96 protein-coding genes (1 of these 96 only partly in view) are annotated in these 98,591 nt (G+C 32.2%); 24 read left to right on the top strand and 72 right to left on the bottom strand.

All coding sequences use genetic code 11. The features are described 5' to 3' along the window. Nucleotides 1–106: 106 nt before the first annotated feature. On the top strand, nucleotides 107–514 hold the full coding sequence (locus BM289_RS22385) for a helix-turn-helix domain-containing protein (RefSeq protein ID WP_091497908.1): 408 nt from the start codon (nucleotides 107–109) through the stop codon (nucleotides 512–514). A 70-nt stretch (nucleotides 515–584) separates the two neighbouring features. Here BM289_RS22385 and BM289_RS22380 read toward each other — a convergent pair whose 3' ends face one another. Then, nucleotides 585–929 (bottom strand): VOC family protein, encoded by a 345-nt coding sequence (locus tag BM289_RS22380; RefSeq protein WP_091497906.1) that lies wholly within the window; start codon nucleotides 927–929, stop codon nucleotides 585–587. An 89-nt stretch (nucleotides 930–1,018) separates the two neighbouring features. Between BM289_RS22380 and BM289_RS22375 the strand changes: the two genes are divergently transcribed. Together BM289_RS22375 and BM289_RS22370 are read left to right on the top strand one after the other, a co-directional pair. After that, entirely contained in the window at nucleotides 1,019–1,612 is a 594-nt protein-coding gene (locus BM289_RS22375; protein WP_091497903.1) for a leucine-rich repeat domain-containing protein, read from the top strand. 77 nt (nucleotides 1,613–1,689) lie between these two features. Beyond that, nucleotides 1,690–2,265 (top strand): HD domain-containing protein, encoded by a 576-nt coding sequence (locus tag BM289_RS22370; protein WP_091497901.1) that lies wholly within the window; start codon nucleotides 1,690–1,692, stop codon nucleotides 2,263–2,265. 46 nt (nucleotides 2,266–2,311) lie between these two features. On the opposite strand, the gene BM289_RS22365 is transcribed toward BM289_RS22370, so the two are convergent. The 4 genes from BM289_RS22365 to BM289_RS22350 are packed head-to-tail and all read right to left on the bottom strand — an operon-like array spanning nucleotide 2,312 to nucleotide 5,366. Continuing rightward, a complete protein-coding gene (locus BM289_RS22365) occupies nucleotides 2,312–2,815 on the bottom strand; it encodes an endonuclease V (protein ID WP_091497898.1) in 504 nt (167 codons plus the stop codon). 40 nt (nucleotides 2,816–2,855) lie between these two features. Further along, nucleotides 2,856–3,428, bottom strand: a complete 573-nt coding sequence (locus BM289_RS22360; RefSeq protein ID WP_091497896.1) for a hypothetical protein — start codon at nucleotides 3,426–3,428, stop codon at nucleotides 2,856–2,858. 6 nt (nucleotides 3,429–3,434) lie between these two features. Further along, entirely contained in the window at nucleotides 3,435–4,805 is a 1,371-nt protein-coding gene (locus BM289_RS22355) for a hypothetical protein (RefSeq protein WP_091497893.1), read from the bottom strand. A gap of 24 nt (nucleotides 4,806–4,829) precedes the next feature. After that, nucleotides 4,830–5,366: a hypothetical protein gene (locus tag BM289_RS22350; protein WP_091497890.1), complete on the bottom strand. Its 537-nt coding sequence runs from the start codon at nucleotides 5,364–5,366 to the stop codon at nucleotides 4,830–4,832. Between the two features lie 100 nt (nucleotides 5,367–5,466). On the opposite strand from BM289_RS22350, the gene BM289_RS22345 reads away from it, so the two are divergent. The 4 genes from BM289_RS22345 to map all read left to right on the top strand — a co-directional run bounded on the left by BM289_RS22345 (nucleotide 5,467) and on the right by map (nucleotide 8,465). Continuing rightward, nucleotides 5,467–5,862: a VOC family protein gene (locus BM289_RS22345; protein ID WP_091497888.1), complete on the top strand. Its 396-nt coding sequence runs from the start codon at nucleotides 5,467–5,469 to the stop codon at nucleotides 5,860–5,862. A gap of 52 nt (nucleotides 5,863–5,914) precedes the next feature. Then, a complete protein-coding gene (locus BM289_RS22340) occupies nucleotides 5,915–6,484 on the top strand; it encodes a Crp/Fnr family transcriptional regulator (protein ID WP_091497885.1) in 570 nt (189 codons plus the stop codon). A gap of 79 nt (nucleotides 6,485–6,563) precedes the next feature. Then, entirely contained in the window at nucleotides 6,564–7,301 is a 738-nt protein-coding gene (locus BM289_RS22335; RefSeq protein WP_091497882.1) for an SDR family oxidoreductase, read from the top strand. A gap of 399 nt (nucleotides 7,302–7,700) precedes the next feature. Further along, entirely contained in the window at nucleotides 7,701–8,465 is a 765-nt protein-coding gene (gene map / locus BM289_RS22330; protein ID WP_091497880.1) for a type I methionyl aminopeptidase, read from the top strand. Nucleotides 8,466–8,517: 52 nt separating this feature from the next. On the opposite strand, the gene BM289_RS22325 is transcribed toward map, so the two are convergent. Then, entirely contained in the window at nucleotides 8,518–8,931 is a 414-nt protein-coding gene (locus BM289_RS22325; protein ID WP_244165437.1) for a serine O-acetyltransferase, read from the bottom strand. A gap of 166 nt (nucleotides 8,932–9,097) precedes the next feature. Continuing rightward, entirely contained in the window at nucleotides 9,098–9,502 is a 405-nt protein-coding gene (locus tag BM289_RS22320; RefSeq protein ID WP_091497874.1) for a VOC family protein, read from the bottom strand. A 112-nt stretch (nucleotides 9,503–9,614) separates the two neighbouring features. Here BM289_RS22320 and BM289_RS22315 point away from each other — a divergent pair, with 112 nt between their 5' ends. Next, on the top strand, nucleotides 9,615–10,367 hold the full coding sequence (locus tag BM289_RS22315) for an XAC2610-related protein (RefSeq protein ID WP_091497872.1): 753 nt from the start codon (nucleotides 9,615–9,617) through the stop codon (nucleotides 10,365–10,367). Between the two features lie 22 nt (nucleotides 10,368–10,389). Continuing rightward, nucleotides 10,390–10,740, top strand: a complete 351-nt coding sequence (locus BM289_RS22310) for a DUF2200 domain-containing protein (RefSeq protein ID WP_091497869.1) — start codon at nucleotides 10,390–10,392, stop codon at nucleotides 10,738–10,740. A 455-nt stretch (nucleotides 10,741–11,195) separates the two neighbouring features. Here the strand turns inward: BM289_RS22310 and BM289_RS22305 are convergent, their stop codons facing one another. The 14 genes from BM289_RS22305 to BM289_RS22240 all read right to left on the bottom strand — a co-directional run bounded on the left by BM289_RS22305 (nucleotide 11,196) and on the right by BM289_RS22240 (nucleotide 21,727). After that, on the bottom strand, nucleotides 11,196–11,753 hold the full coding sequence (locus BM289_RS22305) for a DUF4256 domain-containing protein (protein ID WP_091497867.1): 558 nt from the start codon (nucleotides 11,751–11,753) through the stop codon (nucleotides 11,196–11,198). Between the two features lie 13 nt (nucleotides 11,754–11,766). After that, nucleotides 11,767–12,144, bottom strand: coding sequence for a DoxX family protein (locus BM289_RS22300; RefSeq protein WP_091497863.1), 378 nt, complete (start codon nucleotides 12,142–12,144; stop codon nucleotides 11,767–11,769). Between the two features lie 7 nt (nucleotides 12,145–12,151). After that, complete coding sequence (locus tag BM289_RS22295; protein WP_091497860.1) at nucleotides 12,152–12,619, bottom strand: SRPBCC domain-containing protein; 468 nt, start codon at nucleotides 12,617–12,619, stop codon at nucleotides 12,152–12,154. A 3-nt stretch (nucleotides 12,620–12,622) separates the two neighbouring features. Beyond that, nucleotides 12,623–12,940: an ArsR/SmtB family transcription factor gene (locus tag BM289_RS22290; RefSeq protein WP_091497858.1), complete on the bottom strand. Its 318-nt coding sequence runs from the start codon at nucleotides 12,938–12,940 to the stop codon at nucleotides 12,623–12,625. Nucleotides 12,941–13,069: 129 nt separating this feature from the next. Beyond that, nucleotides 13,070–14,119 (bottom strand): linear amide C-N hydrolase, encoded by a 1,050-nt coding sequence (locus tag BM289_RS22285; RefSeq protein ID WP_091497856.1) that lies wholly within the window; start codon nucleotides 14,117–14,119, stop codon nucleotides 13,070–13,072. 221 nt (nucleotides 14,120–14,340) lie between these two features. Continuing rightward, on the bottom strand, nucleotides 14,341–15,927 hold the full coding sequence (gene abc-f / locus BM289_RS22280; protein WP_091497853.1) for a ribosomal protection-like ABC-F family protein: 1,587 nt from the start codon (nucleotides 15,925–15,927) through the stop codon (nucleotides 14,341–14,343). Nucleotides 15,928–16,131: 204 nt separating this feature from the next. After that, nucleotides 16,132–16,500, bottom strand: coding sequence for a hypothetical protein (locus tag BM289_RS22275; RefSeq protein ID WP_091497850.1), 369 nt, complete (start codon nucleotides 16,498–16,500; stop codon nucleotides 16,132–16,134). Between the two features lie 119 nt (nucleotides 16,501–16,619). After that, complete coding sequence (locus tag BM289_RS22270) at nucleotides 16,620–17,552, bottom strand: transglutaminase-like domain-containing protein (RefSeq protein WP_091497848.1); 933 nt, start codon at nucleotides 17,550–17,552, stop codon at nucleotides 16,620–16,622. A 19-nt stretch (nucleotides 17,553–17,571) separates the two neighbouring features. Then, nucleotides 17,572–18,423 carry a substrate-binding domain-containing protein gene (locus BM289_RS22265; protein ID WP_091497845.1) on the bottom strand — a complete coding sequence of 284 codons (852 nt, stop codon included), beginning with the start codon at nucleotides 18,421–18,423 and terminating at the stop codon, nucleotides 17,572–17,574. A 54-nt stretch (nucleotides 18,424–18,477) separates the two neighbouring features. Next, entirely contained in the window at nucleotides 18,478–18,951 is a 474-nt protein-coding gene (locus BM289_RS22260) for a DUF4265 domain-containing protein (protein WP_091497843.1), read from the bottom strand. After that, complete coding sequence (locus tag BM289_RS22255) at nucleotides 18,951–19,343, bottom strand: VOC family protein (protein WP_091497841.1); 393 nt, start codon at nucleotides 19,341–19,343, stop codon at nucleotides 18,951–18,953. Before BM289_RS22255 ends, BM289_RS22260 begins: the two co-directional genes overlap by 1 nt. Nucleotides 19,344–19,370: 27 nt before the next feature. Beyond that, the gene (locus tag BM289_RS22250) at nucleotides 19,371–20,240 is read right to left on the bottom strand and encodes a nucleoside phosphorylase (RefSeq protein WP_091497838.1); all 870 of its coding nucleotides are present in this window, start codon (nucleotides 20,238–20,240) and stop codon (nucleotides 19,371–19,373) included. Nucleotides 20,241–20,328: 88 nt separating this feature from the next. Continuing rightward, complete coding sequence (locus BM289_RS22245; protein WP_091497835.1) at nucleotides 20,329–20,661, bottom strand: translation initiation factor; 333 nt, start codon at nucleotides 20,659–20,661, stop codon at nucleotides 20,329–20,331. A 115-nt stretch (nucleotides 20,662–20,776) separates the two neighbouring features. Further along, nucleotides 20,777–21,727: an isopenicillin N synthase family dioxygenase gene (locus BM289_RS22240; protein WP_091497833.1), complete on the bottom strand. Its 951-nt coding sequence runs from the start codon at nucleotides 21,725–21,727 to the stop codon at nucleotides 20,777–20,779. 188 nt (nucleotides 21,728–21,915) lie between these two features. Between BM289_RS22240 and BM289_RS22235 the strand changes: the two genes are divergently transcribed. Continuing rightward, on the top strand, nucleotides 21,916–23,892 hold the full coding sequence (locus BM289_RS22235; protein WP_091497831.1) for an alpha-ketoacid dehydrogenase subunit alpha/beta: 1,977 nt from the start codon (nucleotides 21,916–21,918) through the stop codon (nucleotides 23,890–23,892). Between the two features lie 256 nt (nucleotides 23,893–24,148). On the opposite strand, the gene BM289_RS22230 is transcribed toward BM289_RS22235, so the two are convergent. The 4 genes from BM289_RS22230 to BM289_RS22215 form a co-directional block, all read right to left on the bottom strand. Then, nucleotides 24,149–25,120 carry a quinone oxidoreductase family protein gene (locus BM289_RS22230; RefSeq protein ID WP_091497829.1) on the bottom strand — a complete coding sequence of 324 codons (972 nt, stop codon included), beginning with the start codon at nucleotides 25,118–25,120 and terminating at the stop codon, nucleotides 24,149–24,151. Between the two features lie 78 nt (nucleotides 25,121–25,198). Beyond that, a complete protein-coding gene (locus BM289_RS22225; protein ID WP_091497827.1) occupies nucleotides 25,199–25,774 on the bottom strand; it encodes a Crp/Fnr family transcriptional regulator in 576 nt (191 codons plus the stop codon). Between the two features lie 3 nt (nucleotides 25,775–25,777). Next, a complete protein-coding gene (locus BM289_RS22220) occupies nucleotides 25,778–26,359 on the bottom strand; it encodes a hypothetical protein (RefSeq protein WP_091497825.1) in 582 nt (193 codons plus the stop codon). 9 nt (nucleotides 26,360–26,368) lie between these two features. Next, entirely contained in the window at nucleotides 26,369–26,770 is a 402-nt protein-coding gene (locus BM289_RS22215) for a glyoxalase (protein ID WP_091497824.1), read from the bottom strand. A gap of 83 nt (nucleotides 26,771–26,853) precedes the next feature. Between BM289_RS22215 and BM289_RS22210 the strand changes: the two genes are divergently transcribed. Beyond that, complete coding sequence (locus BM289_RS22210) at nucleotides 26,854–27,270, top strand: hypothetical protein (RefSeq protein WP_091497822.1); 417 nt, start codon at nucleotides 26,854–26,856, stop codon at nucleotides 27,268–27,270. A gap of 149 nt (nucleotides 27,271–27,419) precedes the next feature. Here the strand turns inward: BM289_RS22210 and BM289_RS22205 are convergent, their stop codons facing one another. Then, nucleotides 27,420–28,676: a mechanosensitive ion channel family protein gene (locus BM289_RS22205; protein ID WP_091497820.1), complete on the bottom strand. Its 1,257-nt coding sequence runs from the start codon at nucleotides 28,674–28,676 to the stop codon at nucleotides 27,420–27,422. After that, entirely contained in the window at nucleotides 28,669–28,962 is a 294-nt protein-coding gene (locus BM289_RS22200; protein WP_091497818.1) for a DUF3817 domain-containing protein, read from the bottom strand. Before BM289_RS22200 ends, BM289_RS22205 begins: the two co-directional genes overlap by 8 nt. Before the next feature lie 140 nt (nucleotides 28,963–29,102). On the opposite strand from BM289_RS22200, the gene BM289_RS22195 reads away from it, so the two are divergent. The 4 genes from BM289_RS22195 to BM289_RS22180 all read left to right on the top strand — a co-directional run bounded on the left by BM289_RS22195 (nucleotide 29,103) and on the right by BM289_RS22180 (nucleotide 34,138). Next, nucleotides 29,103–29,636 carry a DUF6155 family protein gene (locus BM289_RS22195; protein WP_091497817.1) on the top strand — a complete coding sequence of 178 codons (534 nt, stop codon included), beginning with the start codon at nucleotides 29,103–29,105 and terminating at the stop codon, nucleotides 29,634–29,636. A gap of 109 nt (nucleotides 29,637–29,745) precedes the next feature. Further along, complete coding sequence (locus BM289_RS22190; RefSeq protein ID WP_091497815.1) at nucleotides 29,746–31,284, top strand: DEAD/DEAH box helicase; 1,539 nt, start codon at nucleotides 29,746–29,748, stop codon at nucleotides 31,282–31,284. 174 nt (nucleotides 31,285–31,458) lie between these two features. After that, a complete protein-coding gene (locus tag BM289_RS22185; protein WP_091497812.1) occupies nucleotides 31,459–32,793 on the top strand; it encodes a DEAD/DEAH box helicase in 1,335 nt (444 codons plus the stop codon). Between the two features lie 79 nt (nucleotides 32,794–32,872). Then, a complete protein-coding gene (locus BM289_RS22180; protein WP_091497810.1) occupies nucleotides 32,873–34,138 on the top strand; it encodes an NAD(P)/FAD-dependent oxidoreductase in 1,266 nt (421 codons plus the stop codon). A gap of 153 nt (nucleotides 34,139–34,291) precedes the next feature. Here BM289_RS22180 and BM289_RS22175 read toward each other — a convergent pair whose 3' ends face one another. After that, complete coding sequence (locus tag BM289_RS22175) at nucleotides 34,292–35,521, bottom strand: multidrug effflux MFS transporter (protein ID WP_091497807.1); 1,230 nt, start codon at nucleotides 35,519–35,521, stop codon at nucleotides 34,292–34,294. 144 nt (nucleotides 35,522–35,665) lie between these two features. On the opposite strand from BM289_RS22175, the gene BM289_RS22170 reads away from it, so the two are divergent. The 5 genes from BM289_RS22170 (at nucleotide 35,666) to BM289_RS22150 (ending at nucleotide 40,416) form a co-directional block, all read left to right on the top strand. Then, the gene (locus BM289_RS22170) at nucleotides 35,666–36,082 is read left to right on the top strand and encodes a hypothetical protein (RefSeq protein WP_091497804.1); all 417 of its coding nucleotides are present in this window, start codon (nucleotides 35,666–35,668) and stop codon (nucleotides 36,080–36,082) included. 88 nt (nucleotides 36,083–36,170) lie between these two features. Next, the gene (locus tag BM289_RS22165) at nucleotides 36,171–36,554 is read left to right on the top strand and encodes a hypothetical protein (RefSeq protein WP_091497802.1); all 384 of its coding nucleotides are present in this window, start codon (nucleotides 36,171–36,173) and stop codon (nucleotides 36,552–36,554) included. A gap of 790 nt (nucleotides 36,555–37,344) precedes the next feature. Further along, a complete protein-coding gene (locus tag BM289_RS22160) occupies nucleotides 37,345–39,258 on the top strand; it encodes a DUF294 nucleotidyltransferase-like domain-containing protein (RefSeq protein ID WP_091497799.1) in 1,914 nt (637 codons plus the stop codon). Between the two features lie 3 nt (nucleotides 39,259–39,261). Then, nucleotides 39,262–39,858, top strand: a complete 597-nt coding sequence (locus tag BM289_RS22155) for a 3'-5' exonuclease (RefSeq protein ID WP_091497795.1) — start codon at nucleotides 39,262–39,264, stop codon at nucleotides 39,856–39,858. Between the two features lie 165 nt (nucleotides 39,859–40,023). Then, nucleotides 40,024–40,416, top strand: coding sequence for a hypothetical protein (locus BM289_RS22150; RefSeq protein WP_091497792.1), 393 nt, complete (start codon nucleotides 40,024–40,026; stop codon nucleotides 40,414–40,416). Nucleotides 40,417–40,497: 81 nt separating this feature from the next. On the opposite strand, the gene acs is transcribed toward BM289_RS22150, so the two are convergent. The 7 genes from acs to BM289_RS22115 form a co-directional block, all read right to left on the bottom strand. Then, complete coding sequence (acs, locus tag BM289_RS22145) at nucleotides 40,498–42,408, bottom strand: acetate--CoA ligase (RefSeq protein WP_091497791.1); 1,911 nt, start codon at nucleotides 42,406–42,408, stop codon at nucleotides 40,498–40,500. A gap of 495 nt (nucleotides 42,409–42,903) precedes the next feature. Continuing rightward, nucleotides 42,904–44,373, bottom strand: coding sequence for a ketol-acid reductoisomerase (gene ilvC, locus BM289_RS22140; RefSeq protein ID WP_091497788.1), 1,470 nt, complete (start codon nucleotides 44,371–44,373; stop codon nucleotides 42,904–42,906). A gap of 63 nt (nucleotides 44,374–44,436) precedes the next feature. Further along, nucleotides 44,437–44,958, bottom strand: coding sequence for an acetolactate synthase small subunit (ilvN, locus tag BM289_RS22135; RefSeq protein ID WP_091497929.1), 522 nt, complete (start codon nucleotides 44,956–44,958; stop codon nucleotides 44,437–44,439). Nucleotides 44,959–45,045: 87 nt separating this feature from the next. After that, complete coding sequence (gene ilvB, locus BM289_RS22130) at nucleotides 45,046–46,734, bottom strand: biosynthetic-type acetolactate synthase large subunit (protein WP_091497786.1); 1,689 nt, start codon at nucleotides 46,732–46,734, stop codon at nucleotides 45,046–45,048. A gap of 160 nt (nucleotides 46,735–46,894) precedes the next feature. Further along, a complete protein-coding gene (gene ilvD / locus BM289_RS22125; RefSeq protein WP_091497783.1) occupies nucleotides 46,895–48,568 on the bottom strand; it encodes a dihydroxy-acid dehydratase in 1,674 nt (557 codons plus the stop codon). 269 nt (nucleotides 48,569–48,837) lie between these two features. Beyond that, complete coding sequence (leuB, locus tag BM289_RS22120; RefSeq protein ID WP_091497781.1) at nucleotides 48,838–49,956, bottom strand: 3-isopropylmalate dehydrogenase; 1,119 nt, start codon at nucleotides 49,954–49,956, stop codon at nucleotides 48,838–48,840. Between the two features lie 63 nt (nucleotides 49,957–50,019). After that, complete coding sequence (locus BM289_RS22115; protein ID WP_091497926.1) at nucleotides 50,020–51,195, bottom strand: 2-isopropylmalate synthase; 1,176 nt, start codon at nucleotides 51,193–51,195, stop codon at nucleotides 50,020–50,022. Nucleotides 51,196–51,350: 155 nt separating this feature from the next. On the opposite strand from BM289_RS22115, the gene BM289_RS22110 reads away from it, so the two are divergent. Then, nucleotides 51,351–52,895, top strand: a complete 1,545-nt coding sequence (locus tag BM289_RS22110; protein ID WP_091497778.1) for a hypothetical protein — start codon at nucleotides 51,351–51,353, stop codon at nucleotides 52,893–52,895. Nucleotides 52,896–53,200: 305 nt separating this feature from the next. On the opposite strand, the gene BM289_RS22105 is transcribed toward BM289_RS22110, so the two are convergent. The 3 genes from BM289_RS22105 to BM289_RS22090 all read right to left on the bottom strand — a co-directional run bounded on the left by BM289_RS22105 (nucleotide 53,201) and on the right by BM289_RS22090 (nucleotide 57,634). Beyond that, nucleotides 53,201–54,856 carry a M1 family metallopeptidase gene (locus BM289_RS22105; protein ID WP_091497775.1) on the bottom strand — a complete coding sequence of 552 codons (1,656 nt, stop codon included), beginning with the start codon at nucleotides 54,854–54,856 and terminating at the stop codon, nucleotides 53,201–53,203. A 479-nt stretch (nucleotides 54,857–55,335) separates the two neighbouring features. After that, nucleotides 55,336–56,340, bottom strand: a complete 1,005-nt coding sequence (locus tag BM289_RS22095; RefSeq protein ID WP_091497924.1) for an SPFH domain-containing protein — start codon at nucleotides 56,338–56,340, stop codon at nucleotides 55,336–55,338. Between the two features lie 46 nt (nucleotides 56,341–56,386). Further along, on the bottom strand, nucleotides 56,387–57,634 hold the full coding sequence (locus BM289_RS22090) for a hypothetical protein (protein WP_091497771.1): 1,248 nt from the start codon (nucleotides 57,632–57,634) through the stop codon (nucleotides 56,387–56,389). A gap of 214 nt (nucleotides 57,635–57,848) precedes the next feature. Between BM289_RS22090 and BM289_RS22085 the strand changes: the two genes are divergently transcribed. Next, the gene (locus BM289_RS22085) at nucleotides 57,849–58,547 is read left to right on the top strand and encodes a carbohydrate-binding family 9-like protein (protein ID WP_091497768.1); all 699 of its coding nucleotides are present in this window, start codon (nucleotides 57,849–57,851) and stop codon (nucleotides 58,545–58,547) included. An 8-nt stretch (nucleotides 58,548–58,555) separates the two neighbouring features. Here the strand turns inward: BM289_RS22085 and BM289_RS22080 are convergent, their stop codons facing one another. The 11 genes from BM289_RS22080 to BM289_RS22030 form a co-directional block, all read right to left on the bottom strand. Next, nucleotides 58,556–58,993: a hypothetical protein gene (locus BM289_RS22080; protein ID WP_143102114.1), complete on the bottom strand. Its 438-nt coding sequence runs from the start codon at nucleotides 58,991–58,993 to the stop codon at nucleotides 58,556–58,558. Between the two features lie 292 nt (nucleotides 58,994–59,285). Then, on the bottom strand, nucleotides 59,286–59,882 hold the full coding sequence (gene hisIE / locus BM289_RS22075) for a bifunctional phosphoribosyl-AMP cyclohydrolase/phosphoribosyl-ATP diphosphatase HisIE (protein WP_091497762.1): 597 nt from the start codon (nucleotides 59,880–59,882) through the stop codon (nucleotides 59,286–59,288). Between the two features lie 188 nt (nucleotides 59,883–60,070). Beyond that, nucleotides 60,071–60,826: an imidazole glycerol phosphate synthase subunit HisF gene (hisF, locus tag BM289_RS22070; RefSeq protein WP_091497760.1), complete on the bottom strand. Its 756-nt coding sequence runs from the start codon at nucleotides 60,824–60,826 to the stop codon at nucleotides 60,071–60,073. 97 nt (nucleotides 60,827–60,923) lie between these two features. Next, on the bottom strand, nucleotides 60,924–61,649 hold the full coding sequence (hisA, locus tag BM289_RS22065) for a 1-(5-phosphoribosyl)-5-[(5-phosphoribosylamino)methylideneamino]imidazole-4-carboxamide isomerase (protein WP_091497757.1): 726 nt from the start codon (nucleotides 61,647–61,649) through the stop codon (nucleotides 60,924–60,926). A gap of 140 nt (nucleotides 61,650–61,789) precedes the next feature. After that, nucleotides 61,790–62,371 (bottom strand): imidazole glycerol phosphate synthase subunit HisH, encoded by a 582-nt coding sequence (hisH, locus tag BM289_RS22060; protein WP_091497755.1) that lies wholly within the window; start codon nucleotides 62,369–62,371, stop codon nucleotides 61,790–61,792. A 163-nt stretch (nucleotides 62,372–62,534) separates the two neighbouring features. Next, nucleotides 62,535–63,671 (bottom strand): bifunctional histidinol-phosphatase/imidazoleglycerol-phosphate dehydratase HisB, encoded by a 1,137-nt coding sequence (hisB, locus tag BM289_RS22055; RefSeq protein ID WP_091497752.1) that lies wholly within the window; start codon nucleotides 63,669–63,671, stop codon nucleotides 62,535–62,537. 83 nt (nucleotides 63,672–63,754) lie between these two features. Then, complete coding sequence (gene hisC / locus BM289_RS22050) at nucleotides 63,755–64,804, bottom strand: histidinol-phosphate transaminase (RefSeq protein WP_091497749.1); 1,050 nt, start codon at nucleotides 64,802–64,804, stop codon at nucleotides 63,755–63,757. 82 nt (nucleotides 64,805–64,886) lie between these two features. Beyond that, nucleotides 64,887–66,185 (bottom strand): histidinol dehydrogenase, encoded by a 1,299-nt coding sequence (hisD, locus tag BM289_RS22045; RefSeq protein WP_091497747.1) that lies wholly within the window; start codon nucleotides 66,183–66,185, stop codon nucleotides 64,887–64,889. Between the two features lie 175 nt (nucleotides 66,186–66,360). After that, nucleotides 66,361–67,218, bottom strand: coding sequence for an ATP phosphoribosyltransferase (hisG, locus tag BM289_RS22040; protein WP_091497744.1), 858 nt, complete (start codon nucleotides 67,216–67,218; stop codon nucleotides 66,361–66,363). A 309-nt stretch (nucleotides 67,219–67,527) separates the two neighbouring features. Continuing rightward, nucleotides 67,528–68,928 carry a sensor histidine kinase gene (locus tag BM289_RS22035; RefSeq protein WP_091497742.1) on the bottom strand — a complete coding sequence of 467 codons (1,401 nt, stop codon included), beginning with the start codon at nucleotides 68,926–68,928 and terminating at the stop codon, nucleotides 67,528–67,530. 2 nt (nucleotides 68,929–68,930) lie between these two features. Then, complete coding sequence (locus BM289_RS22030) at nucleotides 68,931–69,593, bottom strand: response regulator transcription factor (RefSeq protein WP_091497739.1); 663 nt, start codon at nucleotides 69,591–69,593, stop codon at nucleotides 68,931–68,933. A gap of 200 nt (nucleotides 69,594–69,793) precedes the next feature. On the opposite strand from BM289_RS22030, the gene BM289_RS22025 reads away from it, so the two are divergent. Continuing rightward, nucleotides 69,794–71,935 (top strand): LTA synthase family protein, encoded by a 2,142-nt coding sequence (locus tag BM289_RS22025; RefSeq protein ID WP_091497736.1) that lies wholly within the window; start codon nucleotides 69,794–69,796, stop codon nucleotides 71,933–71,935. A gap of 76 nt (nucleotides 71,936–72,011) precedes the next feature. On the opposite strand, the gene BM289_RS22020 is transcribed toward BM289_RS22025, so the two are convergent. Next, nucleotides 72,012–73,010, bottom strand: coding sequence for a zinc dependent phospholipase C family protein (locus BM289_RS22020; protein WP_091497733.1), 999 nt, complete (start codon nucleotides 73,008–73,010; stop codon nucleotides 72,012–72,014). Between the two features lie 176 nt (nucleotides 73,011–73,186). Here BM289_RS22020 and BM289_RS22015 point away from each other — a divergent pair, with 176 nt between their 5' ends. Continuing rightward, nucleotides 73,187–74,137, top strand: a complete 951-nt coding sequence (locus BM289_RS22015; RefSeq protein WP_091497731.1) for a hypothetical protein — start codon at nucleotides 73,187–73,189, stop codon at nucleotides 74,135–74,137. Between the two features lies 1 nt (nucleotide 74,138). On the opposite strand, the gene BM289_RS22010 is transcribed toward BM289_RS22015, so the two are convergent. From BM289_RS22010 to BM289_RS21905, 22 genes are all read right to left on the bottom strand, one after another. Further along, nucleotides 74,139–75,104: a YeiH family protein gene (locus BM289_RS22010; protein ID WP_091497728.1), complete on the bottom strand. Its 966-nt coding sequence runs from the start codon at nucleotides 75,102–75,104 to the stop codon at nucleotides 74,139–74,141. Nucleotides 75,105–75,178: 74 nt separating this feature from the next. Beyond that, on the bottom strand, nucleotides 75,179–76,075 hold the full coding sequence (locus tag BM289_RS22005; protein ID WP_091497725.1) for a LysR family transcriptional regulator: 897 nt from the start codon (nucleotides 76,073–76,075) through the stop codon (nucleotides 75,179–75,181). 71 nt (nucleotides 76,076–76,146) lie between these two features. Continuing rightward, the gene (locus BM289_RS22000; protein ID WP_091497722.1) at nucleotides 76,147–76,893 is read right to left on the bottom strand and encodes a M15 family metallopeptidase; all 747 of its coding nucleotides are present in this window, start codon (nucleotides 76,891–76,893) and stop codon (nucleotides 76,147–76,149) included. Next, nucleotides 76,894–77,727, bottom strand: a complete 834-nt coding sequence (locus BM289_RS21995; protein WP_091497720.1) for a DUF4846 domain-containing protein — start codon at nucleotides 77,725–77,727, stop codon at nucleotides 76,894–76,896. A 66-nt stretch (nucleotides 77,728–77,793) separates the two neighbouring features. Continuing rightward, a complete protein-coding gene (locus tag BM289_RS21990; RefSeq protein ID WP_091497717.1) occupies nucleotides 77,794–79,821 on the bottom strand; it encodes a hypothetical protein in 2,028 nt (675 codons plus the stop codon). A gap of 86 nt (nucleotides 79,822–79,907) precedes the next feature. After that, entirely contained in the window at nucleotides 79,908–80,654 is a 747-nt protein-coding gene (gene fabG, locus BM289_RS21985; protein WP_091497713.1) for a 3-oxoacyl-[acyl-carrier-protein] reductase, read from the bottom strand. Nucleotides 80,655–80,822: 168 nt separating this feature from the next. Next, entirely contained in the window at nucleotides 80,823–81,095 is a 273-nt protein-coding gene (locus BM289_RS21980; protein ID WP_091497711.1) for a hypothetical protein, read from the bottom strand. Nucleotides 81,096–81,214: 119 nt separating this feature from the next. Further along, entirely contained in the window at nucleotides 81,215–82,573 is a 1,359-nt protein-coding gene (locus BM289_RS21975; RefSeq protein WP_091497709.1) for a DUF4302 domain-containing protein, read from the bottom strand. Between the two features lie 28 nt (nucleotides 82,574–82,601). Then, a complete protein-coding gene (locus tag BM289_RS21970) occupies nucleotides 82,602–83,459 on the bottom strand; it encodes a zinc-binding metallopeptidase (protein ID WP_091497706.1) in 858 nt (285 codons plus the stop codon). Between the two features lie 19 nt (nucleotides 83,460–83,478). Beyond that, nucleotides 83,479–84,966 (bottom strand): RagB/SusD family nutrient uptake outer membrane protein, encoded by a 1,488-nt coding sequence (locus tag BM289_RS21965; protein ID WP_208610274.1) that lies wholly within the window; start codon nucleotides 84,964–84,966, stop codon nucleotides 83,479–83,481. 14 nt (nucleotides 84,967–84,980) lie between these two features. After that, on the bottom strand, nucleotides 84,981–88,694 hold the full coding sequence (locus BM289_RS21960) for a SusC/RagA family TonB-linked outer membrane protein (protein WP_091497701.1): 3,714 nt from the start codon (nucleotides 88,692–88,694) through the stop codon (nucleotides 84,981–84,983). A 217-nt stretch (nucleotides 88,695–88,911) separates the two neighbouring features. Next, entirely contained in the window at nucleotides 88,912–90,027 is a 1,116-nt protein-coding gene (locus BM289_RS21955) for a FecR family protein (RefSeq protein WP_091497698.1), read from the bottom strand. A gap of 90 nt (nucleotides 90,028–90,117) precedes the next feature. Next, nucleotides 90,118–90,723: an RNA polymerase sigma factor gene (locus BM289_RS21950; protein ID WP_091497695.1), complete on the bottom strand. Its 606-nt coding sequence runs from the start codon at nucleotides 90,721–90,723 to the stop codon at nucleotides 90,118–90,120. Nucleotides 90,724–91,281: 558 nt separating this feature from the next. Next, nucleotides 91,282–91,710, bottom strand: coding sequence for a hypothetical protein (locus tag BM289_RS21945; RefSeq protein WP_091497693.1), 429 nt, complete (start codon nucleotides 91,708–91,710; stop codon nucleotides 91,282–91,284). Between the two features lie 141 nt (nucleotides 91,711–91,851). After that, nucleotides 91,852–92,724, bottom strand: coding sequence for a succinate--CoA ligase subunit alpha (gene sucD, locus BM289_RS21940; RefSeq protein WP_091497690.1), 873 nt, complete (start codon nucleotides 92,722–92,724; stop codon nucleotides 91,852–91,854). An 86-nt stretch (nucleotides 92,725–92,810) separates the two neighbouring features. After that, a complete protein-coding gene (locus BM289_RS21935) occupies nucleotides 92,811–93,173 on the bottom strand; it encodes a nuclear transport factor 2 family protein (RefSeq protein WP_091497687.1) in 363 nt (120 codons plus the stop codon). A gap of 1 nt (nucleotide 93,174) precedes the next feature. Further along, the gene (locus BM289_RS21930; protein ID WP_091497685.1) at nucleotides 93,175–94,104 is read right to left on the bottom strand and encodes a UDP-3-O-(3-hydroxymyristoyl)glucosamine N-acyltransferase; all 930 of its coding nucleotides are present in this window, start codon (nucleotides 94,102–94,104) and stop codon (nucleotides 93,175–93,177) included. A 121-nt stretch (nucleotides 94,105–94,225) separates the two neighbouring features. Further along, nucleotides 94,226–94,792: an elongation factor P gene (efp, locus tag BM289_RS21925; RefSeq protein WP_008464042.1), complete on the bottom strand. Its 567-nt coding sequence runs from the start codon at nucleotides 94,790–94,792 to the stop codon at nucleotides 94,226–94,228. Nucleotides 94,793–94,930: 138 nt separating this feature from the next. Then, nucleotides 94,931–95,716: an acyl-ACP--UDP-N-acetylglucosamine O-acyltransferase gene (gene lpxA / locus BM289_RS21920; RefSeq protein ID WP_091497682.1), complete on the bottom strand. Its 786-nt coding sequence runs from the start codon at nucleotides 95,714–95,716 to the stop codon at nucleotides 94,931–94,933. A 74-nt stretch (nucleotides 95,717–95,790) separates the two neighbouring features. Then, nucleotides 95,791–97,179 carry a bifunctional UDP-3-O-[3-hydroxymyristoyl] N-acetylglucosamine deacetylase/3-hydroxyacyl-ACP dehydratase gene (locus tag BM289_RS21915; RefSeq protein WP_091497919.1) on the bottom strand — a complete coding sequence of 463 codons (1,389 nt, stop codon included), beginning with the start codon at nucleotides 97,177–97,179 and terminating at the stop codon, nucleotides 95,791–95,793. Continuing rightward, nucleotides 97,172–98,215 (bottom strand): UDP-3-O-(3-hydroxymyristoyl)glucosamine N-acyltransferase, encoded by a 1,044-nt coding sequence (gene lpxD, locus BM289_RS21910; RefSeq protein WP_091497680.1) that lies wholly within the window; start codon nucleotides 98,213–98,215, stop codon nucleotides 97,172–97,174. Before lpxD ends, BM289_RS21915 begins: the two co-directional genes overlap by 8 nt. A gap of 39 nt (nucleotides 98,216–98,254) precedes the next feature. Beyond that, nucleotides 98,255–98,591: the 3' end of an HD domain-containing protein gene (locus tag BM289_RS21905; protein WP_091497677.1), read on the bottom strand. Its footprint extends 893 nt past the window's final position; 337 of the gene's 1,230 nt are visible here — the last part of the coding sequence; its start codon lies beyond the right edge, outside the window; it ends in the stop codon at nucleotides 98,255–98,257.

Below are 98,591 nucleotides of genomic sequence, written 5' to 3'. Positions count from 1 at the left end.
AATTTTAAAAGTTCTAAAGCAGTCATGTGTAATTCTTAGACTGCAAATTTCTGATTTTATTTTGATATTCTTCCCCAAGTTTTGTTCTTGATCCTCAATATTCATCATGGAACAGAAAATACATCAGGGAAGAAACGTAAAGCGTTTTAGAGAAATGTTAGGCATAAAACAGGAAGCTTTGGCTTATGATTTGGGAGAAGACTGGAGCCAGAAGAAAATTTCTTTGCTCGAGCAGAAAGATGTTATTGAAGAAAATCTGCTGAAACAAATTTCTAATTTTTTAAGAATTCCTGTAGAGGCTTTTCAGAACTTTGATGAAGAGCAAGCCGTAAGTATTATTTCCAACACTTTTAACGACCAATCTAACGGTTATAATTATTATCCAACTTTCAATGTAAATCCTGTAGACAAATGGGTAGAAGCTTTGGAAGAAATTAAGCGATTAAATTCGGAACTTTTAAAAGCGAAAGACGAACATATTAAAGCTTTGGAAAAAATATTAAAAGACAAATAAGCATTCTTAAATACATCAATTCTAATATTAAAAGAGACTTTTAGGTCTCTTTTTTTTTTGATAGGATTAACTACTTTTTATAAAGCTCAATTTTTCGTCCATCAGGATCAGAAACAACAGTCAAAAAGCCGAAATTAGCTTGTATTGGTTCTGAATATGATATATCATTATCACTAAGAAACTTCAATGTTTCTTCAAAATTATCAATTGTAAAACCTAATCTCACACTAATGTCTGGTTCGGTTTGATTTTTTGCCAATGGATAAATTTCCAAAACTAAACTTCCAATTTCTGCCGAATAATGCATAGGGGAGTTGCCATGTTTGTGGTAATCAAATTTCAAACCTAATAAACTATAAAAAGCAACCAAACGTTTTTGGTCATTTGTTCGTAGTACTAAAAGTCTAATTTCCATTTAATCTTATATATAATTACAAATGGTTATTTTTACAGATGAATAAATATAATCAATAATTAGTTGAGTCTAAACAAATATAAAAAGCAATGTATTTCTTTAAAAAAACTAAATTTTCTTCTTTAACAGAAGCCTTAGAAAATCCTAAGAACTGTAAAAAGTTAAGCCTTAAATTTTACAATCATAGCTTAAAAGATAAAGGAGAAATATTTTCGCAGTTTGTAAATCTGGAAGTATTAGAAATACAGACTGATACATCAACGTACTATCTAAATGATTTTGAACTCCCAACGGAAATTGGAAATCTTAAAAAGCTTAAAAAACTTTCAGTTCTGAATTTTCCTTTAAAAACTTTTCCAGATTGGATTTTTAATCTGGAATCATTACAGTATTTAATGCTTAGAGGAAATGATATGGATACAATTCCTGAACCTATATCGCAATTGAAAAATTTAAAAACACTCAGGATTGAATGTTGCCCGTTAAATAGTATTCCTGAAACATTAAGTCAATTAAAAAACTTAAAATTTTTAGGACTTTGTGATACAAGACTTACTGATTTAAATTCGAATTTATTTCCTGACAATTTGAAGGAGATTTATTTTAATGGTACAGGAGTATATAACGATGAAGATTTGGAATGTTTGAAAAAGAAATTGCCGAGAACAAAAATATACCCATAAAACCAGTTATTAAATATTATTACTTGTAAATCTCCTCCAAAAATCATAAATTACAATCTATCAAAAAACATTTCTACATGCAACAAGAAAAAGACTGGTCAATAGACGAAATTCAGAATACCTGGCAATTGGTTTCAAAACTTCATGACGGACAAAAATATGGCGGAAGCAATGAGGGAGAAAGGGTAGAATATATCAATCATATCGGAAGTGTTGTTTTTGAAGTTTTAAATGCCAGCCGTTTAACTGAAAATATGAATGCTGATTTTGCTGTGAAATGTGCTATGCTTCACGATACTATAGAAGACACAGTATTTAATTATGAAAGAGTAAATGATTTATTTGGAAGTGAAGTAGCATCCGGAGTTTTAGCCTTAACCAAAAATGACGAAATCGAAGATTCTCTCGAAAAAATACTGGATAGTTTAAGCAGAATCAAACAACAACCTATAGAAGTCTGGGCAGTTAAAATGGCCGATCGAATCTGTAATTTGTACGAACCGCCATATTACTGGGATGATGAAAAGAAACTGAAATATATTAAGGAAGCTGAAATTATATTGAGCGAATTAAAAGATGGAAATCAGTATTTAGCCAATAGATTGCAAAATAAGATTAAGGAGTATTATCGTTTTCTGAGTACTTCAAATTAATAACAAAAAAGCTCCAAAATCTACATGAATTTGGAGCTTTTTTTAATCAAACTTCTTTTGTCAGTCTGTCCAATTCTTTCAACAAAGTAGGAAATCTAAATTCACCATGCATACTTTCAACTTTATTAAAAGCTTCTTCCAAGTCGATTCCGATAGAAGTAATATATAACGGCTTCTTGCTGTCTCCTCTGAACAAAGCTTTTTTATTTTTTTCTATAGAAGCAAAATTTGTTTTGGCAACACCAATAATCGGAATTTGTTTATTTAGTTTTTCATATAAATAACCGCCTAAACCGTATTTTCCTTCATCATTTAAATACACAAAACCATCAACAACAATTACATCAATTATAGCTAAATCAATTTGATTTAGTAAACTCAGAATACAAGGCAGTTCTCTTTTATAAAATTCACCTGGAATATATTCTTCAACATTATCAATAATTTCAGTGTAAACTTTAAAGTTTTTATCTTCATTCCATTCAGAAAATTCAAGGCAAACGGTTTTGGCTTTTTCGTCAAAATAATAGGTATCAAAAGCTAAGATCATAATTTTTTAAAAGGCTTATTTATATAAAAACGAAGATATGTTACTTGGAGTTAACTTTTCTTAGTTCTGTCAACATTTCATTTAGAAAATCCTGTTGTTTGGCATCATCTTTAAAGTAACGCTGATACAATACACTACAACTTTCTACATCGGCTATATTTTCTTTATTGAACGACCAATCGTCTTCATTTTTAATTGTAATCCCTATATCATTACTACAGCTTTGCCAGAGCTCAGAAAACTTCGTCTTTTTATCGGCACTCAATTTACTGAAATCCGCATAAACAGAATAACCACGCATTTCTGAATTGAAAAACTTGTAAATTTCATATACAGGAACTCCGCCCCAATTTATGTATTGTCCTTCCGGCAATTTTATATCCGTTAATCTTTTTTCACTCATTTTATGACTTTGTTCTCCTGATACAAAAAAGTGTTCGTCATAAGTCAGTTTTGTACCTTTTGGAACCATAATCTTCTTTACCATCATGGGTTCTGTAGTAATAAAATAAGGATAGTCAGGAGATGAATTTCCACCAGTTGGATTCATGTTTCCAACACAACCTGTAAGTATTAAAGCAAATAATGAGGATATTGGTTTTAAAATTTTCATATTCAATTATTTTATTAGTTTAAAAAGAGCCTCAAGTGTAGATTCTTTTTGATTGATAATGATCAATTGGCTTTTATCATTTAGAAAAAATTTATTGGCAAATTCTTTGTTTGCATTGGGTTTCCATTCTTTTAATTCGGGGAATTTATTTTTCAGCAGTTTAACTTTTTCAGCAGTATTTTTAGAAATGATTACCACTTTCGTTAAAGGAGTATCTTTCATTTTATTGATGCTGTTTTCTGTAATCTCAGAGTCAAATTCTGTCCTGGAGCGATAACGAAACAATTTATTAATTCCCCTTAAATCAGTCTCATTTTCAGAAAGAACATATCTATAAGTCATTATGTTATCGAGTTCATCAATCCATTCTGGAAAATTTTCTTCATAAAGTTTGATATAAGTGTCAATAAAGTTTTTATCCATTGCTTTTTTCTGATCGATATATTCTTTCATTAGCAGATAAATCTTCTTTGCCATCAAATTGATATATTTTCTATTATACCAATCTCCAGGATCTAATTTTCCATCGAGTTTCTCATAGACATATCCGTTTCCTAGTCCCGTAGCCAAAACTTCGTTCATAAGCTGATAGGCGTAATTACTGCATATTGATTTGTTTTCTTTAAAATAAGTATCAATTTCTGTTTTGACTTCAAATGATTGCTCATCATACACAATATGATACGTTTCGTGCATCATAACACTAAATAAATCCTTATTCGAATTCAAATCAACTTGTACAGCACTAATAAAATTGTTGCAAAAAGCCTGAGCTGTAAATCCTTTTGAATTGGGCAAAGGATAAAATGCCGAAACAAACGGAATCGCATTATCCCAGCTTGAATTATAAAACAAAAGTCCGGTTTCAAAATAACCAACGATGTTATTATCGTTCGAATATTTTATCATATCTCCCAATTGTTTTTCAAACTTTTCTTTATTCGGATTGTAAATCAAATCATTGTAAACACTTGTAAATTCAGCAATGCACGAAGCTAAATCACTCAAAGTTTGGATTGGAATAAAGCCTGCAGAACGAAGTTTAAAATCATTAAGAGTATTGGTTTCAATTAAATTCTTTTTCAAAAGATCATTCGTTTGCATATTCTTTTTTGATCCGTAAGGATATTCTTCAAATCGAAAACTATAATCCAATATTAATTTGTCAAACTTCGAAATTATCTTATTGTAACGTTCTGTATTGTATTTGGATTTTTGGAATTCTGTTTTAAAAACATTTTCAGGATAATGTTCAGAAAGACTTTCTATAAAAAGATAGACTGCTAACTGTTCTGAATATTTAATGGTAAAAGTGGTCTTTTGTCCGTATATTAATGATGTTAGAAATAAGAAGGTTAGTTGAAATATTTTCTTCATATTGGTTTTTAAGGTTTTAGTTTTTTATGGAGCTTTCATTCTTTCTGTTTTAATATATCGATCCGAAACAGTATCGGTATCAATACCTTTCATTTCGCTTTTTACTTCGCGTAAATATCCTTTTTTGTCAGGAACATAATAATCGATTAATCTGCCACCGTGATACGGATCATAATAATTTACCGTGACTACTAAAGTGTCGTTTTTTACTTTGTAGAATCCTTCTCTGGCAATTTTACCTTTTATTGTGGCATACTTTTGCGACTCTTTGTAATAGGCACTTCCCATTGTATTCTTAAATGTAAAATCGTACCAAATTAAGGTATCTTGCGGTGTTTGTTGAGACATCAGTTTTTTCTCGAATACCTCATAAACATCATAAAAGTTACCTTTGATTTTAATAGCTTCAATTCGCTTTTTCTGTGCTGAGGCTGTATTCGAAACAGCAGGTTTTATGATTGTTTTCTTAGTTTTATTTTGCTGAGAATGAATAACTGTGACGCTTAAAAATAGGACCAGTAAAATGAATATGTTTTTCATATCAAATACTATTGATTTCATTAAATCTGTTTAAGCTAATATAAGAAATATCTTTAAAACTCAACTAAAAGCTAAATTGCTTAACTTTAGCAGACTATCTATTGATTTAAAACCGAAACAGATGAAAACGAAAATGATATGGGCAAATCTTGCCGTACAGAACATACAAAAAACAATTAATTTTTATTCCGGTTTAGGATTCAGACAAAACGGAAAAGAAACAGATGAATTAGTCAGTTTTTCTTTTGCTGATAATAATTTTATAATCAATTTCTTTATTGCCAAAAGACTCGAAAATGCCTTAAAAGGTAAATTGACTAATGCCTTAAATGAGAATGAAGTGATATTTTCTTTATCTGCTCAAAGCAGGGAAGAAGTAGAACAATGGGTTGAAATAGTTCAAAAAGCTGGCGGAACGATAGTTTCTGAGCCTGAAAATTACGAACAAGGCTATACTTTTACATTTGCCGATCCTGACGGGCATAAATTTAATTTTCTATATTGGCCAGGAATGTGATTTTTTGCCATATGGCAAATTTTCATTAAAAACTTATCCCTAACTTTCGTGCATGAAAGAATTAGTAGCATACATATTGAAATTTGGGAGTTTAAATCAGCAACAAATTGATCTGATTTTAAGCAAAGCCCAAGAAAGAGAAATTAAAAAAGAAAACTATTTTTCTGAAGCTGGAAAAGTGTCTGTAGAAGTTGGTTTTATTATCGACGGTGTCATGAGAGTCTGTTATTACAACAACAAAGGCGAGGAAATTACAAAATATTTTATAGACGAAAACAATCTGGTTGTTGATTTAGAAAGCTTTGAAAACAGTATCTGTTCTTCGGCTTATGTTGAAGCTGTTACCGATTGTAAAATGATTGTTTTTTCTAAAAAGGATTGGGAAGAACTTTTAAATACAATTATTGGCTGGGATAAAATCGTTCACAAAATCATTAACAAAGCATTGATTGATAAAGTTTCCCGAAGAAGTCCACTGGTTTCAGAAGATGCCACGACACGTTATTTGTCTTTTATGGAAATGTTTCCAAATGTCATCAATCGTGTTCCGCTTTCTTATTTGGCTTCTTACTTGGGAATTACACAATCTTCTTTAAGCCGAATCCGAAAAAATATCCGTTAAAGTTGTTTTTTGCCATATGGCAAATGTTTTTCTTTTTTATCGATGCAACTTTGTAATCAATAATTTAAAAAGATAAAAAATGGATTCAGTATTAATTACAGGTGCAAATAGAAGTATAGGTTTAGAAACGGCAAAACAGCTTTCAGAAAAAGGATTATTTGTTTATTTAGGAAGCCGTGATCTTCAAAAAGGAGAAGAAGTGGTAAAAGAACTTACCCAAAACGGATTTCAAAACATAAAAGCAATTCAAATCGACGTTACAAATGCTCAAAGCGTTTTAGAAGCTAAAAATCTTATAGAAAACGAGCATGGAAAACTGGATATTTTAATTAACAACGCCGGAATTCTGGGAGATGTACCACAAGATTCTTCGACAACTCCAGTTGAAAATATTCAAAACGTATTTGACACAAACTTTTTTGGGGTCATCAGAGTTACACAGACATTTTTGGAATTGCTTAAAAAATCTAAAAATCCAAGAATAAGCAATATTACGTCTGGTCTTGGTTCGTTAACGTTGCACAGCGATCCTGCATGGAAATATTATGCAATTAAAGCGGTTTCATATGTTTCTTCTAAAACAGCTTTAAATGCCTTCACAGTGACTTTGGCTTATGAATTAAAAGATTTAGGTTTCAAAGTAAATGCAATTGATCCGGGTTATACCGCAACAGATTTTAATCATCACAGCGGACCTGGAAGTGTAGAAAGTGCTTCAAGTTTTATTATTAAACATACTCTGACAGATGAAAACGGACCAACCGGAAAATTCTTCAGCAATGATATTGAAGACGAAAGTGAAGAAAGTCCGTGGTAAAAGATTTTTAAAACATTACAAAAACTCCAAAGTCAAGTAGATTTTGGAGTTTTTATTTTAAAACCAATCGTTTTCAGAATTAAGTTATGATTAGTAAAAATATAGTTTTTCAAACAAATAGAATAGCTTCATTCAAGAATTAAAATCTAATTTGATCTGCTAAAATCTTTTAAAATCTGCGTGAAATACTTTTGTCTATAAATTTTTCACACAGATTTACACAGATTGAAGCTGATTTAGACAGATTTATATCTAAGTTGATCTAATGAATTGAAAAAAATAACTTCTGCAAATGGTTAAATAACTATGTTTCTATGTGTTTAAAAATAACTAAGCGCAACAGGTTAATAAAATTTAAAGCAGTAAATTAGTAGCCTGAAAATTTCTAAAACAAAAAGCATGTCTATTACAACAGAAGCAGAATTAGCCGGAATGAAAAAAGCCAGTGAGGCTGTTGCGTTTACTTTAAAAGAAATGAGAAAGTTTGCCAAAGCTGGTATATCAACCAAAGAATTAGACGAATACGGCGGACAGTTATTAAAAAGTTTTGGAGCTAAATCTGCGCCTTATGAAACTTATGGTTTTCCGGGCTGGACTTGTATCAGTGTCGATAATGAATTTTGCCACGGAATTCCTTCTGATAAAAGAATTCTGCAGGAAGGAGATTTAATCAATATTGATGTTTCTGCAGAATTAGACGGTTTTTGGTCAGATAACGGAGGCTCTTTCGTGATTGGAGAAGATGTAAACGAACATCAAAAACTGATTGAAGCTTCCAAACAAATTCTTCATAAAGCGATTCATAACATAAAAGGCGGTATTCGTATTTCTGATATAGGTTTTTTAATTGAAACTGAAGCGAAGAAAAAAGGTTATAAAGTGATCAAAAATCTAACCGGGCATGGAGTAGGGAGAAGTCTTCATGAAGCACCACACGAAATTGCCAATTACAGAGACCGTTTTAATGTAACAAGATTTAAAAAGAATTCGGTTGTAGCAATTGAAACGTTTATTTCTACAACTTCTACTTATGCAGAAACAATGAAAGATGGCTGGACAATGGTTGGAAATAAAGGCGGTTTTATGGCACAACACGAACATACAATTGTGGTAACAGAAGGCAAACCGATTATTTTGACAGAAATGAATGAAATCTGGAATTAACTAATTTTCCATACGCAAAAAACTCCATTAGAAGTAATGGAGTTTTTTTGTTTTAATTATTTCGTGCATTAAATTCCGAGACTAACTTTTTATTTACTTCAATAATTTTCTGCGGATCAATCATATTTGCATTAAAGATGAAATCATAATTTTTATCTTTTGGTTTGAATTTATTTACGCCATAAGCGATACTATTTGCAGGAATATTTTTGGTTATAATTGATCCGGCACCAATAACTGAATTTTCTCCAATTACAATTGGACCTAAAATCTTAGCACCATCAGCAATAATAACATTCCTTGCAATAATCGGATTCCCGACATTTTCCCACTCGTCAGTAATTTTGTTGTATTTCAAATTGGCTCCAATAGAAACATTTTGAAAGATAACCACATTTTCACAAATTTTTGAAGCTACAATTGTACAACCGCGACCGTGATGCGCAAACAAGACACTTTTATCCATCTCGGCACAATTAATCTCACAGCAGTAAAATTTCTCTAATAAATTACCCGCAATTTGCTTTAAAAATTTGCTTCTAGAATGGCAATTTATTTTAACTAAAGTGTTAAACATATTCTTTCTTAAATATCAAGCATTTCTTTTATAATTAATAATTTACAATTTATAATTAAATCGGTTCCCAAAGTTCAATTTTATTGCCTTCGGTATCCATGATATGAACAAATTTTCCGTAATCATAAGTTTCAATATCATCCAGAATAGTAACTCCGTTGGCTTTCAGTTTTTCTAAAAGACCTTCAATATTCTGAACACGATAATTCACCATAAACTCTTTTTTGGATGGTGAAAAATATTCGTCTCCTTTCTTAAAAGGACACCATTGCGTTGATTCAATTTGTTCTGGATTATCAATATTTCTAGACTCAAAACTTGACGATCCCCAATCGTTAATTTCCAATCCTAAATTTTTGGCGTACCAGTCTTTTGTTTCTTTTGGATTATCCATAAAAAAGAAAATACCGCCAAGTCCCGTTACTTTTGGTATTTTGTCTGATGAATTATAATCTTCCATGTTTTCTTTTTTTATTTAATATCTAAGGTAAATTATTTTTCTGTACTATCGTATTTTATATTCTGCCGTCTATTTAAATAATTTTATAATTTTAAGCTCAAATGAGTCTAAAATGAGAAATATTCCATTATTGATAATTTTTGTTTTACTTGCCAATTGTAATAAATCAGCTGAGTATAATAAAACTTCTTCAGAAGTAGTTATGAACCAGAAAGAAATAAAGAACAAGGTTGAACATAAAATAATCAAAGCAGAAGAGAATTTTACAGAAACTGAAACTTTTACAGACAGTACTAGAATTGCTCAAAAGGGAAAATATAAAATTGAAATTACTCAAACTACAATTGATAATAATACCAATGTTTCTTTTAAGCTTTTTCTAAAACTAAACGGTAAATGGAAGAATATTCAAAACTATTCTTTACCAAAAGAAAGTGATATCCCTTTGATTACAGAAATTGAAGACTTCAATAACGACGGATTCAATGATTTTACCATTCATTATTCAACTGCTGGCAGAGGTGCTAATGATATTAGAAAATTGTTTATTTTTTCAAATAAAGAGCATAAATTTATAGAAATAAAGAATTCTGATTTGTATCCTAATCTTCAATACAATAAAAAGCTGGATTGCATTGATGCTTTAAGTGTTTACGCAGGTTCAAGCACAACATTTTTAAAGCTTAGAAAAGATCATTTAGTTGAATTTGCCAGAGTCGATTTTATGGATGGGAAAATTGCAATTTATTTGATTGAAAAAAATAAAGAAAGAAAGCTTCGATCTGAAACTTATTCCGGCTCAAGTGACGAAATGATTCGATTTGTTAACTATGATCCTCTCGAAGAATATGGTTATGAGAACTAATTAAAACCTTAAAAGAACCAGAATGAAAAACGACAGAGTATACAAAATACTATTTGCCAGTGTTTACCCCATGTACATTCAAAAGGCAGAAAAAAAGGGTAGAACCAAAGAAGAAGTAGATACCGTAATTTTATGGTTAACAGGGTATAGCGAATCCCAATTTAAAGATCAAATTGAAAAGAAATCAGATTTGCAAACATTTTTTGATGAAGCTCCAAAACTAAATCCTAACGCCTCAAAAATTACGGGAATGATTTGTGGTTATCGTATTGAAGAAATCGAAGATCCCTTGATGAGGAAAATCCGTTATATGGATAAATTAGTAGATGAATTGGCGAAAGGAAAGAAAATGGAAAAGATCCTGAGAGAATAATTATTTTGAAAAAAGAATCGATTAATTATATTTCACCCTGAGGTTCTTTGGAAACCATATCCTATAATTCAGATAGCTATCCTAATTGAGATTATTCTTTGAAATAAATTGATGGCATTCAAATAAATTCCGTAGGAATGAAAAAAAATTGTAGCAACGGATTTTAATCCGTTGAAAAAAGTTCACAATGATCGAATGAGTTCCATAGGAAGGGGTCATTTCTTTGCGAAATATGAATCGAACCTACGGCTCTTTGTGTTGAGGATGTTTTATCTAAACCGGATAAAATCCGGCCCTACAAAATAGTTCGAGCCTAACGGCTCTTTTTATGTTGAAAATTAAATTTCAAAGCTCCAGTGAAGCGACATATTTAAAAGCTTCTTTATATTATCTTTCTTTTTTATAATTTTAAATATATATAGTAAAAGGCTGTTTTTTTAACAGCCTCCTTAGTTCTAAACTCTCAATAAACCACGAAATCCTCGTGCCGCATAATACGATTCTGCACCGTTATGATAAACAAAAACGGTATTATATCTAAAATCAGAAAAAATAGCTCCACCTAATTTTCTAATTTCTGCTGGAGTTAGAATCCAGCTGGATGTTTTAGTATCAAATTTCCCAAGCTTTTGAAGTTCTTTGTATTGTTCTTCATTCAAAATTTCAATTCCCATTTCTTCCGCCATGTTAATTGCGCTGTTTGCGGGTTTATGTTCTTTTCTTTTTTCAAGCGCTTCATGATCGTAACAAACACTTCTTCGACCTTTTGGGCTTTCAGGCGAACAATCAACAAAAAGATATTCTTTTGTTTTTTCATCAAAACCAATAACATCAGGCTCGCCCTCTGTTCTTTCCATTTCATCTAAAGACCATAATTTACTGGGATTGGCTTTTAATTTGGCTTCAATAGACGACCATTTCAAGTTTTTATGCCTGTTTATATTTTTTTCAAAGCGTTTTTCCAGCGTAGTTAAAAGCTCTTCTTGTTCGTTGAGTGTTAATTCTTTTTTCATCACATTAAAGTTTTTAGTTTGCAGAACATTTTCTGTTCTCTGGTCTATAATACCAGGAAACAATGGTCAAAACAATCAATAATACCGGACCAAAAAGCTCTTTAGTGCCGTCACCAACAGCCAAATGAGAAACTACAGCTCCGGACATGGCAAAGAAAAAGCCCGCATAAGCCCATTCTTTCAGTAAACCAAATTTCGGAATTAATATCGCAATCACACCTAAAAGTTTCCAAACACCCAAAAGTGTTAGAAAATAAAGCGGATAACCTAAATGATTCATCATTTCCGTTTCTTCTTTTAGCTGTATTAATTGCACAATTCCTGTCGATATCATTCCTAAAGCCAGCCAAAGTGTGGCAATCCAATAGATAATTTTGTTTCGTTTACTCATGATTCTTTTATTTTAGTTTAGTTACAATTTCCTCTAATCGGTTATGAGCCATATTTAAACCTTGAGCAAATGGCAGTTTCAATTGATTAGTTCTGTGCTCAATTGATTTATAAATAATCTGCATGGTGAGTTTACTGGTTCCATCTGTCAGTTTCTCGAATTCCAAAAACTCCAACTGCGGTGCAAAATTGATATTATCCATTTCAAAAGTTCGGACAATTTTTTCATTTGGAATAAAATCATGAATTACTCCGTTTGCTTTAAAAACAACATTTCCGTTAGGATCACTGGTTTCAAACTCCCAGGCACCATGTTTTTTGCTTTCTAGTTTTATTACTTTAGTCCCCATCCATTGTGCCACGATTTCCGGATCTTCGTAGGCTTTGAAAAGTAATTCTACCGGAAGATCAAATTCTCTGGTAATCGTAAGATCATGCCTGTTTTCCTCGGCATGAATTTTAGTTTTCTTTTCCATGGTTTATTTTTTATAATTTTTCATAATCGACTCGAGTTTGTTGAAACGATCTTCCCACATTTGCCTGAACGGTTCAATGAAATTGTCAATTTCTTTCATTTTTTGAGGATTTAAATGATAATAAATTTCTCTTCCACTTTGTGTTTGATGTAATAATTCACATTCGTTTAAAATCTGAATATGTTTCGAAATCGTCTGTCTTGACGAATTAAAGTTGGCCGCAATGGCACCAGGTGTCATTGCTTGTACGGCAACCAGACTCAATATAGCTCTTCGGGTCGGGTCGGCTATTGCCTGAAATACATCTCTTCTAATTTCCATTACGCAGTTATTTGACTGCAAATATAATGAAGTCATTTGACTGCGCAATATTATTTTTGGTTTTATTTTAAAAAGAAAACCTTCAAATGATTAATTTGAAGGTTTTTAAAGCTCTTTATAGCTAATAAATTAGTCCAATCCCGCAAACTGAAACGGCTTGGCTTCTTTAAAATTAATCAACGATTCACCAGAATAATTTTCATTATTAGCCAAACTCAACTTTCTAATTTTTCCTTTTTCACTAAAATCAATTTTACTGAATTCCACCCAAATTACGTTTGGATTCAACACATTATCAAAATAATAAACCAGATTTTTTTGATCTGCAACAGTTCTCCAGCGCGTAGAGGAGATGTTCGGTTCTGTAGGAGAAGAAATTCCAAGCGGTACGGAACAATTTCGGATTACACCAAAAACACTTGCCAAAGCACTTCTTGTATTGTCTGTTTTTGGAATGGCATCTATATAATATGAAGCTCTTACAAAACGATCGGCCGCTCTATTGGTTCCCGGAAGCATTACGGTTCCAGGAATGCTTTTCCAATACGTATTAATAGCCAATTGATCATTAAAAATAGGGGAGTTGGTCATCGTAACATATTTTCTATCATGATGGATCACCAGTTTTTCGTTTATATACTCGAAAATGGCATTATCACCAGAAGCATCAGAAACAGATAAATGCACTGTTGCAAAGATATTTGTACCCGGAATATGAGAGGAAGCCACAACAAAATCTTCTTTTTCTAAGGCGGCCACAACCTCAGAAACGGTCGAAAAATTATCTAAAACATATTGAAGCCATAATGAAACCGCCAAACCTTTTACTTTTCCATTCTTTTCAAATTTTGGATATTGAGATTCCACCAGCCACAACAGATTACCTACAAGTCCTTTTTCATTCATTCCGTCAGAAGAAGCAATATCCCAGGAACTCGTAATCACACTTCCGTATTTTGATTTCCATTTCACTGAACTTGTTCCAACTTCTCCGGCACGTTCAATACCTCGTGGAAAGATCCATAAGTTGGCAGGAATTTCACTGCGCCAGTCCATCGAACGGGCTGTTATTATGGTACCGTTTAAACCTTCGTACACAACTCTTGTACACGGGAGCACCGTTTCACTGATGAGAGTAAAAGCAAGTAAAAGCGAGAAAATTTTGTTTCGTGATTTCATGGTATTTTACATTTTAATTAAACGTTAATCAGTATATGAAGTAGAGGAATAAAAATTTGTAAATAAAATCTTCTTATGCAATTTACATAATTTCTATAATATTTTAAATATCAACCAAATATCTATCGAAATAAAATTACTTCCGTTAAAAAAAAGCAACTTGATTTGAAACAAAATCATAAGATTAGCGCCAGAATAATTCTGGCGCTAATCTTATTTTTTTAAAGCATAATGCTTTCTTTTATATTTATTTCTTCTAAAAAAGATTCGTCATGAGATATCGCAATCAATGTTCCTTGATACTCATTGAGCGCAACCGTAAGAATTTCTATGTTTTGAATATCCAAATTATTCGTAGGCTCATCTAAAATAATAATTTCAGGAGCTTCATTACTAATCGTCAAACAACATAACATAAGACGCATTCTTTCTCCTCCGCTTAGAGTGTTACACGATTTATCCCAATCATTTTGAGAAAATAAAAAGCGATTCAGTCTCATTTTGATATCATGTTCTTCCAAACCGCAATCGTTAAACTGCTGAGCCTGTTCATAGATATTCAAATCATTATGCAAAAGTGAATAATCCTGATCAATGTAAATTGTTTTTTGGGACAGCGAAGTAACGTTTCCATTTTTAGGCTTTAATTCTCCCAGAATAATTTTAATTAAAGTCGTTTTTCCTGAACCATTTAAACCTTTAATACTTAAACGATCACCAGAAAGAATTTCAAAATTGAGATTCTCTTTCCAAAGCAATTGATTTCCATAACTGTAATTTAATTCTTCTGCTCTAAAAATGGTTCTTCCCTTATGGAATGAAGTATTAGAAAAACCAAACTTCATTTGATCTATTGCAGGAAGTGACGAGCGAAGCTGTCTTAAATCTTCTGAAATGCCGCTGATTTTTTCTGCATGAACATCTTTTAGTTTGGAACTGCTGTTTTCGGCTTTATTCCGCAACGTATTCATCATAATTCTAGCAACTCCAGACTTTTCTTGCTTCTTTTTTCCTTTAGAATCTAATTTATTCTGACGTTCAATCGTTTCCCGTTCTTTTTCTTTGGCTTTTTTAAGCGCTTTTTCTTTGCTTTGCACATCAAGTTCCAAAGCATTTTTTTCTATCTTTTTCTGTTCATTGTAAAAATCATAATTCCCTCCATAAGCAGCAATGCCGTTTCTACTCATTTCAAGAGTTTTGTTTAGAAGATTTAAAAGCGTTCTGTCATGGCTAACAATTAATAGAGAACTTGAAGTAGATTTTATAAAATCATACAGCAATTTTCTTCCTGCAAAATCCAAATGATTACTCGGTTCATCTAACAAAACCAAATCGGGTTGTTGGATCATAATGCCGGCCAAAAATACTTTTGTTTTCTGTCCGCCACTTAGTGTTCCCATTTTTTGTTCTAAATCTAAATCCTGTAACTGCCAGTACGATAATGCTTCTGTACAACGCTCTTCAATAGTCCAGTCATCGTCTAATAATTGAAGATTTTCTTCTGTCACATTACCCTCAAGTATTTCTTTAAGTGATTTTATTTTATCCTTTATTGATAAGGCCTCAGAAATAGAAACATTATTAAATTGACCGAATAATTGCGGTACAAAATAAGGGATTGCATTTTGAATAATCTGACCAGAAATTGGCTGTAATTGTCCAGCAATAATTTTCAATAATGTTGATTTTCCAACACCATTATTTCCGACTAGAGCCGTTTTGTCATTTTTATTTATAGTTAAACTAATGTTTTGAAACAGCATGTTTTTATTCTCATGCTGGTAAGAGATATTTTGAAGAATAAGCATAATTCCTTTCTTTTATAGATAATAATCAAGCACCGCTGATTGGCGGTTACTCACTAAATTTTCTGAAAGAAAATATTTTTCACATATTCTAAAACACATTTGAAGAAGTACAAAGGTATTAATTTCAGTCTTAAAAATCAAAAAAACCATTCTTCACAGTTTAAAGAATGGTTTTTTGTATCGAAATTTAGGTGTGTATTTATTTTAAATTTTGTCAAGTGTAATTTTAGCTTCTTTAGCATCTAAAATTAATTTATCCTCTGTAATGGTGCTTACACAAGGATAAGGTGTGCCGACTTCATCTTTGATAACAAGACTTGTTCCTTTTTTGGTTAAAGCATAAGTTCCGTCTGTTATTTCACGAAGCAAATATCCCGTAACATGTCCGTCTTCTGTAAATGTGAGGGTTCCATTAGTTAGAATGGCATTTTTAGTAGAATCTGACATTGGTGTTTTTGGTTCGATTGCAGTGACTTTCCATGAATTCACTAATTTATTTCTTTTAGTATGACATGAAACCATTAATAAAACAACAACTGCAATTACGAGGGTAAATAATTTAGAGTTTTTCATGATTATGCGATTAAAAAGTTAAACAGGAAAAAGTTACAAAAAAAAACGATATTAAATTATTAGAAGCCAAATATTTATGAAGATTTTTTTTGTTAGCAAAATCACAAAAAAAACAAACTCTAGTTAAGCGTTAAAGCTCCCAGTATTTCCTCATACATGAATGGGCCGCCAGGATAAGTGGCTGTATAATCGAGATTCATCCAGACTTGTCCGCGTTCGTCAATGTGATAATGAAGTTTTTTACCATAGCTTTCTTTGACAAAAAGAACGTTTTTAATCAAGTAATTTACTTTTTCCAAGTCAATCATTGAACCAATTAAAATCTCTGGATAAATGTGCCCTTTCGTATGAATAAGTCTTGGAGTTCCTCCAATGGATCGAATAGCCGCTGCCATCAAGATCGAGTGATCATCGCAATCGCCAGAGAAATAATCTAAAGATTCGCTGGCGGTTGCGATATAATCACCATCTTTTGGGTCGTTAACGTAGTTCCATCGGCTGTTTATCTCTTTAAAAACAGCAAAGCACTGAATAATAGTTCTATAATCTGAATATCCTCTAATTCCTTTAAAATGTTTACTCGTTGCCATAATAGCAAAATTTCGCACTCTAGGATTCTGGTATTCTATCGCATTGATAATTTTTGATTTATTGGGAAAAGGCAACAGTTTAGCCACAATAATATCCTGAGGATATGGATTGTCCGACATGGTATAAATCATTGAATTGTAATCTTCTGAGATTTCACTGAAACCGTAATTTCCAATAACACTTCCGTAAAACAATACAAGTAAATAAACCGCAATGCACAAAATAATTATCGTTCTGAGATACATCAGAAGGAAAAATATCGCTGCAAAAACAAATATAAAGATGAATACACGATCCAGATTGAATGCCCATTCCAAATCGATTAAATTTTGATGCAGTATGATGAAAATTGGAATTGTAATCAAAAAACTTAAAATCGAAATAATAATCCTGTCCCACGGTGATTTCACCTGTAGTTTAGATTTTAATCTCGGAAAGTCGATTTTAGGGAACTTCATCATACGAATCAAAAAAGCAATATTACAGTGCTTTTACGGTTTCTACAAAAATACTTTTTTTATCAATAATTCCCAGATCAAATAGTTGATTTTGAATTTTATTAAAAGACTTTTCTGTTAAATTTTTTTGTGACCATTGTGTTAATTTCAGCCATTCTTTTATATCTGATGCTTTTTGATTAAAAAGTTTAGACAATTTTTTATCAATTTCAGGAATCTCCTTAAAATCAACCGTAGTTTTATTAATGATATCCAGAATTTTTTCTACCACTTTAGGATTCTTTTTCAAGAATTCATCACGAACTGCAATAATAAAAGAAGGCCATGGAGTAGGGCAGTCGTCGATACGTCTGAATATCCCCTGATCAACAAGAGGTTTTGTCATAAAACGTTCCCACATAAAATAGTCTGCTTTCTGGTTCGTCAAAGCATCAACGGCGCCGTCAATGGTATTTACGATTTCAAATTCCAGATCATCAGGTTGCCAGCCTTGTTCGCTAGCGTTAACATAAGCCATTAATTGAGATCCAGATCCCACTCTTGAAATTGCAACTTTTTTGTTTTTTAAATCTTTTAAAGTCTGAAAATTAGATTTCGCTGCTACGTGAATTCCCCAAATCAAAGGAGATTGTACATAGATCTGGACAATTTTACTCGGATTTCCTGCGGCAATATCCTTTAAGATTCCTTCGGTTAAAATAACTGCTAAGTCTGTTTCGCCGTCGCGCAGCATTTGACACATTTTCCCAGTACCTTCGGGAACATTTGTCCATTGTAAGTCGATGTTCTCTGCTTCAAATTCACCATTTTCAATACATAGATGCCATGGCAAATTGAAGTGTTCCGGAACACCCGCAATTTTGACAGTTTTCATTTATTTTAAGTTTAAGTTAAGTTGCTTGTTTGGTATGCGTAATCTTAAGTTTGTTTAGTTTTTCAGTAAATCTGTTCGGTGTTTCTCTGAAAGACAAGGTTCTGCATATTCGATAACTTCCTGTGCTTCGTATTCATTTAGCACACTTCTTACCAAAGCATAATCTACATCTTTCACAATTTCTACTGCAAAAAAAGTTTCATTCAATTCCTCCGACAAACAATTTATTGCCTTCAATTTTTCGCGAATGATTGCTGCGTCAAAACCTTTTTCTAAAATAGCAATCTGAACAATTGAATTTCCTGAGTTTTGTATTGTTTTTCTATGCATGAAACGCTCTTCTGTTTCATCATATTCAGCGTAAAAAATGTCGTCTGTAGCAATTAATGGTCCAAAAAATGGAATATTATCCAGTTTAAAAAGACCTTTTTCGAGATCTATAATTTCTGCCCACATCGTTTCAGAAACTACCTCGTCCAGATAATCGCTGTAATATTTAAATAGTATTTTTTTATGAGTTTCAGACATTATTCAATTTCGTTTATTATGGCTTTTAGTGATGATATTACAATTCGATAACCGTCTGGATCCTGAATCATTTTTCCGTTTTCCTTCCAAAATGGATTAATCGGTTCTATCGTTGGAATATTATGGTATGTAAGCTTATGTATTAATTCGTTGTAAGTCGCGATTGTTTTTGGATAAAGCACTATGATGTCATCTTCGTCAAAAGAATGATTGGCCTTTGCATTAGATTGTGTAAATTCAAAATGCCAGTCTAAACCTGATTTCCCAATAAAAATTCCATCGTAATTATTGTGTTTTTGAAAACCTCCCAATAATTCAAAACCAAGAATATCTACGTAAAAATCCTCTATTTTCTTTAAATCATTGGTATGTCGTGCTACTCTCAAAAACATAATTTAGACCTTTAAAATTTATCTCCTTTATTTGCCAGCCAATTTATTCAAAGTATAAGCAATCAATTCATCAACAGCTTTGTACGGATCTTCACTAAATGTTCCTGAAGCACGATTGGCAATAATCGCGTTAAGCGATAGTGCATTATGCCCCAAAAGAGCTGAAAGTCCATAAATTGCTGCGGTTTCCATCTCTAAATTAGTGATTTTAGTTTCATTAAAACTAAAATTATCCATTTTATTATTTAATTCTGCATCTTGAATATTTAAGCGTAAAACTCTTCCTTGCGGACCGTAAAATCCTCCAGCAGTTGCCGTAATTCCTTTGAATATTCTGTCCGATTCAATTAGTTTTTCTAATTTTTCCGAACATTGTGTAACATAAGGCTTTCCTTTTTTAGGATCCCAGTTGGTATGTTTTACAAATGCGTCTTCAATTTCGGCAATCGAAACGTCATCAATTAGATAGGAGCGGAGCATATTATCCAAACCTAAACCAAATTTTGACATTACAAAGCTGTCAACTGGAATATCTTCCTGTAAAGAACCAGAAGTTCCGATTCTGATAATATTTAATGAAGTTAACGTTTCTTTTAGTTCACGTGTTTTTAAATCAATATTTACTAAAGCATCTAATTCGTTCAATACAATATCTATATTATCCGGACCAATTCCTGTAGAAACTACAGAAATTCTTTTGCCTTTATAAATACCAGTTTGGGTTTTAAATTCTCTTTTTTGAGCTGAATATTCGATTGAATCGAAAAACTGTGTGATTTTTTCAACTCGGTTTTGGTCTCCAACAAAAATAATGTCGTGAGCGATATGTTCAGGACGAAGGTTTAAATGGTAAACGCTTCCGTCTGGGTTTAGTATTAATTCTGATGATTGAATCATTTCTTTTTAAGTTTCTAAGGTTCTGAGATACTGAGATTCCAAGTTTTTAAACTTGGAATTTGGGCTTTTAAAATTGGAATTTTATACCCTATCCACCAACACGTTTTGTTTTAAATCCTTTTTCTTTTAAGATGGCCATGATTTTATCGCGGTAATCTCCTTGAATAATAATTGAATCATCTTTAAAAGTTCCACCAACGCTTAATTTGGTTTTAATCTCTTTGGCTAAGATTTTAAAATCTTCATCAGATCCTTCATAGCCTTCGATAATTGTAGTTGGTTTTCCTTTTCTTTTTTCAAATTTACAGATCATTGGTTCTTTCTGAACATATAATACATGTTCCTGTTCTTCAACCTGTTCCGGTTCATTTGTTTCAACATGATCTGGAAACAAGTTCTTTAATTGATCTTTTAAGTCCATATTTTTTTTATTCTAAAAAATAAATTCCAAGTATAAAGATATTTAAAAATTAAATTCCAAACTCCAACAGAAAGTCGGAATTTGGAATTTTTAATAAAATGGAATTTATTTCAGTTTATTTTTTAATTAAACCTAATTCTACTAAACGTTCGTGTAAAAACTCGCCAGCAGAAATATCTTCGTATTTCTTTGGATTTTCTTCATCAATACAGTTTTCTAAACAATCCAGACGCATATCGCTTACTGGATGCATAAAAAACGGAATAGAATAACGTGAAGTTCCCCATAATTCTCTTGGCGGGTTTACCACTTGATGAATTGTAGATTTCAATTTGTTGTTAGTATGTCTAGACAACATATCTCCAACATTGATTACCAATTCGTCATCCTCTGCAATAGCATCAATCCATTCACCATCATGATTTTGTACTTGTAATCCTTTACCTTGAGCTCCCATTAAAAGCGTAATCAGGTTGATGTCGCCATGAGCCGCTGCACGAATGGCATTTTCTGGTTCAGAAGTAATTGGTGGGTAATGAATGGGTCTTAAAATTGAGTTTCCTTCTTTTGCATATTCATCAAAATAAAACTCATCTAAACCTAAATGTAAAGCCAAAGCTCTTAAAACATAAACTCCGGTTTTCTCTAATTTTTGATACGCCTCTTTACCCACAACATTAAAACGTGGTAATTCAGTCACTTCAACATTTTCAGGATATTCTGAAGCCCATCTAGAATCTGCGTCAACATATTGACCAAAATGCCAGAATTCTTTTAAATCTCCTTCTTTGCGTCCTTTAGCATGTTCTTTTCCAAAAGAAACATAACCTCTTTGGCCGCCAATTCCAGGGATTTCATATTTATGCTTAGTTTCTATTGGCAAGGCGAAGAAGTTTCTAATTTCGCCATAAAGTTCGTCTACCAATTGATCATCAAGAAAATGACCTTTTAAGGCTACGAAGCCAATGTTTTCAAATGCACTGCCGATTTCATTTACAAATTTTTGTTTACGTTTCGGGTCGTCCGAAAGGAAATCACGTAAGTCTACACTAGGAATGTTTTGCATACTTTACATTTTTTATTTAAAAAAGAAAGGTGTCATAAGCACCTTTCGTAAACAAAGGTAGAGAATATTTTAGAAAATAATCTTAAGCTCATTCATTAAAAGAGGACTTCTGACTAAAAAAATATTTCAGAATCCAATAAAATTGGCGCAAATTGTTATATTTGAAACACTAAAAAATAATTAACCTCATGCTTTTTTACCGACAAAACCTTACTGACACTCAATTACTAGACTTATATAAAAAATTATTAAAACCACGATTAATCGAAGAAAAGATGCTTATCTTGATTCGACAAGGTAAAGTTTCTAAATGGTTTTCAGGAATAGGGCAGGAAGCAATTGCGGTTGGTGTTACGGCTGTTTTAGATTCTTCTGAATATGTACTTCCAATGCACCGAAATCTTGGGGTGTTTACTACAAGAGAAATCCCGCTCCACAGACTCTTTTCACAATGGCAGGGAAAAGCAAATGGTTTTACCAAAGGCCGTGACAGAAGTTTTCATTTTGGAACCCAAGAATACAATATTATCGGAATGATTTCGCATCTTGGTCCGCAGTTAGGAATTGCTGACGGAATTGCATTAGCTGATAAACTTCAAAACAACAAAAAAATCACTGCTGTTTTTACTGGGGAAGGCGCTACAAGTGAAGGTGATTTTCATGAGGCTTTAAACATTGCGGCAGTATGGAAACTTCCTGTAATGTTTATTATTGAAAATAATGGCTATGGACTTTCGACGCCAACAAATGAACAATACGCCTGCGAAAACCTTGCAGACAAAGGATTTGGTTACGGAATAGAAAGTTGGATTATTGATGGAAATAATATTTTAGAAGTTTATAATAAATTATCTCAGTTAAAGAAAGAAATGCAGGAGGATCCGCATCCGGTTTTACTAGAATTTAAGACTTTCAGGATGCGTGGTCATGAAGAGGCGAGTGGTACAAAATATGTTCCACAAGAGTTAATGAACCAATGGGAATTGAGAGATCCTGTTACTAATTATCAAAAATATTTAACTGAAATTGGCGTGCTTACAACTGAATTGGACGAACAATTTCATGTAGAAATTAAAAAAGAAATCGATGAAAATTGGGCAATAGCCAATGCTGAACCTGAAATTGAACCTACTTATAGTGGAGAATTAGATGATGTTTACGAAGAGTTTCAATATGAAGAATATAGCCATAACTCTGAATCAGAAAATATTCGTTTTATAGATGCCATCCGAAATAGTTTGGAGCAGTCTATGTGGCGTCATAAAAATCTTGTCATTATGGGGCAGGATATTGCAGAATATGGCGGTGCTTTTAAAATTACAGAAAACTTTGTTGATGCTTTTGGAAAAGACAGAATCCGTAATACTCCAATCTGTGAAAGCGCTGTGGTTTCAACAGGAATGGGATTATCCATAAATGGTTATAAAGCAATCGTAGAAATGCAGTTTGCCGATTTTGTTTCTACAGGATTTAATCCGATTGTAAATTTATTGGCAAAATCACATTACCGCTGGGGCGAAAAAGCCGACGTAGTGGTTCGTATGCCTTGCGGAGGCGGCACACAGGCCGGTCCGTTTCATTCACAAACCAATGAAGCTTGGTTCACTAAAACTCCTGGTTTAAAAGTAGTTTATCCTGCATTTCCGTATGATGCAAAAGGACTTTTAAATACAGCAATCAACGACCCGAATCCGGTATTATTCTTCGAACATAAATTGTTATACAGAAGTATTTATCAGGAAGTTCCAAAAGATTATTATACTATTCCTTTTGGTAAAGCTGCTTTGGTAAAAGAAGGGAAGTCGGTTACAATTATTGCATTTGGAGCTCCGGTTCATTGGGCTTTAGACACTTTAGCTAAACATCCGGGCATTAATGCAGACTTAATCGATTTAAGAACTTTACAGCCTTTGGATACTGAAACTATTTTTGCTTCGGTTAAAAAGACTGGAAAAGCTATAATTTATCAGGAAGACACACTTTTTGGAGGTATTGCAAGTGATATTTCAGCTTTAATTATGGAAAATTGTTTTGAATATCTTGATGCTCCAGTAAAAAGAGTCGCAAGTTTAGATTCTCCAATTCCATTTACAAAAGCGCTGGAAGATCAGTTTTTGCCAAGAAATCGTTTTGAAGAAACTTTGTTAGAGTTGCTAAGCTATTAAGTTGCTAAGACGCTAAGAATCTGATTAAAAAAAACTTAGAATCTTTAAACGAGAACTACCAATCGCTTTGAGAAAGTTCTTAAATAATTATTAGAATATTAAACCATAAAATTTAAACACATAGAAGCATAGAATTTTAGAACCTAAAAAAAGGCGTTTCACTAATTTAGAAACACATAGCTATGTTTGAGAAACTAGTTTCTTTCTAATTCTCTTTAAAATAAAGCAAACCTATGTTTCTATGTGTTTAAAAATTTTAGATTACCACAACTAGACGTTTTCCGTCGGCAACTTCAGTATTCCACTTTTCTTCAATATCGATTAGATTTACTGTTTCAATATTTACTTTTAATTTATTTTGCGAAGCCAAAAGAAACATTTCAGGAAGTATTTCTGAGAATAATAATTTTACTTCATCTCTTGTCCAACTTCCTAAACCAGATCCTGAAAGCTGTAAATCAACGCTTCTAAGAGTTTGTGCAGACAATTGAATAGTATCGCCAGACATTGAACCAACAGAAACATATCTAGTTTTATTCGTGAATTTTCCATTTCCTTTTAAAACCGAAAAAATAAGTTCTGCTGAATGTCCCCACAAATAATCAATCACAATATCAATTGGAGTTTCTTGATGAATTTCTTTTAATTGAGAAATGAATGAAGCATCATCTTGTTTCAAAGAAATAGTTACATCAGCACCTAATTCTTTAAGTTTTTCAAAAACTTTCTCATTTCTTCCTGTTACGATGATTTTTTTTGCACCGTAATGTTTTGCAATCTGAATCGCCATTTGTCCAGTAAAACCAGTTGCACCGTTTATTAAAACGGTTTCTCCATGTTTTATTCCGGCTCTAAAACGAAGCGCCATTGCTGATCCTGCCACCGCATTGGGCATTGATGCAGCGATTGCGTCATCAATTTCGTTAGGCAAAACAACCATTCGATTTTTCTCAACCAAAGCTTTTTCGGCTATTGTTCCAGAAATACCACGAGCATAAACTTTAGTTCCGTTTTCTAATATTCCAATTCCATCACTGCCAACTACAAATCCGTTTTGGTTATCTTTTTCAGAGGAGTAATGATCACCACTGGCAATTCCTTTGTCCAGATTGGTAATGGCAACGGCTTTAACCGTCATTAAGACTTCATTTTCATTTGATGCGATTGGTTCCGCAAAATCTGTGTATTTTGGCAATTCGCCTTTTTTATAAACTACTGCTGCTTTCATAATTATTAAATTTTATGAAGCAAAATTAGACAGCAGGTTACGGGCAGACGATAACATTTGTTATCAAATGAAATTAGATTATTTTTCGTGCAGGAGTTTGCTTTTGATTCTGCTTAAATGCACAGTACTTACACCCAGATAAGAAGCAATATAATGCTGTGGAACTCTTTGGACAATTTGAGGTTTTTCTTCAATTAAACTTTGATAACGCTTAGCAGGAGAATCTTTTATAAAAGAAAAAAAGTGTTTCATATAATCGAATGTTCTTTGAAAAAGCATATCGATTAATCGGTCTCTTAATTCCGGAATTTCTTTGATTTCTTCTATGATTGTATCGACATCGTTTTTATGAATCCACCATAAAACTGAAGGCTCGATTGTTTCAACAAAGACAGGACTTGGAAATTTTTTCATAAAACTTTCAATTGAAGCCACGCTTTGATTTTCAAAAAAGAACTGAGAAGTCAAGTCTTTCCCGTTATGATTAAACCAAACCCGAATACAGCCTTTTTCAATAACAAAAAGTTTTTTAGAAATTTCTCCTTCTTCTAAAAGCGTTGTTTTGGCAGGAACTTCGATTCGGTTGAAGTAACCGACATATTTGTTCCATTTTTCTTCTGATAAAGGGAGTTTATCTCGAAATTGACTGAACATTTATTATATAATTTTAAGTTCTTTTGCTAATGAGACATTTGTTGTTATAAGCAAATTATCACTCATACCATAAATTTTATTTTGCTTTTGATCTTTAAATTCCGAGGCACTTACAATTATTGTTGTTCCATTTTCTGTCTTCAACAAAAAAGTCTGCGGATAAGTGTAAAACTTTTTATTTGTTCCATCTATATTTGATGTAGATACCTCTTCCCAGTTTATTTGAAAATCAACAATTTTCTGTCCGATAATAGTTATCCACTTTTCTTCATTTGAAACATCCCATTTTTCCTCATAATTATTGGCAGTTAGTTTCAAATCAATTTCTTTCGAAAATAGTCCATAACAAAAAAATGTATTGCCCCAAAAAACGTGGATAGTTTTATTATTTGTTTCAAAATAGATGGAATAGTCCAAAGTATCTATATCTGCATATTTTGTAAAATAACTAGGCTCTATAACCTGATCATCACTTTCTTCAAACACATAACTAATTTCTCCATAAACAATCCCTCGAATTGTTTCTCCAACAAACATTTTTCTACAATTATCTTGATAAATTAAGTGTTCATCTGTCAAAATCATTTCTTCAGATTAATTCGATTCCACTTCAAACAACTGTACCTGATTTTTTAATCGGTCAATCAATAAATTCATCATTCTTTTATTTAAATCAGAAGAATTCTGGATATAAGTATTGTACTCATCAACCGTAAAAAGCGCCATTACAATTCCTTTCAAAGAATTTCTGAATTTGATATCTTTTTGAATGGAATTTTCGATTGTCTGCAGTTTTTTTTCAACCGAATACGAATAAAAATCAGGTTTGTTTTTATTAACGTAATTAATAAAAACGGCTATAAATAAATCGTTCTGAAGTTTTAGGATTGGCCTGATCGTCTGATTTTGAAAGATCTCATCCGGAGAAGATTGAGCACTTACAGTTCCTAAAGTTTCGCCTCTGAATTCTTTTAAAAAAGTGTCTCTATCTTCCATGGTATTTGTTTTTAGTTTTCTTTAAAGTTAAAGAAATAATCCCACGCTAAAAACCTATTTTTGTTTTTTTATAAACATAAAGTATGCGCTTATTTCTATTTATCTGTCTTTTAATAGTTTCTTGCAATTCAAAAGAAAACAAAGAAAAATACAATCATAAATTCTATCGCGCTGTAAACAATAAAGATACAGCTGTTCTGGATATTAAAATCAATGACAAACGTTTTTACGGACGATATGAAATCTCACATTACGGAACCGGCAAAGATTCTGGAGATGTCAGAGGTGATTTGAGAGGCGATACACTTCGCGGTGATTATCATTATATTTCTTTTGGCGGAGGCTGGAAAAGAGTTCCTCTTGCGCTTTTAAAGAGAGACAACAAACTCTATTTAGGAAAAGGAGTTATCGGAACGTATTTTAATCTTCCGTGCTTTGTTCCAGATGTTCCTATTGAATATAATAATTCGGAATTCGTTTTTGAAGAAGTGACTAAATAATCTAAAATTCAAAAGTTTAACCGCAAAGAACGCAAAGATTTACGCAAGGTTCGCAAAGTTTTTTACACAAAGCTTTGCGAACTTTGCGTTTTTTATAAAACCTTGTGTAGTAAAAAAAGTTGCGTTCTTTTGCGGTTAAACAAAAAAACTCATTCAAATTTCCCTATTGTAGAAGGAAGCTCAAATATTTCCAGATCAAAATATTTTACAGAAGCCATTACGTGATCGAAGATATCGGCCATTATGTATTCGTAATTTGCCCAGCGTTTATCGCTTGAAAAAACATAAATTTCCAACGGAACTCCATGCGCTGTTGATTGCAATTGACGACACATAATATGCATGTCTTTGTTCAAACCAGGATGATTGAACAGATATTGCATGATATATTTTCGAAACAAACCTAAATTAGTCATATTTCGGCCATTTAGCGAAAGCGTTTTGTCAACACCTCTTAAATCATTGTATCTGTCGATTTCCGCTTGTCTGCTGTCGATGTAGGACGTTATCAATTGTACTTTACGTAATTGCTGTAAATCTTCATCATTTAAAAAACGAATTGTACTGCTTTTTATCAAAACATGTCTTTTGATACGTCTTCCTTCAGATTTCTGCATCCCACGCCAGTTCTGAAACGAATCAGAACTTAAAGCATACGTTGGAATTGTGGTAATGGTATTATCAAAATTTCGAACTTTTACGGTTGTCAAATTGATTTCGATAACATCTCCGTCGGCACCAAATTTATCCATCGTAATCCAGTCGCCAATACGAACCATATCATTTATCGCAACCTGAACACTCGAAACAAATCCCAAAATTGTATCTCTGAAAATCAAGATAATAATGGCTGAAAGCGTTCCTAGAATAGTTAACAATTCGCCTTTTTTGATTCCGAATAAAGTCGAAATTATCATGGCAACTCCAAAAATCCAGAGCACAATCATAATAACCTGAACGAAACTGTCAATTGGTTTGTCGCTGTATTCTGGTTTTTGTTTTAAATAATCTCGTAACGAATTAAAGACGGTACGTACAATCCATAATCCAAGTAAAACGATATATATACCAACTATTTTTCCAAAGATTAATTCCCAGTATTCATATTTATCTAAAATTACTGGAACTGCTTTATAAATAAAGAAAAACGGAATTAAATAAGCGGTATACCTGGTAGTTTTGTTCTGAATTAAATAATCATCAAACTTTGTTTTGGTACGCTGTGCAAAAATTGCGGTAAGCGTAACGAGAATAAATTTGGCTGCGTAATAAATTACATAAGCCAGTGCTATTAAAATAGCGATATTAATAATAAGACTGGTATAAGACGCAACATTACGACTCATTCCCCAGTCTCTAAAAACAGGGTATAAAAAATTAAATATTTTATCCAAAAGCTTATGCATTTGCTTTATTTTCTAAATATTTCTTCTCAATATAAAAAGTTCCAAACGGAATAAGAGAAGCAACCAGAATAATGGCGAAAGTTTTTAAATCCCAGTTCATCGATTTTTTCAATAAAAAAGCAAGAACAATATATCCGATGAATAGAATTCCATGAGTCATTCCAAGCGGACGTAATAGTGCATGATAAAGTTCAGGATTGTTATTTTTGATAATCAACATATTAGCAAACAGAACTAAATAAGAGATTCCCTCTAAGATGGCAGTAACTTTGAAAATCTTGAGCATGTATATATTTTTTAAGTTTTAAGCCAGCAAAATTAAGGATTCTGGATTGATTTTGGAATTTAAAAAATCAAAATTAAATCTGTCCAATACGCTGAAAATTGGAATTTGGAATTTAAAAAATTGAAAATTACCTTTACTTTATGAGTAAAAGAGATTTAAAAAAATATTTAGGAGAATTGACCAAAGAACAATTAGAGGAACAACTAATTGAATTGTACGAAAAATTTGCCCCTGTAAAGACCTATTATGATTTTGTTTTTAATCCAAAAGAAGACAAATTGCTTCAGGAAGCAAAGGTTAAAATCTCGCAAGAATATTTCCCTATTAAAAAACCAGGAGCAAGATGGCGTCCAAAAGCTAAAATGCGAAGATCTGTTGCGCAGAAATTAATCAAACATTTTATGACGCTTGGTGTGGATTCTTTTGTTTTGGCAGATATTATGCTTTATAATATTGAAATCGCACAAACGTATTCTTCTCAAAATTATATCAAACAAGAATTATTTTACAAAAGCATGTTGAATTCTTTTGAGCAGGCGGTCAATTTTATTGTTTCAAACGGAATTTTTAGCGATTTTAAATTGCGAATTAATGCCATTTTAGAAGAAATTGTAACCCAAAAATGGAAAAATAAGTACGATTTTGAGGCCATTTTAGAGAAAATCGACTACTAAAAGCCTTCCTCATAAAAAATCTTAGTTTAAAAAAAACATTTATTTTAGGTTAAAAAAAGATGAAAAACTGTTTTTTCGATGTATTTTTGCAAAAATCCAAAAATAAACAATGTCTCAAAACACTTTAGAAATAGAAAGACAAGAGAAGAAAGAACTATATGCATACCAAAAAGGCGATATTGATGCTATTTTTGACCGTTTAGACAATGCTCCTCCGAAACACCATTTACTGTATCAGCTTCCAACTGGAGGAGGAAAAACAGTAATATTTTCTGAAATCGTTCGCCGCTATTTATCCAACAATGATAAAAAAGTGGTTGTTTTAACGCACCGTATCGAATTATGTAAACAAACTTCAAAAATGTTGACTGGTTTTGGCGTTACAAACAAAATAATCAATAGTAAAGTAAAAGAACTGCCTGATCAGAATGATTTTTCTTGTTTTGTGGCAATGGTCGAAACTTTGAAAAACCGTATTAACGATGAAAAACTTCATCTGGATAATATTGGTTTGGTTATTATTGACGAGGCACATTACAATTCGTTTAGAAAATTATTAAACTCATTTAAAAATGCTTTTATTCTTGGAGTAACAGCAACGCCTTTGAGTTCTAATATAAAACTGCCAATGCACCAAAGTTACCACGAACTTATTGTGGGAGATACTATTGGTTCATTGATTGATAAAGGATTTTTGGCAAGAGCGACAACTTACAGTTATGATGTTGGATTAACTTCGTTAAAAGTTGGTATTAATGGTGATTATACCGTAAAATCATCTGATGATTTATATACCAATACCTTAATGCAGGAAAAACTGCTTCATGCTTATACAGAGCGTTCTTTAGGTAAGAAAACCTTAATTTTTAATAATGGTATTCATACTTCATTATATGTTTATGAAACCTTTAGAGAAGCAGGTTACGATATCAGACACCTTGATAACACAAGCAGTTCTGAAGAACGTAAAGATATTTTACAATGGTTTAAAAAGACTCCAGACGCGATTTTGACTTCTGTCGGAATTTTGACAACTGGTTTTGATGAACCTACTGTAGAAACTATCATCTTAAACAGAGCAACAAAATCGTTGACCTTATATTTTCAGATGATTGGGCGTGGTTCTCGTAAACTGCCAGGAAAAGATGAGTTTACGGTTATCGATTTAGGAAATAATGCAGCTCGTTTTGGTTTATGGAGCGATCCTGTAAACTGGCAGCATATTTTTAAATCTCCAGAGTTTTATTTGGAGAATCTTCGTGATGATCATGAAATCGAGATGTTTTTCAAATACAGCATGCCACCAGAATTACGTGCGAAATTCAGCAAAACGGCAGATGTAAGTTTTGATGTTGATGAAGAGCACAAATTAATCATCAAGCAGAATCTTCGTTCTAAAGTTGTTTTAGATAAATCTCTGGATCAGCATGCCGGAATGTGCGTTGATAATACAGAAACACTTCAGGAAGCTAAAATGCTGGCAAAAGAACTGGATGATGATATTGAAGACCGTATCAAACGTTATTCAAAATGTTTGAGCCAATGCAGTAAAAACTACCGCGAATGGCTGGTTGATGATTACAAACAAAGATTAACTTTATTAATTGGTAAAAAATATCGTGAGAAAATCATGAATGAGCCGGATTGATAATTTAAAGTTTTATTTGTTTCAGGTTTCCTATTTCAAGTTGTTGGAATCTAAAACAGTATTATAATTTATAAAAGGAGAAATAGCATTTCATAGTAAATGTAATTTCTCCTTTCAACTTATTAAGTTTTTGGTGTAACTTGAAACCTGAAACTTTAAACAAAATTAAAGAACATGTCTAAACCATTCTCTACATTAGGAATCTCGGCTCCGATTTTAAAAGCTTTAGGAGATTTAAATATCGTTGAACCAACAGAAATTCAGCAGAAAACCATTCCGTTATTCTTGAACGAAAATCACGATATAGTTGGTTTAGCCAAAACTGGAACCGGAAAAACAGCTGCTTTTGGACTTCCATTATTGCAATTGGTTAATTCGGAATCCGTTTTGGTTCAGGCTGTTATTTTAGTTCCAACAAGAGAATTAGGACAGCAGATTGTTCGAAATTTAGAAGGTTTTGCAAAATATATTCCTGGTATATCTATTGTTTCTATTTGTGGAGGAACTCCAATAAAACCACAAATAGAAAGACTAAAAGAAGGCGCACAGATTGTTGTAGCAACTCCGGGACGTTTAATAGATTTGATTCAGCGCAAAGCAATTGATTTAAAAACTACTGAATATTTGGTTTTAGACGAAGCAGACGAAATGATTGCCATTCTAAAAGAAGGTTTGGACGAAATTGTTACCGAGCTTCCTAAAAAACGTCGAACGCTGTTATTTTCAGCAACACTTCCAGGTGCTATCAAACAATTGATTCAGAATTATTTGAACAAAAATGTAGTGCAGATTAGTGCTAATATGGAAACCGTTGGAAACGAAGGAATAGATCACGAGTATATTGTAGTTGACCCTATTGAGAAACTAGAAGTTTTAATGCATTTCTTAAATTCAAGAGAAGGAGAAAGAGGAATTATTTTCTGTAAAACAAAAGCGGCAGTTAATAAATTGGCTAAAAATTTGGCGATTAACAAATTTTCGTCAGGCGCGCTTCATGGAAGCTTAACTCAGGGAATTCGTGACAGAATAATGGAACAGTTTCGTGAAGGTCATATCAATATTCTGGTCGCAACCGATTTAGCAGCGAGAGGAATTGATGTAAAAGAGATTTCGTACGTAATCAATTATCATTTACCTGATACTTACGAAAATTATGTGCACAGAAGTGGAAGAACGGCAAGGGCAGGGGCAAAAGGACTTTCTCTGACTGTTTTACAGCAGGAAGAAGTTTTCGAAATTGCCGATTTCGAAAGAGAATTAGGAATTAAATTTTCTGAGTTTAAAAAACCAACTGCAGCAAGTCTTGAAGAAAACAACATGCTTTTGTGGGCCAAACAAATCTTCAAAACAAAACCAAATCATGATCTTTCTGCCGATTTAAAAACAAAAGTGAAAACCGTTTTTCATCATTTAACGAAAGAAGAACTAATCGAGAAATTAATGGCAAGTTATGTCTTACAGAACAAAATCGATATAGTTGATAAAACAGTTAAAAAATTCAAAAAGTAAATAATATGACTTTTGTCATTGTATATTAAAGTTGTACTTTTATAAGGAATTATTCTATAATCCTATTAATTACAACCATATGAAAATAGTCATTATTGGAGGCGGATTTGCAGGAATCAATCTTGCAAAAGAGCTTGTAAATCAGCCTCAAATACAAGTAACCCTTGTAGACAAAAATAATTATAACTTTTTCCCACCACTTATATATCAAGTTGCTACGGCTTTTTTAGAGCCATCGAGCATTAGTTATCCATTTAGAAAATTTTTCGCTGGTAAAAAGAATCTTAGTTTCCGTTTAGGCGAATTATTATCTGTTTCTCCTGCTGAAAAGAAAATCACTTTAAGCAACGGAGAATTGGAATACGATTATCTTGTTTTTGCCACTGGAGCAGAAACGAGTTATTTTGGTATGGAAAACGTAATGAAAAATGCCATTCCGATGAAAACCTTAAATGATGCCATCGTAATGCGTAATACACTGCTTAAAAACCTTGAAAAAGCTGCTATTTGTAAAGATATGCGCAAAAGACGTAAATTACTTACAATCGTGGTAGCAGGAGGGGGGCCAACAGGAGTGGAGGTTTCTGGTATGTTTGCCGAAATGCGTAAAAATATCCTATTAAAGGAATATCCTGAATTAGACACTTCTGCAAGTAATGTTTATTTGGTTGACGGTGGCGATGCTTTATTAGCACCAATGAGCAAAGAATCTCAAAAAGATACTTTGGAAGCCTTAACTAAATTAGGAGTTGTGGTAAAATTAAATACTAAGGTAGTTGATTATGTCGATGACACTGTAATGTTTGAAAACGGAGAAACCATCAAAACCAAAAACTTAATTTGGGCAGCGGGAGTTTCGGCTAAAATTTTCGAAGGAATTCCAAAAGAAAGCTATGGCCGTGGAAGACGTATGGCCACTGACGAATTTAATAAAGTAAATGGTGTAGATAATATTTATGCAATTGGTGATACTGCTATTACAGCTGGAGATAAAAATTTTCCTGATGGACATCCACAGGTTGCACAAGTTGCAATCCAACAAGGATTAAATCTGGCTAAAAACTTTAAAGCAATGGTTACCAACAAACCGCTTAAACCATTCGCTTACAAAGATAAAGGTTCTATGGCAATTATCGGAAAAGCAAAAGCTGTTGTGGATTTGCCAAGTCCAAAATGGCACTTTAAAGGTTTCTTCGCCTGGATTATTTGGCTGTTTATTCACTTGATTTCTTTGATCACTTATAGAAACAGATTAAATACTTTCTGGAATTGGATGGTGGCTTATTTCGCAAAAGATCAATCTCTTAGAATGATCATCAGACCTGATAAAAAAACACAAAACTAGCATTTTTTAAATTCCAATACTAAAATTCCAAATTCCAAAGGAATGCGTTATAAAAAAAGCCGAAATCTTAGATTTCGGCTTTTCGTTTAGTGTAACTAAAATAACTTTTCAAGTTTTTGAATTTGGAATTTAAAAAATTGGAATTTCCACTTTTTAATGACCAATCATCACATCATCACTATCAGAAATTGTCACTTTATTTTTGATGAATCGTTTTCCGATATTTAGAATTATGAACGCCGTAATAGTCGTTGTCGTCATTACAGCAACCATTGGTGCAACAGAATCTTTTACAAAAACTCCAATTGCAAATGACGCCAAAGCACCTAAACCTAACTGAATAGCTCCCATTAAGGCTGAGGCACTTCCAGTATTTTTAGCAAAAGGCGCTAATGTTAATCCAGCTGTGTTCGGATTTGAAATTCCTAAACATGCTAAGAATAAAAATAACATTCCAATAGTTTCATACAATCCTAAAAGATCATTTAGAGCTAAAATCAAAAAAACAACACTGATAACAGACTGTGAAATCAAAGCACCGAAAATCATTTGTTCGCTTGAAAATCTCTTTAATAATATAGAATTCAACTGACTAGAACCAATGAAACTAACCGACATTAAAGCAAAAATCCATCCATAAGTTTTAGCATCTACTTTATAAATATCCATAAAAATAAGTGGAGAAGCTGCTACATAGGAAAACAATCCAGAAAAAGCGATTGCTCCAGTAAAAGCATACGTATAAAATTGAGGCTCTTTTAAAACAGATAAAAAGTTCGTAATAATAGGTTTAGGTTTTAATGAAATAGTCGTGTCTGGTCTATATGTATCAGGAAGGCCAATTTGTGATGCAACTAAAATTACAATTCCCATACACATTAATATAAAGAATACAGCATGCCAGCCCAAATCTTCGGTAACATAACCACCAATTGTGGGCGCCAGCATTGGCGAAAGCCCAACTACAAGCATTAAAAGAGAAAATACTTTTGGTATATCTTTTACAGGAAATAAATCACGAACCATAGCAACAGAAGCCACAGTTGCCGCACAACTTCCAATGGCTTGAATAAAACGAAGCAGGATAAAAGCATCAATATCAGAAACATAAATACATCCTAAAGACGCCAAAATGTAAACCAAAAGACCAATAAATAAAGGTTTTTTGCGACCAAAACGATCTAATAATGGTCCATAAAGCAATTGTCCTGCCGAAATTCCTATAAAATAACTGGACAAACTCATGGAGACTTTTGCCACAGTTGTATTTAAATCTTTTGCAATTCCAGAGAAACCAGGCAGATACATGTCAATTGAAAAAGGGCCAAGGGCGGTTAAAGAACCTAAAATAAGGATAAGTTTAATATATTTTTTTGTTGTCATTTTCTTAAAAAAAGGCTTTTAATTTTTTGCAAAGGTAAAGATTTCGTAACTTGTTATAGAACTTCATTGAGTTTATAACCATAAATTAAAGTCATTACCAGTATAATTTGGTATAAACATTTATTAATCTTTAAATTAAAAATTATGAAAAAGTACCTTTTACTAGTAGCAGTTTTATGCGCATCAGTTTCATTTGGACAAACTATTACATCAAAACAAGAAGATGCAAGCACGGCACAATATGAACTTCTAAAAAAAGTAAATCAGTATTATCCTGATATTACATTGAGTAAATCTGTTACTAATTTTTACGCCGACGGAAACATTATCGATTCACAACAAGACTTTGATTTAAGAGGAACAAAATTTTCAAGTTACAAATTAGGCATTGAACCAGACAACAAAAAAGTTAAATTTGATTATGTCTCAAATGAAACCGGTCATGTACATGGTGACGTTACGATATTTAACGGAAATGCTTTGAGAACAACTTTTAACGAAAAAACAAATCAGATTGATGTTTCCTTAAACGGAAAATCAGTTTACTTGAAGAAATTGTAAATTTTGTCCAACCATCAAAAAGCATCACAATATAGTGATGCTTTTTTGGTTTATATTTGATCCGTATTTTCTAATAAAACCGTTTACAATGAAAAAGTTTCTCTTTATCGCATTTTTGATCTCACTAAAATCATTCTCACAAAGCAACAGATTTTCTGGAACCTGGAGTAATGAGAATTGCAAAGACTGTAAAAAAGATTACATTTTCAGAATTACAATTGCTCAGTCTAATTATGCAATTGTCGGCACTGCAGAAATTACGAGTGAACGTAAAGAGCTAAATTCTGGAGTTTTAGATGTTACAGGATATGTATATCCAAATAATGACAAAGCACAGATTAAACTGAAAGACAAAGACGGAATTTCTTCAAATGCAGTTTTATTGACAAATGAGAGTGTTTTACAATTCACAAAACGCGGTGGCGCTGATTTGGTTCCTAAAGAAGTTATATTGAATAAGTTGTATGAATAGCATTTTATTTTATCAGCTTTTCTAATTTTTTAGAAGAGATAAAAAAAACAACAGAACATAAAAAAACTGAAAGTCAAACAATTGAAGTAAATCTATATGAAATGCACTTCTTTTTACAATACTCACTTTTGACCTATAATTTATATTATGTAAAATAGAAAATCTAAGATTTTATTCACTCTACCATATCGCAATAATTTTTAAATTCAACCTCTCATATCATTCACCTTCTTAATTGTCTTCTAAAATTAAATCATCGAGAATTCAATATTTGAAAATTATACTTAAAAATTTCATTTTATAACATTCTCAGAAAATCTCGATTTCAAATTAATTGACAGATTCTCTAGATAATTTAAAAAGAATAAAAATCTAGAACATTTACGAGAATCCAATATTTCAAAAAAAATTAAATAAATTCATTTTTAAGCGATTCTCAAGAATTTGATTTTTAGGCTATAAATACTCAGATAAAATGATTTTAAGAATTCAGAGAAATTTGGTGTCCAAAATTTACTTGATAAACTATTAAATCAATTATTCAGAATCGCATATTTGCGAAAAAATAAAATGACTTCATTTCTATTCGATTCTCATAAATCGTATCATTGAAATATTTTAATACAAATGATTTGAAGTTTTTTATTCTAAAAAAAACCTTTTAACGCCTTATTATCAGTAATTCTTAACATTTCTTTAAAATATACCAGATTCTCATCAAGATGCTTTCATTGTAAGAGTTTATTTTAGTATTTTTACATTAGATACTTTAAAATTTTATCAAAAACGTATGAATACAGTTGCTGAGCATATTGCTGATTTTTTGAAGGAATACAAACCTTTTGATAATTTAACTTTTCAGGAATTATCGGATATTGCTACCAATATTCGTGTTATTAATTTAGAAAAACATGCGGTCTTATTTCAAAATAATGATCCACTTCATGATAGTTTTTATGTCGTAGCTTCTGGTGTAATCAATCTTACAACAATTGCTGACGCTGAGGAAACTATTATAAACAAATGCCATGAAGGTGATATTTTTGGTTTACGCCCGTTTTTTGCCAAAAACAACTACATGATGACGGCTAAAGCACGAGAAGAAAGCATTATATATGCTATCCCAATCGCTGTTTTTAGACCTTTTGTGGCTAATAATTCGGATGTTTTAAACTTTTTATTAGAGAGTTTTGCAGTCAATTCACGCCATACAAAAGACAGTGTAAGTTCTAATGGCAAACTTATTTCTGATGTTGATTATATCGATCAGCAATCTGAAATGCAATACATTCAATCGCTTAACTATAATAATTCGCCGCTAACCACTCAGGCCAGCCATATTGTAAAAGATGTCGCTATTATGATGACTGAAGCAATGGTCGACAATATTATAATTTGTGAAAAAAATCACCCAATTGGTATTGTAACAAATGCCGATTTGTCTTCTAAAATCGCAACTGGACGTTACCCAATTACGGAAACTATCGACAAAATTATGTCTTCTCCAGTTGTAACTGTTTTGGAAAATGTTTCTTTGGCAGAAGCACAATTATTGATGTTGAAACATAATGTAACTCACCTATGTGTTACAAAAGACGGTACAAGTAAATCTGTTGTAAAAGGAATTATTTCCGAGCACGATCTTATTGTTGCTCAAGCTAGTAACCCAGGTGTTTTAATTAAAGAAATAAAACGTTCTCAGCTTCCGAAAGACTTAAAACAAATTCGTGATCGTTTATCAGATTTGATTCAGAATTCAATTCAGAAAAATATTCCGATTTCGCATGTCAGCAATATTGCAAGCGAAATCAATCTAGCTATTATCAAACGTGCCGTAGAGCTTTCTATTTTAGATTTGGGCTCCCCTCCTGCACGTTTCGCATGGTTAAGCATTGGTAGTCAGGGGCGTAAGGAACAACTTTTGCTGACAGACCAAGATAGTATTTTGATTTTTGAAGATGTTACTCCTGAAAAATACAGAGAAGTAAAAGATTATTTCTTAAGATTAGCCAAAAGAACTACCTCTATCCTTGAAAAAGTGGGTTACGAATATTGTCCAAATGGCCATATGGGAAGTAATATGCTTTGGTGTAAATCATTGAGTGACTGGACAAAACAATACAACAGCTGGATGAATACTCCAGGTGAAAACAGTAATGATTTGAGTAGTATTTTCTTTGATTATGAAATTGTTTTTGGAGAACCAAAGATTGAAGAAGCCATAGAAAATGTGATTTTCAAGAATGCTGTAAATAACACTTTGTTTTTTGATTTCTTAGGAAATGATGCTTTAAAAAGAAATTCACCATTAAGTTTCTTCAAGAAATTCATTATCGAAGAAGAAGGTCCTCATAAAGGAAAATTTGATATTAAAACTCGTGCCTTAATGCCTTTGATAGATGGCGCACGTTTATTAATTTTGAATGCAAATATAAAAGGAATACAAAACACCTATTTAAGATTCAAGCAGTTAGCAATAACAGATTCTAAAAATGCTGAAATTTATTTAAGCTGTGCTGAAGCTTTTCTAACACTTTCTAAATTTAGAACTGTTGAGGGTTTAAAAAATGACGACTCTGGTCAATATATCAATTTAAGAGAAATGTCTAAAACAGATAAGGAGAAACTAAAAAATGCTTTAGCCCCAATGAAAGATCTCGAGGAACTAATTAAGAGTAAATTTCAATTGACACAATTCTCATAAAATATGCTAGACTGGCTTAAAAATATCAATAAAGATTATCCAGAATTCTGGAAGGATTATTTAACAAAATTCGAAAGCAGACCAAACAGATTTGTTGTTTTATCAACAGAAACTTCTGGTTTGAATCCGGACAAAGATGTTATATTGTCTCTTGGTGCATTTGCTGTTATTGATGATAGTATTGTTATAAAAGAAAGTTTCGAAACTGTTTTATTGCAATATAAATATCTTCAAGACAACGGACTTTCTAATGAATTTATCATTGAAAGCAAAATGATGAAAATGCCAGAGCCTGATGCACTGGAAGCTTTCGTGAATTTTATAGGAAATTCAATTCTGGTTGGGCATCATATTAATTTTGATGTCGAAATGTTGAATGCTGCTCTAGAGCGTTTAGATTGTGGTCGTTTGAAAAATGAAGCTTTAGATGTTGATGTAATGTACAGAAAACTAACAGACATTAATGACAAACAGTTCTCTTTAGACGATTTATGCGAAATTTACAAAATCCCAAAAAGTGACCGAAATTCTTCCTCTGAAGATGCTTACAGAATTGGGCTTTTATTTTTAAAACTAAAATCTAGATTAGGAATTAAGTAAAATCTTTGAAATTCCAATCATCATAGTAAACAAGAAAAGCCTCTTAATTATTTAAGAGGCTTTTTAATTGAACAAAAAACATATTCTATCACTTTTATAGCTTCAAAAGAATCATTTTTTTTCTATTCTGCATAGATTTGTAATCCTATTTTAAATTATAAATTCATGAAAAAGTTGTTATTTATACTATCATTATTGCTTTTTGCTTCAACAATTTTTGCGCAAAATCAAGATCCATCATCGAAACGCATTTTGGGAAACTGGTATTCTAATACAAACCGCAGTATTAAATGGACTTTCACTCAAGATGGAAAAGCTTATAATTACAACAATGACATAATGAAAGTTATGTATAAATACAGTATTTCACACAGCTGTCAAAATTATTCAGATGATAATGGGGAATTTATAACTTTAAGAGACAAAGATGGCGATGAATACTGTTTTAAAATAAATGGAATAAACGAAAATAAGAATGGTATTTTATCACTCCTTAACTTAAGCAATATGCAACCTCTTATTTTTGTTAACGATGTCAACTTAAAAACTGTACAGTAGCCATAAGCATTAAAAGAAAAGCATTAAAAATAAAAAAGCCTCTTAATCTTACTTAAGAGGCTTTTTCAGTATTATATTTTATCAAGAAATTCTTTCTTTCATAATTTGTTCCACAACTTCTGGATTCAATAAAGTTGAAGTATCTCCAAAGTTAGAAAAATCTCCTTCAGCAATTTTACGTAAAATTCTACGCATAATTTTTCCAGAGCGTGTTTTTGGCAGACCAGAAACAAACTGAATTTTATCCAGTTTTGCAATTGGTCCAATGTGATCTGCAATATATTGGTTAATCTCTTTAGACAGATTTTCTTTATTTCTAACTTCTCCTGTTTCTTTCAAAATAACATATCCATAAAGTGCATTTCCTTTGATATCATGAGGGAATCCAACAATTGCAGATTCAGCCACAGCTGGATGTTCGTTGATTGCATCTTCTATTGGAGCAGTTCCTAGGTTGTGTCCAGAAACAATTACAACATCATCTACTCTACCTGTAATTCTATAGTAACCAACTTCATCTCTTAAAGCTCCGTCACCAGTAAAGTATTTTCCAGGGAAAGCAGAGAAATAAGTTTCTTTGTAACGGTCATGATTACCCCAAATTGTTCTAGCAATTCCAGGCCAAGGAAATTTAATACATAAACTTCCAACCACTTGATTACCTTCAATTTCATTACGTTTTTCATCCATTAAAACAGGTTGAATTCCAGGTAATGGCAATGTAGCGTAAGTAGGTTTTGTAGGGGTAACAAAAGCAATAGGAGAAATCATAATTCCACCTGTTTCTGTCTGCCACCAAGTATCTACAACTGGACATCTTTTATCTCCAACGTGGTCATTAAACCAGTGCCAAGCTTCTTCGTTGATTGGCTCTCCAACAGATCCAATAACTTTAAGCGATTTTAGAGGATACTTTTGAATATAATCTAAACTTTCTTTTGCTAAAGAACGTATTGCTGTCGGTGCTGTATAAAATTGTGTGATTTTATGTTTTTCAATAATATCCCAGAAACGGCTGAAATCTGGATAAGATGGAACTCCTTCAAAAATTACAGTAGTCGCACCATTTAATAACGGGCCATAAAGAATATAAGAATGTCCTGTAATCCATCCGATATCTGCTGTACACCAGAAAATATCATTTTCTTCGTAACTGAAAACATTTTTAAAAGTATAAGCTGTGTACACCATGTAACCAGCTGTAGTATGCACCATTCCTTTTGGTTTCCCTGTAGATCCTGAAGTATACAAGATGAACAATGGATCTTCGGCATCCATAATTTCAGCAACACTGTTATCAAGAGCTGCATCTAATAATGGCTGTAACCAAATATCACGGCCTTCTTTCATTTTTACATCAGTATTAGTTCTTTTAGCCACTAAAACTTTTGTTACAGATGGACACGTTTCTAAAGCTTCATCAACAATTCCTTTTAAATCAATTGTTTTGTTTCCTCTATAGCCACCATCTGAAGTGATTACCATTTTACATTCGCAGTCAATAATTCTGGCAGAAACTGCAGAAGCAGAAAATCCAGCAAAAACAACTGAATGTATAGCTCCAATTCTTGCACAAGCCAACACAGCAACAGCTAACTCAGGAATCATTGGTAAGTAAATACAAACTCTGTCTCCTTTACGAACACCTTGCTCGCGAAGAACGTTTGCCATTTTTGATACTCTTTCGTATAATTCGTTGTACGTTATATGTAAAGCTTCTTCAGAAGGATCATTTGGTTCAAAAATGATAGCCGTTTTTTCTCCTCTTTTGCTTAAATGTCTGTCGATACAGTTTTTGGTAATGTTAACTTTAGCTTCTGTAAACCATTTTACTTCAGCTTCAGCCATATTAAAATCAACTACTTTTTCCCATTGTTGGTACCATGTGAAGTTTTCTTCGGCTATTTTTCCCCAAAATTTTCTTGGCTCTCTTATGGACTTATTGTAATGTTTGAAATATTGTTCTAAATTTTCAATTTTGTAATAGCTCATCTTTGTTGTTGAATTTTTTTATAAATGTATTAAATCTGAATGTATTCTTAAAACAATTTAATTCATAAATTTTACCAAAAAAAAACATTTTTTTAATAAAATATGACAATTATTTGCATTTGAATTAAAATTTTACTTTTTAAACCAAAACAGAAAGGCAAAAAAGGCATAATAAATAGATATTACGCCTTTTTTAATTTAACAAATTTCAATAACAATTAATCTTGTAAACTGCTTTACAATACTTTTCTCTACTTTGAAAATAGCAGCATCATTATTAATTAAAACAGAAATTTCAACAAGTACATTTTTTCAAATATACCCCAATATAAGGGACTAGCATCACTTAACTCACTCTCACGGCAGTTAAGTGAATGCAATATGCATCTATATCTATTCTCTTTAATAAGTGCTTACTAATTCAAAATATTACAAATCATTGATACAGTGCAAATCCCGCAAAATCCAATTCTGCGGGAATTCCCAATTTTTTAATTATCCAATTTTCTTCATTGCTGTCATAGATTCTCTTAACCAAGCTCCTACTTCTTCAATAGGATGCTGGCGGATTTCTCTATTTACAGCAATTAACACTGCATTATCAACAGCATTTGAAGTTGAAAACGGTTTTCCGATGATATTAGTATCTACTTTTTTCATGAATTCAGTCAATAATGGCTTGCAAGCATGATCAAATAAATAACATCCGTATTCTGCAGTATCAGAAATTACGCGGTTCATTTCAAATAATTTCTTTCTTGCAATTGTATTTGCAATTAATGGTAATTCGTGTAATGACTCATAGTAAGCAGATTCTTCGATGATACCAGCTTCTGTCATAGTTTCAAAAGCCAATTCAACACCAGCTTTTACCATTGCAATCATTAAAACTCCATTGTCAAAATATTCTTGCTCAGAAATTGGAGCTTCTTGTGGAGCTGTTTTTTCGAAGTTAGTTTCTCCTGTCGCAGCTCTCCATTTCAATAAGTTAACGTCGTCATTAGCCCAATCAATCATCATTGTTCTTGAGAATTCTCCAGAAATGATATCGTCTTGGTGTTTTTGGAATAATGGACGCATGATATCTTTTAATTCTTCAGCTAATTCGTAAGCTTCAATTTTTGAAGGATTGTTCAAACGATCCATCATATTTGTGATACCTCCATGTTTCAAAGCTTCAGTGATAGTCTCCCATCCGTACTGAATTAATTTTGAAGCATAAGCTGCATCAATTCCTTTTTCAACCATTTTATCGAAACATAAAATAGATCCTGTTTGCAATAAACCACAAAGAATAGTTTGCTCACCCATTAAATCTGATTTTACTTCAGCTACGAAAGATGATCTTAGAACTCCCGCTCTGTGCCCCCCAGTTGCTACAGCATAAGCTTTTGCTTGATCTAAACCTACTCCGTTTGGATCGTTTTCTGGGTGAACAGCGATAAGAGTTGGAACTCCAAATCCTCTTTTGTACTCTTCACGTACCTCAGAACCTGGACATTTAGGAGCACACATAATTACAGTGATGTCTTTACGAATTTGCATTCCTTCTTCTACAATGTTGAAACCGTGAGAATAAGATAAAGTTGAATCTTTTTTCATTAATGGCATAATAGCAGTTACCACAGCTGTATGTTGTTTGTCTGGTGTAAGATTACAAACTAAGTCTGCGGTTGGAATCAATTCTTCATAAGTTCCCACATTGAAACCATTTTCAGTCGCATTTTTATAAGAAGCTCTTTTTTCAGCTATTGCATCTGCACGTAATGCATAAGAAATATCTAAACCAGAATCTCTCATATTTAATCCTTGATTCAAACCTTGTGCTCCACAACCCACAATTACAACTTTTTTTCCAGCTAATGCTGCAATTCCGTCTGTAAATTCTGATTGCTCCATAAATTCGCAAACCCCTAATTGTTCTAATTGTAATCTAAGTGGTAATGTATTGAAATAATTTGCCATTTTTGTTTTAATATTTAATGTAATGAAATTTTATAATTGATTAATTTATAGCTAATAGTAATTTTATTTGAACGATTCTAACAAACTTGAAATTTCCATTTTTTGTTTAGAAACCGAAATTCTTCCCGAACGTACAAACTGCATAATTCCGTATGGTTTGAATTTTGCATATAGTTCTTCAATTTCAGAACGTCTTCCTGATTTCGAAATCACGAAGAAATCACGAGAAACAGTTACAATTGTAGCCTGACTCTCTTTGATGATATTCTGAATTTGTTTCTCGTCAAACAACAAACTTGAAGCGATTTTAAATAAGGCATTTTCTAAGAAAATCGTCTCTTCATCTGTATGATAAAATGCTTTTATTACTTCAATTTGTTTTTCAATCTGTCCCACAATATTCTGAACCCATTTTTCAGTAGTATTCACTACAATGATAAATCTTGAAACATTCTCAATTTCTGATTCAGAAACATTTAGACTTAATATATTAATGTGACGTTTTAAGAATATTCCTGATATTCTGTTCAACAACCCCACGTTATTTTCTGAGTATACCGATATGGTAAATGTTTTATCTTCCATTTGTATTTTAGTTTTTTTAGTTTCAAGTTCCATGTTTCAAGTTGTCGAACTTGGAACTTAAAACTTGAAACGTGAAACTTTTTTTCTTTAGCTTAATCTAATTTCTGAAACACATGCTCCTGTTGGAATCATTGGGAAAACATTGTTTTCCTTTTCTACCATGACTTCTAAGAAGTAAGAATCTTTTGAAGCCAGCATTTCTGCAACTGCTTCATCTAAATCTTCACGTTGTGTTACTTTTTTAGATTTAATATGGTATCCTTCTGCAATTGCAACAAAATTTGGATTGATCATTTTTGTTGATGCATATCGATTATCAAAGAACAATTCTTGCCATTGACGTACCATACCTAAAAATTCATTATTTAAAATAACAATCTTAACCGGAACCTGAGTCTGGAAAATCGTACCCAATTCCTGAATTGTCATTTGGAAGCCTCCATCACCAATAATCGCTACTACTTCGCGTTCTGGTTTTCCCATCTTTGCTCCAATCGCAGCTGGTAAAGCAAATCCCATTGTTCCTAATCCACCAGAAGTAATATTGCTTTTTGTTGAATTGAATTTGGCATAACGACAAGCAAACATTTGGTGCTGACCAACATCAGTAACAATAATTGCATCACCTTTTGAGTGTTTGTTAATCATTTCGACAGTTTCTCCCATTGAAATTCCTTTGCCATTTGTTGGGTTTAATTCTTCTTTAATAACAGAATTAAATTCAACCTCTTTTAATGCTTTAAATTCATTGTGCCATAAATCATGAGATTTAGCATCAAGCAATGGTAATAAAGCCGCTAAAGATTCTTTTACATCACCTAAAACTGCGATTTCTGTTTTAACATTTTTATCGATTTCCGCTGGATCAATTTCAAAGTGAACTACTTTTGCCTGTTTTGCGTAAGTATTTAGATTCCCCGTAACACGGTCGTCAAAACGCATTCCGAAAGCAATTAAAACATCACACTCATTAGTCAATAAGTTTGGAGCATAATTTCCATGCATTCCAAGCATACCAACATTTAATGGATGATCTGTTGGTAAAGCGGATAAACCTAAAATGGTCCATGCAGCAGGAATTCCTGATTTCTCTACTACAGCTTTAAACTCATCCTCTGCCTGACCCAAGATAATTCCCTGTCCAAAAACAATAAGCGGTTTTTTGGCACTATTGATCAAAGCTGCAGCTTCTGCAACTTTCTCTAAGTTTAATTTTGGAACTGGAGTATAACTTCTGATTCCAGTACATTTTTCATAACTAAATTCAAACTCATCAAACTGAGCATTTTTTGTAATATCTACCAATACTGGACCTGGACGGCCAGAACGAGCAATATAAAAGGCTTTTGCCATAATTTCTGGAATCTGAGATGCCTCAGTTACCTGAAAATTCCATTTTGTAACTGGTGTTGAAATTCCGATAATATCCGTTTCCTGAAAAGCATCAGAACCTAACAAATGTCTTCCAACTTGTCCTGTAATACAAACCATTGGAGTTGAGTCTATCTGTGCATCTGCAATACCTGTAACCAAATTAGTTGCTCCTGGTCCTGAAGTAGCAATAGCCACTCCTACTTTTCCTGTAGCTCTTGCATAGCCTTGAGCCGCATGTGTTGCACCTTGTTCGTGACGAACCAAAACATGGTGTAATTGATCCTGAAATTTATATAATTCATCGTAAACCGGCATAATAGCACCACCTGGGTAACCATAAATTAAGTCTACACCTTCTTCTAACAAACATCTTATAACGGCTTCTGCCCCTGATATTTTCATAGTATATTGTTTTTTCAATGTCAAATTCAATTCCAAAATTCAATGGCAGTATCAAAAATCAATTTTAATCTTAAACTTTAAATTGATTTTTGAAATTTTTAATTTTTATTGCTACTGATTTTTGATATTGTCATTACTATTGATTTTTGATTTTTTATAATTAATTATCGGTTACACAGCCAGTTGAAGCACTAGAAACCGATCTTGCATATTTAAGTAAAACTCCTCTTTGCACTTTTAAAGGTGGCTGTACCCAAGCCGCTTTTCTAGCTGCAAATTCCTCTTCAGATATTTTCAGGTCAATTGTATTTTTCACAGCATCGATAGCGATTATATCTCCATCTTTTACTAGCGCAATACCACCGCCATCATAAGCCTCTGGTGTAACGTGTCCTACGACAAAGCCATGCGAACCTCCAGAGAACCTACCGTCTGTAATCAGAGCACAACTGCTTCCTAATCCGGCACCAATAATAGCAGATGTAGGTTTCAGCATTTCAGGCATCCCTGGACCACCTTTTGGTCCGCAATACCTGATGACGACTACATTACCTGGTTTGATTTTACCGGCCTGAAGACCTGGAATTACTTCAAATTCACCTTCAAAAACAACAGCTGGTCCTTCAAAATATTCTCCTTCTTTTCCGCTGATTTTTGCTACAGCACCTTCAGAAGCAAGGTTTCCGTATAAAACCTGAATATTTCCTGTTGGTTTTAGTGCTTTTTGAATTTCGTGAATTACTTCTTGTCCATCTTGCAAGTCTGGAGTCGAAGCTAAATTTTCTGCAACTGTTTTTCCTGTAACAGTTAAACAATCGCCGTGGATAAGTCCCACTTTTAATAAATATTTCATTACTGAAGGGATACCCCCCACTTCATGAATATCTTCCATCATATATTTACCACTTGGTTTCATATCGGCAAGAACAGGAGTTCTGTCGTTAATAGCCTGAAAATCGTCCAAAGTGATTGTGATACCAACTGAATGCGCCATAGCAATTAAGTGCATAACAGCATTTGTAGAACCTCCTAAAACTGCTACAATTGTAATAGCATTTTCGAAAGCTTTACGGGTCATAATGTCTCTTGGCTTGATATCTTTTTCCAATAAAATTCTCATTGCAGCTCCAGCAGCGACACATTCGTCTCTTTTTTCCTGACTTAAAGCAGGGTTTGATGAGCTGTAAGGCAAACTCATTCCTAATGCTTCAATTGCTGAAGACATTGTATTTGCCGTATACATTCCGCCACAAGCTCCTGGACCCGGGCAAGAATTTTGAATTACACCTTTAAAATCTTCTGGAGTAATTTCACCTTTAACTTTTTTTCCTAAAGCTTCAAAAGCAGAAACAATATTTAAAGATTCTCCTTTCCATTTTCCAGAGTGAATTGACCCTCCATAAACCATCATTGATGGACGGTTTAATCTACCCATTGCGATTAATGCACCAGGCATATTTTTGTCACAACCAGGAATTGCAATAATACCATCATACCATTGTGCTCCGGCAACTGTTTCAATAGAATCTGCAATTACATCACGAGAAACTAAAGAATAACGCATTCCTTCTGTTCCGTTTGAAATTCCGTCACTAACTCCAATAGTATTAAAAATAAGTCCGACAAGATCTGCATCCCAAACACCTTTTTTAACATCTTTTGCTAAATCATTCAAGTGCATGTTGCAAGTGTTACCATCGTAACCCATGCTCACAATACCTACTTGTGCTTTTTTCAAATCTTCTTCAGTTAAACCAATTCCGTACAACATTGCTTGCGCCGCAGGCTGTGTTTGATCTTGAGTGATGGTCTTGCTGTACTTATTTAATTCCATTATAGTTTTATTTTTTTAATTTTTTATTCAAAAAAAAACCTTCCAGTATTTGGAAGGTTTGTAATATAGTTTTTCAATTATATTTATAACATTCCTGATGCAGATGTGTGAATCACATTGACAACCACGACAGAAATGATAATAATTGAGATTTGCATCGTTTTATTTTTTTAGCGTTACAAAAGTAAATAAACTTGAGGAACAAAAAAAATAAAATCTCAACATTTCAAACACTTCTTGTGATTATCTTCACTTTTTAACAGAAAACATTAAACAATTGTGGATTGTCCAATACTAACATTATCATTATTAAAATACAGCAAATCGTCTTTACTGAAAATAAAATTAGAAACAAATTCTCCTACTTCGTTTGTACCGAATTTAGAGTCTGGTTTCAAATCAACTGTAACCACTTTGTATTCAATTGCTTTTTCTACTGCTTTATAGACAACATTAGCTTCTTTAGTTAATCCAAAATGCTCTAACAAAAGCGCTGCTGCCAAAATCGAAGCAATCGGATTGGCAATGTTTTTTCCTTTTGCCTGCGGATATGATCCATGAATTGGCTCAAACAAAGCATTTTTTTCTCCTAAAGATACTGATGGCAATAAGCCAATTGAACCTGTAATTACACTAGCTTCATCAGATAAAATATCTCCAAACAAGTTTTCAGTCAAAATCACATCAAACTGCTTTGGATTTAAGATTAACTGCATTGCAGCATTATCCACAAACAAGAAATCAAGTTTAACATCTGAATACTCTTCGCCCACTTTCTGAACTACTTTTCTCCACAATCTTGAAGTTTCCAAAACATTTGCTTTGTCTACCATTGTTAGCTTTTTGCGTCGTTTTTGCGCCGATTTAAAAGCTAAATGTGCAATTCTTGTAATTTCTTCTTCTGAATATTCACATAAATCTGAAGCATGTGTTCCTTCTTCATTAAGTGTTTTAGTTCCAAAATAAGCTCCACCAGTTAATTCTCTAAAAATGGTAAAATCAGCTCCTTCAATAATTTCTCTTTTTAAAGGAGAAGATTCAATTAAGGCTTTATAAGGTTTTATTGGACGAATATTAGCAAATAATCCTAATTCTTTTCGCAGTTTCAGCAATCCTTGCTCTGGACGAACTTTTGCGTTTGGGTTATTATCGTACTTAGGATCTCCAATAGCACCAAGCAGAACCGCATCTGTATTTAGACACAGATTCAAAGTCTGCTCTGGCAAAGGACTTCCCGTTTTATCGATAGCAACCGCTCCCATCAGCGCTTCTTCAAAAACAAATTCATGATTATACACTTCGCCAATGGCGTACAAAGCTTTTTTAGCCTGTAATATTACTTCAGGTCCAATTCCATCTCCTGGTAAAACTGCAATTTTTAAATTCATAATCTCTCGCTCTTTATGTCTTTAAATCCTTATTGTTCCTTAAACTCTTATTTTTATACTATTTTAGTTTCTTATTAAATCTCCTTCTATTTTTGAAGCTTCGATAATTTGATGAATATCTGCATCTACAACTTCTTTTTTAATGTCAGCGAATTTCAAGAATTCGATGTAAACGATATCCAATTGTGTTTTTGTCAATTCGTAACCTACTTTTTTAGCACGATAAGCCAAAGCTGCTCTTCCGCTTCTAGCTGTCAAAATGATTGAAGATTCATTCACACCAACATCTAACGGATCCATGATCTCGTAGGTTGCTCTGTTTTTGATTACACCATCTTGGTGAATTCCAGAACTGTGTGCAAAAGCGTTTGCTCCAACAATCGCTTTATTTGGTTGTACAATCATTCCCATACTTTCAGAAACTAAACGGCTCATTTCGTTTAATTCTCTAGTATTGATGTTTGTATCTAAATTTAAGTAAGGGTGTTGTTTGAAAATCATTACTACTTCTTCAAGTGCAGTATTTCCAGCTCTTTCACCAATACCATTAATAGTACATTCTATTTGTCTGGCTCCATTAATAGCACCTGCAATAGAGTTTGCAGTTGCCATTCCTAAATCATTATGACAGTGACATGAAAGGATTACGTTTTCGATTCCTTTTACGTTTTCTTTTAAGTATTTAATTTTTGCACCATATTCTTCTGGAAGACAATATCCTGTAGTATCAGGAATATTTAATACTGTAGCTCCAGATTTAATAACTTCTTCACAAACTTTAGCTAAAAATGCGTTATCTGTTCTACCGGCATCTTCTGCGTAGAATTCTACATCTTCTACATAAGATTTAGCGTGGGATACAGCGTATTTTGCTCTTGCAATAATATCTTCCGGAGTAGTTTGCAATTTGTGGAGTATATGAGATTCCGAAGTTCCGATTCCAGTATGGATTCTAGGTTTCTTAGCATGCTTTAAGGCAGCTGCAGCAACATCAATATCGTTTTTTACGGCTCTTGTTAGTCCGCAGACGGTTGCATTTTCTACAATTTTGCAAATCTCAGAGACCGATAAAAAATCGCCCGGACTTGACACAGGGAAACCTGCTTCGATAATGTCAACTCCCATTTTGTCTAGTCGTTCTGCGATAACTAATTTTTGCTTAGTATCTAACTTGCATCCTGGAACCTGTTCACCATCTCGCAAAGTGGTGTCAAAAATTTGAACTTTCTCTCTATTCATATTCATTAATTTAATGTAATTTCACATCTTGATAACAAATATATATTGTACTATCGCAGTACGAAATTCATTTTAATGAAATTATACTGTTCATAAAACGATTTATACCTTATTAAATACTTTATTATCAATAAGTTACATTATTATTTTTTACAATGGCTAACCATCAAAAAGATTTCTTATTTGTTTTAATCAAATCACTTTCAAAATCAGAAAAAAGGCAGTTTAAAATTTTTGCAAGCCGATTAGAGACGAGTTCAAATACAAAATTCATCGAACTATTCAATATTTTGGATAAATCTGAAGTTTACGATGAAAAACTTATTCTGAAGAGCGGAGTTATCCAAAAAGTACAGTTATCTAACTTAAAATCATACTTATACAAGCAAATCTTGGTTAGTATAAGACTAAACATTCCTAGTCAGAATATTCGTTATCAGCTTCGTGAGCAAATGGATTTTGCTGTTATTCTTTATAATAAAGGATTATACAAACAGAGTTTAAAAATATTAGACAAAACAAAACAGCAAGCGCTTGAAAATGACGAAAAATATATGGCGTATGAAATTGTTGAGTTTGAAAAATTAATCGAATCCCAATATATTACCCGAAGTATTCAAGGTCGTGCCGATGAATTGGTTATTCAGGCGAAAGAATTAAATTATCGTAACACTATTTCAAGCAAGCTTTCCAATTTATCTCTTCAGTTATACGGAATAATGCTGAAAACCGGATATGTAAAAAACGATCAGGAATATAAATATATAGACGATTATTTTAATAGACATATTTCAAAATTAGACGAAAGTAAATTTGGATTCCGTGAAAAGTACTGGTTTTACAATGCTAATTTGTGGCGAAGCTTTTTAGTTCAGGACTTTTTAGCGAGTTACAAATATGCTTATAAATGGGTACAGCTTTTCTACGATAATCCAAACATGATTTATTTAAATCCTGTCTTTTTCTTAAAAGGGAATCACTATTTTCTGGAATCGCTTTATATGCTAAAGTATAAATCGAATTTCAAGAAATACCTTAATCTTTTAGAAGAAACTATCGCAGATCCAAAATTTCCAGTAAATGATAATATTGCATCTTTATCGTTCCTTTACGTTTATAACAATAAGTTAAATCTTCACATTTTAGCAGGTACTTTTGAAGAAAGTGAATATTTAATTCCTGAAATTTTAGAAAAACTAAAAATACACAGTGAACATCTAGATGAACACCACGAAATGTTATTCTTCTATAAATTTGCTTCTATCTATTTCGGAAACGAAAAATACAATGAATGCATCAATTATTTAGATAAAATCATCAATAACAAGAATTTAACAATGCGTGAAGATTTAATGTGTTTTGCGAGACTATTATCTTTAATTGCACATTATGAACTTGGAAAAGATTATTATTTAGAAAATCATCTGAAAAGCACCTATAAGTTCTTATTGAAAATGAATGATTTACATGAAGTTCAAAAAGAAATCATCAAATTCCTGAGAAACTTAAATAACTTTTATCCCGCTGATATTAAGAACGAATTCAAAAAAATGCATGCTCGTTTTGTTGAACTTGAAAAGAATACTTACGAAAAAAGAGCTTTCTTATACTTAGATATTATTTCGTGGTTGGAAAGTAAAATAGAAAACAGGAAAATCGCTGATATTATTAAGGAAAAAGCGAAGTTGAACAATCGATAGATTCAAATTCCAAATTTTTAAATTCCAAATTCCAATAAAAAAGGCTGAAAACAGTAGCTTTCAGCCTTTTTTTGTCATTTCGACTGAAAGGAGAAATCACACTCGAAACTCTACAAAGATTGGCGATTATCTTTGTGGAAACACTAGTGTGATTTCTCCTTTCAGTCGAAATGACAAACTGCCCTTAAAAGCAACAAACCCGACAGGTCTTAAAACCTGTCGGATTTATCCAAAAAGACGTAAAAAATCCCAAACTCCAACAATTGGAATTTGGGATTTAAAAAAATTGAAATTTATCGAATTTTTTATTCGATTATATTAGAAGTCGTTACATAGAAGTTTTTATCTACTTCCAGTTTTCTGTCTTCATTATCCGTTTTGACAGACTGCCATTCTGTAGTTGGTTTCAGTACAGTTTCAACTCCGTTAATTTTAACTTTTACAGGCATATCAAACTTAGAAACGCAATTTGTCCAGTGGTAACCTAAAGTTCCATTTTTAAACATATATTCCAAAACCGGAATTTGCGTAGTGGTTAAATACTGAGCATAAACTCTGTTAAAGTTAATTCCTGATTGTTCATTGATATAATCCTGAATCTGTTTTGAAGTAACGGTTTGATGGTAAAAAGTTTTATTCAAACCTCTTAAAATAGATTTCCATTTTGCATCATCATTGATTATCTGACGCATTGTATGCAACATATTGGCTCCTTTTGGATACATATCTCCAGAGCCTTCATTATTTACATCATAATGTCCAATAATTGGCTTGTCATTTTCTATATTTTGTCTGCATCCAATAACATATTCAGCTCCAGCTTCTTTTCCATAATAATATTCCAGAAAAAGACTTTCAGAATAATTAGTAAAACTTTCATGAATCCACATATCGGCGATATCTTTATACGTGATATTGTTAGCAAACCATTCGTGACCAGACTCATGAATAATGATAAAATCAAATTTCAATCCCCAGCCGGTTCCGCTTAAATCTTTTCCTAAATAACCTTGTTTGTATTGATTTCCGTAAGTCACAGAACTTTGGTGTTCCATTCCTAAATAAGGCACTTCAACCAATTTATAGCTGTCTTCGTAAAACGGATATGGCCCAAACCAATTTTCAAAAGCTTTCAGCATTTTCGGAGCATCTTTGAAATGTTCTTTAGCTAAAGCTAAATTATCTCTCAATACATAATAATTACAATCCAAATTGCCTTTTTCTCCTTTAAATACTTCAGAGAAATTCACATAATCACCAATATTGATGTTTACACCGTAATTATTAATTGGATTCGAAACATACCAGTTAAAAGTTTTAGTTCCGTCTTTTTCTTTTTTAACGCTCTTCAGTCTTCCGTTAGAAACCTCTGTTAAATCACCTGGGACATTTACACTAATTAGCATGTTTTCTACTTCATCATACATATGATCCTTGCAAGGCCACCAAACACTAGCGCCTAAACCCTGACAAGATGTAGCGATAAAATCTTTTCCATTTTTATCTTTTTTCCATGAAAATCCTCCATCCCAAGGTGCTCTTACAGCTTCTTTCGGTTTTCCTTCATAATAAACTACAATCTCCTTAGTATCACCAACTTTTTGTTTTTCATTTAAAGTAATGAAAAACGCATTTCCATCTCTGTCAAATTTTAACTCTTTTCCGTTTTGAGTTACCTTCGTAATATTCATTGGTTGTTGCAAGTCAATCTGCATTCTGTTATTTTCTGTTAAAACAGTATAACGAACCGTATTTGAACCTGAAATCGATTTTTCAGAAGGATTTACTTTTACATTCAGATGATAGTATTTCAAATCCCACCAGGCTCTTTCTTTTGTAATGCTTCCACGTAAAGTATCCTGATGTGTAAAAACCGTTTCTGACTTGTTTAAAAGTCCTTGGGCATTGGTAGTAAAACCTAATAAAAAAGCGGCAAAAATACTTGCAAATTGTCTTTTCATTCTTTTTAAGATATAAATTAAATAGATTTTTTTGTGTTTTACAGCTCTAAATGTGTCTTCAAAAACAAAATAATCCTTAAGAGCAAAAATAAGTAAAGATTTCGTGATGCAAAAAACATATTATCTTTCAGATAAAATTAATATTCTCAATTACTTAGAATTAAACGCAAAACTTTCTAATTAAGAGGTTTTACTCTTTTATCACTCTTTTTACTATCAGAATATTTTTTAATAAATAAAAGATACAGAAAATAACTCAATAAACTCGTAATTACGAAAATAATCAACATTATAATTGCTTTGAATACTATACTCCAGGAAATTGGTTCATATCCCCATAAATTAAATATAACTAAAGCACTTACAGCCAAAACCATAACTATGCTAACTATGCCAAATAATAATTTCATGATTTGCTTTTGTAATATTAAACAAGACGAAAATAAATACACTAAAAACAGAATATTCTCTATTAAAATTTAAAGCTTATTTAATATATCCGTTTTCTTTTTGTCAAATTCTTCTTGAGTCAGGATTTTTTCATCTAATAACAACTTAAGTCTTTTTAGTTGCATTACTGTATCATCTTGATCGTTAATAGTTGTTATTTTTTCCTTCTCAGAAAAAAGTGATTTTCCCAATTCCATACCAGCACCTATTTGGAGTCCTGCACCAGCCAGACCTCCTTCATTTTTTGCTGCATCTCGTAATGCGCGAAGTTTTTCAAGTTCTGTATAATCCATTCCTACTTCTGCAGCAACTCGAGACTCTCTACTCATCTTAGTTATAGCATTAATATTATTTTGTGTTTCCTCATCAAAACATGTGGCTTCAATTTGAAAATCTGTTAACAAAAGACCAATATTTTCTACTAGAGTTGATACTTTAGCTTTCAATGCTATTGAAATGTCTCCCAAGTGAGAATCTATCTCACGATATGAATATTTACAGGTAGCTAAATAAGATGCTAATTCCGAGGTAATTCGTGAAATTATGAGTTCCCTCATATCATCTGCTGTGTAGCTATGTTTTGATCCTACCAGGTTTGCAAATATTTTATAAACATCTTTAAGTTGTATAGAGTAATTACCATGTGCTCCCAGTGATACAGGAAAATTATAGAATTCGTCTACATATTTTATAGGATTTGCTGTACCCCATCTTTGCCCAACTAATTCTGCTGTTCTAAAATAATACAGATGCATTTTATACTCACTTTCAAAATTCTGTCGGAGATTTAAAAAAGTAGTAATAAATGGATGGTTATCAGTTTCTAAAAGATAAACTCCTTCAGTTGTTAAGACATCTTCAATTTTACCTTGATAAACTACAATACACCCCTGACCTGGTGATACGATTAACTTACTAGCATTTTTTATTTCATCAGTTGCAGATTCATATTTATAAAATAAAAGATCAGGGCTTTGATTTTGCCATTCTATAACTGAACTTAATTGTTTTCTGAATAAATTAGGAAGTCCCATATTTTTCTTTTTATAAACTTTTTTATTATTAACATACACGGATAAATTACAAATTTGAAACCGTAAGATATTTTAAATTTTTGCCATCTTCATCCACTACTGCATAGTAATTATTATCTAGTTTGAGAACAAACTTCTTATCAGCATAAGTATTGTGGTCAAAAAAATAACTATACCGATCATTTTCAGGTTTGATTGGAACTGTCCAAATTAGTTTCCCTGTTTCTGTATCTATTCGTTGAAGTAATAATTGTGACTGTTTAGAAGCTGTAGCGGTGCTTATGACTAATAAATGTCTGGCATCAAAATAAGCTAGGTACGCATTTGTGTATAGTCGATTTGGTGTAAGATTCTTGTAACTAATTAAACTAGTATTATTTTCAAATTTATTATAAAATCTTCCTAACGACGTAATTGGGTCGCTAGGTCCTCCACCATTATATCTATATGTGATTTTGAAGAGATTATATTGAATATCATTTCTTTCAGACACAGCTTTTATTGTATACACTACGCTGTCCTTTGCTCTTTTGAATTGTTCACTATTTACTATCCTATAAATGGTGTCCGAAGAAAAACTTCTTTTTACTAATGGATAATAGTAATAACTTTTCCCTAGATTAGTCATTGTTTTGAAGCTTTCTCCGTAAGTTCTTCCATAATAAGCACTAATTTCAGCAATTCCTGAAGTATACAATGAATCTTTTTCGAACATTCTCACAGTCATATCTCTCATATTCATAGTATTAACATCAACTTCATATAATTTTTGCTTGTTAAAAACGATATAAGTTTTATTATTTGAAAACTTAGCTAATTCAATTTCTCCAGAATCTAACTTATCCAATCCCTCTATCCTTTCTCTTTTCAAATCCTTACCATTATCTATATCTTTAAAAGAAAAATAAAATTCTTTTGTTTCTTTATTATTAAATGATGACTTGCTAAGAAATTCTAATATGAAGATTTTATTGTTAATAATAACTGGTGTATTAAAAACAGAATTGCCAAAACTATCGTAACTTTTTGCATCACTTTTTTTTAAAGCAACAAATAAAAAAATCACAAACATCACGAAACCAATAGCCAGAACTAGCAATTTCAAAATAGTGATTGGATTAACTGGTCTAGAAACAGCTTTATCAATTTGATGATTTACATTAATGTTAATGTCATCATTATCTAAATAATATGCAGTATTGCAATTACTACATAGATAATTATCCACTGATAATACAGTATGGAGACTACTTCCGCATTGTGGGCATTTTATTGCTTTTATTTTCTTCGCCATTTATGAATATTAAAGAAAAGTCTAATTTTTAAATGATTTTAAAATTTTAAAAGACTAAATATGGAGTTAAAAAATTACAGCAAGATTATTATTTAAAAAGAACAGAAACTACCTTTATACGGTATAATAATATCGTTTTAAGCTTTGAAACTTTATAAATTGAGAAATATATTATTTTTACATTCAACTAAATATAAAAATTCCTTATTTGTCTATGAAATTTGAACAATACCTAATTATCTCTTTTCTTGTTTATTCAATTTCTATTTGCTCTCAAAACATTCCTGTATATAAAACCAATGATCTAATAACAGTTGATGGGAATTTATCCGATTGGAAAAGGCCTCTTTTAGGCCCTTTTGTAATTCACAATTCCGGAGAAAAAGTTTTACAAAATACCTATGTTTCTTTTTTATGGGATGATGAAAATCTGTATATCGCCTACAATTGTACCGATTCTAATATAATTGGAAAACCTCAAACCAAAGATGCACAAATATTCTACACTGATGATTTGGTGGAAATTTTTATAGATCCCGACGGAGACGGACAAAATTATGTTGAGATTGGAGTAAATGCTTTTTCAACCAATTATGATTTACTTTTAAGATGCATTTCACCTGAATGCGGAGGATGGAAAACGGAAATTGATTTTAACATCAAAGGAATGGAAACCGTCAGCAATATAAATTCAGAAGGATATACCGTGGAAATTAAAATTCCTTTTACAAGTTTAGAAAAAATTAAAAATGCTAATTTTTCAAAACCAAAAACAGGTACAAAATGGAAAGCAAATGTTTTTAGAATTGATTATGGAAAAATGATTGAATACCAAGCATTACAACCTTATAAGAGTTTAAAATTTGGTTTTCATCAGCCGGGAGAATTTGCTGTTTTTGAGTTTTTGGAATAATTAATTATTTAGTAGAAAAATTGCTGTACTTCTGTTGGCTCAAAATACTCCGCATTATCAACTAAAAACTTAAAAGCTGTATTAGTTTTTGCTATTTTATAAACTTCAAAAATAGATTTATAACGTACACAATGTATATTTTGATAAAATCTATCATTAAAATTCCCATAAAAAGTATAGGTTTCCAAAAACATAGCAATACCTTTCTTTAAAACTGTTGGATTTGAAAAATCCTTAGGAAGAAATATATTTGGAAAACTATTATTATCTACATATAATTCTCCAGTACTTTCATTAACTGGATAAAAACTACCATTTGGTAGTTTTTCTAAAAACAAAATTAGTCTCTGTCCTTTTTTTAATTCTTTAATTCTAGGATCACATAACCATTCTTCCCAAATAACTACATTTATCGTTTTTTGAGACCTTAGAGATAGTTCCATCAACTATTAAAACAGCTTTAGAAATAACTATTGAATATGGCGTAACATTTTTCTTAAAACCATAGTTTAAAGTAGGGACTAAAAATAAAAGCAAACATACAACTAATCTCATATCAATATTATTTGATACTAAAATAACATATTTTTCTATCTTTTCGGCCGAAGGGAGAAATCGCACTAGTGAATCGACAAAGATTGGAGATATACTTTGCGGAGTTTCTAGTGTGATTTGCTTCGCCTGTTCGCTATCGCTCGGGTCTCCCTTCGGTCGAAATGACAAGACTTATTGTAAATATTATTTCTGACGCTTCTTCAAAACTTCAACAACATCATTCAATTGAAATCCTTTTGCCTGTAATAAAATAAGATAATGAAAAAGTAAATCGGCGCTTTCGCTAAGGAATAAATCATCATTCTCATCTTTTGCTTCAATCACCACTTCAACAGCTTCTTCACCAACTTTCTGCGCAATTTTATTGATTCCTTTTTCAAACAAAGAAGCAACATAACTCTTTTCTGAATCAGCATTTTCTCTACGTGTTTTGATAGTGTTTTCTAATTGAGAAATAAAACCATAATTCGCATCATTTGGTTCTTGCCAGCACGTATCTGCGCCTGTGTGACATGTTGGGCCAACAGGTTTTGCCTGAATTAAAAGTGTATCGCCATCACAGTCATTTTTGATACTTACCAAATTTAAAAAGTTGCCACTCTCCTCGCCTTTTGTCCAAAGTCTTTGTTTTGAACGGCTAAAGAATGTTACTTTTTGTGTTTCTATTGTTTTTTGAAGCGATTCTTCGTTCATATAGCCCAGCATCAAAACATTTTTTGTCTCTGAATCCTGAATTATAGCCGGAATTAATCCGTGTGCGCTTTTGATATCTACGTTCATTTTTATTTATTTTTTTTAGAGTAAAGAATATAGAAAATAGAATAAAGAGGTAAAAATTAAAGATTATAAAAGTTTCTCAATCCTTCCTTTGTCTCCTTTGTTATATTTTCTATACTCTATTTTCTATACTCTATTTTCTATACTCTATTTTCTATACTCTATTTTCGTATGTTCTATTTTCGTATGTTCTAAATTCTAACTTCTATATTATTATTTCTTAATTCTTGTTTCAACGCCTTGATCTCGATTTCTTTAAAGTGAAAAACGCTTGCCGCCAATGCTGCATCGGCTTTTCCTTTTTGAAACGAATCTACGAAATGCTGCATATTCCCAGCTCCACCCGAAGCAATGATCGGAATATTGACTAATTCTGAAAGTTTGGCCAAAGCTTTATTTGCAAAACCATTTTTAGTTCCATCATTATCCATTGAGGTAAATAAAATTTCACCTGCTCCACGTTCTGCAACTTCAACGGCCCAATCGAATAAATTTAATTCAGTTGGCACTTTTCCTCCAACTAAATGCACAATCCATTGTCCGTCAATTTGTTTGGCGTCGATTGCAACCACAACGCATTGGCTTCCAAATTTCTGCGCCAAGTCATTAATCAATTGCGGATTTTTTACTGCCGAGGAATTGATCGAAACTTTATCAGCTCCGTTATTTAGCAGAATATCTACATCTTCAACAGATGAAATTCCACCGCCAACTGTAAACGGAATATTGATTTTTTCTGCCACGCTTCGCACCATATTTACAAGTGTTTTGCGTCGTTCTTCTGTTGCCGAAATATCAAGGAACACCAATTCGTCTGCGCCTTCAGCCGAATAAATTGCAGCTAATTCTACAGGATCTCCGGCATCGCGCAAGTCAACGAAATTAACGCCTTTTACCGTTCTTCCGTTTTTTATATCTAAGCAAGGTATGATTCTTTTTGCAAGCATTTTTCTTTGTTGTTTCACAGAGATTCACAAAGATTCTCAGAGCTACGCAAAATTTTGTGAATCTTTGCGTTTAACTTTGCGAATCTTTGCGGAATATCTATTTATTTAAAATATAATTTTCAAGTTGCTTCAATGTAATTCTTCCCTCGTAAATCGCTTTTCCAATGATTGTTCCTTCACAACCTAATTCGGCTAATTTTGGCAATTCATCAAAAGTTGAAATTCCGCCAGAAGCGATTAATTTTATGCCGACTGCTTCAGCTAAAATTTTGCTGTACAAATCAAAACTTGGACCTTGAAGCATACCGTCTTTGGCGATATCAGTACAAATAACATAAGAGATTCCTTTTGACTGATAACCCTGAATAAAAGGAACTAAATCTTCATTTGACTCTTCCAACCAACCAGAAACAGCAATTTTTTCGTCTTTTGCATCAGCTCCTAAAATGATTTTATCTGTGCCGTATTCTGAAATCCATTTTTCAAAAATTGCTCGGTTTTTTACCGCAATACTTCCGCCAGTAATTTGATTTGCACCACTTTCAAAAGCAATTCTCAAATCGTCATCCGATTTTAATCCGCCTCCAAAATCAATTTTCAAACTGGTTTGTGTCGCAATTTGTTCTAAGATTTTATAATTAACAATTTTACTTGATTTTGCACCATCTAAATCTACTAAATGCAGATAGTCAATTCCGTGCGCTTCGAACGATTTCGCTACTTCAAGCGGATTCTCATTGTAAATTATCTTAGTATCATAATCACCTTTGGACAAACGAACGCATTTTCCTTCAATGATATCTATGGCTGGTATTATTCTCATGTTTCTAATTTTAGAATTCCGATTTTAGATTTTAGATTTTAGTCCCGATAGCTATCGGGATGATATTTTGATTGATTTTTGATATTGCGATTGGAATTTGGTTCCAAAGCATCGGGATAAGAAATTGGAATTTTAAAATTTTACATTTTTAAAAAATTGCCTAAAATCTTTTCCCCAACATCGCCGCTTTTCTCTGGATGAAATTGCGTTCCGTAAAAATTATCTTTTTGCAAAGCCGAGGCATATTCAACATCATAATTTGTTGTTGCGATAGATTCTGCACAATTTGGCGCGTAAAAACTGTGAACCAAATACATAAATTCATTTTCAGAAATGTCTTTAAATAAATCCGTTTTTAAATCATAAATCTGATTCCAGCCCATTTGAGGCACTTTTACATTGTTTGAAAATTTCAAAACATCCACATCAAAAATTCCTAGACCTTTTGTATTTCCTTCTTCAGTTTTGTTGCACATCAATTGCATTCCGAGGCAAATTCCTAAAACAGGTTGTTTCAATTCTGGAATCAGGCTATCCAAACCGCTTTCGCGAAGCTTCGTCATAGCCGAGCTCGCCTCGCCCACGCCAGGAAAAATCACTTTATCTGCCGATTTAATTTCGTCTGGATTATTGCTCAAAACAGCCTTAAAACCCAATCTTTCAATGGCAAACATAATGCTCTGAATATTTCCTGCTCCGTAATTTATGATTACTATTTTCAAAATTAATTTTAGATTTTAGATTTTAGATTTTAGATTTCTCTTCAACGTAAAATCATTAATACTATTTTACTTAACCGCAAGGTTCGCAAAGATTTACGCTAAGAATGCAAAAAAAACTTGTGTGCTTTGCGTAAATCTTTGCGTACTTTGCGGTAAAACTTTTTTACAACATACCTTTGGTACTTGGCAGAATCATTTTTTCGGTGTCTCTTTTTACGGCTACTTTTATGGCTTTAGCGAAAGCTTTAAAAATGGCTTCGATTTTATGATGTTCGTTGATTCCTTCTGCTTTGATATTTAAATTCGCTTTTGCACCGTCTGTGAACGATTTGAAGAAATGATAAAACATTTCTGTTGGCATTTTTCCAACCATTTCGCGTTTAAATTCCGTTTCCCAGATCAGCCAGTTTCTTCCGCCGAAATCAATTGCCGCTTGTGCCAAACAATCATCCATTGGAAGACAGAATCCGTAACGCTCAATTCCTAATTTGTTCCCTAACGCTTTCGCGAAAACTTCTCCTAAAGCAATTGCTGTATCTTCGATGGTGTGGTGCTCATCGACTTCTAAATCGCCTTTTACAAGGATTTCTAAGTCCATTTGACCATGACGTGAGATTTGGTCTAACATGTGGTCAAAAAATGCAATTCCCGTATCGATTTTGCTTTTTCCTGTACCGTCAAGATTTAGATTGATGTAAATATCGGTTTCGTTTGTTTTTCTTGTAATGGATGCTGAACGCGCTTCTAATTTTAAAAACTCATAGATTTTCTTCCAATCCATTGTTTGTAAAACGATTGTTTCGTTCAATTCTTCACGTTTTGCCGAAATTTCGTTACTTCCTGCGCCATCTGTATCGTTCATGAAAATAGCTTTTGCTCCCAAATTTTTAGCCAATTCCACATCCGTTAAACGATCGCCTAAAACAAAAGAATTTTCCAAATCATATTCTGGATTATTCAAGTATTTAGTCAGCATTCCAGTTCTTGGTTTGCGTGTAGGCGCATTTTCTTCCGGAAAAGTTCTGTCTACAAAGATTTCATCAAAAACAACTCCTTCGTTTTCAAATGCTTTTAGGATGAAATTCTGCGTCGGCCAAAAGGTGTCTTCCGGAAAACTATCCGTTCCTAATCCATCCTGATTGGTTACCATTGCTAATTCGTAATCTAATTCATTAGCAATTTTAGCCAAATATTGAAACGCTTTTGGATAAAACTCCAGTTTATCCAAACTGTCTAATTGATAGTTTTGAGGTTCCAAAACAATCGTTCCGTCACGATCAATAAAAAGTACTTTTTTCATAATTTATTTTTTATGTTGCCACGAATTACACTAATTAGCACGAATTTAATTAGTGTAATTCGTGAAATTCGTGGCTAACATTCTTAGCTTAATAGTTTCAATTCTCTAATTACAACAGCATTTTCTTCTTTTGTTCCAATGGTAAAACGAAGACAATTTTCACATAAAGGCTGTGTGGTTCTGTTACGAATAACGATTCCTTTTTCGATTAATTGATCGTATCTTTTATTCGCGTCATCTACTTTTGCCAAGATAAAATTGGCTTCAGTTGGATACACTTTTTCTACAAAACTTACTTCAAGTAAAACTTTAAGTAATTCGTCTCTTTGCTCAATAATTGAACCTATTTCTTGTTTTATTTTCTCTAAATCTTTTAAACGTTCTTTGGCTCTTTGTTGTGTTAGTTCGTTTACATTATATGGAGGTTTGATTTTATTCAGAATTGAAATTACTTCTTCTGAAGCATAGCAAATTCCTAAACGAATTCCAGCCAAACCATACGCTTTTGAAAGTGTCTGTGTAATGACCAAATTTGGATATTCATCAATTTCTGTTAGCCAGCTTTCTTTATCTGAAAAATCAATATAAGCTTCATCAATTACCACTAAACCTTTAAAATTTTGAAGCAATTTTACTACACTTTCGTCTGAAAATGAATTTCCTGTTGGATTGTTTGGAGAACACAAAAAAATGATTTTTGTATTTTCATCAACAGCTTCTAAAATCTTTTCAACTTGTGGCTGAAAATCTGTAGTTAAAAGAATTTCTCTGTTTTCTACTGCGTTGATATTTGCCAAAACACCATACATTCCATAAGTAGGTGGCAACGAAATAATATTGTCTTTATTTGGCTCACAGAAAGCTCTGAAGAGTAAATCCAAAACTTCATCGCTTCCGTTTCCTAACAAAATCTGACTTTGTTTGGTGTTGTTATTTTTAGCTAAAATCGCTTTAACCGAATTCTGCTGCGGATCTGGATAACGATTTACGCCATTTTGAAACGGATTTTCATTGGCATCCAAAAAAATCATTTCAGCTGTATCAAAATCCTCAAACTCGTCTCTCGCAGAAGAATAAGGTTTTAAGGATTTTACGTTTTCTCTTGTTATTGTATTTATATCGAACGTACTCATTTTATTTTCTTTATTCCTGCAAGGTTTTTAAAACCTTGTAGGCATTATTTATTAAGCTTCTAAATCGGAAATCTATTTAGACCTACGAGGTTTTCGAAACCTCGCAGGACTGTAGGCGTAATGTTACAGCATTTTTATGTGCTTGTAATCCTTCGGCTTCAGCCATAGCTTCAATTGCTCTTCCTATATTTTGAATTCCTTTCTCCGATATTTTCTGGAATGTCATCGATTTCATAAAACTATCCAGGTTTACACCGCTGTAATTTTTGGCATAACCGTTTGTTGGAAGCGTATGATTGGTTCCTGAAGCATAATCTCCTGCACTTTCAGGAGTGTAATTTCCAATAAACACAGAACCTGCATTTACTATTCCGTTACAATAGAAATCATCATATTCAGAGCAGATAATAAAGTGCTCCGGGCCATATTCATTGATTAAATCTAAAGCGGTTTGATCGTTTTCAACATAAATTAATTTTGAATTTTCGATCGCTTTTTCTGCAATAGCTTTTCTAGGCAATACTTCTAATTGTGACTGAACTTCTTTTTCTACTTCATCAATCAGTTTTTTTGAAGTCGAAACTAATATTACCTGACTATCTGTTCCGTGTTCTGCCTGAGATAATAAATCTGAAGCTACAAAAGCTGGAACTGCAGTATCATCGGCTACAATTAATAATTCTGATGGCCCCGCCGGCATATCGATTGCAACGCCAAATTGAGTCGCTAATTGTTTGGCCACCGTCACAAATTGATTTCCTGGGCCAAATATTTTATATACTTTAGGAATTGACTGTGTTCCAAATGTCATACCGGCAATTGCCTGAATGCCACCTACTTTTAGAATTTTGGTTACACCGCATAAATTCGCCGCGTATAGAATCGCTGGGTTTATTTTTCCTTTTTTGTCTGGTGGCGAACACAAAACAATTTCTTTACAACCTGCAATTTCAGCAGGAACAGCAAGCATTAAAACAGTTGAAAATAAAGGAGCTGTTCCGCCAGGAATATATAAACCGATTTTTTGAATTGGCCTTTTTTCCTGCCAGCAGTTTACGCCTTCAATCGTTTCAACTTCAACTCGATCGGTTTTCTGCGCTTTGTGAAATTTATAAATATTGTTTTTTGCTAATTCAATCGCTTCTTTTAATTCACTCGGAATTAAATTAATTGCTTCTGTAATTTCCTCCGGAGTTACTTCGTAATTTCCCAATGAAATTCCGTCAAAAATTGAAGTGTATTTTGCCACAGCTTCATCTCCTTTTTTCTGAACTTCTCTGAAGATTTCTTTTACCGTAACCTCGATATCATCAATAGTCTGCGTTGGTCTTTTTAATATATCTGACCAGCTTTCTGGTTTTGGATTGTTGATTTTATTCATAATATTATATATTAAATCCCATTTTTTTAAATTACAAATTCCAATTCTTTGTCTAAAATTTATACCGCAAAGTACGAAAGGTCTTTTTTTTCTTTGTTTAAAAAAAGTTCTCAAAGCTGTTGTCTAAAACTCGATCATTGGAATTTGGAATTTTAAAATTGGAATTTCTTTTATTTTATAGTACCATTTTCTCAATTGGACAAACTAAAATTCCTTCTGCTCCTACTTCTTTTAACTTGTCAATTACATCCCAGAAAGTATCTTTATCGATTACAGAGTGAACACTGCTCCAGCCTTCTTGTGCTAATGGAAGAACTGTTAAACTTCTTAAAACCGGAAGGATTTTTCCAACTGCATCAATTTTATCATTTGGAACGTTCATCAAGATATATTTAGAATTTCTTGCTCTTAAAACGGCCTGAATTCTGAATTTTAATGTATCAATGTGTTTTTGAATTTCTGGAGAAACTTTTGGAGAAACGGCTAAAACTGCTTCGCTTTTTAAAATTACTTCAACTTCTTTTAAGTTGTTTTTGAAAAGCGTGCTTCCGCTTGAAACGATATCTACAATAGCATCTGCAAGTCCAATATTTGGTGCAATTTCAACTGAACCAGAGATTTGGTGAATGTCTACAGTTAAGCCAAATTTACTGAAATATTCATTAACTGTATTTGGGTAAGAGGTAGCAATTCTAAGATTCGCTAAATCTTGTACCGAATTGTATTCGAATGTTTTAGGAACAGCTACCGAAACTTTACATTTAGAAAAACCTAATTTCTGAACTACTTCGATTCCTTTTCCTTTTTCTACTAAAAGATTATCGCCAACGATGGCTAAATCTACTACTCCATCAATTAAATATTGTGGAATATCTGAATTTCTTAAATATAAAACTTCAAGAGGAAAATTAGAAGCTTCGGCTTTTAACTGATCAATCCCGTTGTTGATTGAGATACCGCAGTCTTTTAAGATTTGAATGCTGTCTTCGTTTAAACGACCAGATTTTTGAATTGCAATTTTTAAAGTACTCATTTTTTAGTTGTTTGTTAGATTAATAGTTTGAGTACAAAGAGGTGGAATTAAAAAACCCGTTTGATGTACTCAAACGGGTTTTAAAATATGATGATTTACACGCATACCATTAACACATCGCTTGAGAGCAATAATGTAGATGATGATGATGTAATTGGATCGAAATCATGATTTGTTTTGTTTTTTACTTCTTTGATTCGGTTGCAAATATAATAGATAAATTAATTAAAAAGCAATTTTTATTTTAACTTAACGATAGTTTATTGTTAAAAAACATTTCAGACTACCTTATATTTACTAATTTAAAAATTACTTTAGCGAATTATCAAATTCATCAAAAACCAGCAAAACTTTGGTTCCTTTACCAATTTCACTTTCTATTTTGAATTTAATCTGAAGCAAATCTGTCATTCTTTTCACAATAAACAATCCAAGCCCTGTTCCTTTAATTTCGGAATGATTTAAAGCATTTGACCTGAAAAACGGATTGAAAATAGACTCTAAATCTTCTTTGGCAATTCCAATTCCTTGATCTGATATGGTGCAAAAAATATGATCATCTTTTCTTACCAATGAAATTTTGATTTCGGTATTTGCTTTGGAATATTTAACGGCATTTGAAATAATATTTCGAAGAATTGTAACTACTAGATAATTATCCGAATAAATATAAAATTCTTCTGGCGCTTCTAAAACGACATTAATTTTACTCGTTTTAATCTTCTCTGCATTTAAAGTTAAAACATCCAAAATGATAGAATTTAAATAAATATTTTCTTTATTAACATTCTGTTTTTGGTTTTCAAATCTTGCCATTAAAAGCAACTGATCCACCAGTGAATTTAGATGATCTACTTCGTTAATACAATAGTTTATTTTTTCTTCGTATTCTTTGTTATCTCTAGGTTTACGAATCAGTACTTCAAGTGTTCCTTTAATTACAGTCAAAGGTGTTCTTAACTCATGAGAAGCATCTGAAGTAAACTGTTTTTCACGTTCTATGGCATCTTCAATTCGGTTTAATAAATTGTTAATTGTTTTAGAAAGTGTAAATAATTCGTCTCTTGTTTTTGGAAGCGGAATCCTGGTTTTTAAATTATCTTTTGTGATAATTTTCGAAGTATTTATAATCTCATTTATTGGTCTTATACTTCGTCCGGCAAAAAAACGGGCTAAGAAGAACAACAACAATAAAATTACTAGAAAAGAGATCATTAAAGTATCCAGCAAATTTTCCAGAACTTTTGAAGAATCTGAAAGCGACATCGCAATAATCAAATAACCGACTTTCTTTGATTTTACATGAAGCGGAACCTGAATCTGACGAATTTTACTTCCTAATAATTCAGTATCAAAAAGCTGAAAATGTTCTTTATTTCCATGAAAAATCAGCTTTTCATTCTTTAAATTGGGAGATTTTTCAATTATTTGTTTGTTCAAATCTAAAAACTGGACAAAAACTGGATTTACATCTACAGAATTGTGTTCTCTTTCCTCCCATTCCTCAACATCCATAAAGATTACTTTTTTGTTTTCCATCCTGATTTCTTTCAAATGATCCTGAATTTCGATATTCAAATTGTCATCAATATGATTGTAAACAGTCAGTTTTACAATAAAGTAAATAGCAGAAAAAACTACCAAAACTAAAAGTCCGGTAGTCAAAATATAATTTAATGCAATTCTATTTTTAAAAGATAATGATGTCATTTTTAATCATTGGCAATATATCCAATGCCTCGGATAGTTTTTATATAATCTTCTTCGATTTTTAGGTTGAGTTTTTTACGAATTGCATTCATAAAAACATCAATTACCCCCGTATCGTACTCGAAGTTTATTTCCCAAACATCCCTTAAAATCTGATTTCGCGTACAAACTTTGCCTTTATGCTGAATTAAATAAGTCAGTAATTCGAATTCTCTCTGCGTAAGCGAAATTTCTTCTTCTTCCTTTAAAACAATATGCTTGGACAAATCAATGGTAATCGTTCCAAGCGTTAAGATTTCGGTTTGTTTTTTATTTCTAAAATGAACTTTAATACGTTCTACTAATTCCTCAAAACTGAAAGGTTTTTTAATATAATCATTTGCTCCAGCTTTAAGACCTTCAATAGTTTCCTGAACAGTGTCTTTAGCGGTTAAAAAAATGATTGGAGTTGTCTGGTCTTTGACCCTAATGGCTTTACACAAGTCTAAACCATTAATCTTAGGTAGCATCCAGTCTAACAAAATCAAATCAAATTTTTGTTCCTGAACCAGTTCAAAACCTTTAGAACCATCATTTGCAGTGGTTATCTGATAGCCTTCTTCTTGTAAACCTTGTTTAAGAAACTGAACAATTCCTAGTTCGTCTTCAACTATTAAAATATGCATTTATCGTATTTTATTAAAGATTCGCATTTATTTTCTATATCAAAGATATATTATTTAAAAATTACATCTAAACAGTTAACTTAAAGTTATAAATAAAACCAATATCTTAAGCAAACATTAAGTTATTACTAAGTAAGGTTAAAGTTGAAATTAATCTGGCGTTAATGATTTGGAAGTAATTTTGTAAAAAAATATTTATAATGACTTTTTACAAAAAACTTTCGCCTTTTTACAATCTAGCCCTATTGTACTTTATTGTGAGTTTCGTATTGAGAATAGTACTTCTTTTTCACCCTATTACTCAAAGTTCATTTACATTCTCTGAAAGTCTGAAAATCTTCAGCTTAGGTCTAATTTCAGATTCTTTTGTATTTGTTTTGGCTTCGTCATTTTTGTGGCTTTATCTTATTATGATTTCCAATTCCAAGTACAACAAACCTTATGGATATATTATTCTTGGTGGCTTTATTGCTCTTCTGATTTATATTGCATCTGGAAAAAGTATTTTTGATGAATATGGTGGTGCTTTACCGAAGATTGTTTTGATCTTTGTTTCTATTAAAACATTATTATTTTCTTTATTCCTTTTTCTGCCAAAACAGAGAACTAAATTGAGATTCTGGCTTTTTGCATTTGTAATCTTTTTATATGTTTTACTAATTCTGCAAAATGCAATCAGTGAGTTTTTCTTCTGGAATGAATTTGGAGTAAAATATAACTTCATAGCTGTTAATTATCTAATTTACACCAATGAAGTTATCGGAAACATTATGCAGTCTTATCCTGTTGTTCCAATATTTTCTGTATTGTTTGTTATTACCGGAACGATTACTTATTTCATTACAAAGTATTCCCGAAACTATATTGATGAAATTCCAAATATTTCCGAAAAATTAAAAATCACTGCTATTTACTGTACTTTCTTTGTTTCCTCATTGTTTGCTATTCCAAGTTTAGCGAAAACAGAAAACTCTAAAAATATTTTTGTTAACGAATTGCAGTCTAACGGAATCTACAAGTTTTATCTGGCATTTCAGAATAATAAATTGGATTATTTTAAATTCTACAAAACTATTCCTGACCAAAAAGCTTTCGCACTTTTAAAACAACAGATACCAGCTATTTCAGGACAAAATACTTTACAAAAAGTAAACAATGATTCGTTGGAAAAACGTAAAAATGTAGTCTTAATTACTGTTGAAAGCTTAAGTGCCGATTTCATGAAAATTTATGGAAACAAACAAAATATAACACCATTTCTGGATAGTTTAGCTCAAAAAAGCCTTTTGTTTACCAATACTTACGCAGCTGGAAACAGAACCGTTCGAGGTCTTGAAGCCGTAACCTTATGTTTGCCACCGACTGCTGGAGAAAGTGTTGTAAAAAGAGAAGACAATAAAAATAAATTCTCTACTGGATCAGTTTTCCTTAAAAAAGGCTACAATGTAAAATTCATGTATGGTGGTGATGCTTTTTTTGATAATATGCAGGATTTTTATTCTGGAAATGGCTATCAGATTATTGATAAATCGAGTTTTGAACCTAACGAAATTACTTTCTCTAATGTGTGGGGAGTTTGTGATGAAGACATGTATAATAAAGCAATCAAAGTCATGAATTCTGAAGCAAAGCAAAACAAACCTTTCTTCAATCATATTATGACGGTTAGTAATCACAGGCCTTTTACTTATCCAAACAATAAAATTGATATTCCTGGAAATATTAAATCTCGTGACGGTGGTGTAAAATATACTGATTATGCGCTTAAACAATTTTTCAACAAAGCTCAAAAACAGCCTTGGTTTAAAAATACTGTATTCGTAATTGTTGCCGATCATTGTGCCTCAAGTGCTGGAAAAACAGAACTTCCCTTAGATAAATACCGAATCCCTGCTTTAATCTATTCTTCAGATATTAAACCTGAAAAATACAATCAACTGATGTCACAAATTGATATTATGCCCACTTTATTTGGATTGCTGCATTTTGATTATGAAAGCAAATTTTTCGGACAAGACGTTTTTAAACCTCATTATCAGCCAAGAGCTCTCATCGCGACTTACCAGGATTTGGGATTAATTAAAGATAATGTTTTAACCATCTTATCTCCAAAACAGCAAATTAAGCAGTTCCAATTAAAATTGAATAAAAAAGAAGGTCTTTTACCTGAATTTCAAATCTATTATGATCAGATACCTTTGAAATCAGAAAACAAAAATTTAGTCGATGAAACGATTGCTTTTTATCAATCTGCTTCTTATCTATTAAAGAAAAAAGAATATCAGTTTAATGATTTAAGTTTAACCGCAAAGAACACCAAGTTATACGCAAAAAATCGCTAATAAAAAAGCCTCAAGTTCAATCACTTGAGGCTTTTTTAGTTCCAGTAAACCTGAAACTTTAAACTTGAAACAAAAATTAGTCATTCTGATTTTTCATTCCAAATAAATCTCCTTTTTGGAATAGTTCCCAGTCTTCTTTTAATGCTTTAGCGTTTCTCTTTGTTACTTCAGGAGAATCTAAAGTACTTAAATCTGGTTTTCCAGCATTTACCCAAGCTGTATACCAAAAACTAGCTGTTGCCGAGATTGCTTTTTTCATTTGACTTTCTACCATTCCATTTAACTGATCGTGTAGTTTTTTAGCATATTCATCAGAAAAAACAGCTGTGTTGTATTTGCTTTTCATTACTTTTCCGTCTGCATCCATTTTGAAAACTTGGTTTTCCGGTGTAGCTGTTCTCAGTTTTTTATCGATATCCAATAAAGGTTGTGCTAAACTGTGTGTATCATTTATCATATCCCAAATTGCTTTATGAACATCTTCATAATAATGAGCATAAGGAACATTTAATTTATAGTTTTTAGCAAATAACTCTGGAAGTCTGCTTTCCCAAAGAGAATGAATCCCTTTTTGATCTGTTAATTGACCATCATGATTAGCAGAAGTATGCAACGGCATGTGTGCGTCGCCAATGTAATGACCTAAATCTGCAGCCAAAAATAAGATTTCTGCTCTGTTTTTATCTTTAAAAGCTTTGGTTAACTTTGCCATCATATCTTCGATATACCAAGGTAAAATACCGTTATCGCTTAAAAATTTAGCATCATATTTTTTCTTAGCCTCCTCTAAATTTTGTGGGTAACTATCAGCAGAACCAAAATTTTCCATATCAAAATAATGTCTTGGCCCTTCATCTTTATAACTTAAAGCATATTTACGAATATCTGGTACTGAAGCTTCTTGTGTAATAAAATCGATATGATTATAAAAGAACTCCTGAAGTGGATAAGGTAAAGCCATTACAGCAGCTTTATTAATTCTTTCGTGACCAACAATTCCCCAGGATAAAGTAAAAAATCCAACAATTAGAGCACAGATGGCAATTAGTTTTGGATTAGATTTGAAGTTTTTCATTTTTGTTTTTGTATTAGAGGGGCAAATTTACCTTATTTATGGATAATTCAAACAACAACCTTTCAAGATTATTAAAATTATTTTATTTTAAATTTTAGAACCATTTAAGTAACATAAATTCATACAAAAAAAGATTTTTCTTTTGTAAGTTTGTTAATGGACTAAACCTTACAAACATGCGCTTTACTTTTCTAAATATAATTTTCTTCCTGTCGGTTATTTGTTTTGCTCAGGAAAATGATATAAAACCAAAAAATGTCAGTGACACTATTCTAAATTCAAAAAGGACATTAAGATTTTCTGATCCTTTTAATGAAGAAAGAATAATGCAGAAACTATTTCCTGGAAAACTATACCGTCTCGCAGATCAAAACACCTTTGTAAGCTGGATTTGTAAAACATGTAAACCTGCTCCTTTTTTAGATGTTAATGGTGTCGAAGGCGATCAAATGTTTCCTTATACCGATGGTGTTGCCACTAGACTTTTAGCTAATATCGATTATTCTGATTCCAAAGACAATAAATTTAAAGTCATCGCTTTTAACCATTCTGTTCACGATGAAGATGGTTTACAGACTGGGCGATTTTCTGGTGGTTTGCTGGGTATAGCTAAATTTGCTAAAAACGGCAAGATTTGGGAAATGAGATCTTTTCAGCCTGCCGTTGCTGCTTTTGGAGCTTTTGCACGATGTCCAACTCCAAAAATCGTAGAAATTGGAGAAGATCAATTTGCTTTTACTTTATCGCATATCAATGGTGGCGCAGGTGGGCCTTATGAAGGTTATCTCTATCTTGTGGCTGGATTCGATGGAAAATATCAAGTCATTATGGAAGTTCCTTCTTACCATTTGACTAATGTTGCAAGTATCAATTGGTCGGGTTCATATAAAGTTGTAGATGATGGTACTAAAAAACATTTTAGAGATATTATCATTACCACCAATGGCACTTTTAACAAAGATGCAAAAGCAGAAGATGAATTTGAAGCACCTCTTCCTCAAGAAATAGCTGCAATGGCCAAAACTAAAACTAAGTTTGATTTTGAAATTGAAAGACGTTATTCATTTAAAGGAAAATCATATCAGATGATTGGAAAACCAGTTGCCAAGTTTTCAAATATAAAATAGTTTAACTCAAATAAAGAATTGATCCTAAAGCTAAAACAGCGATAAATATCCATAAAAAGACACCTTGAAGCAAAGGCTTTACTCCTACTGTTTTTAATGTTGCAAAATTTAAAGTTGCACCAATTAAAAACAGAGTAATTGTCAATCCGATTTTAGCGATGCCAACTACATGTCCAGTAAAAATATGCAATGAAGGAATGTAAGTATTTAAAAGCATTGCAAAAATAAATAATCCAACAAAATAAGGAATTTTTGTTTTTGAATTCTTGTTTTTAAAAACAAAAGCCGTTAAAAGCGAAATAGGAATAATCCATAAAGCTCTTGCTAATTTTACTGTTGTGGCAACCTGTAAAGCTTCTGCTCCATATTTATTTGCTGCTCCTACAACAGAGCTAGTATCATGAATCGCAATAGCGCACCATAAACCAAAATCTTTTTGTGACAAATCTAATTGATGACCGATAAAAGGGAAAACAAATAAAGCAATTGAATTCAATATAAAAATTACACCTAAAGCAATTGAAGTTTGATTTTCATTTGATTTAATTACTGGAGCGATAGCTGCAATCGCGCTTCCTCCGCAGATTGCTGTTCCGCAAGAAATTAAATGGGAAGTCTTTTTTTCTGTCTGTAGCCATTTTCCAAGAAGAAAACCAAAAACCAAGGTGCTAAAGATTGACATTATAGTAAGAACAAAACCTTCTTTTCCCGCTGAAACCGCGCTATGAGCATTCATACCAAAACCTAAACCTACTACAGAAAACTGTAAAAGAAATGTGATCGCTTTATGATTGAATTCTACAAATGGATTTCCAAAAATGTTTACAAGCAAAACTCCAAGTAACAAAGCTATTGGAGGTGAAATAATTGAAAACAAACATAAAAGAATTACTACAGCGAAAAGTGCCTGTTGTACTAAATGGTTAATTTCAAATAAATGTGCCGATGTTTGTTGTTTTGCTTTCAAAATAGGATACTAGATAATTACCCTGCAAAGTTCAGTCTATTAAACGAAAAACCCCAATCGCAAATTACAATTGACTATAACTTCAAGTTATAATGATTGGCTAAATTTTGAATAAACAATTCTGCCAATGAATCTGATTTCCCAACTAAGGTAGCAATGTAAAAGAATCTTTCAATAGCTAATTTCTCCACATCCAAAACCATTAATTCTTTGTTTTTCAACTCCTTATTTACAGCATGAATAGACATAAAGGCAAAACAATCCGAATTTAGCAAATAAGATTTAATACTTTCCGTACTTCCTAACTGCATTTCAATCTGCAAATCTGAAAATTTCAAACCTGCTTTTTTCAATGCAAATTCTATAACTTCAAGTGTTCCAGAACCTCGTTCTCTCGTTATGAATTTCATTGACTTTAAATCGTTTAAAGAAATTTCATTTTGTTTTACAAGAGGATTGTTGCTGTTGCAGACCAAAACCAACTCGTCTTTTAAAAACGGAATGTATTTTATGGATTGATTTTTTGACTGTCCTTCTACAATTCCAATTTCTATTTCTTTATTGATTAAAGCATTTTCGATTTGCTCCGTGTTTCCATTCAATAAACTGACTTTTATGTCTTTTTGCTTTTGATGGAAATTGGCCAAAACTGGTGAAATAATATATTGCGAAATGGTTGTACTAGCTCCTAATCTTAATAAACCTTGACGTTCTTTGTTGAAAGAACTCATTTCAAAATCTATTTCACGGTAAATCTCAAAAATACTTTTAGTATATTTTTGCAGCATTTTTCCAGCAGGAGTTAAGGCAATTTTAGAACCGTTACGTTCAAAAAGTTTAGTTTTATAAGTTTCTTCGAGTTCCTGAATATGTTTGGAAACTGCCGGCTGTGTAATATACAATTCTGTTGCCGCTTTAGTAAAATTAAGTCGGAGCGCAACAGTGTAGAAAACTTTTAGCCTGAAATCCATAATTATAAATTTTTTATTCGTAACCTACTTTCTCAATAATACTTTTTTTTGCAATAAAATAATTTTAAATTTTATAACAAAAGTTCAGGTCGATATTCAAAATGCATTGTATCATAATGTTTCCAATTTCCTCCCCAAATAAAGCCATATTTTTCAAAAATTGAAACTAGCTTGAGAGGAATTTGATTTCTATACGTAAGAGTAGCTTCTTCATTTTTACATTTGCAATCCCATTGCCAATAGTTGGAATTTTTGACATTAATATCTATTGTCATTCCGTAACTATGCATACTCAATCGGTTTGTTCCTGAAATTTTTCTCCAACTAAATGTACCCCCAATATCAGTAATGTATTTTTTAAATTCTGGCTTATTATCTAATTCTGCTGAGATTTTTTTTACTATTTTATCAATTCCATTTACGGTTGTTACTTTTATCTTTTGATTCACCAATTTCGGGCACCAAACAATTTCAGTCATTTTTGATTCAACTTCTGATTTTGAATTTCCGTAGATTTTCTTAAAAAAAACTTCATTTCGAATTCTTCCAGGATCTTCCTTTGGAATTAAATTCTTTTCCGCTTTATGATAAATAAACTTAAAATGATCCTCGATATCAGGATTATCTAATAATTCTTGATTCGTTTTGTTTTTAAAATCATCATAAATCAAACTTGATTTATCACTAAAAATAATTTTATTGTCTTTATAACCAATAATTTGATCTGGATATGCTTTAATTAATTTTTGAACATTCAATGGAATTTCCTGAGAAAAAGCATTTTGAAATATAAGGACTAAAAAAAAGAATCGTTTCATCTAAAAACGTTTTAATTGTGAGGAACTAAAAGTCCATTCCGGTGTTTTCAAAGAAGTTCCAAAATCAATATCATACCAAGGGCTCAACGAACTGTTATTTGGGTTTTTCAATATTTGAATTTCCTGTGCAGGCATATAACTTTGTGCTAAGAGCATAATTTTTCGATTGTTTTTTGGATTTACAGCTATGTCAACCACAATAACAGCGTGACCTGGAAAGCCTCCTTTTATAAAAACATCCCCTATTTTTACGTCTAAAACATTAATTGGTTTCAGTTCTTTTTCTAACGAAGCCGTTCCTGCATACATAAAAACCGTCTCTAAGTATTTCCAATAAGTTTCATAACTGTTGGATGGTTTTGCAGTCTTAACCCAATTGGTTTTGTTGCCTTTAATTGCAATTCTGTAGCCTGCGGACCATTTACTAAAATCAGCCCGGAAACCATTTGTAAAATTAAAATGTATTTTATCGTACTGTTTTTGACTATAAAAATAATCCGCTCGTAAACGCATCACGGCATCAGCGCATTGATGCAAATCCCGTTTTCCAATGGGTAAATCTACAACCGCTTCATAAATATTTCGATTTGGTTTTTTAGTTCCATCAAAATACAAAACATTTGAATTCACAGATTTTAATGGAAGGTTTCGTAAAAAAAAATCAAATGAAGTTTTAGATTCCTCTTCTCTCACAAATCCCTGAGGCAGTTGGAAACGTTGCTGAATCGTGTTTCCTAAAAGATTATTATTGGTAGTATTATTTGTCTTTGAAAATGAAAAAAAACAAATAATTACCGTCAAAATTGCTACAATAAATAAGAATTTAACTTTCATAATTTACATTTTTAATTGACAATCAAAAGATTAAAAAAAATCCAGATGGAATTCAATTATATTTCATTACAACAATCCGTTGTATTTTCTAACAAACCATTCTGTAGTCAATAAAACAGCAATTAAAATTAACAACCAAACCCAGTCAATAATTGGAGTTTTACTAGAAATATTCTTTTCTATTGATTTATATTCTTTGTTTTCTAAAAGAGTATTAATCAAATTATCCGCCTGGTCTTCAAAGAAAGCTTTTCCACCTGTTTGTTGTGCTAACTGATTTAATTTTAAAACGTCAGGATTTACAAATTGTTTTTCGATATCAAAATCTAAAATTTCAAAATGACTTGCGTATGAAGTATTAGAATTTAATTCTTTTACAGTGAAATTATATTTTCCAGCCGGAAGTCCTTCCAGATTAGCTGAGAACGAATTACTTCCTTTTAATAAATCGTAATTTTTAGTTTGTTTTGTTTCGGCATTTACAACACTAATTGTCAACCTTGCTTTTTCGTCAAACTCATAGTTTTTATTGAAATACTGTGCATTGATTATAATCTCCTCTCCAGAATTATAAAAACTTTCATGCGTTACAACCAAAGATTTCTTTGAAGCCGATGAAGCCAAATATTGTATAACCTTATCAATAAAAACATCGTACTTTTCAAAAGACTGATTGTCGACATGACTCTGCAAACGCCATTTCCAACTATTTTCTCCTAAAAGAAAAGCAGTTCTTTTTCCTTGATTTTCGGCGAAAGCCAATAAAGGTGCATTTGTAGAAACGTTTCTGATTTTTGACGAAAGTAAAACAGATACATCTCCATTTGTACTAATATTTCCAAACAGATTTTGCAAAGGCGGGAAATTTTCAAAACCAATATTATCGATTGCAAAGAGATTAAAATCGGGATGAAATTCAGTCAAAAAATCTTCTCGCTGATTACTCATTTTAAAAATCAGATTATTTTGCTGTTGATTCAGAAAATTAAAATCGGTGTTGTTTCCTGTAATGATAAATTTATTTGTTCCTGCTAATCGGTTATTGTCAAAAATAGCTTTAAAAGCCGTTGTAGGCTGATATAAAACCAAAACCGAAATATCTTGTAAATCATTAATTTGATTTGGTTTAACCAATATCACTTTACGTTGCGCATTAACTTCTATTGAGCGTTTTAATGCCGCAATATCAGGATGATTAATGGCAGAAACAATTGCAATAGTTGACTTTTGATCGATTATTTCAACCGCAAAATTTTTGATGTTATTATAGCTGTTTTTTTCTTTTGCAACAGATTGAATACTTGCTTTATAAATCTGCAATCCAACTTTTTCAGCTGGCAAAAGTAAATTAAGAGATGCTGTTTTTTTTGAAGGTGAAAAAGAAACTTTTTCTTTAGCTACAATTGAATTCCCTTGTGTAATTGTAAACTCAGCATTTACAGCCTTTGTGCCTGCGTATTGAAGAAAAACTTCTACCGGGAACTTATTTTTATGAAAAGCGTATTTGTTTACGTTGAGCTGATTGATTTTTAAATCGAAAAAAGTGGTTGTATCTCCCACAACCAAAGGATAAACTTTATTGACAGGATCGAATCGATACACATAATCGTTTCCTGTAGTCTGATTTCCGTCAGTGATGATAACCGTTGGAAAAATCAGGTTTTTGTTGATGTTTCTTAGATTTTTGGCAACTTCATCAAGATTGGTTTGGTTGCCTTTGAAATCAAATTTATCCGAAGATTTGAAATCAGCATCAAACTGATACGACTGAATTTCAAATTTTTCCTTTAAAGCCGGATTTGAAATTAATTTTTGATACAATTCAACAACTTTTTCATCTGATTTTAAAGCTACTATCGAACTTGAATTATCAACTGCAATTGCCAGAGGTGTTTTAGTTATTTCAAGCGAACTTTTAGAAATTATCGGATTTATCAATAAAACTAATAATCCGAAAATGGCTAAAAAACGCAAAGAAGCCAAAAACCAAATCAGATTTGATTTGTTTTTGGCCTTAAAAAAATATTGAAAATACGACAATCCACCAGCTATTATTAAAGAAAGCAATAATAAAAATATCGTATTTGAAGTCATATATTATTTGGGTTTATAGTTTATAGTTTTTGGTTTATAGTTTTGGTTGCAGAACAATAAACAACAAACCATAAACAATCAACTCCTTAGGTAAGCATTCCTCCGCAAACATTAAGAACTTGACCTGTTACATAAGCGCTCATGTCAGAAGCTAAGAAAAGACATGCATTTGCAACATCTTCTGGAGTTCCTCCACGTTTCAATGGAATACCTTCTCTCCATCCTTTCACTACATCTTCAGATAATTTTGCAGTCATTTCGGTTTCAATAAAACCTGGAGCGATTGCGTTGCAACGAATGTTACGAGAACCTAACTCTAATGCGACAGATTTTGTAAATCCAATTGCACCAGCTTTAGAAGCGGCATAGTTTGTTTGACCAGCATTTCCAGAAACTCCCACTACAGAGCTAATGTTAATGATTGATCCTGCTCTTTGTTTCAAGAATGTTTTTTGAATCGCTTTTGTCATATTAAAAACCGATTTCAAGTTTACATCTATTACTTGATCGAAATCTGCTTCAGACATACGCATTAATAAATTGTCTTTTGTAATTCCGGCATTGTTGATCAAGATATCTACAGTTCCAAAATCTGCTAAAACAGCATCTACAAAAGTTTGCGCTTCGTTAAAATCTGCTGCGTTTGACTGATATCCTTTTGCTTTAACTCCTAAAGCATTTAATTCTGCTTCCAGCGCTTCTGCAGATGCTGCAGACGAACTGTATGTAAAAGCCACGTTAGCTCCATGTTTAGCAAATACTTCAGCGATTCCTTTTCCGATTCCACGGCTTGCACCAGTAATAATTGCAACTTTTCCTTCTAGTAATTTCATATTAAGGTATTCGTTTTTATTTTTTGAAATACAAATATAGAGTATTTGGGCGTTTAATAAAATTTGTCGTATAAAAAATGGTTTAATAATTTTATTCGTTTATAAAACAAAAAAACAGCTCAATAAATGAGCTGTCTTCTCCAAAATAAAAAAATAAAACTAAAATTCTTATAGATGATTTTGTTTTGTAATGACAAAAAATACGACAAGAACTACAGCCATAATCATCATTCTGTTTATTGAATTATATAGGTCTTTTGTTCCCTCAATCTTATCTTTCTTTCTTTTTTTAATCAGATCCCAAATCATAAACGGAATTATAACTCCGATTGATAAATAAAGATACCCTCTAACATAATCTCTAAAAAATTCAGAAATTAAAATATAAACAATACCCCATAAAAAAAATACGATATTAACCACAGTGATATACTTTTTCATAATAATCTAAATATTTAAAAATTATAAGACCTACTTTTTCTTGTGATTACATTCTTTTGAAAAAAAGCAGTCCAGTAAATCAAGACTGCTTTTAACCAAAATTAAAAGAAAACTAAAATTTATAATTGGTAAGCAGTCATCCTGAAGCTACTGGATGCACTCGCTAGAGTATAAATAGGATTAGAGTATGTTATTCTAAAACTCTCTTTTTTAATGTATAAACCTTTTGAATTCGTTAATTCATTATCAATCTCTCTTAATAATGCTACATCTGCTGCAGTTGTTCCTGTTGCCCAACCAAGATTTGTTAAAATAATAGTTTTGTTTACCGGGTCTTCTGATGATGTCACAATATGATTTACAGCAGTCTTGCCAACAAATTGATAATTAATGTATGTCTGGTTAGCAGCAGTATTGAAATACATTTGTATTCTAGAAAGAGATTGACCAGCCGATAAATTTGCATTAAGTCTATTCACTAAATATCTAAAATAATCTGAAGTAGTTGGGGCTGTAGTTAAATTAGCCGCAATATATCCCACTACTATCTGAGGATTTCCTTTTCCACTTAAGAAAAGTTTATAATCATCTGTAACTGCTGGAGGTGCATTGGTAAATTTAAGTGTTGCGCTAACTCCATTTGTTCCCTTAGCAACAAAATTATTAGTTGCACTGTCGTAAATAAAATCTGTAAGCTCCTGACCTTTCACGGTAACTGGAAGCTTTGAAACAATTCCTGTAGGAGTAAACGCAAACGCTAAATCATACGCTTCCTGGCTACCTGGCTCCAAAGAGTATGCAGTTCCAAAACGAGCTTTAGTATTGTAGTCAAACTCAAATTGATGTGTTGCAGTACCATCATTTGTTTCCATTAACCTAAACAAAGGACTAAACATATCTCCATTTAGACTAGTAATCATTGGCTTATTTTTTGCTAAATCTGTCCAATCCTGCGCAGTGGCTTTTACAAAACGCAGAAAATGCCCGTTCCTATTAGTTCTAAAAATAATTTCTCCGTTTTTTTCTCCATAATAGTAAAACTGGAAATCACCTAAATATCCTTTTGCCAAAAGCGCTGCCGTTGGTGAATTTCCTGCATCAGACAAAAGGTGTATTCTGTTTTGTGTAGTAAAAACCAAACTTACTGTACTTCCCATCTGCATTTCGTACTGGCTTCTGTAAATACCTGTATCTGTATCTGTACCAATTGTAAAATCTGAAGCCATATCTACTTGTCCTTGAGGTAGAAATTTAAATAGATGAGTCCATCCTCCTAATTGTGTACTATCTGTATAGTAAACTGCTTTCCATCCATCCGCAGATGAAAGCAGTAGATCATTCAACTCTTTTTTACGGCCACTTAATCTATCAGTTGCGTTTTCATCGAATTTCGCATCTACTTCTGTACTTGTACATGATCCTAAAAGCAAAGCCCCAAATGAAATCATTAAGTACTTGTATATTTTTTTAACTTTCATAATATCTATTTTTAGAAAATTATTGTTCTTAATTATTTATTACAAAATCGGTATTTTTTTGCGCTTCGTCTCTCAAAGCATAAAAATCAATGTTAAAAGCATCTCTGTAATATTTAACTACAAGTGCTTCTTTGGCTTTTATGTTTGCTTTTGCTGTAGCATCTGTAACACTAGCTAAAATGGCATCGTATTCTGCCTTTGAACTCGTTAAAATCGTAGCAGCTGTTTCAGCAAAATCTTCGTATATACTTAATCTCGCATAGCTAGTAATAAAGCCTAAGTTTCTTGATGTAGCAATTGCAGCAGTATACCAGCTTGTAGTATATCCTGTAGGAGTCAATTTTGCCCAAGCTTGTTCATCAAAAGGTTTAGTCTGATTTAAAATATGAACGTACTCATGCTGAATAGTATGGATAAACTGTGTCACGTTTGCTCTGTTTTTCTTATTAAGATTATCTACCTGAAAAAGAGTAACTTTTTGACCCGCCTCAGCAAGACCTAATGTTACTGTTCCATTAGTATTTAAATTAATTCCTCCAACAAGCACAAATTCCCTTGGGGCAATTTTCTTAACAAAATCAGCTCCTCCAATAGTGCTATAACTATCAATCCAAATTTTCTTAACTACTTCCATTGCTGGCTGTACTTTATCTCCTTTTGGTGGATATAAGTATCTATTATTATCTACCAAATTTTGATTCCATATATAATAAACATTAATATTATATGGGTCTAAGAAATTTACGCCAATCCATTTATCTAGTTCTGTTTTATTTGGTACTGAAAAATCTAACCAGCTTTCCTTCGGTTGCTCTTCATGGGCGCAAGAAGCAAGAAGCAATATTCCTGACATCAATGCAGCTTTATATATTTTTGCTATTTTCATAATACTTTCTAATTAAAATTTATCTAGGATTCTTTTCAATACCATTGCTTGAAGCTCTAAGTGGTATTTGCAATGCTCTACGTTTATCATCTTTTGTCAAAATATTATTTCGAACTACTTTACCAAACTCAAGAGTATTGTGCTCAACTACAAGATTAAAACGTTTAATATCAAACCATCTAAGACCTTCTCTCATAAAATCTCTTCTTCTAGCTTCTGCAATAGCTTTAATATAGGAAGCCTGAACTGGACTTAAATCATAAAAAGGAGTAAATTCATTAGCAATTACTGGGTATTTAGCAACTACTCTGGCTTCATCTAAAATATCAGTTGCAGCATTATATCCGGAAGTTCTGGTTCCTAAAAAATATCCTAATTCTGTATTTACTTCTGATAATCTGTTTTTCATTACCAATGCTTCAATGCGATTTAAATACATTTCATCATTACTAAACAAAACTGTTGCAGTATATGCTTCTCCTATACCAGCTGTAACATTAGTATATTTAAAATACTCATAAAGCTTAGGAATAAAAACATTTGAACCTCCATAATAGTAACCATTTGCACTTATTAAATTTGGCTTACCCCACATGTTTGTCTGAGTACCCAACAATTCATCTGATTTAAGTGATGGAAAAGCAAACCTGTACGATGCCGCTCTATTTGCAGTTGAATTAGGATAGTTAATCAATAAATTGGTGTCTTGTTCTGCTTTAGAATATTCGATTGGCATTTGAGCGAAAGCTGCGGCATTAAAAGCGGCATAATTTCTTAGTCGGGTTGGTTTAGAACCTAAACCTTCAGAATATTCCAATACTTTGTCCCAATCTCCTTTTATTAAGTAAAAACGACAAGCAAAAGCTTTAGCGGCATTTATATTAAAATGATATTTTGGTTCTTTATAATTGTTTGTAATATATTTTAATCCTTCAAGAAGATCTTTCTCAACCAAGTCAAAAACTTCTTTAACTGATTTACGTTTGTATTGCGCCAATAATGCAGTTTCTGGTTCTGTAATATAAGGAACTCCTAAATCTGTTGCTGCAGTTGCTGGATTATATCTATTACCCCAGAAAGAAACCAACATAAAGTGATTATAAGCTCTAGTTATTAATGCTTCTCCTTTTAAAGGGTTCAAATCTGTCGAGCTACCAAGTTTCTCAATAGAAACCAAAGCTTGATTTGCTGCCGCAATAGCTTCATAAGATCCAACCCAAAATCCATTCTCAGTATCTTTATCTATCTGAGTTTGCATTTCCCAGTTAAAACTTTGCTCATTACTTATATTCGCATTTGTTTTTACTTCTGTGTCAAAAATATTGTCAGACATAGTTTCAGCAATTTCAAAATAAGTAGTCTTAGGGTATGCTGTAACTAATAATTCTGCTATTTTTTCTGGGGTGTCAATTTGTGTTCTGTTATCTGGTACTTCTGAAAGGAAATCATCACAACTGCTAAGCCCAATAAGTACTAATAATGACAGTGTTATTTTTATATTTTTCATAATCAATTTTATTATTAAAATGAAAGGTTTATTGCAAAAGTATATTGTGAAGTAATCGGGAATGCTACCCCTCCAGTATTACGAAACTCAGGATCTTGTCCATGCAAATTTTTATCTGAATAGATTAACCAAGGATTAACCGCTGAAGCTTTCAAGTTAAAAGTACTTACACCTAACTTTCTCTTAAAATCACTTGGAAATTCCCAACCAAGAGAAATGTTTTTCAATCTTACAAAATCACCACTGGCAATTCTAACATCAGAAAAATTATAAGTATTATAAGCAATTTGTAAATTGTTATTCCCATAATTTCTATTCATCAACTGATCAGCAATAACTGGAACATTTGTATAATTTTCATCACCTGGATTTATCCATCTATTAGAAAATTCTTTTGTAAAAACAGTTTGATCTGTATATCTATTACTATAAACTGGATTTAATCTCACCTTATTACCTCCTGATCCTACTACGAATACATATAATGACCAGCTTTTGTAAGTAAAAGTATTTGCTAAACCAATTGATTTATTAGGCTCAACAGATCCTTCATATTTCAAATATTTCATTACATCATTTGTGTCCTGAAAATCAGCATCTGTAATATTACTTTCAGCACCATCTTGTAATTTAAATGTTGGTAAACCTTCATTGTTTAATCCTGTAAACTGATAAGAATACAATGAGTTTCTTGGATGTCCTACAGTATTACCACCATTTCCAGCTATTAAATCAAATGCTGATGGCCTGTTAGCTAACTTCGTGATTTTTTGATCATAAATTGAGAAATTCAATGTAGTAGACCATTTAAAATCAGATGAAACAATATTTTGTGTAGTAAAACCAACTTCAACACCTTTAGTTTCCATATCAGCATTGTTACCCATTTTCACATCTTGTCCTCCAACTCCGGATGTAATTACATAGTCAATCAAATCAAAGGCTTTACGTCTGTAAACATCTGTTGTAAACTGTATTCTGTTGTTAAACATTCCTAAGTCTACTCCAATATTTGTTTCAAATTGTTTTTCCCAAGTCAAATCCTGATTTTGCAAATCTTGAATACGTATTGCATTTTCTCTATCTGTCGATGCAAAACGATCTGTAATATAACTTTTGTAAATTGCTAATGAATTTGTAGCCGGTCCAGCAGTTGCTGTTAAACCATAAGAAGCTCTAAGTGCTAAATTATTAACCGATTCTACATTTTTCATGAAATTTTCTTCTTTGATATTCCATTTACCACTCACTGTGTAAGTTGGTAACCATCTAGAAGACCCTGTATCTCCTTGTCTGTTAGAGCCATCATAACGCCCAGTAACCGATGCAGTATAACGTCTATCATAAGTATACCCTACTTTCCCAAAGAAACCAACAGTACGTTCTCTCTCTGCTCCAAAATCATAATATGTATTTCCTTCATTAACTAGTTTTTCAATTAATCTAGGATCAATAAAAGCACTAAGTCCTTTTTCATATTGCAAACCTGCAGCTGTAAAATTGTCATTACTTCTATCTACAGATCGAAACTCAGTACCAAAGAAACCTTCTAGTTCATGTTTATCATTAAGTATATTTCTATATGTAATACTGTTTCTAACATTGTACGAAGTCATATCGTTGGTGTATTTTCTCAAAAAACCACCGTTCTGTAAAACTGAAACTTTAGGTGCTGTTAAATCATTTGGATTTTGATATAAAAACACATTGTCTTTTTGAATCTGGGTGTTTGGATTATCACCTACTCCAGCATTATAAGCTCCTACAACATTTGAACCTTCATAGATTTTATGTTCTCTGGATGTAGTAGCATAACGAGCAGAACCTGTAAAATTGTAAGTCAAATTCTTATTTATTTTATAATCCAAGTCTGCCTGAAAACGGATGTCTTTTACTTTTATTCCAAGAGTATTATTTTTTAATTCGTTAAGAATATTCATTGGAGCCCAGTTATTTTGATAATATTCTAAATTTCCATTATCATCATAAGGTCTTAATGTTCTGCTCGTACTTAACACATAATTAAAAGGATTAATATCAAAATCTCTTGTAACCTTTCCAAATACAACATCATTTTTACTTTCATAAGTCCCTGGAGCTTCCTGATCACGGGCAGATGCAAGAGTAGATAAAGTAATATTCAATCTGTCATTGATGTAAAATGTTCCTTTTAAGTTCGATGATAATTGTTTTACATTATCAGCCACAGTCCAACCTGGATCAGTATAATATCCTATAGAGCCATAAAAAGTATTATTCTTTCCTCCTCCTGAAAAACTTAATGAATGATTTTGAGTAATTGAGGGTCTGAATAAAACTTTAAACCAATCTGTATTCGCTAATTCATATTTTTGTAAAAATTGATTAATGTAAGGCTGTTCATTTTTCACACCATACATTCCATTTGAGCTTTCATAAAGATTTATTTGCTTTGCCAGAATACCATAAACACCACTAAATCTAGATGTTAAAGATGAGCTTTGACTAAGATATCCCTTTTCTCTCATTTCTTGAAAAACACTCATAGATTCTTGTGAATTCAATACATCGTATTGTGTATAGCTTGGCACAGCTCTTACAGTATTTTCAACAGTATAATTAATTTTTAAAGGTGCATCTCTACGTCCTTGTTTTGTTGTTACAACTACAACTCCATTCAAAGATCTTGAACCATAGATAGAAGTAGCAGATGCGTCTTTAAGAATTTCGATACTTTGAATATCATTAGCATTTAACCCTGCAACAGCAGAACTTAATAATGTTGCAGAGTTACCAGAAGCTAAATCTGCAAATGTTACGTTTATAATATCTTCCTGAACCACACCATCAATAACCCATAATGGTTTTGTATCTCCAAAAATAGAAGAAGATCCACGAACTGTAATTTTAGGAGTAGAACCAAAAGAACCTGTAACGTTTTGTACAGTAACTCCGGCTGCTTTACCTTCAATCATTCTGCTTACATCAACTACACCATCAACTTTTAATTCAGATCCTGAAATTTTACTGATTGCTCCAGTAAATGTTCTTTTTGAAGTTTTTTCGTATCCTGTAGTAATTACAACCTCTTTAAGGTTTTGTCCCGCTTCTGTTAAAACAATTGTTGGTGTGGTATTTTCAATACCAATTTCTTTAGATTCCATACCAACATATGAGATAACTAAACGATTAACGTTAGCTGGCATTTCGATAACGAAATTTCCATCAAAATCGGTTAAAACAGCCGTTTTTGTTCCTTTTGCCATAACTGTAGCACCTGGAAGTGGACTTCCTGTTTGATCTGTTACTTTTCCTTTAATAATTGGGCCAAAAGTCAAAAGCTCAAACAATGAATCGTGATTGTTGATATTTGAAAAAGAACCACCTGTACTCTTTTGAAGCACAATCTGATTGCTTACTTCTGAAAAAGTAATATTAAAAGGCACTAATATTCTGCTTAGAATACTAGACAAAGTTTCTTGGTTTGCTTCTATACTAACTTTCTGCGAAAGCTGAGGCAGTCTAGAATTGTAAGAAAATTTTACACGAGCAGATTTTTCGATTTTAGATAAAGCATTGTCTAAAGTTAGATTTTCGACTGTAATTGTAACTTTAGTATCTAGTTTTTTCTGCCCATTTACATTATTTGCGAAAGTTACACTTGAAAATACAAGTGCTAACACAAATTGAAACAGCGTTATTTTCATGATTTGGTGAAGTAATCGTTGCTTGACAACAGGTTTTTTCATAATTTTGGTTTGTTTTGATTAATACTATTCGAGTGTATTTTAAGAAACATCATAAATTACTCTTTACAGAGAGTGATTTACTAAATTTTAAGTGTCGAAAATGTTACAGCATATTCGGCACTTTTTTCATGCATTTATTTTTTTACATAGGCAGTTATATCATTTTTTAGCTTTAGACAATCCGTTTATTTTGGTATTTTATCAGTGATTAAACTTACTAGTTACAGCCAGAAGTTGTAATCACAATTTGGTTTCCATTCATTTCGTAATTAGTATCATTTCCAATACTTTTACAAATAATTTTTAGCTTTTCTGCCAACGGCTGATCACTTAATGAAGTAGTTAAACGGCAGTCTTTTAACTTATCATGTGGGAAATCAACATCTACTAAATAGGCCTGTTCTATTGTTTCAAGTATTTGGGCAACTGGAATATCAGTAAATTCGAAACTTAATTGCTCAATATTAGTGACACTGTTAACTAAGACAGGATCTGCCGTAATGTTTGTAATTTTATTAAAGACAAAATCTTTACGCGCAAATCGAACAGCCTGATTAGGAAGTAAAACAATTTCTTCATTTTCAACGGAACGAACCATATCATTAGGTTTCACCCTAACTTTACCAGTTCTCACCAAAACTTCTACATTTTGCTGATCTGGATAGGCTTTTATTCTGAAACTTGTCCCCACAACACGTGTTACAATTTCATTCGCATAAACAAAAAATGGTTTTTTAGGATTTTTACTAATTTCAAAGAAACCTTCACCAGACAAATAGACCTTTCTTTCGTTTCCAGTAAAAATTTTCGGGTAGCTTAATTTGCTATTGGGCTGTAACAAAACTGAACTGCCATCTGATAGTGTAATGGTCTGAGATTTTTCACTATTGTTGGTTTGTTCTACCAAACCTTCGTTATTCTCTTCTACCAATTCATTGTAGGTTACTACATTGTCATTTGGTAAGATATCATTTTTAAAAAACCAAGCAGAAAATAAGCCAATTAAAACAGCTGCGGCTACACCGGTTATCCAGTATCTTACTGTTTGAAGTTTTCTAATTTTTAAAGTTTCTTGAGAAAGTGCTTCTCTTTGTTCAATTTTTTGCCAAGTCTGTTGCAACGCTTCATGAACTTGACTCGAAGATAATTTTGAATCGGGTACTCGCATGGCTAAAAGTAAAAGCCTTGCATCTTCAACAAGTTTGGCTCTTTGAAGATTTTCTAAAGTCCATTCTTCCCAGCCTTGTTCATCAATTTTAGATAAAATCCATAATTGAAAAGATTCATCAGCTAAGAAGTCTTCTATTTCGGTATAATTATTACGTTTTTGCATCTTATTATTAAGGTTACAAAAACATAGAGGACAGTTTTTATATTATATACTCACTTATTTAAGATTTTTTTTTGATTTTTTCTTAAAAAACTACAAAACCCCTGAATATATAAGGATTAACAACGGAATGCTTCCTTTCCATTCTTTACGAAGACTTAACAAACCACGATGCAACAAGTTGTTTGCAGATTGATAATTCACATCTAAAAGTTCGGCAATCTGTTCTACACTTAAACCTTGATGATAACGAAGATATAGCGCTTCTTTCTGGCGTCCAGGCAAATCATTCAATAACTTATTCAAATACAAAACACGTTCAGCTGTCACTTCATCTTCGACTAATGCATTTTCTATAGAAAAATCAAATAAAAACTCCAAAACGTCTGTACTGGTTGTCTTCTTAAAAACATAATCTCTTTCATGTAAACGGGCAATTCTCTTTCTAACACTAGAAAGCAAATAAGCTTTAACTATTACATTATCTTGCAATGAACTGCGATAAATCCAGATATCTGCAAAGACATCCTGAATACAATCCTGAACTTTTTCGGCAAATGGACAAAGTGAATTTCCATAATTGATTAAATCTCTATAATACTTTTCAAAAAGTAAAGAGAATGATCTTTCGTCACCGTTTTTCAAATTACTCCAAAGAATAAAATCGTCTAACACCTTGTTTTTTAAAATGTGGCTCATAATGCAGAAACTTTGAGGCGTAAAAATCAAATCATTTAAAAAAGTAAACTTTCTTGAAACAACACGAATTAATTACATTTATTAAAATTGGCTTTTCATTTGATTATTTTAAAAAATCTCTTCTTCTTTTCAGTACCTTATTCTTAACAAAAAATAAACAAGATTTTTACTCAAACAGAAGATTTAATTCATACAAAATGAATCAAATTTTAACATTATTTTTTGTTTTTGTGTGATAAATATAGAAAAGCTAATGTTAAAAAACCAATTATTACAAAAAAAATGGCGCTTTTTCTAAATTCGTCAGTATTCGCGGTCTTTTTTTTACTTAATCTTAAATTTACCATATGTTAAATTTTAATTAACTAAATAGAATTACATACTTCATCATTAAAATAACCAATATGGCATTTTAATCAATTCCTACAAATTTGATATACTAAATAAAATTTCAAGTTATAGGATTTTAACATAAGAAATAAAATCTAATATTTTCTCAAATAAAAAAGCCCTACTATGATTAGTAAGGCTTCTTGGCATTTCATCAAGTTTCTCTTTTTAAAAAGCTACATTCCAGCTAGGTAATTTCGCATTTTCATCTAAAAAATTTTGTAAAACCTGTCCTTCAACTGCAGTTGGAATGGCTTTTACATCTCCAGTAAAAGTTTCGTACCAAACTACTTCAAGGGCAACAATGTTTTCTAATTTCATTTGAGCTGGCCAAGAATATTTTCTTCCTGTTTTAGCAAATTGATGTCCGTTTACGATTTTATCGTATAATCCGCCATTTTTGCTTTTTAAAGTTCCGTCATTCTGAACAGTTCCTGTAGACCCAACCATAATTAGTTCTTTCTCTGCTCCTTCGACAGCATAAACAACAAAAACTCCAGCGCTTCCTTCTGGTGCATTGCAAACTTCTTCTAAACTATCTTCAACTGTAAAAGTAAAACTGCTGCTTACTTTAAATTTTTCTAATTCTTTATACATATTTCTTTATTAAGCCTCTAAGATACTGAGGTTCTAAGATGCTAAGTTTTTTCTGTTTTCTGCCTCAGCTTTTAAAATGGAAAAAGTCTCAAGAAAATATTGAGACTTTTTGGAATTTGTTATTTTAAATATTGGATTTTATTAACCAAGTACTTCTTTTACTTTTTTACCAATTTCAGCTGGTGAATCAACAACGTGAATTCCGTTGTCTCTCATAATTTGTTTTTTAGCAGCAGCTGTATCATCAGAACCACCAACAATAGCACCTGCGTGCCCCATTGTTCTACCAGCAGGAGCAGTTTCTCCAGCGATAAATCCAATAACTGGTTTACGGTTACCGTCAGCTTTTACCCATCTAGCAGCATCTGCTTCTAATTGACCTCCAATTTCGCCAATCATAATGATTGCTTCAGTTTCTGGATCGTTCATCAATAATTCAACAGCCTCTTTAGTTGTAGTTCCAATGATTGGATCTCCACCAATACCAATAGCTGTAGTGATTCCTAAACCTTGTTTTACAACTTGGTCAGCTGCTTCGTAAGTTAAAGTTCCAGATTTAGAAACAATACCAACATTTCCTTTTTTGAAAACGAAACCTGGCATAATTCCAACTTTAGCCTCACCTGGAGTAATAACACCTGGGCAGTTTGGACCAATTAATCTAGAATTTCTTTCCTTAACATAATTATTTGCTTTAATCATATCTGCTACAGGAATCCCTTCTGTAATAGCAATAATTACTTTAATTCCAGCATCAGCAGCTTCCATAATTGCATCAGCAGCAAAAGCTGGCGGAACAAAAATGATAGAAGTATCTGCTCCAGCTTGATCAACAGCATCTTTTACTGTATTAAAAACCGGACGGTCTAAGTGGCTTGTTCCACCTTTTCCTGGAGTAACACCCCCAACAACATTAGTACCGTACTCAATCATTTGAGAAGCGTGGAAAGTTCCTTCGCTTCCTGTAAATCCCTGAACAATTATTTTGGAATCTTTATTAACTAAAACACTCATGATATATATTTTATGTAGTTTTTAAATTTGTGTTGCAAAAATAAGGTTTTGTAATGTATTTTGCCTCTTTTATTGTCAAAAAAATATTAAGAAAATTGACTCATTTGGTAACCTCTATAAAGTTTATCATCTTTTATCTGCCAAATCGTTGAAAAATGCGCTAAAAGCATCTCCTCCCTTGGATTCTCAATTGTTTTCACAAAATGAGAGTAACGCACTGATACTAAATCATCTTCGCTAATAATATGACTGATTCTAACCTTAGAACGCACATAAGCACGACTAAGTTCATTGGCCATTTCCATTATCGAGTCATAATCCATCTGAATAAAACCTTTGCTGCTGTTCCATTCAAGCGTAACGTCAGGATGCAGATATGTTTTTAAAATTTCACTATCAATTAAGGCATCTGACTTATAAAATTTCTGAACAAATTCTTTAATAGACATATTACTTCAATTTATTTAAAATTTCAGGAATCTTCTTAATATTGGCTAATTGTTTCAATTTTTCTCTAGATTCTTCAATTGGGGTTCCGAAATACGATTTTCCTCCTTCAACCGATTTAGTTACACCGGTCTGCCCCATAACAACTGCTTTTGCTCCAATTGTTATACCGCTTGTGGTACCTACTTGTCCCCATAAAGTTACTTCATCTTCAATAATCACGCAGCCTGCAATACCAGTTTGCGAAGCAATCAGACATTTTTTTCCAATTACGGTATCATGACCAACATGTACTTGATTATCTAATTTAGAACCTGCACCAATAGTTGTATCACCAGTAACCCCTTTATCTATCGTACATAAAGCACCAATGCCAACATTATCTTCAATAACAACTCTTCCGCCAGAAACTAATTGATCAAATCCTTCTGGGCGTTTTTTATAATAAAAAGCATCTGCTCCTAAAATAGTTCCAGCATGTATAATTACATTGTCTCCGATTACAGTATGGTCGTAAATTGACACATTAGAATGTATTAAGCAGTTCTTGCCGATTTTAACATTATTTCCAACAAAAGTATTTGGCTGAATTACAGTACCTTCTCCTATCTCTGCAGAATCAGCGATTGCAACATTAGCAAACTGGAAAGGTCTAAAATGTTTTGTAAGAATATTGAAATCTCTAAAGGGATCATCAGAAATTAAAAGGGCCTTACCTTCTGGACATTCTACTTCTTTGTTTATTAAAACAATAGTCGCTGCCGATTGCAAAGCTTTATCGTAATATTTTGGGTGGTCAACAAAAACAATATCACCAGGCTCCACAACATGTATTTCGTTCATGCCTAAAACTTGAAAGTCTTTGTTTCCAATAAATTTGCAGTTAAGCAAATTAGCAATTTCTTGTAAAGAATGACTCTTTGGAAATTTCATATAGTATAATTAGAAAATTTGTCAATTAGAAAATGAGTCAATTAGAATGTGAATATACAAAATTATGTCGATTCACAGATTATCTAATTGACTCATTGTCAAATTTATCTCAATTAAAAGACTACTCTTTTACACGCTCCATGTAAGAACCTGTAGCAGTATCAATTTTAATTTTATCTCCCTCATTAATAAACAAAGGAACGTTGATGTTTGCTCCTGTTTCTACTGTAGCATTTTTTGTAGCATTTGTAGCAGTATTACCTTTTACACCAGGCTCAGCATAAGTAACTTCTAAAATAACAGATGCAGGCATATCTACTGATAATGGTAAATCTGTTTCTGTATTGATTTGAACCATTACGTTTGTACCTTCTTTTAATAATTCTGGAGCATCCAAAATGTTTTTATTTAAAGAAATTTGCTCAAACGTTTCAGCATTCATGAAGTGAAATTCGTCGCCTTCTGGATATAAAAACTGGAATGTGTGCGTTTCAACACGAATAACGTCAATTTTGTGACCTGCAGAAAATGTATTATCTAATACTTTTCCTGAAGTTAAACTTTTAAGTTTTGTTCTTACGAAAGCTGGACCTTTTCCAGGTTTTACGTGAAGAAATTCAATAATTTTATAGATATCGTGATTAAATTTAATACACAATCCGTTTCTAATATCTGATGTAGATGCCATTTGTTTTTTTATTTTAGATTTTAGAATGTAGATTTCAGATTCTTCCTATAGAATCAATCTTCATTTTTTATTTAATATTTATTTCATTTTTTTTCAAAGTTCAGAAATCTAAAATCAGAAATCTAAACTCTAAAATAATTAATAGTTGCCTGAGTAACCTTTCATAATTCCTCTAGATGAATTTCTAATAAAATCTAGAATTTCATCTCTTTCAGGAGTTGCTTCCATTTCAGCTTCAATAATACTTAAAGCCTGAGTTGTATTATAGTTCTTTTGGTATAAAATTCTATAGATTTCCTGAATTTCTCTAATCTTTTCAGTTGTAAAACCTCTTCTTCTTAAACCAACAGAGTTGATTCCAACATAAGACAACGGTTCTTTTGCCGCTTTTGTAAAAGGAGGAACATCTTTTCTTACCAAAGACCCACCAGAAATCATTGCGTGATCTCCAATATGAATAAATTGATGAATAGCCGCTAGACCACCAATAACCGCATGATTACCCACAACTACGTGACCAGCTAAAGCAACACCATTAACGATAATTGCATTATTTCCAATTTCACAGTCGTGCGCAATGTGAGCATAGGCCATTACTAAACAATTGTTTCCAATTACAGTCTGTCCAGAAGCAATTGTTCCTCTATTAATAGTAACACATTCTCTGATAGTGCAATTATCACCGATAATTGCTAAAGAATCTTCACCTCCAAATTTTAAATCTTGTGGCACAGCTGAAATTACCGCTCCCGGAAAAATGTTACAATTTTTTCCTATTCGAGCGCCTTCCATAATCGTCACGTTTGAACCAATCCAAGTACCATCACCAATAACAACATTATTGTGAATTGTTGTAAATGGTTCGATTACAACATTTTTAGCGATTTTAGCGCCAGGATGAACATATGCTAATGGTTGATTCATCTGTATGTTTTATATTTTTAATTAAAATATTCTAATTTGAGGCCACAAACCTAAACAATAAATTTGATAATTTATTATTGTTTTCTTGCAATTTGTGCCATTAATTCTGCCTCAGTTACTAATTTACCATTTGCATAAGCGTTTGCCTGCATATGACAAATTCCTCTTCTGATAGGAGAAATCAATTCGCATTTAAAAATTAACGTATCTCCTGGCAGTACTTTATGTTTGAACTTAACGTTGTCAATCTTCATAAAGTATGTTAAGTAGTTTTCAGGATCTGGAACTGTACTCAATACTAAGATTCCACCAGTTTGTGCCATTGCTTCTACAATTAAAACCCCCGGCATAACTGGAGCTTCTGGAAAGTGCCCTACAAAGAAATTCTCGTTCATAGTAACATTTTTCAAACCAACCACATGACGATCAGACATTTCAATAATTCTATCGATCAATAAGAATGGAGGTCTGTGAGGAAGCATTGACATGATTTTATGAATATCCATCAATGGTTCTTGATGTAAATCATAAGTAGGAACATGATTTCTCTGTTCTATTTTGATAATTTTAGCCAGTTTTTTAGCAAACTGAGTATTTACAAAGTGACCTGGTTTATTAGCAATAATTTTTCCTTGAATACGAACGCCAATTAAAGACAAATCTCCAATAACATCAAGTAATTTGTGTCTTGCGGCTTCGTTTGGATAATGTAAAGTAAGGTTGTCTAAAACCCCATTTGGTTTTACAGAGATTTCATCTTTACCAAATGCTTTCTTTAAATTTTCCATTGTAGATTCAGAGATTTCTTTATCTACGTATACGATTGCATTATTTAAATCTCCCCCTTTAATAAGGCCGTTTTCCAATAATGACTCTAATTCGTGTAAGAAACTAAAAGTTCTAGAACTAGCAATTTCTTCCTTAAAATCTGCTAAACTTTTTAAAGTTGCATTTTGAGTACCTAAAACTTTAGTACCAAAATCAACCATTGCTGTTACTTGGTATTCATCGCTTGGCATAACCAGGATTTCGCTTCCTGTAGCTTCGTCTGTAAATGAAATTACTTCTTTTACAACATAAACATTACGTTGTGCATCTTGCTCTTCAATACCAGCTTTTTCAATAGCTTCAACAAAATATTTTGATGAACCATCCATAATTGGAAGTTCAGAGGCATTCAATTCAATAATAATATTATCCAAATCGCAACCAACTACTGCAGCTAAAACGTGTTCAGGTGTTTGAATTTTTACTCCTAATTTCTCAAGATTTGTTCCTCTTTGAGTATTAACAACATAATTAGCATCAGCCTCAATGACTGGTTGACCTTGCAAATCTACTCTTACAAAAGTGAAACCATTATTAACGGGAGCAGGTTTAAAAGTCATTGTAACTTCTTTTCCAGTATGCAATCCAACTCCTGTTAGTGAAATTTCATTCTTGATGGTCTTCTGTTTAACCATTATTTCCATTTTTTGGGTTTATTATTTGTTTTTTTAATTCTTGAACTTCGGCCACTATCTTAGGAAGATTTTTAAAGTGAACATACGATTTGTTAAATTCAGTATATCCAAGAGATGGCGTTCCTTGTAAAACTTCATCATCTTTAATGTTTCTAGCAACTCCAGATTGTGCCTGAAGCCTAACATTATTTCCTATAATTAGATGACCTGCGATACCTACTTGTCCACCAATCATACAGTTCTCGCCTATTTTGGTAGAACCTGCCACGCCACTTTGAGCAGCAATAACTGTATTTTTTCCGATTTCGACGTTATGAGCAATCTGAATCTGATTGTCTAATTTAACTCCTTGTCTAATTATCGTAGATCCAAGAGTTGCTCTGTCAATAGTTGTATTTGCACCAATATCAACATTATCTTCAATAATAACATTACCAATTTGAGGTACTTTACTGTATTCTCCGTTTTCATTTGGAGCAAAACCAAAACCGTCAGCACCAATAATAACACCAGAATGAACTGTGCAATTATTGCCAATTACGGTTTCTGAATAAATTTTTGCTCCTGCAAAAATGAATACATTATCACCAATAGTAACATTGTCACCAATAAAACTATTTGGATAAATTTTTACATTATTACCTAAAACCACATTTTGTCCAATATAACTAAAACTACCTAAATATAGATTCTCTCCGTGTTTAGTTCCTTCAGACATAAAAGACTGAGGTTCGATACCGTTTTTATTTAATTTTACCTGATTATAAAAGTGTAAAAGTTTAGAAAATGCTGCATAAGCATCTTCTACCTTTATTAAAGTAGTAGTAATTTCCTGTTCGGGAATAAAGCTGTCATTAACAATTGTTACTGTCGCTTTTGTAGTATATATATAATTGATATACTTTGGATTAGCCAAAAAAGTAAGCGATCCCTCTTCGCCTTCTTCGATTTTAGAAAGCTTAGAAACCTCTGCATTGAGATTCCCGACAACTTCTCCTTCTAAAATTCCTGCTATTTGTTCTGCTGTAAATTTCATCGCGACAAAAATATAAAAAATAGGTTTTAAATGTTAATTTTAGATAAGTTGTTTTGGGAAACAGATATAATATTTTGTTACCAATTTAGATAACGATTTCAAATTCAGCTGGTCAGAAGCTTCCACAACATCTTCAATTGTTTTATCTTTTTTCAAAATTCTGATAGGTTCAGCTTCTTTACTGTATGCTTGATTTTTAATTTTTCCTCTAAAAATAAAATATCCTGCATCTACAGCCGAGATTTGATGCGCTTCTGCAAATTCTTCTTTTAAAGATTGTGATTCTTCCATCGGAATCTTTTCTGCACTCAACTTAATCTTTAACAAATCTCTATTAATGATCATTTTGCTTAAAGTAGAAAGTATAAAATCACTA

The organism is Flavobacterium phragmitis (genome assembly GCF_900112575.1).
GTDB lineage: Bacteria > Bacteroidota > Bacteroidia > Flavobacteriales > Flavobacteriaceae > Flavobacterium > Flavobacterium phragmitis.
This window is presented reverse-complemented; position numbering and strand designations above follow the sequence as displayed.

Coding starts and splice junctions, on each gene's coding strand:
- hisD (WP_091497747.1), bottom strand. CDS start 66,185: ATGAATAAAATCAACAATCCAAAACCAGAAAGCTGGTCAGATATATTA.
- BM289_RS21975 (WP_091497709.1), bottom strand. CDS start 82,573: ATGAAAGTTAAAAAAATATACAAGTACTTAATGATTTCATTTGGGGCT.
- hisA (WP_091497757.1), bottom strand. CDS start 61,649: ATGAGAATAATACCAGCCATAGATATCATTGAAGGAAAATGCGTTCGT.
- hisIE (WP_091497762.1), bottom strand. CDS start 59,882: ATGAACGTAGATATCAAAAGCGCACACGGATTAATTCCGGCTATAATT.
- BM289_RS21980 (WP_091497711.1), bottom strand. CDS start 81,095: ATGAAAAAGTATATCACTGTGGTTAATATCGTATTTTTTTTATGGGGT.
- leuB (WP_091497781.1), bottom strand. CDS start 49,956: ATGAATTTAAAAATTGCAGTTTTACCAGGAGATGGAATTGGACCTGAA.
- BM289_RS22315 (WP_091497872.1), top strand. CDS start 9,615: ATGAGAAATATTCCATTATTGATAATTTTTGTTTTACTTGCCAATTGT.
- BM289_RS22305 (WP_091497867.1), bottom strand. CDS start 11,753: ATGAAAAAAGAATTAACACTCAACGAACAAGAAGAGCTTTTAACTACG.
- BM289_RS21990 (WP_091497717.1), bottom strand. CDS start 79,821: ATGACTTCAAATACGATATTTTTATTATTGCTTTCTTTAATAATAGCT.
- BM289_RS22385 (WP_091497908.1), top strand. CDS start 107: ATGGAACAGAAAATACATCAGGGAAGAAACGTAAAGCGTTTTAGAGAA.
- hisG (WP_091497744.1), bottom strand. CDS start 67,218: ATGAGTACTTTAAAAATTGCAATTCAAAAATCTGGTCGTTTAAACGAA.
- BM289_RS22335 (WP_091497882.1), top strand. CDS start 6,564: ATGGATTCAGTATTAATTACAGGTGCAAATAGAAGTATAGGTTTAGAA.
- BM289_RS22245 (WP_091497835.1), bottom strand. CDS start 20,661: ATGGACTTAAAAGATCAATTAAAGAACTTGTTTCCAGATCATGTTGAA.
- BM289_RS22290 (WP_091497858.1), bottom strand. CDS start 12,940: ATGGAAATTAGAAGAGATGTATTTCAGGCAATAGCCGACCCGACCCGA.
- BM289_RS22240 (WP_091497833.1), bottom strand. CDS start 21,727: ATGCAAAACATTCCTAGTGTAGACTTACGTGATTTCCTTTCGGACGAC.
- BM289_RS21950 (WP_091497695.1), bottom strand. CDS start 90,723: ATGAGCCACATTTTAAAAAACAAGGTGTTAGACGATTTTATTCTTTGG.
- BM289_RS22025 (WP_091497736.1), top strand. CDS start 69,794: ATGACTTTTTACAAAAAACTTTCGCCTTTTTACAATCTAGCCCTATTG.
- BM289_RS22210 (WP_091497822.1), top strand. CDS start 26,854: ATGCGCTTATTTCTATTTATCTGTCTTTTAATAGTTTCTTGCAATTCA.
- BM289_RS22165 (WP_091497802.1), top strand. CDS start 36,171: ATGAAAAAGTTTCTCTTTATCGCATTTTTGATCTCACTAAAATCATTC.
- BM289_RS22110 (WP_091497778.1), top strand. CDS start 51,351: ATGGCTAACCATCAAAAAGATTTCTTATTTGTTTTAATCAAATCACTT.
- BM289_RS22285 (WP_091497856.1), bottom strand. CDS start 14,119: ATGAAATCACGAAACAAAATTTTCTCGCTTTTACTTGCTTTTACTCTC.
- BM289_RS22000 (WP_091497722.1), bottom strand. CDS start 76,893: ATGAAACGATTCTTTTTTTTAGTCCTTATATTTCAAAATGCTTTTTCT.
- BM289_RS22235 (WP_091497831.1), top strand. CDS start 21,916: ATGCTTTTTTACCGACAAAACCTTACTGACACTCAATTACTAGACTTA.
- BM289_RS21915 (WP_091497919.1), bottom strand. CDS start 97,179: ATGGTTAAACAGAAGACCATCAAGAATGAAATTTCACTAACAGGAGTT.
- BM289_RS22180 (WP_091497810.1), top strand. CDS start 32,873: ATGAAAATAGTCATTATTGGAGGCGGATTTGCAGGAATCAATCTTGCA.
- acs (WP_091497791.1), bottom strand. CDS start 42,408: ATGAGCTATTACAAAATTGAAAATTTAGAACAATATTTCAAACATTAC.
- BM289_RS22105 (WP_091497775.1), bottom strand. CDS start 54,856: ATGAAAAGACAATTTGCAAGTATTTTTGCCGCTTTTTTATTAGGTTTT.
- BM289_RS22150 (WP_091497792.1), top strand. CDS start 40,024: ATGAAAAAGTTGTTATTTATACTATCATTATTGCTTTTTGCTTCAACA.
- BM289_RS22265 (WP_091497845.1), bottom strand. CDS start 18,423: ATGAAAACTGTCAAAATTGCGGGTGTTCCGGAACACTTCAATTTGCCA.
- BM289_RS21970 (WP_091497706.1), bottom strand. CDS start 83,459: ATGAAAATAGCAAAAATATATAAAGCTGCATTGATGTCAGGAATATTG.
- BM289_RS21965 (WP_208610274.1), bottom strand. CDS start 84,966: ATGAAAAATATAAAAATAACACTGTCATTATTAGTACTTATTGGGCTT.
- BM289_RS22195 (WP_091497817.1), top strand. CDS start 29,103: ATGAGTAAAAGAGATTTAAAAAAATATTTAGGAGAATTGACCAAAGAA.
- BM289_RS22085 (WP_091497768.1), top strand. CDS start 57,849: ATGAAATTTGAACAATACCTAATTATCTCTTTTCTTGTTTATTCAATT.
- BM289_RS22155 (WP_091497795.1), top strand. CDS start 39,262: ATGCTAGACTGGCTTAAAAATATCAATAAAGATTATCCAGAATTCTGG.
- BM289_RS22380 (WP_091497906.1), bottom strand. CDS start 929: ATGGAAATTAGACTTTTAGTACTACGAACAAATGACCAAAAACGTTTG.
- BM289_RS22160 (WP_091497799.1), top strand. CDS start 37,345: ATGAATACAGTTGCTGAGCATATTGCTGATTTTTTGAAGGAATACAAA.
- BM289_RS21945 (WP_091497693.1), bottom strand. CDS start 91,710: ATGTATAAAGAATTAGAAAAATTTAAAGTAAGCAGCAGTTTTACTTTT.
- BM289_RS22375 (WP_091497903.1), top strand. CDS start 1,019: ATGTATTTCTTTAAAAAAACTAAATTTTCTTCTTTAACAGAAGCCTTA.
- BM289_RS22310 (WP_091497869.1), top strand. CDS start 10,390: ATGAAAAACGACAGAGTATACAAAATACTATTTGCCAGTGTTTACCCC.
- fabG (WP_091497713.1), bottom strand. CDS start 80,654: ATGAAATTACTAGAAGGAAAAGTTGCAATTATTACTGGTGCAAGCCGT.
- hisB (WP_091497752.1), bottom strand. CDS start 63,671: ATGAAAAAAGTACTTTTTATTGATCGTGACGGAACGATTGTTTTGGAA.
- BM289_RS22005 (WP_091497725.1), bottom strand. CDS start 76,075: ATGGATTTCAGGCTAAAAGTTTTCTACACTGTTGCGCTCCGACTTAAT.
- BM289_RS22185 (WP_091497812.1), top strand. CDS start 31,459: ATGTCTAAACCATTCTCTACATTAGGAATCTCGGCTCCGATTTTAAAA.
- BM289_RS22365 (WP_091497898.1), bottom strand. CDS start 2,815: ATGATCTTAGCTTTTGATACCTATTATTTTGACGAAAAAGCCAAAACC.
- BM289_RS22020 (WP_091497733.1), bottom strand. CDS start 73,010: ATGAAAAACTTCAAATCTAATCCAAAACTAATTGCCATCTGTGCTCTA.
- BM289_RS22350 (WP_091497890.1), bottom strand. CDS start 5,366: ATGAAATCAATAGTATTTGATATGAAAAACATATTCATTTTACTGGTC.
- BM289_RS22205 (WP_091497820.1), bottom strand. CDS start 28,676: ATGCATAAGCTTTTGGATAAAATATTTAATTTTTTATACCCTGTTTTT.
- ilvB (WP_091497786.1), bottom strand. CDS start 46,734: ATGAAAATATCAGGGGCAGAAGCCGTTATAAGATGTTTGTTAGAAGAA.
- BM289_RS21995 (WP_091497720.1), bottom strand. CDS start 77,727: ATGAAAGTTAAATTCTTATTTATTGTAGCAATTTTGACGGTAATTATT.
- BM289_RS22325 (WP_244165437.1), bottom strand. CDS start 8,931: ATGGATAAAAGTGTCTTGTTTGCGCATCACGGTCGCGGTTGTACAATT.
- BM289_RS22190 (WP_091497815.1), top strand. CDS start 29,746: ATGTCTCAAAACACTTTAGAAATAGAAAGACAAGAGAAGAAAGAACTA.
- BM289_RS21935 (WP_091497687.1), bottom strand. CDS start 93,173: ATGTCTATTAAAGAATTTGTTCAGAAATTTTATAAGTCAGATGCCTTA.
- sucD (WP_091497690.1), bottom strand. CDS start 92,724: ATGAGTGTTTTAGTTAATAAAGATTCCAAAATAATTGTTCAGGGATTT.
- BM289_RS21930 (WP_091497685.1), bottom strand. CDS start 94,104: ATGAAATTTCCAAAGAGTCATTCTTTACAAGAAATTGCTAATTTGCTT.
- BM289_RS22115 (WP_091497926.1), bottom strand. CDS start 51,195: ATGAATAGAGAGAAAGTTCAAATTTTTGACACCACTTTGCGAGATGGT.
- abc-f (WP_091497853.1), bottom strand. CDS start 15,927: ATGCTTATTCTTCAAAATATCTCTTACCAGCATGAGAATAAAAACATG.
- hisF (WP_091497760.1), bottom strand. CDS start 60,826: ATGCTTGCAAAAAGAATCATACCTTGCTTAGATATAAAAAACGGAAGA.
- BM289_RS22230 (WP_091497829.1), bottom strand. CDS start 25,120: ATGAAAGCAGCAGTAGTTTATAAAAAAGGCGAATTGCCAAAATACACA.
- BM289_RS22175 (WP_091497807.1), bottom strand. CDS start 35,521: ATGACAACAAAAAAATATATTAAACTTATCCTTATTTTAGGTTCTTTA.
- lpxD (WP_091497680.1), bottom strand. CDS start 98,215: ATGAAATTTACAGCAGAACAAATAGCAGGAATTTTAGAAGGAGAAGTT.
- BM289_RS22250 (WP_091497838.1), bottom strand. CDS start 20,240: ATGATTCAATCATCAGAATTAATACTAAACCCAGACGGAAGCGTTTAC.
- ilvD (WP_091497783.1), bottom strand. CDS start 48,568: ATGGAATTAAATAAGTACAGCAAGACCATCACTCAAGATCAAACACAG.
- BM289_RS21960 (WP_091497701.1), bottom strand. CDS start 88,694: ATGAAAAAACCTGTTGTCAAGCAACGATTACTTCACCAAATCATGAAA.
- BM289_RS22360 (WP_091497896.1), bottom strand. CDS start 3,428: ATGAAAATTTTAAAACCAATATCCTCATTATTTGCTTTAATACTTACA.
- BM289_RS22270 (WP_091497848.1), bottom strand. CDS start 17,552: ATGATGAAGTTCCCTAAAATCGACTTTCCGAGATTAAAATCTAAACTA.
- BM289_RS22370 (WP_091497901.1), top strand. CDS start 1,690: ATGCAACAAGAAAAAGACTGGTCAATAGACGAAATTCAGAATACCTGG.
- lpxA (WP_091497682.1), bottom strand. CDS start 95,716: ATGAATCAACCATTAGCATATGTTCATCCTGGCGCTAAAATCGCTAAA.
- BM289_RS22255 (WP_091497841.1), bottom strand. CDS start 19,343: ATGTTTTTGAGAGTAGCACGACATACCAATGATTTAAAGAAAATAGAG.
- BM289_RS22275 (WP_091497850.1), bottom strand. CDS start 16,500: ATGAAAAACTCTAAATTATTTACCCTCGTAATTGCAGTTGTTGTTTTA.
- BM289_RS22015 (WP_091497731.1), top strand. CDS start 73,187: ATGCGCTTTACTTTTCTAAATATAATTTTCTTCCTGTCGGTTATTTGT.
- efp (WP_008464042.1), bottom strand. CDS start 94,792: ATGGCATCTACATCAGATATTAGAAACGGATTGTGTATTAAATTTAAT.
- BM289_RS22215 (WP_091497824.1), bottom strand. CDS start 26,770: ATGGAAGATAGAGACACTTTTTTAAAAGAATTCAGAGGCGAAACTTTA.
- BM289_RS22220 (WP_091497825.1), bottom strand. CDS start 26,359: ATGATTTTGACAGATGAACACTTAATTTATCAAGATAATTGTAGAAAA.
- ilvN (WP_091497929.1), bottom strand. CDS start 44,958: ATGGAAGATAAAACATTTACCATATCGGTATACTCAGAAAATAACGTG.
- BM289_RS22035 (WP_091497742.1), bottom strand. CDS start 68,928: ATGACATCATTATCTTTTAAAAATAGAATTGCATTAAATTATATTTTG.
- BM289_RS21955 (WP_091497698.1), bottom strand. CDS start 90,027: ATGCAAAAACGTAATAATTATACCGAAATAGAAGACTTCTTAGCTGAT.
- BM289_RS22170 (WP_091497804.1), top strand. CDS start 35,666: ATGAAAAAGTACCTTTTACTAGTAGCAGTTTTATGCGCATCAGTTTCA.
- BM289_RS22340 (WP_091497885.1), top strand. CDS start 5,915: ATGAAAGAATTAGTAGCATACATATTGAAATTTGGGAGTTTAAATCAG.
- BM289_RS22090 (WP_091497771.1), bottom strand. CDS start 57,634: ATGGCGAAGAAAATAAAAGCAATAAAATGCCCACAATGCGGAAGTAGT.
- hisC (WP_091497749.1), bottom strand. CDS start 64,804: ATGAGTACGTTCGATATAAATACAATAACAAGAGAAAACGTAAAATCC.
- BM289_RS22345 (WP_091497888.1), top strand. CDS start 5,467: ATGAAAACGAAAATGATATGGGCAAATCTTGCCGTACAGAACATACAA.
- ilvC (WP_091497788.1), bottom strand. CDS start 44,373: ATGGCAAATTATTTCAATACATTACCACTTAGATTACAATTAGAACAA.
- map (WP_091497880.1), top strand. CDS start 7,701: ATGTCTATTACAACAGAAGCAGAATTAGCCGGAATGAAAAAAGCCAGT.
- BM289_RS22030 (WP_091497739.1), bottom strand. CDS start 69,593: ATGCATATTTTAATAGTTGAAGACGAACTAGGAATTGTTCAGTTTCTT.
- BM289_RS22225 (WP_091497827.1), bottom strand. CDS start 25,774: ATGTTCAGTCAATTTCGAGATAAACTCCCTTTATCAGAAGAAAAATGG.
- BM289_RS22200 (WP_091497818.1), bottom strand. CDS start 28,962: ATGCTCAAGATTTTCAAAGTTACTGCCATCTTAGAGGGAATCTCTTAT.
- BM289_RS22320 (WP_091497874.1), bottom strand. CDS start 9,502: ATGGAAGATTATAATTCATCAGACAAAATACCAAAAGTAACGGGACTT.
- BM289_RS22260 (WP_091497843.1), bottom strand. CDS start 18,951: ATGTCTGAAACTCATAAAAAAATACTATTTAAATATTACAGCGATTAT.
- BM289_RS22295 (WP_091497860.1), bottom strand. CDS start 12,619: ATGGAAAAGAAAACTAAAATTCATGCCGAGGAAAACAGGCATGATCTT.
- BM289_RS22355 (WP_091497893.1), bottom strand. CDS start 4,805: ATGAAGAAAATATTTCAACTAACCTTCTTATTTCTAACATCATTAATA.
- BM289_RS22300 (WP_091497863.1), bottom strand. CDS start 12,144: ATGAGTAAACGAAACAAAATTATCTATTGGATTGCCACACTTTGGCTG.
- BM289_RS22095 (WP_091497924.1), bottom strand. CDS start 56,340: ATGGGACTTCCTAATTTATTCAGAAAACAATTAAGTTCAGTTATAGAA.